Source organism: Phyllobacterium sp. SB3, assembly GCF_040009165.1.
GTDB lineage: Bacteria > Pseudomonadota > Alphaproteobacteria > Rhizobiales > Rhizobiaceae > Phyllobacterium.
The window spans coordinates 344613-457329 of record NZ_JBDYKI010000002.1 but is presented as its reverse complement, the minus strand read 5'-3'; the positions used below and the strand labels follow the sequence as shown (position 1 = coordinate 457329).

Here is a 112717-nt window from a genome sequence, read left to right as displayed (position 1 = left end):
AAATAGCGGGTAGTGTCCGTAATCTGTTGGAGGAAGCCAAAACGTCGCCGGAGATCGGAAAATATTTCCGCGACCGTGAGATGCGCACAACCGGAAACCTGTTTCTTGCGGTTGGCGCTTCCAATAATTACGGCTTTAAAGGAATTACGGAATTTTCATTCAACATCGATAAATCTGAACAAGCTGCTTTCATTGAGCGCATACGACAACGGTTGATTTCATCTTCATCGAAGCTTCACACGTCACTCCATGGAGGGCGTAATCCGGCACTGGCCGCAATTGTTGCCAAACTCCTCACCAAGCGGGAAATTGACTGCCTCTATTGGGCTGCCAATGGGAAAACGGATGGGGAGATCGGCGAAATTCTGGATATCGCCCGCTGGACGGTAGTCACCTATCTGCAAAATGCGAAGAACAAGCTCGGCTGTGCCAATCGGACCTCAACAGTAGCAACAGCGCTGGCTTTAGGCGTTATAGAGATGCCGGTTGTCACGAACAGATTCTAATCGGTATTTTCGGATGCAGCGAGTTGGGGAAGGCGAGCATCCAAAAAAGCTGCCTCAAGCAGGGCTGTATTTTCAGCCGGGCTGCGGCCGGTCTCAGCGAAACGCAAATGATGCAGATCAATTTCTGTAGAGTTCGCCGAGAGGATCAGGCGAAAATAAGCATTAACACCCATATTCTGGAACTCCAGATCCAAGGTCACCGTTGGTGTGGAGTTCCAGTCGAGGCTGTACTCACCCCCATGACCGAAAGTGAGAGTGTTGGGGTAGAACGTCAACTCGGTCGCTGAGTTTACGATATCGGCGATATTGCCGAATAACTCACAACGGATAAACGCAACATAATCTGCCACATCTACAAGCAGAAGATCCTTGATAACCTCTGTGAGATGCCGTTCAAGAATCTCAACGCGCGTCGCGGAATACTGGGTTTTCTTCATATATTCATCCGACTATCGACAATGGTATTATTTTCGACGGGTATTAACAAATTGAACAAGCTCAGCTACGGCCTTGTAGAATTCCGGAGCGATTACGTTGTTAACCTGTACCTGTTTGTAGAGTGAGCGCGCCAAAAGTACATTCTCGAAAATAGGTACATTATTTGTTTCTGCAATTTCTCTTATCTTGAGCGCGATAATGTCCTGGCCCTTGGCGACAACAACAGGGGCGGGGTCCTTTGCAGGATCGTAACGAAGTGCAACCGAGAAGTGTGTCGGATTTGCGACGATCAAAGTGGCCGTAGGAACCGATGCAATCATACGCTGTCGTGCACGGTCGCGGCCAAGCGATCTCAATCGCGACTTGAGCAGAGGATCGCCCTCGGCCTGCTTATGTTCGTCTTTTATCTCCTGTCGTGTCATACGCAGTTCATTACGCCAATGAATGCGTGACCATGCAATATCGAAAGTGGCGAGTACTGTTACTGCAATCGCAATTGATGAAAGTAGCCGCGTGATATGTGTCCGGATAAGCTCCGGCAGTTGTCCGGGTTCGGTAATTATAGCGTCAACGAAAAAATGGCTGTCCCGAAAAAAGATCATGAACACGATGATACTGGCGGCGGCAAATTTGAATGTCGATTTCAGGAACTCGACACGCCCCGCTGCTCCGAAAATGCGGGTCCAACCTTTGGCAAGCGATACTCGGGAAGCTTGCGGTTCAATACGTTTAAAAACAATTCTCGGAGCGTTTTGCAGGACTGAGGCAAGAATGCCAGCTCCGGGAATCAGGATCATTACGGGTAGCAATGCAAGCCCCACGGCAGCACCGATAATTCCGAATAACTGCCGGGCATCATCTGCGCTGTTCAATCGCCAGTCATCTGATTTATCAAAGACCTCGGAAAGAAACGAGGAGAGCTTTGTGCCGCTTGGTATTGCAACGAATACCAAGATGATAATGAGCGCGACAATGGAGGCAAGGATTGGCGCCTCGCGTGAAAAAGGCAGATTGCCTTTCTCCATTGCATCGCTGATTTTCTTTTCAGTCGCTTCCTCGGTTTTGCTCTCTTTGTCGGTATCGTCTGACATTTAGCAGGGCTGCTGTCTCAAGGTCCGACTTGCTCAGGCTCCAGGCGGAGATCGCCACGTTCGGCCAGAGCAATTGCGGTGCGAGCGATAGAGCGCCGAGCCTCGGTGACGGCGTTGGCATTGATGTTGTTCGGGCTGGAAAGCTCCGTCTCGACCATCCGGCGGCCACGTGTCGAAAGTGATTGAAGAATGAGTTCTTGCAGTTGCGGCTCACAACCATGGAGGGCGGTGGTAACAACGTCGGTCTGGATGTCGTCGAAAAGCACAAGCCTTGAACGCTGCGACAGACGGGAGATATCCTCGAATGTGAACAGCTTGGCCTTGATCTTTGCAAGATCGTCAGCCCCGAGATCTGTCAGATCGCCGAGCAATTCATCGATTTCTGACTTTTCCAGCTGATTAATGATATTGGCGATTGTACCGTGATGGCTCTTTTCTGAAGTAGTATTGTCCTTTCCGGTAACTTCCCGCTGCAGGATGGTTTCCAGCATTGCGGAAACTGCGGGTGCTACTTTTCGAATATGCAAAGTGCGCTGGATCAATGTACTTCGCGTAGCCGGTGCAAACCGTATGAGCAGCTTGGCTGCTATATCTGAAGGCAGGCGGGAAATCACGTAAGCAGTAACCTGCGGGTGCTGGGGCACGAGATAGCTATGCAAAACATCGGTCGGAATTCGCGGCAATTGATCCCAGACGGATTCCTGAGCCAGCAGTTCAGGACGACGGTTCTCGATAACTGCGCTTGCTTCATCCGCACTAAGAGATTCGCGCAACAGGCCCTCAAAGCGCATGCCTGCTTCTGAGACGGGTGCCCCATCCGCAAATGCATTTTCGAATTGCTTTACCAATTCCTCGAAATCGCCGGGTGTTATTGGCTCCAGCTTACGTGCATGCACTGCAAGCGAGCGCAGATCATCTGCTGTGAAGTGCTTGAGGAGGCGAGAAGCAGATGGCCGCCCGATGGCAACGAGCAATGCTGCCACTTTTTCAGGGCCCGACAGGTCCTGAATTGCGCTAGCCGCCTCTTCTGTTGCTTGATCACTCATACGGTCACGCTTAACTTCCGCTACCGATGACTTCGGTTAGACTAACGCCGAACCTTGAACTGTCGTCTTCAAGAACGATGACTTCACCGCGGGCGATTACCCGGCCGTTGACGACAATATCGACAGGATCGCCGATCTGTTTATCAAGTGTGACAACAGAACCGCGTCCAAGTTTCATCAGATTGGCAACCGGCATGGACGTGCTGCCCAGAACGACCTGCACATCCACAGGGATACCCATGATGAGATCGATATTGGGTTTGGACCCGGCTGGTTTGCGGGCTGGTTGCGGCTCGTCCCGCTGAAGTTCTTCGATTGCATCGTTCAATTCATCTTCAATCGAATTTTTGTCGGATATAGCCATGATGTGAATGATCCCAGGTGCGGAGTAGATTTAAAGAACAGCGCCAGCAACTTCACTGGCACGAACGATACGATTGACAAAAACCGGCAATGGACGCGCTGGTTCGCTTGGAACAGTGCGAACTGCTATCCCTGGTTTAGGCACACTCATTTGTGGGTCCGCCGGAGTTGTTCTGCCTACTGGCGGGGCAATGTGAGATACGGCGGCCGGCTGCTGCATGGCGGCCGCCACAAGCGCATCTTCATTCAGATCAACTCGAGCCCGCTTCACAAGCTCCATGGCCCGGGACATTTCGGAACGTACCCGGTCAGAATCTTTCAGGCGTGCTTCAAGCCTGATGCTCTCATCCCGGCAAATCTCCCGCTCTGCCTGTAAGATCGCCAAAGCCTTCTGCAGGTTGTTGGCCGAGCTAGCGACCTGATTTGCCATAAGCCGGCTCATCGCTGTGAGCCTGCTCGCTTTGCGGAGCGCAGCGAAAAAGATAATTAACGATACAGCGCTCAAACCCATCGAGATCAAATTAACCAGCAGCAAGCTCATCAAGCAGGTCCTCTTCTTGGTTGACGGGATCGGTGATCCGAACGGTGAATGCGCTTCCGGCCTTGCCGAGTCGGCACTTGTAAAGTGCCTGATCGCCACTGCGCAGACGAACCTGATCAATTGCATCTTTGGGCAAATGCAGTACTTGGCCAGGGCGCAGCATGGATATCTGTTCGAGCGTCATTGAGCCTTGCTGCAAATAGGCCTCGACTTCGATATGCGCACGGCTGACTTCCAATCGCAATTTCTTGGCCCATGTTGGATCAAGATGATGAGCTGGTTGTCGCAACAGGCGGGCAATGGCCTCCTGCATTGGCCGGAAAGCAGAGCGTGGCAATAGAATGGACACTTGGCCGGACCGGCCTGCCACATTCAGGCCGATGGTGCAGCATATCATCCGCGTTTCTGTCACTGTGCCGGGTGCAAGATGTGCAACCTCGCTGAGTTCACCCATCTGGAAAATTGAATCACCACCGGAAAACATGTGATCGAGCGATGATGTGATGTCCGTAAATATTTGCCGGGCAATTCCCATATCCACGGAAGTAAAAGGTCTTGGTGCCGTGGTTGCTGTTTCGGAACTTCCACCGGAACCGAAAAGAGCCTCAAGTCCGCAATCGACAAAATTCCGGTTGGCGGCCAACAGGATGCGCGACCCCCACTTTGGTACGGGAACGATACCGGCCAGTGCAGAGCTATGAATCGCGTCAGTCACGGCCTCTTTTTCGAGAGAACGAATATCGACAAATTCAGCCGTTACAGCTGCGTCGGTTTGCGCAGCAATCCGGTTGCCAAATGATGAAGCCAAGTCACGAAAGACTGTTTCGAAAGATTTGAGATCATCGACCGAAAGGCCGGCTGCCCGCAGGATGCTGTCGGCCAGTGCGTCAGGTTTTTTGTGTTCGGCTTCGACGTCCATTACCGAACCTTAGGCCGCTTGCTGGAGAGGTGCTGGAGAGAGAGTTTCCTGCTCTACCACGTCAATCGACGGGCGATCATAGGCAGAAATAGTCTTGCGGCCATATTCAAGTGCGATCTGGGGCAGGGCACCATTCATGTAAGCCAGCAATGTCTGCTTGACGATAATATAGAGCCGGTTCTGCTTTTCACGTGTTGTCTTGATCTTGGTAGCGATCGGCCCCACGACGCCGTAAGAAAGGAAGATACCTGCGAAGGTGCCAACAAGCGCAGCACCAATAAGATGGCCAAGAATCTCCGGCGATTCATTCAGTGCGCCCATGGCCTTGATGACGCCCAGCACGGCAGCGACAATGCCGAGTGCCGGAAGTCCTTCCGAAACACTGACCATGGCATGATAGGGCTTGAGTTTATCGCGGGAGATCGTGTGGATTTCCTCGTCCATCAAAGCTTCAATCTCATGCGAACGCGCATTGCCGATAATGATCAGGCGGCAGTAATCACAGATGAAATGTGTCAGGTCGTGGTTTTTCAGAACGCTTGGAAATGTCTGGAATATGGCCGATTCGTTAGGATTATCGATGTGAACTTCGACCTCGTTACGTGATTTTGCCCGCAACTCCCGCATGAGCGCGTAGAGAACGCCGAGGACATCGAGATAGTCACGCTGTTTTGGCACCTTGTTGGTAAATGCTTCCATGCAGGCACGGCCCGAATCTTTGACTGCAGAAAACGGATTTGCCACCAGAAAGGTGCCAAGCGCGGAACCGCCGATGATGACGAACTCCCATGGCTGCATCAGAACGCCAACGTGCCCGCCCATGGCGATAAAACCGCCAAGCAGACATCCCATTGTTACGACGAGTCCAATCAGAATACCCAAAACCTGCTCCTGCATGTTTGCCAGTATTACAGAGCTATCAAGGTCGGCTTGTGTGAACCTTGCAGCAAACGTGGATGTTTATGTCAAAGAGCCCAAGCGTGATTGTTCTTTGCCACGCCCGCTTTTGCGTCTGGCTATTGAGGGTTTGGAGAGACGGGCGGTCATCGGAGCGCGTCTTTTGTAGTAAGGTATGCGATCCGAAGACCGCCCGTTAACGTTTACCCCTGCCGGCCCCTCTTGGCTCTCGCGGGGCAGAGGATGAAACGCCTGGAGTCCGGGTTTCACCATGCCGTCGAGACCTTATCCGCACAATTGACGTAGGCATCAACTAACTGCACAGTTTCTGCATTTGCGCAGACTTGCCGCAGCGTACTGACAGATCGGCCAGCATACGAGTCCGTTGCCCGCACACCAACACGCCATCCTTCCCCACTTTCGAACGGCTCCGGAAGCAGCTCTCCATGAAAGGACACATGGAGAATAAATCAGCTCCAAAGCTGTTGGATAAGTTTTCTGAAGATTATTTTTCGCAGTGGCGGAAGCGCCTTGTTCTCTGCTCTCAGCAGGCTCGTGAAGAAGGACTTTGCATAAATGAAGGGCGAACCACGCACTATGGACAGGCGTTAGTCTTTCAGGAATTATTGGCCAGATGGTAAGGTTGAATAAGTGCTTCTGCCGGAATGTGCCATTGCTGGTGAAGTTTAAATACCATATCCAGCGTAAGTGCACGTTTGCGGGCCATAATCTCAGACGCCCTTGGCGCTGACCCCAAGACTTCAGCCAAAGCCTTCTGGTTCAGTCCCGCCATTTCCATGTGCGCTGCTATCGTTGACACCGGGTCTGGTGCACTGATGGGATAATGCTCGTCTTCATAGGCTTCAATCAACGTTGCAAGTACGTCAAAGCGATCCCCATCCGGAGTTCCGGGTTTGGGCTGTCTGTCGAAATAGTGGGTAATTTCGGCTATTGCCCAATTGTAATCGTCCTCGGTCTTAATGGGTCGAATATCTTTCATTACACCTTCTCCGGATCAATCTTGTCATATTCCTTATGCGTCCCGACAAATTTGATGAGAACGCGTTTGAACGGATAAGCGACATGGACGATAAGACGATACTTATTGCCACCGATATCGAAAATAACCCGATTATCGCCAATGAAATCGACATTTGATCCAAACATCGTTTTTACGTCGTTTGGCGTATTCCACTCAGCTTTGCTAACCATTGCATACCAAGCGGCCAGTGGGATTTCTGCCTGATTATGTTTGTTCCAGAAATCTCTCAGCGCTTTCTTGGCGATAATCTGCATTATGCGGATATATCATTTTCCCGTTTTGGGAACAATAGGAAAGTTCCCATTTTGAGAACTTTAGCCCAACAGTTTCAGGCAAGCTTGATTTGCGACAGGTATGCAAAAGCTTTCTGAAAGGCGCATCATGACCAGTACGATGACGAGCTACCGTTTGATTGCTGCGGATTTGCCGCGCTCGCTCGCTCGCGTTGCCAAAGAACCGATGGTTCAACGCGATAGCGACTATTATCTGAAGAACATCGGCAACGTAAAAAGTATCGATGACTTCATGAAAGATACCAAGCTTTATAATTATGCGCTGAAAGCCTTCGGGCTTGAGGACATGGGCTATGCCAAGGCATTTATCAAAAAGGTTTTGACCGAAGGCATCGAAGACAAAGACAGCTTTGCCAACAAACTGACCGACACACGTTATAAAGAGTTCGCGGCAGCCTTCAACTTTGCCAAATATGGTGACAAAACCACTGCCCAACCTGCCGTGTTGAAGCCTGTTGTCGACAGCTATGTCCAGATGACTCTTGAACAGGAAACCGGCAGGCAGAGCGATGGTGCACGTCTTGCGCTTTATTTCTCGCGCAAGGCTTCTTCCATCACCAACGCTTATGAAATTCTTGGCGACAAACGACTTCTTGCGGTCTTCCAGACTACATTCAATATCCCTAAACAAGTCTCTGCACTCGACATTGATCGCCAAGCCAAGATGGTCGAAGAGAAGCTGGACCTCAAGGATTTGAAAGATCCCAAGAAGGTCGAAAAACTGCTTCTCCGGTTTACTGCCATGTATGATATCGCCAATCCGAGTACGAGCATGGCGCCTTCCGTGCAGTTGCTTGGAGGAGCCGCGGAGATCGGTATTTCACCGAGCGTCCTTGCAACATTGCAATCGTTCAAGCTGGGAGGCCGCTGATGGAAAACTCGATATATGTTGGTCTTTCCTCGCAGATATCGCTTGAACGCAGGCTTGACGTGTTGGCGCACAATGTAGCGAACATGTCCACGCCCGGCTTTCGGGCAACGGGCATGAAGTTCGACGCGATGGTGTCGAAAGCAGCGGAGAATTCAAGTTTTGTCAGTGCGGGGGAAAGCTACATCAAGACAGAGGCAGGACCAATAAACCAGACAGGTAATCCGCTCGATATTGCTGCCAAAGGCAATGTCTGGTTTTCGTTGCAGACACCAGCCGGTCAGGTATTTACCCGTGACGGCCGTATGAAGATGTCAACGACAGGCGAATTGCAATCGGTCAAGGGATACGCAATCCTCGACGCCGGGGGGCAACCACTGACAATCGATCCGAATGGCGGCCCGCCGGAAATTGCATCGGATGGGGCAGTTTATCAAAACGGCCGTCAGCTTGGTGCCATTGGATTGTTCACAATCGATCCCGGTGCAAAGCTCAGCTATTTCGATAATTCCGCAGTTATACCGAGCGTTGCTGCGCAGCCTGTGCTTGATAACCCCAACGCGGGCGTTATCCAGGGGGCAGTTGAGGGATCGAACGTTGATGCAATCAGCGAAATGACCCGGCTTATGAGCGTTACCCGTGCCTTTGAACGCGTTAACGCATTGCTCAGTGGCAGTGAGGCCACGTTCACAAGCGCTATCAAGACCCTCGGCTCTTCGTCATGATGCTTGGGTTTTCATGATCGCGCTTGAAAACGCTTTGCAGACTATGAACACTGGAACGGTCAAGCTTGACGCTTTGGCCCGTTTGATGTCGCAGGCTAGCCAGCACCGGCCGATTGCCATTGGCGGATATGTCAATGAAGTGTCCCGTTCGGCAATTGGCGTGAGAGGCATCTCGGACAAGGTGCAGCTTGGCGATCTGGTGATGATCCGATGCGACCAGCAGCTTTATCCAGCCGAAGTCGTACGTCTTGAGCAGACGCAGACACTAATAAAGCCATTTGACGACAGGATTGCGCCGTCGCTCGGCAGTCCGGTGTTTCCCGAAGGTCAGTTTCGTATAGCACCTGCACCTGACTGGAAGGGGAGGGTTATCAATGCGCTCGGTGAGCCGCTCGATGGCAACGGGCTGATGACAGCAGGCACGGAAGCGGTGCCTGTCGATTGTGCGGCGCCATCGGCAATGAACAGAAGCCGCGTTGAAAAAGGCCTGCGGAGCGGGGTTAATGTCGTAGACGTTTTTGTGCCCATGTGTTTCGGCCAGCGCATGGGTATTTTCGCAGGGTCGGGCGTCGGCAAATCGACACTGCTGGCAATGATGACCAAGGCGGATGATTTCGACACAGTGGTTCTTGCCCTGACTGGCGAGCGTGGCCGCGAAGTGCGGGATATGCTCGAAGATACAATGGCTGGCAAACTGGATAAGACAATTGCCGTTATTGCTACGGGTGATGAAAGTCCGATGATGCGGCGGCTTGCACCGAATACCGCAACTGCAATTGCCGAATATTTCCGCGATCGCGGCGACAATGTACTGTTGATCGTGGATTCGATCACGCGATTTGCACATGCTGCGCGTGAAATTGCTATTGCTGCGGGTGAGCCGCCAGTCTCGCGTGGTTATCCGCCGAGCGTCTTCAGCCAATTACCACGGCTGCTTGAGCGGGCAGGACCCGGCCTTGAGGGCGATGGCACCATCACGGGTCTCTATGCCGTTCTTGTCGATGGCGATGATCACAATGATCCCATTTCGGATGCTATTCGTGGCACGCTTGACGGCCATATCGTGCTGGATCGCAGCATTGCGGCTCAAGGGCGTTTTCCGGCGGTAGATATTCTGGGATCGATATCACGCCTTGCGCATCACAACTGGACGCCTGATCAGGCCAAGCTCGCAACGGGTCTGCGCAGTCTGATCTCACGGTTCGAAGAGACGCGCGATCTTCGAATGATCGGCGCGTATCAGGCGGGTAGCGATCCGCAGATCGATCAGGCAGTCCATCTTGTGCCGCTCATTTACGGGACAATGCAGCAGACACCAGCCTCGCCCTTGTCTCTTGATCCCTATAGCGACCTTGCGACGGCCTTGCGGCCAGCGGAGCCATCATGACATTAACTGAAGCGAACAAGACAAAACCTATATCAGCTATGGATGCGCCTGTATTGCCCAAGCAACGCGACAAGCGTTTTGACGGCTACCTTAAGACCGCTGGTTTTGTGTTGGCGGTGATTTCCTTCGTCCTGCCCTTCGTCATGTATTATGACATTCTGGATGCGCGTCCGAGGCCTGAATCTTCCGGTATCCAAGTACGTGATCCTCTCAATCGGGCGAACCAGAAGGTCGTGCGCGAGACAAGGGGCAAGGTCACCTCCACATCGCCCAATTCCAGCGATGAACCTGATCCGATGACAACCGCCACGACCTCGGAACAGACAGCAGACAGGTTGGCAAAGATTGCGGATGCAAGCACTCAGTCATTTCCCGGAAAGCCGCGATTTCTCGTGCGTGAAGTTGTCGGGGGTCTGGTGATGATCGAGGACGAGACCGGTTACTGGTTCGTTGAAAAAGGCTCGCCTCTGCCTGATGGCAGCACGCTGGTCGCCATACAGCGGGGAACAACGCCGGGCAGCTGGAATATCAAGACTTCCGATGGCGATGTAATTGATAGAACATTCTAGTTCAGTCGTAATTTGTCCGAAGATGATGCCGCCGCAAGTCTCACGCAAGCCTGACCTCATATATTAAGAACGGGTTAATCGGTTCGGCTGCGGGGAAGCACATGCAGGGAATTCATCTGTTCGATCTGGCGTCGCGTCAGGCCGAGTGGCTGTCGGTAAGACAGGCAACGGTCTCGGGAAACGTCGCCAATGCAAACACGCCGGGATTTAAGGCTCGCGATGTCGAGCCTTTCCATGACGTGCTTGCCCAGTCGCAATTGACAATGGCTGCAACCAATCCAAAACATCAGGAGATCGATGCCTCCGGGATTGCGGCAACCGCCCTGCGCAAGGATGCGGTGACCGAACAAAACCACTCCAAGAACACCGTCAATCTTGAAATGGAAATGGTGAAATCCGGCGAGATCAATCGCGAATTCGCGCTCAACACCAGTATTGTCAAGGCGTTCCATCGCATGATGATGTCATCCGTGAAGGGTTAAGCGAATGAGTGATCCTTTACAAGCCGCTCTTAAAGTTGCTGCATCCGGTCTGTCGGCTCAGTCGACACGTTTGCGCATTGTTTCAGAGAATCTGGCTAACGCACAGTCAACAGGCAAGACCGCGGGCAGCGATCCCTATCGCCGCAAGACCGTGTCTTTTGCAACTGAACTTGATCGCACAACAGGCGTCGAAACGGTCAGGATTGCCGAAGTCGGCAAGGATACTTCCGCGTTCGTTGAAGAATATGAGCCCAGCCACCCGGCGGCGGACACCCGTGGTTATGTCAAATATCCCAATGTCAGCATGGTCGTCGAAATGGCGGATATGCGGGAAGCCAATCGCTCTTACGAAGCCAATCTCCAGGTCGTCAAGCAAGCACGCGAGCTGATTGCAATGACCGTCGATCTTTTGAGGAATTCCTGATGATAGACCAGCTTCTTAGCGTTTCCACCCGTAACGCCCTTTCGAAATTGACCGAGACGGTCAATCAGGGCTCATCTGCTGGACCGGCGCCAGCCGCTGTAGGTCAACCGTCCTTTGACAATGTGCTTTCACAGCTCGCTTCCTCAGTCAGCGGGAAGTTGCAGAATGCGGAAGCGGTTTCGATGAAGAGCATGACGGGCGATGTGCCGACCCGCGATGTGGTCAATGCGGTTATGGATGCGGAGCAATCGTTGCAGACCGCGATCGCCATCCGCGACAAGATCGTCCAAGCCTACCTCGAAATCAGCCGCATGCCGATTTAGCTGGATAAGGAATCCCAATGAAAGCCCTCACTATCGCAGCTACCGGCATGAATGCCCAACAGCTCAATCTGGAAGTCATTGCGAACAACATCGCCAATATCAACACGACCGGATATAAGCGAGCAAAGGCTGAGTTTTCCGATTTGCTTTATCAGGCAGAACGGACAGCTGGCGTGCCTAACGCTGCGAACCAGAGCATAGTACCTGAAGGCGCTATGGTAGGGCTTGGGGTGCAGACCGCTGCGGTGAGAAACCTGCATATACAGGGGCCGCTTAACCAGACGGGCAACCCATATGACGTAGCGCTCGTGGGTCGCGGCTGGTTCCAGATTCAAAACCCGGCCGGAGATACATTGTATAGCCGCGCTGGTGCATTCAACATCAATGGCACAGGGCAGCTTGTCACCCTTGACGGCAATCTCGTCGAACCGAACATTGTTGTCCCCACTGATGCGATTGAGGTCAAGATTACCGAGAGTGGTCAAGTGTTCGCCAAGATGGCGGATCAGACCCAGCTGGTTAATCTCGGACAGTTGCAGATTGCCAATTTCGCCAACGAAGCCGGACTGGAGCCACTTGGAAATAACCTTTTCCGCCAGAGCGATGCCTCGGGTGACCCGGTTGTCGGTGTTCCGGGCGATCCGGGCTTTGCAACGTTGAAGCAGAATTACCTCGAAAGCTCGAACGTCGATCCGGTCAAGGAAATCACAGACCTCATCACGGCGCAGCGTGCCTATGAGATGAATTCCAAGGTCATTCAGGCTGCCGACGAAATGGCTTCGGTCGTTTCGAAGAACTTACGCTGAGGAATATGATGGCGGGATTTGGAACGATGAGGAATCTTTTACGGGTATGCACTTTCATTGCTGCATGTCTCGTTGTGTCGGCAGCTGCTGCAGACCGCATTGCTTTCATCGTTCCATCCCAGATCATCTACCCCGGACAGGCTATAGGCAGCAATGGCTTGCAGGAGAAGATGTTCACGATCAAGGCGAGCGCCGCAGGCAGCTACGTACTGTCCGTGGATCAACTCGTCGGCAAGGTTGCGCGCAAGACACTTCTTCCCGGGCAACCCATTCTGGTGACAGCCGTGAACGAGCCGGACCTTATTCAGCGCGGTGTCGCGGTTCCGATTATCTACGATACTGGTATGCTGGTCATCACCGCCAAAGGTATCCCAATGGAGTCGGGTCGTTCAGGCGATTTCGTCAAGGTGCGCAACATTGATAGCGGCATTATCGTGACCGGAACGGTGCTCGCCAATGGTAGCATTCAGGTCGGTATGCAATGAGGCTAAGGTTTGCCATCACTGTATTTCTTGGCTTCGTGCTCACGGCTTCTTCTGCAGCCATTGCGGCCGAGCCTTCGGCCAATGCCAAGGACTATAGAACACCGGCGCAGGCGCGTGCAGCGTTTCAGAAAGAACTGGATGATGGTCGCTGGGGCGGTGCTTCATCGCAGCTGGGTGAAGGCGGAGCAATTGCCCGCTTGAAGGACATCGCCAATATTCAGGGTGTGCGCGAAAACCAGCTTGTCGGCTACGGTCTTGTTATTGGCTTGAACGGTACAGGTGACAGTTTGCGCAGCGCGCCATTCACCGAGCAATCCATGCGCGCCATGTTGGATAATCTGGGTATAAGTCCACCTGCCGGAGCGTCCCGTACAAAGAATATTGCTGCCGTAATCGTGACCGCCAATCTGCCACCATTTGCCGGACGTGGTTCTCGGATCGACATCACCGTATCCTCGCTCGGGGATGCGACGTCACTGGCTGGTGGTACGCTTGTCATGACGCCCTTGGCGGCGGCGGATGGCCAAACCTATGCGGTCGCTCAAGGCAACATGATCGTTTCCGGCTTCACGGCGTCAGGTCAGGCGGAAACTGTAACGCAAGGCGTGCCAACAAGTGGACGTATTCCCAATGGCGCGCTGGTCGAGAAGGAAGTCACCGGCAATTTTGGTCATGATGAATTGGTCGTTGAACTGCGCGAGCCGGATTTCACAACGGCTGTGCGTATTACCGATACGATCAATGCCTTTGCCAAACGCCGTTACAAGCAGGCTGTCGCCAAGGAACGGGATTCAAAGTCCATCCGTCTGCGTAAGCCTGCCAATATTTCAGCAACACGCTTTCTTGCTGAAATTGAAGGCTTGCCAGTTGTCACAGATGAAGTTGCCCGTGTGGTTGTCGATGAGCGCACAGGTACAGTCGTCATTGGAGAGAAGGTACGCATATCGCGTGTTGCCATCAGCCATGGCAGCCTGTCCGTTCGGGTCACCGAGAGGCCGACAATCGTGCAACCAGAGCCATTTTCAGATGGTGAAACCGCTGTAGAGCCAAACACTGAGATTGACGTCAATCAGGCGTCAAAAATCGGGATGCTTGGTGGTACGGACCTGGAAAATCTCGTCAAGGGATTAAACCAGATCGGCGTGAAGCCCCAAGGTATTATCGCAATCCTGCAAGGCATCAAGACGGCTGGCGCACTCCATGCCGAGTTGGTGGTCCAATGAGTATGTCCGTGCGATTTCTCCGGTCGTTCATTGCAGTCCTCGCTTTTGCGCTGGCTCTGCTACTGCCAGCGGCCTACGGCTTTTCGCAAGAAACGGCCAAAGCGCCGGATGATGCCGGACAGGAAATTGATCGCTACTGCACCAACATTACTGATAAAGCTGCCGATGCCCGCTATGCGATGCAGACACGTGAACTTCAGCAGCTTCGCGAAGATATAGACAGCCGGATCGAACTCCTTGATGCCAAGCGTCAGGAATATGAGGTCTGGTTGAAGCGGCGCGATGAATTCATCGACAAGGCTGAAGATTCGCTCGTCGGGATCATATCCAAGATGCGGCCCGATGCAGCCGCAGCACAAATGGCGTTGCTGGGGGACGAGGCTGCGGCTGCTCTCCTGTTAAAGCTCAACCCTCGGGTTTCGAGTGTTATTCTCAATGAAATGCCCCCCGAAAAATCATCCAAACTCGCTCGGGTGATCGTTGGTTCGCGGGTTGTGACGACAAAAGAAAGAACCGCGCAATGAAAAAAGCGGCAATGCCAATGGCTTTCGCAAGCGTACTTCTCCTTTCAGGTTGCGCAATGAATCCGCGTGATTTCAACCGCCCACCGGAGATGACGCCTGTTGGTACCGGCGTTGGTCACAACTTCACAGTCAGTGATCCATCCAACTACCCCACCCAACCACGCCCCCAGAAATATTCTCTCTGGCAGGACAGGCAGGCGAGCTTTTTTCGCGATCCCCGTGCCACTAATCCCGGCGATGTGCTGACAGTCGTTATCTCGATTGATGAGCGGGCAAAGCTCGATAATAAATCTGACCGCTCACGTGTCGCCTCAGGCATTTACGGTGCCAAGGCAGATTTGGGCGGCAGTGGCATTTCGGTGAGTAATATCGGCGGCAATCTCGACTATGATTCGGACAGCCGCACCAAGGGTGAGGGCAAGATTGAAAGGTCAGAGAAAATTGATCTTTCGGTTGCAGCAATTGTCACCGACATTCTGCCGAATGGAAATCTGATCATACGGGGATCGCAGGAGATTCGAGTCAATAATGAGCTTCGTGTGCTCAACGTTGCCGGGGTGGTGCGGCCGCGAGATATTTCCGGATACAATACGATTTCCTACGAGAAGATTGCAGAAGCCCGCATTTCCTACGGTGGCCGCGGCCGTCAGAGCGAAGTGCAACAGCCGCCATGGGGCCAGCAGGTCCTTGATGCGGTCTCTCCGATCTAAGGCCCGATAATGAGCGCTGTTACAGAAGACACCGGTCAAGCTCGCAAGGCACCCTCCATGGCCGCCTTGGCAATTGTCGTCGTCGTCCTGACACTCATTGCAGGTGCGGGGGGCTGGTTTCTTGGTGGCCAGCTTGGCCTTGCAACGCCGGATACTGCTACTGCCTCTGATGGTGAAAAAGCACCCCCAACAGAAAAAATGCCGGCAGGTGCCGTCGTTGCGCTGAAGCCGATTCTGACGAACGTCAAAATTCCGCAGGATGTCTGGATCAGGCTTGAGGCCGGTTTAATCGTCAGGCCTGGCGAAACAATTTCGGATGAACTGACTGCGGCAGTCGCCAGCGATTTCATGGCGTTTCTCCGCACGGTAAATCTGATGCAGCTGCGTGGGGCAGCCGGGCTTGAATATCTGAGAATGGACCTGCAGGAACGCGCCCGCATGCGCACAGAGGGCAAGGTCGATAAAGTTTATATCTGGGCGCTGGTGATGGAATGAATAGACGTCTTCTGACACCGGTGCTTTTCGTCGTGTTCACGTTCGGCCTTGGTGGAACTGCGATGGCCCAGCAAGCCTCCTTGCTGGAAGGATTGATACCGCAAGGTAGTGCATCGTCGAGCGGTCAGATCATACAGATGCTGGCAGCCTTGACTGTTCTGTCAATAGCGCCCGGCATCCTGATTATGGTCACCAGCTTTACCCGGTTCGCCATAGCGTTTTCCATGCTGCGTGCCGGGCTGGGGTTGCAGACAACTCCGGCCAATCTGGTGATGATCAGTCTCGCATTGTTCATGACGTTCTATGTAATGGCGCCAGTGTTTGACCGGGCCTGGCAAAATGGCGTGCAGCCACTGGTCAATAATCAGATCACTCAGGATGTGGCAATCAACGAGATTACCACGCCTTTTCGCGAATTCATGCTGCGGCAGGTCCGCGACAAGGATTTGCGATTGTTCGAGGATCTGGCTGACGAATCTTTTCGGACACAAGCGGATCAAGTCGTCGATCTGCGCATTCTCGTGCCAGCCTTCATGATTTCCGAACTGCGCCGTGGATTTGAAATCGGTTTTCTGATCGTTCTGCCGTTTCTGGTAATCGATCTGATTGTTGCTACCCTGACGATGTCCATGGGCATGATGATGCTGCCGCCAACAGTGCTTTCGCTGCCGTTCAAGATACTTTTCTTTGTATTGATTGATGGATGGAACATTCTCGTCGGCAGTCTCATCAGGTCGTATTCTTAGCCGGATATTGAGGTGCTAACCAGTTTGGAAAAATTAATCATGAGCGTTATTGAAACCGTAATACTTTTGGCTTACTTATCACGAACATGACGGGTTGTCGCTACGACAATAGGCATGATGCCGCTCCGTTATACCGGTCGATCCGGTATGTCCCAAACAGTATCTCATCAGGGACTTCATCCTATGGCTAGCATTCTTACAAACGCGTCAGCAATGACAGCGCTGCAGACACTTTCTGTAACCAACAAAAATCTCGCTACAACTCAGAACCGTATTGCAACGGGTATGAAAGTTGCGGAAGCTTCAGACAACGCTGCATATTGGTCAATCGCGACAACAATGCGTTCGGACAACAAGGCAAACGACACGATCACCAGTGCTCTTGGTCTTGGTGGCGGCAAGGTTGATACAGCCTATACGGCTATCAAGGATGCTGTATCCGTTGTCGACCAGATCAAGCAAAAAGTTCTGGCAGCGAAAAACGCCAGCGACGACGACAAAGCCAAGATTCAGACGGAAATCTCGGCACTACAGTCACATCTGAAAACCAGCATCGGCGGCGCATCCTATGCAGGTGCGAATCTGCTGAGCACTGACTCCGCTGCTGCGGCTGGTGCAGACTCCACATTGAGCATCGTTGCTTCCTACAACCGTTCTGCGACAGGCGAGATCACGACAGGTACCATCGACGTTGATCTGAAGTCTATCAATGTGATCGATTCGACTGCTGCAAAAGGTGGTATCCTCGACAAGGTTTTCACCGGCGCAGACGTCAATACGGTTTCGGTATTGGATCTCGATGTATCGACATCAACCAATGCCCAACTCGATCAGATGCTGACAGGCATTGAAACGGCTGCCAAGGGTCTTGCTACTGGTGCAGCTGCATTGGGCGCTGCCAAGACTCGCGTCGATCTGCAGACCACTTTCATCAGTAACCTTTCCGATGCAATTGATCGGGGTGTTGGTGCCATGGTTGACGCCGACATGAACAAGGAGTCAGCTCGTTTGTCAGCTCTCCAGGTTCAGCAGCAGCTGGGTGTGCAGGCTCTATCGATTGCCAATTCTGGTAACCAGAACATCCTGTCGCTTTTCCGCTAATAAGAATAATTCTGCAAAAATTAAATTGGCCACGCATCCCGCGTGGCCTTTTTTATTGTCTGAAATGGTTACGAGCTGCGCCGCTCTAACTTCGCGCAAGCTTCAGCATCTATTGTCCCTGCACGGCGTTGCGGTGGGAATTGATGGAAAAGAACGTAAGACAGACTTTAGAGCAGCTGGGTGCAGCGTTAAAGAAGCTTGGAGCCCGGCGGCTTATTGCGCTTGGCATTGTTGGCGTAACACTCTTCGCCGCCATTCTCATATCGAGTTTTTATCTCAACCGCCCGCAATATGAGACACTTTATGTCGGCCTGAGCCGCGATGACATCAATCGTATGGGCATGGCATTGGGTGAAGCTGGTATACCGTTCGACGTTAAATCCGATGGAACATCGGTTCTGGTGCCATTTGGAAAGGCAGACAAAGCCCGCATGTATCTTGCCGAGAAGGGCCTGCCGACGAGCAATAACGCCGGTTACGAGCTTTTCGACAATATGGGTTCGCTTGGCCTGACGTCCTTCATGCAGGAAATCACGCGCGTTCGTGCGCTGGAAGGCGAGATATCACGAACCATTCAGGCGATCCGGGGCATCAAGGCTTCGCGTGTACACATCGTTCTGCCGGAAAAGGGCAGTTTCCGCCGCGGCGATCAGGCTCCTTCCGCTTCGGTTGTCATCCGCACCGAGGGCGATTTTGCCATCGAATCAGCCCAGTCAATACGCCAGCTTGTTGCCGCAGCCGTCCCCCAACTGACAGCCTCGGAAGTAACGATCCTCGATACCAACGGCCGGCTGCTCGCTTCGAAAGATGATGGTACCAATGCCGGCGCCGTTATGTCTGCTACGCTTGAGCAGAATGTTTCCTCCTCTGTCGATGAGAACATCCGTAAGGCGCTTGCGCCATATCTGGGTATCGGACATTTTCAGACCAGTGTTCAGGTGGCGCTCGATACGGACCGACGACAGACCAATGAGACTGTTTTTGATCCCGAATCCCGCGTTGAGCGTTCTGTTCGTGTCGTGCGCGAGAGCGGCGATTCGAAAAACTCCACCAGTGACAATGCAACAGGTGTAGAACAAAACATTCCACAGGAAGAGATCGCCAGCAGGAACGGTGATAGCGCTACGGAAAAAACTGATAAGCGCGAGGAACTCACTAACTACGAACTAAGCTCGAAGACGGTTACGACGACAAGCGACAGCTATCAAATCAAGCGACTGTCGATTGCAGTGGTTGTTGATCAGGCACGACTGTTGGCTACAGCCGGTGAAACGCCACCGCCGGCCAATTTCGTGGACCAGCAAATCGCGAAGATCACGCAATTGGTAGCAACGGCGGCCGGGCTGGATACTAAGCGGGGTGACGTTATCAATGTTACAGCCGTCAACTTCATGGAAACAGCTGACGAGCAGCTACAACCAACATCAACGCCAATCTCAGAAATGATCTTCCGGCAGACAGGTACGCTTATCAATGCGGCGGCGCTGATTGCAGCAGTGGGGCTGGTGCTCTGGTTTGGCGTGCGCCCGTTGATGCGTGAAATGAGCAATCAACAGACTGCTTTGCAACTTGCGGAAGAGCCAGCGTTTACAATGCCGGGATTGGCTCCCGCAGCAAATCTTCCCACCTTGGCCACAGCGAATACGGAGCAGAGTGTGCCTTACGACGATCTCAGCGAACTCAGGCGGCGTATGCGTGTTCCCGCTCAGAACAGGCTGGAGCAGATGATCGACATGGATGAAGAACGCGTTGCTGCCATCCTCAAGCAATGGGTGCATGAAGCAGCATGACTGCAACCCAAACCAGATCAATCGCCAGCATGCTGACGGATTTTACGCCCAAACATGTGCCTGCTGACAGGGTGACAGTTTTTACCGCGCCCGGCGAGCGCATTACAATTATACCGGACGCCGACGATGTTCCTGAAGAGGTTGTCGAGCTGATCGACTACGAGCTTAAGATCAAGGAAGCCTTTGCCGCAGGACGAGAGTCTGGTCAGACTGAAGCTTCAGTTCTGTTCGAGGCTGAAAAGGTGAGGCTGGAGCGGGAGTTCCAGGAGCAGCTTGCTGGAGCCGAGGTGACTTTTCTCGAACAGACAGGCGCCCGTATCTCAGCGCAGATGGATGAAGGTTTGAAGGCGATTGCTTCCGATCTTTCCGGCTCTCTTGCAGCGGTCATCTTACCGCTGGTCGAGAACAATATGCGGGAACATGCGGTGCAGGCGTTCGCAACCGAGATAGAGCAATTGACCAAAGGCCTGGAGGCAATCACTGCCAACATTAGCGGTCCAAGACATCTTCTCGATGCGTTTCGCAATCGGACTGACTTTGATCCCATGCGCTTCACATTGATCGAGGCAGATCAGGCGGAGCTGTCTTTGCGGCTCGACAATACGGTCGTTGAAACGCGGCTTGGTCATTTGATCGACAGTTTGAGGGATCACGTTCGATGAATATTGATCCGGAGACACATCGCGAGATTGTCATTGTCCGTCGCGGCCGGGGTGATGGCGAGGACAGCCATCATGGTGGTGTGTGGAAAATCGCTTACGCGGATTTCATGACGGCTATGATGGCTTTCTTTCTCGTCATGTGGCTGATCAATGCAGCCAATGAAGAGACGAAAGCCGCCGTTGCAAGCTACTTCAATCCTGTAAAACTGATGGATCGCAACGCAAGACCCAAGGGTATTCAGGATTCAGACGAAGAAAAAGGCAAGGTTCGTTTTGAGCGTCCGGATTCCACCGATGCAGAGACAAAAAGTTCTAGGAATGACCGTGAAGCCGAGACTCAACCGGAGCGGGAAGAGCGGCAGATATTCAAGGATCCATATGCAGTGCTGGCAGAAATCGCTACAGATTCAGGTGTACTTCAAAACCGTTCTGTTGCAGGTGCGGGTGGCATAAACCGTGCAGGACCATTGACCGGGGCAGAGGGTGGTGAGGCCTATCGTGATCCGTTCAATCCCAACTACTGGACTGATCGCGTAGACGAAGAAATTTTTCCGCTGACTGACAGCCCGCCTGTTCCGCCGCCGTCTTATGAGAAGAGTGCAAGCGTCAAAAAAGGTGACAAAAAAGATGAGCTGGCCAAGGTCGAACAGGCGTCGCTGGAACTACGCATCAATGCGGGCGATATAAAGCCGGAGCCAGCCGCCAAGACTGCTGAAGACAAGCAACTTGCCGGTCGGGAAGGCAAAGAAGGCAAGCTGGACATTAGCCAGACCGAGATTGCCCAGAAGCTTGCTGCAGAGATCGCAAAAACTGGCGTTGCAAATGAGAAGAACGCGCCTGAGGTGACTGTCGTCCCGACGGATGAGGGCGTCATGATCCAGCTTACCGACAAAGTTGATTACGGCATGTTTGCCATAGGTTCGGCAAAGCCGGACAAACGTGTGGTGCAGGTTCTCGATGAGATTGGCAAGATCATCGCTTCCCGTAAGGGCGACGTGGTTATCAGCGGGCACACGGACGCGCGTCCGTTCAAGAGTGACAGCTACGATAATTGGCGCCTATCGTCGGCGCGTGCCCATATGGCTTATTACATGCTGACGCGGGGCGGTCTGGATGCGAAACGCATTCTTCGAATTGACGGCTATGCGGATCGTGATCCGAAGATCGCTTCTGACCCTTTTGCCGCTCAGAACCGGCGAATTGATATCTTTCTTAAAACGGCTGGCAGATGAGAGCCCGGCGATATCTCTTTCTGTTGATGCTGGGACTGTTCGGCTTCCCGCAAGCTCAAGTGTGGGCTGACATGCCGCCGCCTGAACCCTACCTTCTGGTGCGGTCAATGCGCATGTTGCAGGATCAGGTTGCATCTGGAAAGCCGGAGGCCCTGCCAATGCTCAACCGCGTACTGGCTCATATTTCGCGGCAGTTCAAAGAGGCGAAACCGGATGCTTGGGACAAACCGGCCAACGCTTATGCACTTTTCATCTATCTGCTCAACGGCGGTAATCCTGACGTCGTACGGGGCATCATAGCGACGCTGAAACCGGATCAGGTTGATCCCAAACTTATTGCCGGTTCATTGGCTTATGCCGATGGCGACGCATTGCGCATCGTTGAGAGTTTTCAGGAACTGCCGCCGAATTTGCCGACTGAATTGAACGCTTCCATCTATCTTGTAACGGCATCCCAACTTGCTTCGATCGACGCAATTACAGCGCTAAAGCGGCTTGATTATATACGCCTGAATGCGCCCGGAACCTTGCTTGAAGAAGCTGCGCTGCGACGAGGCCTCAGTATTGCGGCAGATATTGGCGAAAAAGGCAAACTAATCAGTCTGGCCAGAAACTATCTGCAACGTTTTGAGCGGTCACCCTACTCGGAAGACTTTTTCCGCCAGCTTGTCGACGCTTTGTTAAAGCTGAAGGGCAAGGTGAGCGACGAAGAGATCAGAGAACTGGCGGCATTGGCCTGGCCCGGAGCACGCATGCCATTCTACCTTCGCATTGCCCGTGGATCGATTGTCAATGGCGATTTGGCACGAGCCCGGTTTGCGTCAGAAGAAGCGGCGGAACTGGCTGCCACGCTTAAAGCTGACGATACGCAGGCAAAGCTCTATCTGGCGGTGAGCAATGTCGGCTCCGACGAGACCGGAGAAGCCAGTAGAATATTATCCAATCTGCCCAAAGATCGCCTGCACGGCCGGGACCTAAAATTGCTTGAAGCTGCAACCGCCATGGCCGGAAAGATAACCGCGCAGCCCGAAGTGATGCCTGTCACTGCCGAGCCTCAAGCGAGCCCGGTATCGGAGATTTCGACACGGCCACCACAAAAAATAAACCCACCGCCCGTTATCGATACCGAAGATGCAATGATTACAGAAACGCGGAAGAAGCTCGACGCGATCGATGCGATTCTGGGAAAGGCCGGGAAATGACGATCGGAACGAACATGCCTTTCAAGCTGAAATTTCAGGCCCTTATCCGTTCTGCAGGCAAGGAGGATGTGCTGGGAGACCTAAAAGGAATACCGGATAACAAGGAGACGGCAGCGGATTTTGGGGTGCTTTTGAAAGCCGTCACGACGAAGCAGAAAACCGATGCAAAACACAATGAAAGCGATGAAGAGATTGCAGGGGCTGCCGATCCTCGTGGTCAGGACGAGCAAAACTCTAAGCCTGCTGAGCAAGGACTTTTCACGCAGCCAATTATTGCACTAGAGCAAATGCTCGATAGGCGGCAGCATGGTGAAGAAGCGCTTGCCGGGGCTGCAAAAGGTGAGCCGACAACCGCAATAATTTCTGTAACTACTTCCGGCGAAGCCGAACCTGCTGTCCCCGGCGAAGATCTCCGACAAGAGGTTCAGGTTGCTGCAACCGTGCCTCAAGAGCAAAAGCGCGCGCCGGTAAAAGCCGACGAGCGTCCCGCTAAGCTCTCCGGTCCTTGGATATTGTCCATTCCCGCACAAACACAGGCTGTGCCTGAATCTCAGGTCCAACTTCAAAAGACTGCACTGCATCAAGAGGCTGGCACTCTTGCGCTGACCGCTTCTGCTGTTGAGATGAAATCCGAGACACCCGATTCGAAACCCGTTGCTGCCCCCCAAGAAGTCATCAATGTTGCAGATAAGGATGTGCCTTTACCGAACGCTGCTTCACTGCCGCAAGCTACGAAACAATCCATCGCAAACATTGCATTTGTTGCCAATTCCGCCAGTCGCCCGGCAATTACAGATATTCAGGTCGTGTCTGATCGGACTGTGGGGGCAGCGAGAACGCTGGTAATCCAACTGCAGCCTGTAGAACTTGGCGCTGTAACTGCGCGCCTGCGCCTGACATCAGGTGGGATGCATATACAGATTGATGCGGCGACTACGGCGATGGCAGAGCACCTTTCAAATGATCGTGAAGCGCTAGGCAAGGCATTACACCGGGCCGGTGTTACGGACGATGTATCCACCGTGACAATATCTGTTGTAGATCGCTCCACGACAGGTTCCAGCGCTAATCAGACCGGGCAGCATAACCCGGGCGCGCAAGATCAGCAGATGGGTGCTCGAGGTAACAACCAAGGGCAATCAGGTTTCCAGAATACACCACGAGACCGTTCTGCCGAGCAACAATTTTTCGGGGAAGCCGCGCCGGATGATAAAATCGAAAAGCTGGCAAAAACAGACGTTCAGAGTAGCTCTTCTCGCGGGCTTGTTGTCTAACTTTCTGATGTGCCAGCTTGCCTATGCTGACAACGCCTGCGAGCGGCAGATGCACAGCGCTTCAATAAAGTACGATATTCCTATTGGCATTCTTTATGCGGTGGGCTTGACGGAAACCGGCAGGAAAAGCTCTCTTCAGCCCTATGCATTGAATATCGAAGGTCGTGCAGTTTTCACGCCATCGGCTACGGCGGCAATCGCAAAGTTTGAGGAAGCACAATTGCAGGGAGCAAAGTTGATCGACCTCGGCTGCATGCAGATCAATCACTATTTTCATGGGCGCAACTTTGCCTCGGTAAGCCGGATGCTCGATCCAGCTACCAACGTAGAATACGCTGCGTACTTTCTTAAACAGCTCTACAAACGTGAAGGCAGCTGGACCATGGCGGTCGCCAGATATCACGCGGGTCCCAACAATGACCCTGCGCAGAAAAAATATGTTTGCCGGGTAATGGAAAATATGATCGCTAGCGGCTTTGGAAACTGGACATCCAAGGCCCGTATCTTTTGCAATAAGTGACCGCTTTAATACACGGTAATAAAACGTGAATTTTAGTTCTTGGTTGTAATTTGTTAAATGTATTGGGTCAGGTTTGCCGCAGTCATTAAACTGACATTTGCCCTCCCGATCAGCAATTGCCCCAGCCCTTTCCGACTCCCAATTAATTAGGAACAATTAGTTGGGGATTGTCGACGACTCGTTCCCCCCGCTACGTGTGACTAGCTTGGGGTAAGTTACTGATTCGGAAGGTGGGGTTGTGATTGTAGTCGTCGACGAACGAAGTCTGGTGACGAGTGGGTATTCTGCGTGGTTCGCCCGTGAGGGCATAACGACAACCGGTTTTTCTCCTAACGATTTTGGCGAGTGGGTAGCCACCGTTCAGGAGCACGATATCATGGCAGTGGAGGCGTTTCTCATAGGAGAATGTGCCAACCGCAGCCAGTTTCCACACAAAATTCGTGAACGTTGTTCGGCACCTGTAATTGCCGTCAACGACACCCAATCGCTGGAGAACACACTGGAGCTTTTCCAGGCAGGTGTCGATGATGTCGTGCGCAAGCCAATGCATGTCCGTGAGATTCTGGCCCGCATAAATGCAATTCGCCGACGTTACGGCAATGGCAGCAGCGGAACGCAGATCGGTCCGATCCGGATTTTTTCGGATGGCCGCGATCCGCAGATAAACGGCGTTGATTTTTCACTGCCACGCCGGGAGCGCCGCATCCTTGAATATCTGATTGCCAATCGCGGACGACGCTTGAACAAGACTCAGATATTCAATGCGATCTATGGAATTTTCGACAGTGAGGTCGAAGAGAGTGTTGTTGAGAGCCACATCAGCAAGTTGCGGAAGAAGCTGCGTGAACAGATGGGATTCGACCCAATCGATTCCAAACGCTTCCTTGGCTATTGCATAAATCTCGACTGAGGACCAGCGGTTGCCGCTTGCCCTGATCAATCGAAATTGTTCAGCGTTATTTCAGTAAATCCCGACGTCAGCTTCGCGCAAGTATCGAGGCATAACGATTCTGGACTGAATCGCGCTTTAGGAGACGGAAATGAGCCTTTACGGAATGATGCGGACCGGCGTGTCAGGTATGAACGGTCAGGCTAACCGCCTGTCTACAGTATCCGAGAACATCGCCAATTCGAGCACTACCGGTTACAAGCGGGCGAGCACAGAGTTTTCGTCGTTGGTTCTGCCCAGTTCCGGTGGCTCCTACAATTCTGGTGGTGTCGAGACTTCTGTGCGCCATCACATTTCTGATGATGGTCCGCTACGGTTTACAACATCTTCGACCGATCTTGCCTTGAAGGGCAGGGGTTTCTTTATTGTCAGCAATGCCAACGGAACCCCCTATTTGACGCGTGCCGGTTCATTCGTTCCTGATTCCGCAGGAAATCTGGTCAATACCGCTGGCTTTTATCTGATGGGCTATCCCATCACGAACGGAAATGTAAATCCTGTTGCCAATGGTTATCAGGGGCTGGAGAAGATCAACCTCTCGCAGAACGATCTGATTGCCGATCCAAGCCGCAAGGGTGTCTTTACAGCGAATTTGCCGGCAGGTGCGGAGATTATTCCTGCCGCCGACCGGCCGCCTGCGAACACAACAGCTACCGCACAATTCACCGCCAAGTCATCGGTTCAAACCTATGACAATCTTGGCAATGTCGTCGTGCTGGACATCTACTACACCAAGACGGCTGACAACCAATGGGAAGCCGCAGTCTACGACAAGGCAAATGCTTCAGCATCCGGTGGTTTCCCTTATACGCCGCCAACACCGATGACGACGGAGACCTTCGATTTCGATGCCGTAACCGGTAAGCTGATCTCAGCAGACAAGTCCATTTCGGTCGCGATTCCGAATGGTCAGCAGCTTGAGATCGATTTTTCCGGCACCAAACAATTGGCCGGTGATTACAATCCGATTCAGGTGAAGATCGACGGCAACTCACCAAGCCCGATTGAAGATGTGACGATCGGTGCCGACGGCGTTGTAGTGGCCAATTACAAGAATGGTACGACCCGACCGATCTACCAGATCGCGCTGGCAGACGTGCCAAGTCCGGACAATCTTCAGGTCTTGTCAGGAAACGTATTCTCGACCAGTGCCAATTCCGGTGAGGTTCAGGTTGGCTTTGCGGGCAAGGGAAGTTTTGGCAGCATCACCTCGGAAGCTCTTGAGGAATCCAATGCGGATATTGCGCAGGATCTGACCGAGATGATCGAAGCGCAGAGAAACTACACGGCGAATTCCAAAGTATTCCAGACCGGCGCTGATTTGATGGATGTGCTGGTCAATCTGAAACGATAGCTGAACTTAGAATGGGAATTGGACAAAGGGCATGTCACTAACCTCGGCGCTCCTTACTGCTCAGAGTGCTCTCAATACCGTGTCGAAGCAGACCGCGGTGGTCTCCCGCAATATTGCGGGGGCCAACGATCCGAATTTCACACGGCGCATAGGTTCCGTGGTCAGCGGAGCAGGTGGCTTGACCTATCTGTCGGTAAAGCGCTCGGCGGACGAGGCCCTTCTTTCCAAGTTCGTGGAAGCCAACAGCTTCCTCGGAGCTTCCGACACGCTGAAGGGCGGCCTTGACCGTCTTTCAGGCATTTACTCGGCCAATAGTGCTTCGGATTCGCCGCGAGCGCTTCTTGGTGATTTGCGTGATTCACTGCAGCTATATGCTTCGCAGCCAGGTAACACATCGGTCGGTGAGTCCACTGTTTCGAAGGCTGTTTCTCTCGCCAATGCGCTCAACCGGGGCACCGAGGAAACGCAGAAACTACGGCAGGACGCGGATAATGACATCGCGGACTCCGTCAATAACATCAACACGCTTCTGGCAAAGTTCGAAGCCGTCAATAATCGCGTCGTCAGCGGCACAAGAGCAGGTGCCGACGTTTCGGACGATCTTGATGAGCGTGATGGATTGCTGAAGCAGATATCCAGTGAGATTGGCATCACGACGTTGAAGCGCGATGACAATGATATAATCATTTTTGCCGAGTCCGGGGTGACCCTGTTTGAGAAATCCGCCCGCTCGGTGACTTTCGTTCCAACAAGTGCTTTCAGTGCCGGTACGAGCGGCAATGAGGTGTATGTTGATGGCGTGCCGTTATCACATGGCACCTTCGACCAGCCCTATGGAACAGGGCGACTGAGCGGTTTGTTGCAAGTGCGAGATCAAACCGCACCGGCTTATCAGAAACAGCTCGATGAAATCGCCCGCAGCCTCGTCAGTATGTTCGCGGAAAAGGGCACCGGCGTGCCAACCGTTCCTGGCCTGTTTACTTATTCGGGCGCACCGGCAATGCCAACGGATGCCACGATTCTTCCCGGAATCGCGGGATCTCTCAAGGTCTCATCAGCTTACATTCTGTCTGAGGGCGGTAATCCTGCGCGGTTGCGTGACGGTGGTCCTGCGGGAACGCCTTATGTCCAGAATCCGGATGGATCGGCTGGTTATTCAGATCGCCTGCAAAGTCTGATTGGAGCCATTGGAGAACCGCGTACGTACGATGCGGACGCGGCCGTTGGTAACAATAAGAGCCTGTTAGACTTCGCAGCGGCTTCAATCAGTTCGCTTGAAGAAAAGCGCAAGTCCGTGACGGATACAAATGATTACAACAAGATTCTGTCTACCAGAGCGAGTGATGCGATATCCAATGTAAGTGGTGTGAACATTGATACGGAGATGCAATCGCTGCTCGACCTCGAACACTCCTATCAGGCGTCAGCCCGTATATTGTCTACGGTTGACGCCATGTTCCAAGAACTCTTCCGGGCGGCGTCATAATATGAAAACACAAACAGTTTCTTCATTCGTGCTTGCAAATGCCACCCGGAGCATAATCTCCAAGGCACAGGCTGATCTGGTCAAGGCGCAGCAGGAAGCCACGACCGGTTTCGTTTTCGACACTGGCCTCGCGCTCGGGAGCCGTACCGGACAATCCTTGTCTTTGCGTAAGGAACATGACCGGCTTTCCGTGCTGACGGATTCGAATAAGTTGCTGGCTGAACGGATGACCACATCCCAGAATGCGTTGAGCAATGCTGTTAAAGGCTCTCAGGATTTTCTGGGAACAATCATTGCCATGCGCGGCAGCGGGCAAGGTCATGAGGTTGCAGCAAACGCTGCAAAAGGATTGCTGCAGACTGCAACATCGCTCATCAATACCAGTTTCAATGGCGAGTATGTTTTTGCAGGCGTCAACACTGATGTGAAGCCGCTTGGCGATTATGATGCGGCAGGCAATCCGGCACGTGCTGCAGTTCTGCAATCCTTTGAAGACCATTTCGGGTTTTCTGTTACCGATCCGCAGGTTTCGACCATCACTGCGAATGACATGAAGGTCTTCCTGGATGGGCCATTTGCATCGGAATTTGATGCAGGTTCATGGTCTGACAATTGGTCATCGGCCTCCGATACGCTCATAAAAAGCCGAATTGCTCCGACGGAACTGGCCGAGACTTCGGTAAGTGCCAATAATGCCGGCTTCCGAAAAATGATGATGAGCTACACGATGGTTGCCGAGTTCGCCAATATTGGTTTGAGCCAAGGCGCTTTTGACACCGTGATAGTGAAGGCAATCGAGACCACGACCGAGGCCAATGCAACGCTTCCAGGCGTACAATCCGTTCTAGGAACTGCTCAGGCACGGACGAAGGACGCGACGGATCGCCTGGAAGTGCAGCTGAAGGTGCTGAACAGCTCGGTCATCGGCCTCGAGGGGGTGGACCCGTATGAAGCGGCCAACAGAGTGGAAGCGCTGCGGACGCAGATTGACGCATCCTATGCTCTGACGGTGAAGATGCAAAGCCTGAGCTTGCTGAACTATCTGAAATAGACTGACCATGCATGCACTCCGCATGCATCGAAACCTTGAGAAGACAATGTACCAGGCTCGATACGATGATATTATAAATGATGGCGCGACGAGTGCCAAAGAGCGCGAGCGGTCATTGTTCGATCAATCGATCGTAATGCTTGAAGCGGCACGGGATGAGGGTGGCTATTCATTCAAGGGGATCGAGGCTGTCCATTTCACATCACAGTTGTGGATGATTGTGATTGAAGATCTGGGCGACCCGGCAAATCAGCTGCCACAGGAACTGCGCGCATCGTTAATATCGATAGGAATATTCATCCTGAAAGAACTGGAGTCGATCCGGCAGGAAAGATCGGTTGATTACAATAGCATCATCGACATCACCAGAACCATCCGCGACGGGATTTGAACGCCATGAAAGTCTCTTTGCGTGCAGGAGAAAAGATATATGTGAACGGTGCAGTCTTGCGGGCCGACCGCAAGGTAGCGCTCGAATTCATGAATGATGTGAGCTTTCTTCTGGAAAGTCATGTGCTGCAAGCCGATGAGACAACGACGCCATTGAGGCAGCTCTATTTTGCGGCGCAGATCATGTTGATCAACCCATCGGCGAAAGATGAAGCGAACCGAACCTTCAAGCGCATGCTTTCGGCGCTGCTTGGTACATTTTCCAACCCGCAGATGTTGAAAGAGCTAAAGCTTATAGACGAGGTCGTATGCAATGACCGCATCTTCGAAGCATTGAAGGCAATCCGCTCGCTTTATGCGCTCGAAGCGCAAATCATGTCGGACAATATCGACACCCCAATTTCTTTAAAAACGAGTCAAAGCAACAGGCCAGAGGCAACAGTATGACCGGCATTCCTCCCGTTGGAACAGATCAAACGAACCAGGCCAACAACTCGTCAAAAGCTGTTGCCGGCGCGGATTATCAGACCTTTCTGAAATTGCTCGTAGCCCAGATGAAAAATCAGGACCCTACAAAGCCTATGGATGCCACACAGCAGGTAACACAGCTCGCGCAATTCTCCAGCGTTGAGCAGGCTGTGCAGATGAACGCAAAGCTTGAACAGTTGCTTGCAAGCTCGTCGCTTTCACAGGCGGATGGGATCATAGGTCGAACCGTAACCAGCCCGGATGGCACGGTTTCAGGCGTGGTTGAGTCTGTGCGCATTTACAGCGATGGCATGGTCGCCAAACTCAAAGGTGGCGCTGAACTCATCATCACTCCGGGCATCGTCATCAGCTGATCATGAACGAGGCTGACGCACTCGATATTGTCAATCAAGCCATTTGGACGGTTATTGTTGCGGCGGGCCCAGCGGTCGGCGCGGCTATGATGGCTGGCGTTGGCATCGCCTTGTTTCAGGCGCTGACGCAGATTCAGGAAATCACCCTGACATTCGTGCCAAAAATATTGGTAATTCTTGCGGTGCTTGCTCTCACCGCCCCTTTTGTCGGTTCCCAGATCAATACACTGACGTTGCTGACTTATTCGCGGATCGAGAAAGGTTTCTGACCTGACGCGACGGCACGCGGGCTTCGCGTAAGCTTCGTGCCCTACTGTCTATCCGACAATAGGAGAATGCCGTGCAGCAGGCAGCAGTAAAACGACTGGGTGACAAAGGTTATTTGACTGGCAGTGATGTCGGTTTGGCGCTCGGAATCGTCATCATCCTGACCGTACTATTCCTGCCGGTCTCACCAATGGTCCTCGATATAGGACTGGCGTTTTCGATTGCGCTTTCTGTGTTGATTTTAATGGTATCACTGTGGATACAGCGGCCGCTTGATTTTTCAGCATTTCCGACCGTTTTGCTAATTGCAACAATGATGCGACTCTCGCTCAACATTGCAACGACCCGCGTTATCCTCACTCACGGCGACGAAGGCTATGCGGCAGCAGGGCAGGTTATTCATGGCTTCTCACAGTTCGTCATGGGTGGCGATTTCGTCATCGGTCTGGTGGTCTTTGCAATTCTGGTCATTGTCAATTTTCTTGTCATCACCAAGGGCGCGACGCGTATTGCAGAAGTTGGTGCGCGCTTCACACTCGATGCCATCCCCGGCAAGCAGATGGCGATTGATGCTGACCTGTCTTCCGGATTGATTGATGAAAAAGAAGCGCAACACCGCCGCCGTGAGCTGGAGGAAGAAAGCGCTTTTTTCGGTTCGATGGACGGCGCGTCCAAGTTTGTTCGCGGAGATGCGATTGCCGGTTTGATCATCACGGCAGTCAATATTTTCGGCGGTATTATTATAGGTGTAACCCGTCATGGCATGGAAGTAAGCGAAGCTGCGGACGTGTTCACAAAGCTGTCCGTTGGCGATGGTCTGGTTACGCAAATACCAGCACTCATCGTATCTCTTGCAGCGGGCCTTCTGGTCTCAAAGGGCGGTACTCGCGGCTCGACCGACAAGGCCGTCTTTGGACAGTTGGGTGCTTATCCAAAAGCGCTTTTCGTGGCAGCGCTCCTACTTTTTGTATTGGGCATACTACCCGGTCTTCCCGCATTCCCGTTCTTCGTTCTCGCTATCGGTATGGCTGCACTCGGCATCTCTGTCCCCCGCAAGCTGGCGCGGGTAGCGGCGGCGGCACAAGCCGAAGTGGCATTGAAGCAGAAAAGCGCGGAAGACGAAGATCGCAATTCCGTCAAAGCATCTCTGGAAACAGCGCAGATTGAACTTTGCCTTGGCAAGCAGCTCTCCTCGCGGCTGATGTCATCGCAACTGGAGCTGGCGCATCGCGTCAACAAAATGCGTAAGAAGTTTGCGGTGGAGTATGGATTCGTCGTGCCTGAGATCAAGGTTACGGACGACTTCCTGCTACCGCCCAAAACCTACCGTATCAAGATCCATGGGACCGTGGTGGCTTCGCATGAGCTTCGTGTAGGCGAGATTTTGGTCATTCCGGGAGATCGCCCGCCGCCCCATGTCCCTGGCGAAGAAGTGAGGGAGCCAGCTTTTGGCATGAAGGCTTATTCAGTACCGGAAACATTCGCAGCTGAACTCAAGCGTGACAATTATATGACCGTCGATAATCTTTCGGTCCTGCTCACACATCTCAGCGAGATCGTACGTAATAATCTCTCGCAGTTGCTCTCCTACAAAGATATGCGGGCGTTGCTTGATCGGCTTGGCCCGGAATACAAGAAGCTGCTTGACGATATCTGCCCCGCCAACCTTTCCTATTCCGGTTTGCAGGCGGTTTTGAAGCTTTTGCTTTCGGAACGGGTGTCGATCCGCAACCTGAATCTGATCCTTGAAGCCATTGCTGAAGTTGCACCGCATGTCCGGCGCTCTGAGATGATCGTCGAACATGTGCGTATGCGCATGGCGCAGCAGATTTGCGGGGATCTTGCCGATAATAGTGTGCTTTCCGTACTCCGTCTGGGCAATCGTTGGGATCTGGTTTTCCATCAAAGTTTGAAACGGGATGCAAAGGGTGAGGTTACCGAATTCGATATTGATCCTCGACTGCTGGAACAATTCGGAACAGAAGCGACGACTGCAATCCGCAAACATCTCGATGCGGGAGAACGCTTCGTTCTGGTCGCATCGCCGGAAGCCCGACCCTATATCCGGATGATCATCGAGCGTCTCTTCACCACATTGTCAGTTCTTTCGCATGTGGAAATAGCCCGAGGCGTCGAGGTCCGGTCTCTTGGAACGATCTCGTGAGCCGGATCTGAATGCTGCCCCTCGGTGATACAGCGCTTGCAGGGCTTCTGGTGTTCGCTCGCGTTGGTGCTTGCCTGCTTGTCATGCCGGGCATTTCCAGCCCCCGCATTCCATTGCAGATAAGGCTTTTTCTGGCTCTCGCATGCTCGTTGATGGTCGTGCCGTTGGTGCTTACGCAGGTAGTTCCCGCTGCCAAAGCACCACCACTTATGCTCATGCGTATCATCATTGTAGAGATTATTGTCGGTGTCTTGATTGGTTTGCTGGCTCGCATGTACTTCTGGGCCCTCCAGTTTATGGCCAATACGATTGCGATGACTGTCGGTTATTCCGGTGCGCCAGCAGGGTCCATTGAAGGAGAAGAGCCGCAAGCTGCAATTGCAAGCTTCGTTACCCTCACTGCTCTATGTCTTTTCTTCATCACAGATTTGCATCTTGAGGTATTTCGCGCTCTGCTGTCTTCCTATTCGTCAATTCCGGTTGACGGAATTTTTCAACCGGGAACGGCGCTCGTCAATGTAACCGATACACTGTCAAAAGCATTCATGAGCACCATACGCATAGCCGCACCATTCATTGTTTTCGGTGTGGTCGTGAATATCGCCGTGGGGTTAATCAATAAGCTGACCCCTGCGATTCCTGTTTACTTCATCTCCATGCCGTTTGTTTTGGCCGGAGGGCTTATGCTTCTCTATTTCGCTATGCCCGACTTACTAAGGCTGTTCACGAGCGAAGCCGGTTCATATTTGAGGACGTTCTGATGCCAACCACACGCGCATCGTATCTTGGTCTGATCCGTCTACAAAAATTGAAAAAAGCCCGGGCGGAAATGGCAATTGCCAGGATCAATTTACAATTGCTGGCGATTGCCGAAGAAAACGAAGCTTTGTTCAAGATGCAGGACAGGCGTTTTGAGCCAGGAACGAATTTAGTGCCTCCGGACATCATTATAAAACGTCTTGAGGCGAACCGGCTCAGAGCAGTGAGCCTGAGCGAACAGGTCGTCGTTACAAGACAGGAACTCTTGAAGATTTCGAGAACGCTTGAGGTCCTCAACGACAAACTTCGCTCTCATGATATAGATGCGCAACGTAACGAAGCCACCCTGGAGATCGGCGAATATATAAGTCAATTGCTTGGAAAAGCCGCAAGCTAGGATTGCAAGGCTCAAGCCTCAGTCAAGTTTGAACAGCTATTGTCACCAACATGAAACAGTATGGGACTGTCTTTGATGGCTATTAATCCACCTTCCGATCTGGTGTTGGACGTGGCGATGGCTGCTAATCCACAGGCCATGCGGACGTCCACGGAAAGACTGCGAAGCATGTCTGCCGACAAGGTTGCAGGGCAAATGCCTTTGTCCAGCGAGAGTTTTGCGCGTCTGCAGGAAGGCATGAACCTTTCCGGTGATGCCCAGCCCAAAATCCTTGCACCGAACCCTGCGTTCAAAAAGTTCGAAGCCTTTATGCTGCAATCCTTCGTTGAATCGATGTTCGCGGGGGATAATCAGGCAGTCTACGGCGAGGGGATAGCAGGTGGTTACTGGAAGTCGATGATGTCGGAAGCCATTGCCAATCAGATGGCAAGTGTAGGGGGCATTGGCGTTGCCCGCATGCTGGAAGAGCAGAGCGCCAAGCGAATTCATAATGAAGCTGCGGAAGCGATTGATACCGCACCCGATATTCATAAAGAGCAGGATTCAAATGCGATATTGTACCAGATCGAACGGCAACTCATCCAAAAGCAGTTGAAATCAAGAGAAGATATCACAACGACTCGTCAGAGCTGAGGCCGGACAGATTGGAAGGAATGAATATGGAAACCGTCAACGACAACAAGCAGCAAACCGGTCTTGATCCAGCACTCGATCCGATTCTTTTCGCCATCCGGCGGCTTGAAGACGTCATTGATCATGAGACGGGATTGCTAATGGAAGGCGGTGCAGTGGATCTTGCGGATATTAATGCCAGCAAGAGCCGCGGGTTGCGGGACTTCAACAAGGCGTTGGGAAAGGTCGTGAAGTCAGTCGATAACGCAGCGCTCAAAACGCTTCAGCCGGTGCTCGATAATTTGAGGCTGAAACTCGAGCGCAACTGCGAAGCGTTGAAATTGCACTTGCGTGCTGTCAGCGAACTTACGGGCTTAATCCGCGATGCGCTGGAGACGCATGAGGCTGATGGTACCTATACGGCGCGGCAAATGCGGGATGGCTTGGGGGCATGATACGCATAGCCGTCATCGGACTGTGGATTTGCGCGGTCGCTCTTGGTTCGCTTTATTTTGCAGTAAAGCAAAATTCTGCGACTGCTGCGGTGACATCTCAGCCGCAGCTATTGGATGATGGCAAGACAGAAGTTTTCAGTATTCCAATCATTATTGATGGCGCCGTTCAGGGTTATGTTGTGACCCAATTGATTTACACACTCGATAGCGCAGTAAAGGCTTCGGTTAAGGTGCCGGTGGCCTCCTTCATCAATGACGAGATATTCCGGCAGTTTTACGGGCATTACTCGGACGTGAAAGATGTGCAGAAGGTCAAATTTGACGACGTAAAGCAGACAATCATCGATGGGGTCAACGCACGGTTTCTGCAACCCCTTGTCAAGGATCTCCTTGTCCAGCAATTCAACTATATTTCATCCAAAGAAATTCGCGATCAGAACACCAAGGGCATCAGCCGGGGCTGACGGCCTATTTCCCAAGCGAGTAATACTTGCCGGACAATGCGTGAAGCACCCTGTCACTCAGCGGAGCAATGGATGAATCCGGGGCGAACTGTACTCCGAAATCAAGGTCTTTGCGCCACACAATCCGGGTGATCAGGGCACCGCAATATTGATCGTCAAACAACCAGAAACGATCAGGTACGTCGCACTGTCCGAGTATCCTTAACCGGGCTCCGCCTTCAGCAAGATCCTGAAAATGACACTCTGTAAGGAACTGTCCATCCAAAGTCACAAGTTTGCCGGAGCGCAATCTCGTCCGCTTGCGTTCCCCCTCTCTCTGCTCTGATTTGCCGGGTTTAGGCGCTGACATGGACAGTTTACTCAATAGGATCGTTAAACCGGACGGCAACCGAAGTTTGCGATCCCGCAATTTGCAACCGTTCTACCAAGAAACAATTGCAAATCCGTTATGAGTCGGAGGGTTTTATTACCCGGCGTGCTCGCCTAGAAACCCGCGGATAAACATGCCAATTTCGTGTGCATGCGTTTCAAGAGCAAAATGTCCGGTATCAAGCAAATGGACCTGAGCCTGAGGTAGATCACGTTTGTAGGCTTCGGCACCTGCGGGAAGAAAAGCTGGATCATTCTTGCCCCACACTGCCAGAAGAGGCGGTTGATGCTCGCGGAAATAAGATTGAAATGCGGGGTATAGTTCTACGTTGGAACGATAATCCAGAATCAGATCCAACTGAATTTCATCATTTCCCGGCCGGGCAAGATAGGCGTTATCGAGCGTGTAGCCATCAGGGGATACTTTGGTCCGGTCGGTTCCGGTAAGATACTGCCAGTCGCGAATAACTTCCGGGGATAGGGAATCTCGGCATGCTTCGCGATTCTCCGGTGTGGAATCGCGCCAATAAGCCTGCCATGGTTCCCAGGCGTCGCTCAAACCCTCGAGATAAGCGTTGCCGTTCTGGCTTATAATCGCGGTAATCCTTTCCGGGTGAGCAAGGGCGAGACGAAACCCGGTCGGAGCACCATAGTCGAAGACATATAGGGCGTATCTCTTGAGAGCGAGAACATCTGTAAATCTGCCAATAACATGCGCCAAATTATCGAAGGTATAGTCAAACTCTCCTCGTGCAGGTGCAGTGGTATTTCCGAATCCGGGAAGGTCGGGAGCAATGACCCGATAGTGTTCCGACAATTCCGGAATGAGGTCGCGGAACATGTGGCTTGATGTAGGAAATCCATGCAGAAGCAGCAAGACAGGAGCTTCAGCTGGCCCTGCCTCCCGATAGAAAACTTCAACATCATCTACGGTAACGGTTTTGTATTTTATTTGCATGGGAAGTTCCTCACAATTGAAAGAACTTGCAATAAAACTACCGAACGGTAGGTTGTAAAATCACATGTTGTTGATTGAACCTACGATCAATCACTTGCAAAGTTGTTCAGAAAGAAACTCGACTGTCGCACGCACGCTCGGTAGTTGGCCACGGCGATGTGGCATAAGCAGTGTGGTGGTTACGGTGCCAGCCGACCAGTTCGGCAGGACATGGATAAGCTCGCTTTGCGCGATGGCGTCCCTGCATATTGATGATGGGAGACATGTCAGCCCTAAACCGGCAGTGGCAGCTTTAATCAAAGCGATGGATTCATTTGCCATCATTCTCCGGATCGGCTTTGCCGTTACTTTTTCGCCAGTGTCAGAAACAAGATGCCAGTTGTCCGCGCCGGGAGCGCTTAGCAGTCCATAGTGGCTATCCAAGTCATGTGGAGTGTTTGGTTTGCCATATGCAGAAATATATCCTGGCGACGCAACGACAAATATCGGCTCGACCATTAATTGCTTCCGGACGAGGTCCGAATCTGGCAAGGGGGCAAAATGGCTCCGAACGGCAAGGTCGAAGCCTTCTTGAACGAGGTCTACAAATCGGTCGCTTGCGTGCATCTCGAGGTTTATCTTGGGATATTTGCGAGCGAGTACAGGCAGGCAATCTGCCAGATAAAACTGTGTCGTCGGGATGGAAGCGGTCAGACGAACTGTGCCGCTGGGCTCTGCTATCCGGCTGCGGACAATGTTTTCCGCTGCTTCGGCTTCGATCAAAGCACCGCGAGCATGATTAAAGAAATCGCGCCCCACGTCAGAAAGCGAAAAACTGCGTGATGTGCGATGAATGAGGCGAGCGCCTAGCTCCGCTTCCAACTCGGCGATGCGTTTGCTGATTGTTGATTTGGGTATGCCCAGTCGACGGGCCGCTTCGGAAAAACTGCCACCATCCACCGCTTGAACGAAAAGAAACAAATCATTGAGATTGATCATTGGCAAACCCCAACGTCCATAAGCATGGACGATAAGGTGCAAAATAGCCATCTACTACCAGATCGTCCACCCGGAATATAAGGACTGTGTAAGACAGAAGAGACCTTGGATGAAAAATAAGGAGGCAACTATGACACAGATACTTTTCTATGGAGTTCCAGAGGGCTGCTCGTTCGGCTCGATTGTCGCGCTGGAATGGTCAAAACAGCCTTATCGGCTTTCGCGTATCGAGATGCCGGAAACAGTGACAAGTGCGGCTTACAGACAGATCAACCCTGTCGCGGAGACACCAACTTTGCGGACCTCAACGGGCGAGTTTATCAGCGAAAGCATGGCGATTCTCAATCACATTGGTGCCGGTGCCATAGAACAGGGGATTGCCTTCAGACAAGGGACAAAGGATTTTGATCGCTTGAACCAGATGCTGGCGTTCTTGAACACCACGTACTTCAGTGCATACGCGTCACTTTGGTATGCACTAGAACATGTGAGCGATGGCAATGAAAAGGAAACACTGATTGCCTACGGCAGGACCAATGTTGCCAAAGCTCATGAGGATTTGGAATTACTGCTAGGAAATCAGCAATGGTTGTTGGGTGACAAGCCGACATTGGCCGATGCCTACTTCATGGGCATCGCGCGTTGGAGCCATTTTCACAAGACTGCGAGTTATGCGGACTATCCCGGTCTAAACAAACTGCATCAAAGACTGGAAGATGATGCAGCAGTCAAGTTTGCCCATGCAATCGAACACGAGAAAGAGGCAAAGTCAGCTGGCGGATTTGCTGGACACATCAGCTTCGATGATGTGCTCAAAATCGCACTCGAAGCAGTATGAGCTTTGCTACAATAAGAATACGCACCGGGGGCAAAAGCTGCCGCGGGAATACGCCGGCATAGGCTGTGGGATTGAAGAGAAAACCGAACATTCCAGACACGCACTAGTTCATTTACTCTAGTAGAAAGTTTCCAGATTGAGCTTAAAAACCTTTCAACGAAATTTGGGGAGTCATGTCTTTGAAAAAACGGGTTTTTCTAGCTTTGCTATTTGCAGTTACTGGCGTTTCGGCAGTTCAGGCGCAAACCTGTGAAGGGAACTTCAAGGTAACCGGCGTTCCTTTGCTCACGGCGATGACCTACAAGACGTCATATGATTTTCCAAAGGCCAAGCCAGATCAGATCCTGAAAACACTTGCTCAGGCTGTTGCCGCGGAAGGGTTCTCAGGAATACGGGTGGACAAGTCTCTCGGAGCCATAGACGCCTATCAAGAGACTACAGGTTCCGGCCGGGAACAGACCTTGCGCATAGTTGCTCGCAAGAAAGGCAGCGGTACGCGTGTCGATGCCATGTTCAATATCCAACAGGGTCAGGTCACATCGGAAAAGGTCGTGCGCAAAGGTCTTTGTGATATTGTGATGTCTGCGACTGATTAATTTAGTCTGCTGACATCAAGCGCAAGAATCGGATTGAATTTTCTGTCTATGTGCACGATTCTCAAGACAGGATGAAATCCGAGGACTGCCTCATGAGCGAGACGATACACCACTATAATATCTTCCACACCGCAGGCGGATTTTGCGGCATTGCGTGGAGCAGTATTGGCATCACGCGGTTCCAATTGCCAACGAAGAGTGCAGAGGCGACGGAGCGTGTGCTGCTTCGCCGCTTGCCTGAAGCATTGCCGGGAAAACCGACGCCGGAAATTGCGGACATAATTGCTGCGGTACAGCGCTACTTTGATGGAGAAGAGATCGATTTCTCCAATGTGACAGTCGATATTGGCGATCAAGAGCCATTCTTCGCACAGATTTATGCTGTTGCGCGGCAGCTTGGTTGGGGAGACACGACCACATACGGTACAATCGCAAAGGAACTCGGGGCAGGTCCGGAAGCTGCGAGAGATGTGGGGCAGGCCATGGCCAGAAATCCGGTCCCCCTGATTATCCCCTGTCACAGGGTTTTGGCTGCTGGCGGGAAGGTGGGTGGCTTTTCGGCGCCCGGCGGCTCCGTGGCAAAAGCACGAATGCTTGAACTTGAAGGTGTCCACCTCGGTGCTGCTGTCCCTCCGGCCCAGCAGTCGTTCGGCTTCTAATGCTATTGTAAGGTCAGCCCCGAGAGGCGAGCTTTCAGGAAGCGTAGTTCAGCCGGTTGCCTCGTCAGTGTTATGGCACGCTGGTAAGAACGTATGGCGGCTTCGATAAGGCCAAGCTGGCGCTGCATATCGGCGCGAGCCGCGTAGGCCAACGGATAATTTTCAAGGCTTCCTTGTTGGATGACCAGTTCGATTGCTGCAAGTCCGGCTTTTGGACCGTCACGTTTCGATAGCGCCGCCGCTCGGTTTAGTGCCACCACAGGCGATGGGTCCACCCGCAAAAGGACATCATACAAAGCGACAATCTGTGTCCAATCGGTATCCAGAGTTGTCAATGCATTGGCGTGGACGGCGGCGATAGCTGCCTGAAGGACATAAGGGCCGATATTACGGCCCGCAAACGCTCGCTCGACAAGCTTGCTGGCCTCGTTGATAAGTGCTCTGTCCCAGAGTGATCGATCTTGATCCTCCAGCAAGATTATGTCTCCGGATGAATCCGTACGAGTATGGCGTCTTGCTTCATGCAGAAGCATCAGTGCCAACAAACCCATTGCTTCGGGTTCCTTTAACAGACCTGCCATCAGTCTGCCTAACCTTATTGCCTCGGCGCAGAGGTCAGCCCGTGTCAGCGCCGGGCCATCAGTTGCGGCGTAACCCTCATTAAAAATGACATAAATCACACGCAAGACACTTTCGAGACGCTCTGGAAGTTGAGCGCGGCTAGGCACCTCATAAGGAATAGCTTCCTCACGAATCTTGGTCTTAGCCCTGACGATGCGCTGGGCGATAGTTGGAGCAGGGGCCAGGTATGCCCGGGCAATCTCTTCGGTAGTCAGTCCGGCAATCTCGCGTAGTGTGAGAGCAATACGCGCATCGGCCGCGAGAGCGGGATGACAACAGGTAAATATAAGACGCAGTTCGTCATCGCTGATATCTTCGGGCATTGCGGGCTCATATAATTCGTCTGCGAGTGCGGCTAACTCTGGCAGAGCGGCGGCGAGCCTTGCCTGTTTGCGCCAGCGATCAATGGCTTTGAATCGACCAGTCGAGACAAGCCAGGCATAGGGATTTTGCGGAATACCATCGCGGGGCCATCGCTCCGCGGCGGCGGTGAAGGCTTCTTGCAAAGCCTCCTCCGCCGCTTCGAATCCACCCAGAAGCCGGATCAGTGTTGCAAGTACGCGGCGTTTTTCGGAGCGATAAACAGCTTCGAAGGCGGCGCTTGCATCGGATCGGTTCACAGTTCCGGCGGCGGTGTGCTGAAGTCCACAACTGGCCGGACTTCGATTGAGCCAATCTTCGCCAATGGATGTCCTGAGGCGGCGCGAACGGCATCGTTGAGGTCGTTTGCCTCTATCAGGATAATGCCGCCCAGCATTTCTCTTGTTTCCATGAAAGGTCCATCGACAGCCGACATTTTGCCATCACGTACCTGCAAGGTCATACCATTTTCCGGCAACTCAAGGGCTTCACCCATTACGAAATGGCCGCTTTCCTTCAGCTTTTCGTCATACCCGGCGCATTCGGACAGCGCCGCATTTGCTTCAGGGCTTCCGCCAAAGAGTGTTTTTGCATTGTAGTAGATGAGACAGGCGTAACGCATAATCTGATTCCTTCAGTTAGCTTGTTGAACACCCATAATCGTTTGACTATTGCCAGATTCGACATTGCTACGAAATTTTTTCACGAAAACGCAAAAAACGTTCTGCAAAGGCAGCTGTCAGGTAACGCGGCGCTTTTCAAGTTTTCGCGCAAGAGTCCGTCGATGCATGCCTAACCGTCTGGCCGTTTCGGAAATATTGAAATCTGTTTCAACGAGCATTTGATGGATACGCTCCCATTCGAGTGTCTTTATCGAAGTAGGTCGCGCCGTTAGCGCTATATCGACATTGCCAACTGCTTTGCTGAAGGCCTCTTCGATGTCGTCCGTGTTCGAGGGCTTGGCGAGATAGTGGCAAGCACCCAACTTTATCGCTTCGACGGCGGTGGCAATACTGGCGAATCCGGTCAAGACAACGATTAGCATTGACGGATCGTGTGCATGTAACGCTTCAACGCAGGCAAGACCTGAGGCGCCTGCCAACTTAAGATCGACCACCGCATAACCGGGCGAATAGCTTTTCAATGTTTCGCCGAGTTCCTCCAGACTGGACGCCAGCACCACATTATAGTCGCGCCGTTCAAAGGAGCGTTTCAGCGTTTTTGCAAAGGCGATATCGTCTTCAACGATAATCAGCTCACGTTCACCCGGCATGAGAACGTGCTCCAATTGCAAGTGAGGACAATGGCAGGTTCATTGTCACGGCAGCACCTCCTTGTGGCAGGTTTCTGGCAGACACGACGCCTCCAAGTTTGCGTACCGCATTGACGACAAGGAAAAGGCCGAGCCCTCCGCCTAAGCGGCCTTTGCTTGACTGATATGGCTTACCAAACTGTGCCAGCATCTCCGCTGCAAATCCCGGTCCGGCATCACTGATGCGAAGCACAAGCATATCACCATCCCGTTCTGCCATAAAACCTATCCAGTTGGGGGAGGCGTCAAAAGCATTGTCGAGAACGTTGTAGATGACCTGTTTCAATGCGGAGTCAGAGACAATGGCAATATCCAGTCCAAAAGCATTGCCATAAGACAGCGTAGCCCCTGATCGCGCCGTGCGCCATTCGCTGACAAGTTCATCGAGAAAAGTGTTGACCGTAGTAATCTTCGGAGATTCACCACGCGCTTCGCCGGCAGACAAAAGAATGCCGGTTACGATTGACTTGCAGCGCTGTACCTCGGCCTGCATTTCGTCGATTTCCTGCAGCATGGAAGGATCGCGAGCCAGAGCGGGCATGCGGCGCCAATCGCCAAGTATAACAGACAATGATGATAGAGGTGTTCCAAGCTCATGGGCCGCTCCGGAAGCGAGGAGGCCCATGCGAACGATATGGTCCTCCTCGGCAGCATGTTGCTTAAGGGCAGCAAGGTTGGCATCGCGTTCGCGCAAGTTGCGGCTAATCCGGGCAATGAAGACAACCAGGAGGGCAGCATCAAGTACAAAACAGAGCAGCATTCCGAGTATGTGAAGCCGGAAAAGTTCATCCGGTGCATGACCGGGAAGAAGAAGCGGCTCGTAGAAAATTGTCAGACCCGCGAAACTCGCGCTGGCTATGGCAACAATGGCGGATGTCAGTTTCGCATCAAGCAGAACTGCGCCAAGCGTCACTTGAAGCAGATAGAGAAAAATGAATGGATTGGTCGCGCCGCCGCTCAAATATAGCTGGGCGGTGAGTGCAGCAACATCAAGAACCAGTGCAATGAACAATGCTGCTGCCGTGACGCTTCGTCGGCCGCGCAGCCACAAAATGCTTGCAAGATTGAGGATCACCAAAGCGCAAAGGACAACAACCATTGCGACAATAGGCAGGGCAATTTTCATACCTGAATGCACGACGGTAATGGTAATGATCTGGCCAATGACAGCGATCCAGCGTAACTGAACCAGCAACGTCATGTTCTTCCAGTTCGCCGTATGATCGGCGGGCGGAAATACGGGAGCTACCTCCGAACTGTCAAGCTCTGTGGATAGGGAGGAAACTGCATCCTGTATCATAGTTCCATTCCGATTTGTGTCTTGGAACTATGTCGTGTCTGCCATTCGCTTCGTCCAATGATAATCGAGGCAACGCCCAGCATCAGCGCCATACCAAACCACGTCAATGCGTAAACCAAATGGTTGTTTGCAAATGCAACGACTGTCAGACCACCAATTGGCAGTTGATTTCGATCCTGATTTGCATCCGCATCAATAAAATACGGAGCGGGACGGTCGATATTCAGCTTTGCAGCTATGGCCGCAACATCGCGCGAGTACCAGCGCCCGGTGGCGGGTTCATTGCTGCGCAGGAAGCCACCATCAGGTTCCGTCACCCGCAAAAGTCCGCTTACCGTAGTTGTGGATTCACGATCTGGTCGCCAATCTTCGCCCGCTTTCTCAGTTGGAACGAAACCCCGATTAATGAGGAGACTAAATCCATCGCTGCTTTGAAAGGGGCTCAACACCCAAAATCCACTCCCGCGGTTGGTGACCGCCTGCACGAGCGTTGCCGGTTTTTCCAGAAATCTTCCGCTTGTTGTGACGTGAAGATACGCGAAGTCTTTGGCATTAATTCTGGCCCAGAGATCAGGGCCGGGTGCTTGTGTTGCTGGCGCATTCACTCTTTGCTCCACTTGGTTGATCAGACCAAGTTTCCAAACACGGCGCTCCAGTTGCCAGACTCCGAGACTGACAAGAATGGCAATGCAGAAAAGTATCAGGATGCCAATCAGTATGAGTTTGATCGGAGTATTGCTTGCCCGTCCGGCCCGATCGCCGCTAGCGGCATGTCGGCGCGCGGTTCGGGCGGCTGTCATGGTATCTGGCTCATATCCATGGCAGGCATCATATTAGTATTCAAATGATACATGACCCAAAGCGAACCCGTCAGTGTGATGATTACAAGCACAAGCGTGAAAATCAGTGCTAAAATTGTCCAGCCATTTTCTGATCGAACATTCATGTGTAGGAAGAAAATCATGTGCACGACAATTTGCACGACCGCAAACGCCATGATGATCAGACCGGTAGCCTGTTTTGAGTCCAGAGCACCGCTCATGACGAGCCAGAAAGGAACGGCCGTCAGAATGACTGATAGCCCGAAACCGATCAGATATGATTTGAGCGAACCATGGGCGTGCCCGTCATCGTGACTATGGACGTCGTGTTCGACCTTCGACTTTGTGCTCATCGCAACACTCCCATCAGGTAAACGAAGGTGAATACGCCGATCCAGATTACGTCGAGAAAATGCCAGAACATGCTCAGGCACATCAAGCGGCGCATATTTGCCTGAATCAAACCATAATGAGCAACTTGTACCATCAGGGTTACCAACCAGATCAAGCCGATCGTGACGTGTAGGCCGTGGGTTCCTACCAAAGTGAAAAACGAGGAGAGGAATGCACTTCGCTGTGGTGTTGCTCCCTCGTGAATCATATGGGCGAACTCATAAAGTTCGATACAAATGAAAGCCACGCCGAACAGGCCCGTCAAGGCAAGCCAGCCCTGAGTGGCTCCTACCCGGCCTTTTGCCATCGCCAACATGGCAAAGCCATAGGTGATGGAGGAAAAAAGCAACATGGAAGTGTTGATGGCCACCAATGGCAAATCGAACAGGTCCTTCGGAGCAGGACCCGCTGCGTAGTTCCCTCCCAAAACGCCGTAAGTGGCAAATAAAACGGCAAAGATGAGGCAATCGCTCATCAGGTAAATCCAGAAGCCGAACATGGTGCTGCCGCCTTCGGCGTGATCATGTTCGTCTGCCAGATAAAACACTGGCCCTTCCGCGGTTGCAGAAACTGTAGCGGTTTTGCTGCTCATTATTTCAATCCCGCCGCAAGAAGTTCAGTACGGGCGTTTTCGCTCGCAACAACCTCATCGGTCGATATATGGAAATCACGCCTGTAATTGAACGTGTGTCCTATTGACCATGCCAATAGAGCGACGAATGACACGGCTGCCAGCCACCAGATATACCAGATCATCGCAAAACCAAAGACGAGGCTCAATCCGGACAAGATCACCCCTGAGCCAGTGTTGCTTGGCATATGGATTGCTCGGAATCCCGTTTCAGGACGTTTGTAGCCGCGTTTCTTCATATCATACCAGCTGTCAAGATCATGAATTACCGGTGTGAAAGCAAAGTTATAGGCTGGAGGCGGCGATGCAGTGGACCATTCCAACGTACGTCCATCCCATGGATCGCCCGTCAGATCACGCAGCGCTTCGCGATTGCGGATACTGACGAAAATCTGAATGAGGAACGACAGAATACCGATAGCGACGAGAAACGCACCGAAGCCAGCAATGGTGAACCAGATTTGCAGGGATGGATCTTCAAACGTACGCAGACGGCGTGTCACACCCATGAGGCCCAATACGTAAAGCGGCATGAAGGCAAAGTAGAATCCGATCACCCAGAACCAGAACGACATCTTGCCCCAGAACGGATCGAGCCTGAACCCGAATGCCTTCGGGAACCAGTAATAAATGCCGGCAAACAGACCGAACAGCACGCCGCCTATGATGACATTATGGAAATGCGCGACAAGGAACAGGCTGTTATGGAGTACGAAATCGGCTGGAGGCACGGCAAGCAGCACTCCCGTCATACCGCCGATAACAAAGGTGAGCATGAATGCGATAGTCCACATCATGGGAAGTTCGAAACGGATGCGGCCCCGATACATGGTAAACAACCAATTGAATATTTTCGCGCCTGTGGGGATCGAAATAATCATCGTGGTGATGCCGAAGAACGAGTTCACGCTTGCACCCGAACCCATGGTAAAGAAGTGATGCAGCCAGACCAGATAGGCAAGAATGGTGATAACAATAGTCGCGTAGACCATCGACGTATAACCGAAAAGGCGCTTTCTCGAGAAAGTAGAAGTTACTTCGGAGAATATGCCAAAGGCAGGCAAGATAAGGATATAGACCTCTGGATGACCCCAAATCCAGATGAGGTTTACATACATCATCGGATTGCCGCCAAAATCATTGGTAAAGAAGTTGGTACCGATATAGCGGTCAAGTGTCAGCAGAGCGAGCACAGCTGTCAGAACTGGAAAAGCCGCAACGATCAACACGTTGGTGCAAAGCGCTGTCCAGGTAAAGATGGGCAACTTCATCATTGTCATGCCCGGCGCGCGCATCTTCACAATCGTGGCGAGTAGGTTGACGCCTGACAAAAGCGTGCCGACGCCCGCGATCTGTAGCGCCCATATATAGTAATCCATGCCCGGATCTGGACTGTATCCGATGCCGGACAACGGGGGATATGCCAACCAGCCCGTCTTCGCGAATTCGCCGACGAACAGCGACATCATCACCAGGACCGCGCCAGCAGTGGTCATCCAAAAACTGAAATTGTTGAGGAACGGAAATGATACGTCACGTGCACCGATTTGCAAAGGAACCACGAAGTTCATTAGCCCAGTGACCAGCGGCATTGCCACGAAGAAAATCATGATGACGCCGTGAGCGGTAAACACCTGATCGAAATGATGGGCGTTCAAATATCCCTCGGAACCATTGAATGCCATTGCCTGCTGAAGACGGATCATTATGGCATCGGCGAAACCTCGCAGCAGCATGACGATGCCCAGGATCATGTACATTATACCGATGCGTTTGTGATCGACAGTGGTGAACCACTCATGCCAGAGATAGCCCCAAAGCCGGAAATAGGTAAGCGCCCCCACAAGCGCTATGCCGCCAAGTGCGACTACGATGAATGTGGCAACGAGAATAGGCTCGTGAAGCGGAAAAGACTCCAGCGTGAGCCTACCGAAAACCAGCTTTATAAGTTCGGGATTGTCAAACATATCGGGCTCGTTTCGTTCAGGTATTCGAAGGGCGGCGCTGCAGACCGAACAATTGGGTGGAAGATGGGCGAGGAAGGCCCGCACCAGTAAATGGGGAAGTGTTCAGAGGCGGCAGAGTTTGCGTGTTCATGCTTGATTGCAGCGCTTCTTCAGTAGTGCAAATGCCGACGACAAATGTAGGCTCTGGGCCGAACACGGCGCCGCGACGGGTGTATTTGTCATACTCCAATGAGCGGATGTTATAGATGCCAGCCATGCCAAGGCCCCCTTTGGCATCGATCTCATCCATTTCGCTCATACACATTTTGCCGCGTTCAACACAGCGATTAAGAACCGCACTGAACAATTCCGGATCGACACTGGCATAGTGCTGTACAGGAACCTTCTCGCTTGGCTGTTCAAGTTGAAGGTAGGTCATGCGGTCAAGCGCTGTGCCCTTCGACTTAACGTCGGCAATCCACTTTTCAAAGCCTTCATCAGGTAAACCGTGAAAGGCGAACCGCATGCCAGAAAAGCCTGCGCCACTGTAATTGGCGGAAAAGCCTTGATATTCACCGGGATGATTGATCACAGCACTGAGTTTGGTCTGCATACCCGGCATGGTGTAGATCTGGCCCGCCAGAGCCGGAATATAGAATGAATTCATCACGGCGGAGGATGTCAGACGGAAATCGATGGGTCTGTCAACGGGTGCAGCCATCTCATTGACGCTCGCAATACCGTACTCCGGATAAATGAAGAGCCATTTCCAATCGAGAGCCACAACTTCGACTTGGAGTGGCTTCACCGTTTCCGATACGGCTTTACCGGGGGATATACGGCCTAACGGGCGATAAGGGTCAAGTAGATGGGTAGCCATCCACGTAACAGCACCAAGGCATATGATGATCAGGAGGGGTGCTGCCCAGATGATCAGTTCCAGCTGCGTGGAGTGGTCCCATTCAGGATCATAGGGCGCATCAGTGTTTGATTGGCGATACTTCCAAGCGAAAAATACCGTGAGCAGCATCACTGGAATAATGATGATGAGCATGAGGACCGTGGAGATAACGACAAGATCCCGTTGCTGAACGGCTACGTCACCGGACGGATTCATGACGACGGCATTGCATGCTGTGAGCAATGCAAGAAATGGGAGCAGGGCGATGGCAAAAAAACGGTTCAAGAGACTTCCTGTCAATGGAAACAGCGCCTAGTTGCGCCATCACTAGCTGCACCATAGTCAGAGCGACATTGGACAATTTGCCCAATCCTCCCGTAGTGTGTCACAATGATAAGGGATACGCTAGCAGTCACCGCAAATGGGCGGTCATGAACGTTTTCAATGTCTGATCGAGGAGCGCACTGGACCATGAGCGCGAAAACAGGAGCGGCTTCTTCGACGGCGCTTGAGCGGGACGCAAAGCGTCTTCATTCGCGCCACGACGACGTTAATGTCGGTGAAATTGCCATCGGCGTTATTATAGGCAGGACATCGGAATTCTTTGACTTCTTCGTCTATGCCATTGCCTCTGTGCTGGTTTTTCCCAAGCTTGTGTTTCCCTATGTCGATGCGCTGACAGGCACGGTCTATTCTTTCGGCATTTTCGCGTTGGCCTTTATCGCCCGGCCGATTGGCACGGTCATATTCATGCAGATCGACCGGACCTATGGTCGTGGTGTGAAGTTGACGATTGCTCTTTTTTTGCTCGGCAGCTCGACTGTTGCAGTGGCTTTCCTGCCCGGTTACGAACAGGTCGGTTGGGCATCTGCTGCACTTCTCGCATTGTTCCGGATCGGACAGGGGCTGGCGCTCGGCGGTGAGTGGGATGGCCTTGCATCGCTTCTCGCGCTGAACGCTCCCAAACAACGTCGCGGCTGGTATGCAATGATACCGCAGCTTGGCGCACCACTTGGACTTATGGTGGCGGCAGGGTTGTTTGCATTCTTCGTGGCTAATCTCTCTGCCGAAGACTTCCTTGGCTGGGGCTGGCGCTATCCATTCTTTGTTGCCTTCGCCATAAATGTTGTTGCGCTTTTTGCCCGGCTTCGCATGGTCGTTACGCCACAATATGCAAAGCTATATGAAAGCCGCGAATTGCAGCCGACAACCGTAGCAAACACCTTGCAGCATGAAGGTCGCCATGTGGTCGTTGGTGCTTTTGCTCCGCTTGCCAGTTTTGCGCTGTTCCACATGGTAACTGTGTTCCCTCTGTCATGGGTATTCCTGTTCACCGACCAGGGTCCGGCGCGCTTCCTGTTGATTGAAGCCTTCGGTGCCGCAGTAGGTGTCGTGGCCGTATTTGCATCAGGCACTATCGCCGACCGCGTGGGCCGCCGGAATCTTCTTGGCGGGACAGCCATAGCCATTGCTGTGTTCAGCGGCTTCGCCCCTCAATTGCTCGATGGCGGAGATATTGGCGAATTGATCTTCATGATCCTTGGCTTCACGTTGCTTGGCCTGTCTTTCGGCCAGTCGTCCGGATCAGTTGCTTCAAGGTTCTCGAAGAAATTCCGCTACACCGGATCCGCACTGACCAGCGATTTGGCATGGCTATTCGGTGCCGGGTTTGCACCCTTGGTGGCATTGCTACTCTCCAGTCATTTTGGATTGATAGCAGCTGGCGGTTATCTGCTCTCCGGTGCCGTTTGCACACTCATAGCACTTCGTTTGAACCGGCAGACAGATGCACAAGATGTTTAACCCGCGGCTGTTGCGCGAAACTATTGGCTCTTGAGTAAGAGCGCGAGTGCTGAGACGTCGCATAGAAAATCAGTACTTCAAGCCTCATTGGACAGTGAACTATACACGCGAGTGCCGTCTCGCATGTGCCCTTGAAATCGCGGTCGTATGTTTCTAAAATCGCCTACGATTTATCGCTCGCAATCTGACGATTGCAGTCGGCTTCTTGGAGACGTCAAGCTGATTTCGGCAAGGTGAGCAAGCAATCTTATGTTGCGATGACCATTATTCACCGCATGCTGGCCTGATGTAACCTTGCAACTTCTCTCAGGAAGCGATCTTGTTCTATTGCGCATTTAACAGGATCCTGCCGAAATGAAGAGTGATACCCCTGCAGTTGATCAAATAAATATGACACTCACTGAGCTACGCTCGGCATGGTTGGCCAACCGGCCGGATTACGTGCAACGTTGTGACGACTTGAAACGGTTGCGTAGCACATTGAAGGATCGCCTCGAACCTATGGTCCAGGCCATCAGTGCGGATTTTGGCCATCGCTCACGCCATGAAAGTCTGCTTGGCGAGGGTATGACGGTGTTCAGCGAAATTGACCACATGCTGTCGCACCTGAAATCATGGATGAAACCGGAAAGACGTTCCGCTGGTTGGCGTATGTGGCCTGCCAGGGCAGAGTTACGGTATGTCCCTCTCGGGGTTGTTGGCGTGATTGCTCCATGGAATTATCCAGTCAATCTTGCACTTACTCCACTGGCAACTGCCATTGCAGCGGGTAATCATGTTTATCTCAAACCTTCGGAGCATACTCCACGCACCAGCGAGTTTCTGGCATCGCTTCTTGCGGACGTCTTCCCGGCGTCTCGGGTTGCGGTTGCACTTGGTGGTTCAGAGGTCGGTAGCGCTTTTGCTGGTCTACCTTTCGACCATTTGCTCTTCACCGGCTCTACCGCCGTTGGTAAAAAGGTGATGGCAGCAGCCGCACGGAATTTAACCCCGGTAACACTAGAGTTAGGCGGGAAATCGCCTGCCGTCATTGGAGAGGGCATCTCGTTTGGCATGGCTGCCACACGTCTTGTAACAGGAAAACTTTACAATGCCGGTCAAACCTGCATTGCCCCAGATTATGCACTGGTACCACAAGCAAGAAAAGACGAATTTGTTAAAGCGGTGCGGAGGGAAGTCGCGTCGCGATACAAGCAAATTGATGCGACACCCGATTATACGCATATTGTAAATGACGGACAGTATCGACGATTAAAAGGTCTGTTGGAAGATGCAAGCGAGCGAGGTCACGAAGTGATCACGCTGGTTGAACCAAAAGATGCAGGCAATGCCGAAATTAATCGCCTACTGCCGCCGACTCTGGTGATCGACCCCACCGACGATTCCCGGATCATGCAAGAAGAAATCTTCGGTCCCATCCTTCCAATCAAAACCTATAAAACGATTGACGAAGCAATCGCTTATATCAATTCCCATGAGCGACCGCTGGCTCTTTATTGTTTCAGCAACGACAAAATCGAGACCGAGAAACTCCTGTCAAACATTGTTGCCGGGGGAGTGTGTATCAACGAAACCTTGCTTCACATAGTTTGTAACGATTTGCCATTTGGTGGTGTAGGCGCAAGCGGAATGGGACACTACCATGGGCGTGAAGGTTTCCAAACCTTCTCCAAGGCGATGCCGGTGTTGCATCAGGCTCGCATGCCGCTGAGCGACAGGCTCAAACCTCCTTATAAGGGTTTGGCTGACATGATTGTTCGACTGTTCGTGCGTTAAAACATCAGGACATTGGCAAAGCAGGCCAGTTTCTGACGATCTTACCTTTCTGATATGCTGCAATTGAGCCAAATTGCTGGAGTACGAACTCGCTTTGGGTTGGTCTAATAAATGCATAATCGCCGGAGTTGATGTTCTTGCCCGTAGGCAGGCTCGAAATCATGTGTACTGTCGAATGCTTTGGAAAGCTCGCTTTCAAAGCGTATTATCCAAACAGCACGCACCTCGGACATGTTGGTAGCGCTCGTTTCGCAATCATCTGCACGTGCTGGAATCATTGACGCAACAAACGCCTTGTCATGATTGTTTCTCGTCTAAGGATACAAGCGCGGGGTCGATGCCCTCGACCTGCTGTTCAGTGGTTGGCTGCACTTTTTTCCGGCCGGCATCTGTCGACACGGGTACCAGCCAAGTGGTGATAAAGGTTAAGACCGCAACCACGAAGACACCCCAGAATGTCCAATGAAGGGCGGAATAGAATACAGCTTGGATGGCAGGGTTTGAGGAAAGATTGATCAACCCTGCGGGTTGATTAAGCATGTCGTGCAATTGGACGGCCAGCTCGCCGCTACCGAAATACAATATACCAGCGTTCAGAATCGCGCCAAGCGCAGTTGCGCCAAGCGTATTACCGAGACTTCGAGAAAAAATGATGGATGCGGTAGCGCTACCGCGCATGGACCAATCAACACTCTCCTGAACCAGAATGATGCTGGTAAAATTGATGAGACCCATACCAAATCCCATCATGAAAGCGCCGATTCCGGCAACCACGGGACTGCTGTCGATCATGAGGAAGGGCAGAAAGGCAGCGCCGAGTGGAAACATGCAACTGCCAACGCGCAACGTGTTGCGAATTCCAAAGGTACTGAAAAAACGACCCGACAGCATGACGGCCAGCGGCCAGCCTACGATGAGCATGGTCAACGTAAATCCGGCAACCAAGGGTGACCGCCCCAGCACACCTTGTACATAGATGGGAAGCATGGTGGTCAAGCCAATGAGAGCCATTCCGGCGAGGAGAACAACGGTATTACTTGTAGCGATAAGCCTGCGGCTCCACAGTTCCAATGATATGATGGGTTCGGGAGCCCGGCGCTCCTGCAAGAAAAACAGGTAACCCGCGACGATAACCAATACAGCAAGCCCGGTGAGAACGACAAACCCTGCATTGGTCTCAGTGAGCATGATCAATAGCGAAACAATCGCGATCGAGAAGAGTACCGTTCCGAGGTAGTCGATCTTTACCTGCCTGTGTTCAATCGTTTCGTGCAGAAAAAGCACAAAGCCGATTATCGTCAAAATACCCAAGGGAATGTTGATCCAAAAAATCCAGCCCCAGGAAACGTAGTCAACGATAAGGCCACCCGCGAGGGGGCCCATTACCGCGGAAAAGGCCCAGACGGTTGCAAGACCACCTTGGACTTTCGCACGTTTTTCGAGCGTATACAGATCTCCGACGACGGTCATTGCGACAGGTGTAATTGCGCCAGCGCCAATACCCTGCAACAGACGAAAACCGATAAGCGAGGCCATCGACCATGCAAAGCCAGCAAATGTGGAAGCGATAAGGAATATGACAATTCCAACCACGAGGATGGGTTTGCGCCCAAAGGTATCGGACAATTTTCCGTAGATAATAGTAGTCGTTGATTGTGCGAGAAGAAACGCTGAAAAAACCCAACTATAATAGGTGAAGCCGCCAAGCTCCCCGACAATGTGCGGCATGGCCGTGGCAACGATCGTTGCTTCTATTGCAACCATAAATGTGGCCAGAACAATCGATACGATAACCAATGGGCGGTTCGTTTTCAAAACTCTATCGGTCATGATAATTCTTCAAAAGTTCCTCAAGAACGGATAGTTTTCACCAGCCATGCAGCCAGCGCTCGAATGCGTTCCTGATATTGATTTGCTGTCGACGAAGGGAATCCTGCTGCAGAAGCTGCGCAGGCTAGTTCAATCCCTGTAAAGGATGAATGTCAACGTCGTTTCAGCTTCATTTTAAAGCGTCACTACGATTTTGCCAAATTGCTGGTTGGACTCCAGAAAGTGATGTGCTTCGATGATGTCGTCAAATGAAAACGTTTTGGCGATGACCGGTTGCAAATCGCCGGATGCCAATCCAGCCAGGATAAATGTCTTGGCAGCATCCAGTCTTTCTTGATCTTTGATGACCTCGTGGACGAGATAGCCGCGCAACGTTAGTCTCTTGCTCAGGACATGGGACAGTGGAAAGGGCGTTGGTTCCGGGCTTAATCCACCATATTCGATAAGAATGCCCGCCTCTGACATAGCTGCTGTCAGCGGTTCGAATATTGGCCCTCCGACCGCATCGAACACTACCCTTACACCTTCTGGTCTTGCAATCTCTTTAAGGCGAACCTCCAAATCCTCTTCTTCCGAGGCAATGACATAGCTTGCGCCATGCTCAAGCAAAGCATGCGTTTTTCCGGATGTACGCGTGACTGCAATTGAGGTAGCGCCCACCATGTTTGCAATCTGAATCGCTGCAAGGCCAACACTGCTGGATGCGGCAGTAATGCCTACGAAGTCACCCTTACGTAGCTTGGCAACATCGATCAAAGCACCATAGGCAGTAAGATATTGCATCCAAAGCGCAGCAGCCTCTACCCATCCAAGTGATGGCGGGTGTTTGACAAGCAATCTTGCAGGAAAGGTTGCAACTTCCCCGTAAGCGGGCCAGCGAACCATCGAAACAGGCGGAACAACGCTGACGACATCACCGGGCGCGAAGCCATCCACGCCTTCGCCTATCATGTCCACAATGCCAGCTGCCTCCAGCCCTAATCCTGAGGGCAATGGTGGGGTCTCAATATATTTCCCTGTGCGTAGCAGAGCTTCAGCGCGATTAAGCCCCAGCGCCTTAACGCGAATGCGTACTTCGCCTTCGCCCGGTGCGGGAAAATCTACGTTCTCAATACGAAGAACGTCGGGACCACCAAATTCATGAAAACGGACTACACGAACCATCAAGCTAAACTCCAAATTATTTGAACTGAATAGGGTATAAAAGCCGTTAGATCGGTGATAAATATGCTAAGAAATAATGCAGTAGAAACTAAGAGTTTTGAATATGGATCGCCTTCTGAGCATGACGGTGTTTGTCAAATCGGTAGATTTAGGCTCTTTTGCCGCTGCGGCGGATGAATTGGGCCTATCAGGTCCAATGGTGGGCAAACATATCCGTTTTCTGGAAGAACGGCTCGGCTTACGCCTTCTCAACCGTACCACCCGCCGCCAGAGCCTAACGGATTTCGGACATGCTTATTATGAAAGCTGCCGCACGGTTCTTGCCGAAGTGGATGCAACGGATGCTCTTGCCGCAGATCAGCTCGTCGAACCTCGCGGGAAATTGCGGGTCACAATGCCAGTGCATTTTGGCCGTCGCTGTGTAACCCCTGTCTTGCTGGAACTTGCGCAAAAGTATCCCACATTGGAACTGGATTTATCCTATAGCGATGGCTTCTCCGATCTGGCGGAAAACGGTTTTGATCTGGCAATCAGAACTGGTGATCCTGAAGATAAGGCAGGTATCATCGCACGCCGTGTCGCGCGTCAACATATGATCGTTTGCGCTTCGCCGTCATACCTTGAAAGGCATGGCAGGCCCGAACATGTACAGGATATTGGTCGACATCAGGGCATCATCTATCGCCGGTCCGGTGGAATACGGCCATGGTTGTTTCCGGGCGGTCAAACGGTGATACCGATCAACCGCATACGTCTTGACGATCTCGATGCCATTGCTGATGCCGCAACCAGCGGGATGGGGTTGGCCTGGCTTCCAAGCTGGTTGGTGCGGGGACGTCTTCAAGAGGGCGTGCTTGTTCAATTACTATCCGATCAGCCCGGTTTACCTTACGACTGCTATGCGATGTGGTTGCAAACGCCTCACTTGTCGTTAAAAGTGCGAATTGCTGTGGATGCGTTGGCTACTGCGCTTCCAAAGATGATGTAGTCCTTTCATTAGCTATTCAGGATGTTTGTGATTCGCTGTGCGGATATGCCCGATATCCACAGTCACGATAATCTCACGCACAGGATTTGCGACTTTAAGCGAACTAGCTGTTGACGCAATTTTAACCTCGTCTACTATATATAGTGTTCAAGGTTCTTCCGATTCGTGAGGATGGGAAGCTAAGACGGGAATACGGTGAGGGGCACTCTCTAAGAGTGCTGCAATGCCGGAGCTGCCCCCGCAACTGTAAGCGGCTAGCTCTTGTTCGATAATGTCACTGGAGCTGAAGAGCCTCGGGAAGACAAGAATGAGCGCGATGATCCGCAAGCCAGGAGACCTGCCTTGATCTAACGATTCCACCGGCGGGGCGCCGGGATGGTCGCGAACATGATGTCGGTGATTAGCCTACACGTGCCGCTTCCCCCAGAACCTCTCCACAAACAGGCGACGGGTAAGATCCATGAGCAATCTTTTCAGTGTATTGAGCGAGATTAGTCCGCCTGAAGCCATCTACGGTTTGACATTTTCAAACGAATTTTTCTGACCAATTAGTCCGGCGATGCGCTTGCCGGAGCCTGTTCCCATGACTGCAAACCATACGAGGAAATCATGAGCATTATCGTTTACAGCAAGCCGGCCTGCGTTCAGTGCACCGCAACCACTCGCGCCTTGGATCGTCACGGTGTTGAGTATGACGTTATCGATGTTTCAAGTGATCCGGATGCCTTCGAACTGGTTCAAAGCCTTGGTTATCGTCAGGTGCCGGTTGTGATTGCTGGTGAACAGCATTGGGCTGGTTTCCGCCCGGATATGATCAGTACACTCGCTTAGCAAGGATAAGGGATTATGGGTGGGATCGTTTACTTTTCCAGCAGATCGGAAAATACCCACCGTTTCGTCTCCAAGCTGGGCTTCGCCTCGCAGCGCATACCAGTTAGTGCCCGCGAAGAGCTGCAAGTAAATTCCCCCTATATTCTGATCGTGCCGACCTATAGCGGCGACGGCGGCAAGGGTGCCGTTCCAAAACAGGTAATTCGCTTCCTTAATGAAGCGGGAAACCGTTCACACCTCCGCGGCGTCATCGCCGCGGGTAACAGCAACTTCGGAGAGACCTTCGGGATCGCCGGCGACATCATCTCCGCTAAATGCCAGGTACCTTATCTTTATAGGTTCGAGCTTATCGGCACGGAGCAGGATGTCGCTAACGTTAAACATGGATTGGAACGATTTTGGACACCCTCACTCTCGAACGGCCAGTGAAAGCCGCCGAAACAGTACTGGACTATCACGCGCTCAACGCAATGTTGAACCTCTATGATGAGGAGGGAAAGATCCAGTTGGATCAGGATCGCATGGCGGCGAAGCAGTACTTCCTGCAGCATGTGAACCAGAACACGGTGTTCTTCCACAATCTGCGGGAGAAGCTCGATTATCTGGTGACCGAAGGCTATTACGAGCGCGAGATTCTTGATCAGTATTCTTTCAATTACGTGCGCGACCTGTTCGATTATGCCTACGAAAAGAAATTCCGGTTCCCGACTTTTCTGGGCGCTTTCAAATATTATACCAGCTACACACTGAAGACTTTTGACGGGAAACGCTATCTTGAGCGTTACGAAGACCGCATCTGCATGGTGGCGCTGACGCTGGCGCAAGGCAATGAGGCTCTGGCGCGCGATATGGTTGACGAGATCATTTCCGGACGCTTCCAGCCGGCGACACCAACGTTCCTCAATGCAGGCAAAAAGCAGCGCGGTGAACTCGTTTCATGCTTCCTGCTCAGGGTTGAGGACAACATGGAATCGATTGCGCGGGGCATCAACTCAGCGTTGCAGCTCTCCAAGCGCGGAGGCGGTGTGGCCTTGTCGCTTACCAATATCCGTGAAGCCGGAGCACCGATCAAGCAGATTGAAAACCAATCATCGGGCATCATTCCAGTCATGAAACTGCTGGAAGACAGCTTCTCCTATGCCAACCAGCTTGGCGCTCGGCAAGGTGCTGGTGCCGTCTATCTGAATGCACATCATCCCGATATCATGCGTTTTCTTGATACCAAGCGTGAAAATGCAGATGAGAAGATTCGTATTAAGACATTGTCGCTTGGTGTTGTGGTGCCGGACATCACGTTCGAGTTGGCGAAAAACAATGAAGATATGTATCTGTTCTCGCCCTATGACGTAGAACGCGTTTATGGAATTGCCTTTACTGAAATATCGGTGACCGAAAAGTACCGTGAGATGGTGGCGGATTCGCGTATCCGCAAGAAGAAGATCAAGGCTCGCGACTTCTTCCAGGTTCTGGCCGAGATACAGTTCGAGAGTGGTTATCCCTACATCATGTTTGAAGACACGGTGAACCGCGCCAACCCGATTGCGGGACGCATCACCATGAGCAATTTATGCTCCGAAATCCTTCAGGTCAGTGAGGCCAGCGAGTATAATGCCGACCTGTCCTACAATCACATGGGGAAAGATATCTCCTGCAATCTCGGTTCGCTGAACATCGCCGCAGCGATGGATTCTTCCGATTTTGGCAAGACCATTGAGACAGCAATACGTTCGCTCAGCGCTGTCTCGGACATGAGCCATATCTCTTCAGTGCCTTCGGTCGAGAAGGGTAACGATGACAGCCATGCTATCGGCCTTGGCCAGATGAACCTGCACGGGTATCTCGCGCGGGAACGTATCTATTACGGCTCCGAAGAGGGTATCGATTTTACCAACATCTATTTTTATACCGTGACGTATCATGCCGTCCACGCATCAAATCGGTTGGCTGTCGAACGAGGTCAGAGCTTCAAAGGCTTTGAGAATTCGAAGTACGCATCTGGTGAATACTTCGACAAATATACGGAACAGGAATGGCTGCCAGCCACGGAGCGTGTGCGGGAGCTGTTTGAAACAGCCGGTATAGCAATTCCAACGCAAGAAGATTGGGTGGCCCTCAAGCAGGCAGTGATGACATCGGGTCTTTACAACCAGAATCTGCAGGCGGTTCCGCCGACAGGATCAATCTCCTATATCAACCACTCGACTTCTTCGATCCACCCGATCGTTTCCAAGATCGAAATCCGCAAGGAAGGCAAGATTGGCCGCGTTTATTACCCGGCTGCATTCCTGACCAATGATAATCTCGACTACTATCAGGATGCTTATGAGATCGGCCCGGAGAAGATAATCGACACCTACGCCGCAGCTACGCAGCACGTGGATCAAGGCCTATCGCTTACATTGTTCTTCCGCGACACCGCGACAACGCGCGATATCAACAAGGCGCAAATCTACGCTTGGAAGAAGGGCATCAAGACAATCTACTACATCCGCCTTCGCCAAATGGCCCTTTCCGGCACGGAAGTGCAGGGCTGCGTATCCTGCACGCTTTGATTAGAGAAAACAAATGAACATCCAAGTCAAAAATAAGACTCTGAAGCTTCCCGCGCCGGTGCGTGCCATCAATTGGAACCGCATTGAGGATGACAAGGATCTGGAGGTCTGGAACCGGCTGACTGGTAATTTCTGGTTGCCCGAAAAGGTGCCGCTATCGAATGATATTCCGTCATGGGCGGCACTGAAACCTGAAGAGCAGCAGCTTACTATTCGTGTTTTCACGGGACTGACACTGCTCGATACGATTCAGACAAGTATCGGCGCTCCAAAGCTGATGGAAGATTCGATCACTCCGCATGAGGAAGCGGTTTATTCCAATATCTCCTTCATGGAGGCCGTACATGCTCGATCGTACTCATCGATTTTCTCGACATTGTGCTCGACGCCCGATGTGGACGATGCCTATCGCTGGTCGGAGGAGAACGAGCATCTGCAGAAAAAGTCAGCGCTGATCCTTGAACAGTACCGAAATCCTGATCCGCTCAAGCGCAAGATCGCCAGCGTGTTTCTTGAAAGCTTCCTGTTCTATTCCGGGTTCTATCTGCCGATGTTCTGGTCAAGTCGCGCCAAGCTGACCAATACAGCTGACATGATCCGCCTTATCATCCGCGACGAGGCCGTGCATGGTTATTACATTGGCTACAAGTTCCAGCGAGGTCTGGAGCGTCTCAGTGAAGAACGTCGCAGTGAGATCAAGGATTTTGCCTTCGACCTCCTGCTTGAGCTTTATGACAATGAAGCGAAATACACCGAGACACTTTATGATGGTGTCAACCTGACCGAGGACGTGAAGAAGTTTCTTCACTACAATGCCAACAAGGCATTGATGAACCTCGGTTACGAAGCGCTGTTTCCTGCTGAAGCCTGCAAGGTAAATCCGGCGATCCTGTCGGCCCTGTCTCCGAACGCTGACGAAAACCATGACTTCTTTTCAGGTTCCGGCTCCTCCTATGTTATCGGCAAAGCGATTGCCACAGAGGATGAAGATTGGGATTTTTAGAATCGCGCAGACCAAATTATCAATGGCGTGACGCCAAGACGGTGTGCGAAGATGATCCAAGAGAGGAGCCGCCGAAAATCGACGGCTCCCATTATTTTAAACGGCCAAAGCTCGCAGTTCTTTTGCTGCTGAAACCATATTAACAAGCGCTGGGCGTACTTCTTCCCACTTGCGGGTTTTTAGGCCACAATCTGGATTGACCCAAAGCTGTCCGTCGGTCAGCCGCTTGCGTGCCAGCGCCAAGAGTTCGGTCATCTCAGCAACTTCCGGCACTCGCGGTGAATGGATGTCGTAAACGCCAGGCCCGATCTCGTTCGGATATTTGTAGGTTTTGAAGGCGTCCAGAAGTTCCATCTTCGAGCGTGAGGTTTCGATGGAAATCACGTCTGCGTCCATTGCAGCGATGGCGTCGATGATATCGTTGAACTCGGAGTAACACATATGGGTGTGGATCTGCGTTTCATCGGCGACACCAGTTGAGCACAAGCGGAAGCTTTCCACGGCCCAATCGAGATAGGTTTTCCAGTCAGCTTTGCGAAGCGGCAGGCCTTCTCTAAGCGCCGCTTCATCAATCTGGATCATTGCCGCGCCAGCCTTTTCCAGGTCAGTGACTTCGTCACGGATAGCGAGCGCGATCTGACGGCATGTTGCGGAGCGAGGAAGATCATCGCGGACAAAGGACCAGTTGAGGATTGTCACCGGGCCCGTAAGCATGCCTTTGACGGGCTTGTCTGTCAGGGACTGCGCATATTTCCACCAACCCACTGTCATCGGGCGTGGGCGGGAGACGTCACCGAAGATGATGGGTGGACGCACATAGCGGGAACCATAGCTTTGCACCCAGGCGTGTTGAGTGAAGGCAAATCCTGAGAGTTGTTCACCGAAATATTGAACCATGTCATTGCGCTCGAATTCGCCGTGAACAAGCACATCAAGGCCGATCTCTTCCTGCCAGCGGATGGCAGCTTCGGTCTCCTGTCGAAGAAAACCTTCATACTCAATATAAGTGATCTCACCCTTGGCATGTGATGAGCGAGCCTTGCGGACTTCCGGCGTCTGCGGGAAAGAACCGATGGTTGTGGTCGGGAATGCCGGTAGGCCCAGCTTGTCGCCCTGAAGTTTTTGGCGTTGCCAGAACAAGCTTTTGCGCTTTTTCAGGGCGTCACCGATCCCCGCGATGCGGCCTTCAACCAGCGGATCATGAACCTTGGGCGATGCACGGCGCGATGCGATGGCATCTGTCGCTGTTTTTAACTCGGTTGCAACAGCGCCTTTTCCTTCGGATAAAGCGCGGCCAAGGATGGAGAGTTCATCCATTTTCTGCGTGGAAAATGCAAGCCAGCTTTTCAGGTCGCTCTCAAGTTTTGTTTCCAGTTCCAGATCTATCGGCACATGCAGGAGCGAACAGGAGGGGGCGATTTCTACAAGATGCGCGCCGCGTTCCGTAACGAGTTTTTCCACACGATCTACTATAGCGCTGAGATCTGAACGCCAGATGTTTCGGCCGTCAATAACGCCGAGTGACAGTACCTGATCCTTTCTCGCCTTGGCGACAATATCGCCGAGCTGTTCAGGAGCACGCACCAAATCGATGTGCAAACCATGTACCGGCAAAGCAACAGCCGTATCCAGGTTATCAGCGAGTGCACCGAAGTAGGTGGCCAGCAGGATTTTCAGTTCAGGGGCAGCTGCGGTCAGTTTGTCGTAGGCGAACTTGAATGCGTAACGCTCGTTCGGGACCAGATCGAGTACCAGAGCAGGCTCATCGATTTGTACCCAATCAGCGCCTGCATGTGCCAATTTACGCAGGAGTTCTTCATAGACAGGCAGAAGCTTCTGAAGCAGCGCAATAGGATCGAAGCCTTCTTCATGGGACTTGGCTAGCTTGAGGAACGTGACTGGGCCAAGAATGACTGGACGTGTTTGAATGCCCAAGGCCTTAGCTTCGAGGAAATGATCAATAACCTTCGTCGAGGACAGGACGAATGTTTGATCGTCGGCGAGTTCCGGCACCATATAGTGATAGTTGGTGTCGAACCATTTGGTCATTTCCAAAGCTGTGACACCATGCCCGTGATCATGCTCGTGGCCCGCATGACCACAATCATTTGCAGCATGTCCCTGGCTGCCGCGAGCCATTGCAAAGTAAGTCTCCAAAGATACCTCTCCGCCTTTCCAACCATAGGCGGCGGGGATCGCACCGACCATGATGGCGGTATCGAGGACGTGGTCGTATAGCGAGAAATCGTTTGATGGAATCCTGGTGATTCCGCGATCGCGTTGTTCGGTCCAACTGGCAGCGCGCAGCTCTTTTGCAGTGGCAAGAAGCTCAGTTGCGGAAGATTTGCCGGACCAATACGATTCAAGAGCAAACTTTAGCTCTCGTCGCCGGCCGATGCGCGGCACACCGAGAGTGGCGATAGCAATTTTAGATTCAGACATAACTTTAACCCCGACATAAGTTAGGGGCGTGGGCAAGCGGACGCGTGCAGGGATAGACCGCTCGACTACGGTCATTTGCTGCGACACACCGGGACACCCCGCCCGTGGACGTTCTTTTGTCTTGGCAGGTCTCCTGGCTCGCGGGTCGTCGCCTTTGCCCGTCTTCCCAAGGCTTTCGCCCCAGTGACACTAATGGACAACAGCTCGCCGCTTACAGTTGCGGGGGCAGCTCCGGCATTGCGTAATCACGCGCACCGGCTTCCCTCTTAGCCCTGGCGAACCTTGAAGGCGCCCAGAGAACCATGACCTCGCTAATTTCGGACAAGAGAACGCCGTTGTCAAGACGATATAAAGAAATGTTTATATCCTTACGTGTTTCCAGCGGGTGGTGAAGTCTCTTATGGGTGTTTTTAAATAAGGTCGATCAGATATGATCTGCAGATCATGTGAAGTTATGTTCATTTTTTTATGCCGACCTAATTAATTTGGTTTATGACTCTAGTTTTCCATGGAGATGTACGATGAGTTTGCGCAGGTTGTTTGTTTTCCTAACCTTGTTGGTCTTGTCTGTCTCAAGCGCTGGAGCGGGCTCTCTGCCAAAGCCTACTGGTAAGCCGATATTGGTAGTATCGGGGAATATTACCAATAAAAACAATGAATCGAGTGCGGAATTCGATCGGGCTATGCTGGAAGGAATCGGTCTGCAGACTATTGAAACGACAACCCCCTGGTACGAGTCGCGGATGCGCTTCGAAGGTGTTCCATTTGATAAACTCATGGAACTATTAGGAGCTACGGGCACCAAAGTTACAGCCGTAGCTTTGAACGATTATGTAACAACCATTCCCATGGAAGATTTCAAGAAGTTCAAAGTCGTGCTCGCAATGAAGCGCAATGGCAATTATATGCCTGTCCGGGACAAGGGACCATTATTTATTGTTTATCCCTACGACAGTGATCCACAACTCCAGACACAAACATATTACACCCGCTCTGCGTGGCAGGTTGCCAAGCTGATAGTCGAGTAAAGCAAACGTGAGACGGATTCTCGGGATTATCATCTGCTGCTTTATGTTAGCGACGGGCTACATATCGTACGATATCGCTGAGCGCCAAACCGCCTTACAGAAATTCGCGCGTTACAATGACTCTTGGGCAGTTGGTCAAACAGTGTCCGAGTATATGAGACTAGAACATCGTTTGGCTGCTTATACACTCGGCTTGGAAGGCGTTGATCGCGATGAGGTTCGCCTGCGCCTTGACATTATGCTGGGTCGCCTGGAGTTGCTCCAGCAGGGTAATCTCGAAGAGTTTATCCAACGGGATATTCAACGGAGTGAACTCATCGTAAAACTTCGTAATGTCCTGGAGACCTTGGATCAGCGGTTCGACGCGCTGGATACGAATGGACTCAAGGCAACGCTCCGGTCAATGGCAGCCCTGGATGGATCAATGACGGCCCTGGCGTCTGCTTCGGTCGAATTCGACGTTGCATTGATCGCGACCGCTCAAGCAGAATTGCAACAGCTCCATCTCATTTATACTGGGCTTACTGGCGGGCTGATATTTTGTGGAATGGGACTGGTAGTCTTGCTGCTTCGTCACAACAACTTGTTGGATAGTGCGCACCGCAAGACGCAACGATTGACGGATGAACTCCGTCAAACATCAAAGGAATTGCAAACTCAGAACAATCGGTTGGAGCATGTCGCCCACCATGATGCCCTTACCGGTCTGCCGAATCGTATTCTGTTCCGGCAGGACCTGGAAGCGAGATTGAAGTCCGCAAGGGCAGGGGGACCATCAGCCGTTATCCTTCTTCTCGATCTGGATGGGTTCAAGGATGTGAACGACACGCTGGGTCATGATGTAGGGGATCGCCTCCTTCAAGCTGTTGCAAACAGGCTCACACAGGCAGGCCATAATGGCAGCCTTATCTGTCGATTGGGCGGTGATGAGTTTGCTGTTCTGACCGCTGGTTTGGCCGCCAAACAGGCTTTCGATTTCGCTCACCGATTAATGAATGAGGTCAGTTTTCCTTACCATGTAAACGGGCGTGAAATTAAGATTGGTACATGCATCGGCGTTGCCATATCGGAAATGGAACCAGACACAGAAGAGCTCTTCAAGCACGCTGATCTCGCCCTCTATGAGGCCAAGGCCCTTGGCCCCGGACATGCCTGCGTTTTTCAGTCGCAAATGCAAACCAATTTGATCCTTAAAAAATCATTTGAGACGGATCTTCTTCAAGCGCTGAAAAACGGCGAAATGGAAGTATTCTATCAGCCTCAAGCCAGCACATCGACGCGCGAGATATGTGGTTATGAAGCCCTTTTGCGTTGGTTCCATCCGACACGCGGACAAGTACCCCCTTCGGAATTTGTTCCGGTTGCAGAGCGAATCGGGTTTATCCACGAGCTGGGGGAATGGGTGCTTAGGACCGCATGCATAGATGCCGCAAGTTGGCCAAAATCACTTAAAGTGGCAGTCAATCTTTCTTCTGTGCAGTTCCGAAGTCGCGACCTTATCAAGAGTGTTGTTGCCATTCTCGCTCAGAGCGGACTGAGCCCAGACCGGCTTGAACTTGAAATTACCGAATCCGTCCTATTGGACAAGGATGAACAGACGTTGGAGACTTTGATCCAACTAAAAGCTGTTGGCATTCAAATAGCAATGGACGATTTTGGGACGGGGTATTCATCGCTCGGTAGTCTTCAGGGATTTCCTTTCGACAAGATAAAAATTGACCGCTCTTTCATTCGCGATGTGACTTCTCGTGAAGATGCCTATGCCATTGTCAAACTCGTAACAGGGGTGGGGCGCAGCCTTGGAATGACAACAATAGCTGAAGGTATAGAGACCGAAGAGCAATTTGAACGTATAAGACAGGTTGGTTGTGAGCAGGTGCAAGGCTACTTGATTGGAATGCCACTACCGGCGAGCGAGTTGGAGCACAATCGGCAGGGAAACAATCCGATTGATTTTATCAATAGCAGTGCATCCTGATTATTGGTTGTTCTTCCCAACGCAGAATATTTACAAGGTATATTTGATTAATCTGACATCTGGAGAGTGCCAATCTTGCCCATTGATCTGGACAACTTCGCGCTCCTGGGAATAGCTCCTTGAGAAGCAAAATGATCAATGGAGTCTGGGTTTGTTTACTGTACATGGAATTAAAATACCTCTTACCCCGAAAGAGGTATCGCCTACTATCTGGCGAGCCCTTGCCAGCGGGAGTTATGAAGCGAAAGAGGCGCGTTGGATTTTCAAGGCAATCAAAAGAAATGATCGTGTTCTGGAGTTAGGGACTGGCCTCGGAGTAATTACATCGCTTATCGCCAGAATTCAGGATGTCCGCGTATGGTCGTTCGAGGCAAATCCGTTAACTGCAACCCTCGCACAGCGTGTAGTTGAGGCCAATGAACTTCGCAATGTAGTTTTAAGCCAAGGGATACTTGCCGCAGGCGAGCCACGCACCTTTAAATTCTACATTCGTCAAGATCTTTGGATGTCTTCAATGGACCGTGATCAGGGCCCGTATGAAGAAGAGATATTGCTGAGATCGACGAACATTGATGATTTCATCGTTGAGCAAAACATCAATGTTCTTGTCATGGACATTGAGGGAGCTGAACGGGAACTTGTTCAGGGGGCTGCACTTCCTGGTGTCGAGCGTGTTTTTCTGGAGCTTCATGATCATCTCTATGGGCTGCCGGGTGTCCGCGACATTACATTGGCTCTGGCAGACAAGGGTTACGCATATGATCCACGTGGTTCGTATGGACCATGCGTCCTTTTCTCGAGAGAGAGCGGTGCGCGAGAGTACGAACCTGAGGTGTTCAATGCAGTGTCTTAGTCCAAGTATTTATTGTTAGGCTGGAACAAGCAAGCCTTTGTAGATGCCTGTTTACAAAGGCTCGCTTCTGAACAGAACCTACCAATGTGGGTTTGTGGGTTCTATTTCAAATGTTGCAACCAAGTAGAAATGTCGCGTGTTCTGCAAAGTAGAAATGTCATCCTGACAGGCGCCGAGGCGCGTCGCCGGGCAGGGCGGAGACCTTACTATCGCAGCCCGGAGCGGCGGCGTTTGATGGAGCGCCAGAGGCCCGTTCAGCGGCTTGTCGCTCGACCATCTGATCGACCCAGCCCTTTCGTCCGGGCGGTTTGCGTCCACGTTTTTGATAGCCGATAACCTCGCTGTTGGTCTTCACTCTTGGCGGCGGCAGCTGATCCTGCCGTTCCCTGATGAAGGCCAGCACATCGTTCAACCGCTTGCTTTCGGTAATGGCCGCATGGGTCACGCGCTGCTCCTTGTCGAAGATCGTGTGGGGCAGGGTCATTCCTTTCCAGCGGACGTCGAAACGGCCGTCGGCAAAGGCATAGACGTCGACATATTTGCCGACGAGCCCACGGCTGACCCCATTCGCCTCCAGGATCACCCGCTGCCGCTCGTAGGAAAAAGCCAGTTGCCGCCCGACATAACGCTGTTCACGTTTGCACAGCACATCGCGCAGCCGGTGAACGTCGATGTTCAGGGGACGATGCAGATCGTCGGCTCGGGCAGGTGATGTGGCAAATCTGGCATTGTAACGCTCGGTAAAACCGTCAAGAAACCGGTTGCCGGCCGCCATGTCCGAGATCCCCGCCAGCCGCAGCTCCTTGACCAAACGATCCTGCAGCGTGCGGTTCGCCCGTTCGACCCGGCCTTTGGCCTGGCTCGAATTGGCGCAGAGAATCTCGATGCTGAGTTCAGACAGCGCCCGGCCGAATTGCGTCATGCCCTGACCACCCTCTGGATCTTTCTTCGCCACCCGGAACACCGAATGCTTGTCGGAATAAAACGCAACAGGCCGGCCATGACGGGTCAAATACTGTTCGAGTGCATCGAAATAGCTGAACGCGCTTTCCGAGGCGACGAACAGCAGTTGCTGCAGGCGGCTGGTGGCATCGTCGATGAACACCAGCAGCGTGCACGGCGGACCGCGGTCCTCGAACCAGCGATGCTCGCTGCCGTCGATCTGGATCAGCTCGCCATAACACTCGCGCCGCAGCCGCGGCGGATGGAACTGCAGACGACGCTTCTTGCGTGATGACCAGATGCCGGCGTCCGTCATCCACTGGCGCAGCGTCTCGCGCGAAACCGTAAATCCGTGCTCAGCCAGCTTCTCGGCGGCCAGCGTCGGGCCAAAGTCCGCGTAGCGTTCGCGCACCAGCTGCAGCGCCAGTTCACGCACGCCGTCATGGATGCGGTTGTTCGACCGGCGGCCACGGCTGCGATGACGCAGCGCAGGCGCACCTTCGACACAGAATGTCCGAACGATCCTTTGCACCTGGCGAACACTCAGCGACAGCACAATCGCCGCCGAGGCAAGTGTGCGGCGACGCTCAACAACTTCCGACAAAACTTCAATGCGATGCAGCTCGCGCTCGCTCATTAAAATCCATCCCAAAATCTGCTTCCCGAATCTCGTTGCGATGAACGAGAAGGTGACACAGCGACATTTCTACTTTGCAGAAACAGGACATTTTAACTTTGCGCTTACATACACTTACACCTAAAGATCACATAATCTGTCTTATGGAACTAACTCGCCACAGCGCGCCGGGCTATCCTGCCGCCAGTCAGTGGCTTGGCGACGCCCGTCGTATGGGGGAAACTAAGTGGCAATTCTCTCAATGAACGCATTGCAAGATAAGCGAAGCACTCAGCTTCAACGGCATCGCCGCGCAAGCCAACATCGTCAGCTATCGTCACCCTGACACCAGCGCGCTTTGCTATTTCCTTCATCATCACCGGGTTCTTTCGGCCACCGCCACACACAACGATGTTCGTTGGCCGCCCGGGTAAAAGATCAAGCGCTTTACCTACAGCACCAGCGGTGAAAGCAGTCAAAGTCGCAGCGCCGTCCTCTAACCCAAGGCCATCTACCATAGAGGCCGGGAAATCGAAGCGATCCAGTGATTTCGGAAATGGTGCGTTCAAAAATGGATGAGCAAGCAACTTGCTCAACCGTTCTTCGTCAACCGAGCCGCTTGCAGCAATCTTGCCGTCGCGGTCCATTTCCTTTCCCGTACGCGCCCGTATCCAGTCGTTGACTGGAGCATTGGCTGGTCCGGTATCGAAGGCAACCATGTCGTCGGCACCGCACCATGTGATATTGGCCACACCTCCCAGATTGAGCATAGCGTAGTCTGCGCTAGCTCCAATCTTCTGCAACATGGCCTTGTGATAGATCGCTGACAACGGCGCGCCTTGTCCGCCCGCCTCCACGTCCGCAGAACGGAAATCAAATACTACGTCCGTCCCAACGATCCTCGACATGATTGCACCATCGCCCAACTGGCGCGTGAAACCGCGAGCGCCACCCTTGGGTGCTGCGTGAAGAACCGTCTGGCCATGAAAGCCTACAGTGGCGATATCCGAAGATGTAAAGCCATGCTTTTCAAGGAAGAGGTTGACGGCCAGCGACTGCGCTTCGGTAAGGGCAATCTCGGCTTTACGAAAGATCTCCGGTTCCGGCCCCTTGAACTGCCACTCCCGGGCTGCGTCGAGCGTCTGTGTCAGAAGTGCACGGATATCGTTCGGATATGATGCAAATTCCCAAGGGCCGAACTCGTCAATCGTCTCGCCATCACTGCGTATCATTGCGATGTCGATGAAGCCATCCAGCACGGTCCCGGTCATGAGACCGACTGCCCAGCTTGACTTGATGTCGGATGTTTTCCCTTGGTTCATGCTGTTGACTGCGCCCCTGAGAGTTTGCGGTAAATGCCAAATCGCTTTGCGACAAGCCTTGTTACCGCGCCACAGCCATGATCCGCAAGCTACGGATCAGTAACTATCCAACATGGGCCATAAACTGACCATAGACTTCCAGGCCGAGCCAGACAAGTGCAGCCAGACCAAGCGAAACAGTCAACACTACCAAGCCGGATAGCCGCGCTGGCCTTGCTTTGCGTTTTGGGCCTCAATCCTCTTGGCCATTGTATTTCCTCATTAATTACTGTCACCGCTCCAATCGACGCGGCAAAATATGTAGCCACCCCCTCCACTCGCAAGTTGGCTACACTGTTCTGAAAATCTAGGCCGCAGCAGCGTTGATATGATTTTCTGCCATGCCGGAAAGAGCCTTGTCGGTTTTCATTTCTTCATCGAGATTTTGCTGAAGCAAGGCTGCGCAATCGGGTCGTCCAAGCTGCTTTGCCCAAGCGACAAGTGTGCCATAGCGAGTGATCTCATAGTGCTCGACAGCCTGCGCGGCGGCAATCAATGCGGCGTCGAGAACACGGTCATCATCGACTTCGCCGGCCACATCATCGGCCTCTTCGAGAATGCCATCTATCGCCGGGCAATTGACCCCGCTGACATCAACGCCATGTTGCGCAAACACCTGCTCAAGACGTTCAATCTGAACATGCGTTTCCTGAAGGTGTTTTTCAAAACCATCCTTGAGAGCTTGATCCGTCGCCTTGTCGATCATCTCCGGCAAAGCCTTCACGATCTGATTTTCAGCATAATAAATATCGCGAAGCGTGTGGACGAACAGATCATCCATCGTCTTGATATCCTTGGAAAAAAATCCCATTTTCATTCTCCCTGATTATGGATGCGAACAGCCAATCGCAGCTGCTTGGCGTGCGTTTGCAGTCGCTGATATTTGGTTACAGGGAAATAACGAAGGTACCCGATAATGGTTCCTGAGAGCCGTATTACAATATCACAGGTGGATCAAAGCGTCCTTTACCAGACATTTCCAGCAAGTAGGTTTTGCCCGCATCCGGATCAGTCCTGTGATAGGCCTCGCTCATATCATGATAGGCTGTCGTCACTATCATGCTGGCAGTATCCTCACTCACAAATGCAGGACAGGAAGGCTGTTTGACGGGCATTGTAATCGAGTGAATAGGTTTACCGGATGGCGCATAGACATCGACGGCAGAACGGCCCCAGCAGGCATTCCACAGATTGCCGTGGCCATCCACCACAGAGCCGTCAACACCGCCCTTTTCCCGGTGACGATAAAATTCCGTTGGCTCACCAATCGGGAGTCCGGTTTCACTATCCGTATCGACCCGCCAAATAATATTCCTGGCGGTATCGGCGAAGTAGGCAATGCGCCCATCAGGCGAGAAGCAGATAGAATTGGTAATCGATATGTCACTGAATAGTCTACGCAATTCGCCTTTGCGATACCAATAGATGGACCCAGCGCCCTCCTCGGCTTTCTTGCCCATGGTGCCAACCCAGAAAGCTCCGGCAGGATGCACACGCGCATCGTTGGAGCGGGTCAGCGGATTATCAGCTTCAATGGGCTGATGCATCTCCAACCGCCCGTTTTGCCTGTTGCGGAGAACAAGGCCGGTTTCCGTAGCGATCAGTTGATATTGCTCATCGACAACCGCAAGCGCACTCGCCATCTGGCCGATCTGATGTATTTCGACATCACCGCCAGCCACAGGTTTTTCGAACAGCCGCCCAGTGATTATATCAAACCACCAGGCATTTTTCGTCAGCGGATCATAACCCGGACCTTCGCCCAACTGGCAGGGAATCTCATGAAAAACGCTGATTTTCGGCTGATTCATATCAATTTTCGCCGAAAACCCGGTCATATGCAGCAACTGTAAGCTTTGCCCGTTCAGCGACATCCGCTGCCGACGCGCCAATTTTGTACAGGCTGGAGCCCAGCCCGAATGTACGGACGCCGACTTTTGCGTAGGCAGCAAAGCCGTTTTCATCCACTCCACCGACAGCACCAATAACAGTGCCCTTTGGCAAAACGGCGCTTATGGCCTTGATGCCATCGGGTCCCAACACACTGGCCGGAAAGAACTTCAGGCCGGAAGCGCCACCCTTCAAAGCAGCCAACGCTTCGGTTGGCGTGAAGACGCCAGGCATTGAAACCATCCCGGCTTCCGCTGCTGCAGCCAGTACGGAAGCATCGACATTGGGGCTGATCACAAGACGGCCACCGGCATCACCAAGCCGTTTAATATCGGCCGCATCGAGCACTGTTCCAGCGCCGACGAGAATGTGCTTTGGCAGGTTTTTTGCAAGCAATTCAATGGATTGGAACGGTTCTGGCGAATTAAGCGGCACCTCAATGACCTCAATACCGGCAACGGCAAGCTCTTTCCCAATCGCCAGAACCTCGTCAGGACGGACGCCTCGCAGGATCGCAATGAGATCACGTTTAAGTTTTGGCCATGAGGCGGAAGACTGGGTCATGAAGAAGTTCCTTTGGTATTTGGCCAGATTCCTGAAGCAGCAACGAAGAGACCTTTGCGCACCGCTTCGTCAGCATCGACCAGATCGAATTCAAGTCCGGCAATGTCGAACGCCTTGCCATAAAGCGTGGCCATGGCGCCGGACGCGACCAGTGTTATCCTATTGTTTGATATAGCTTTTGCGCCAGCGATCTCTGCTCCGATGAGCAGGCCGGACAACCTCGAAGCGGCTCCCTCCGGCGTCAGATCGTTCAGGAGCATGGCAGCACGAATACTGAAAAACTGCCCCAGCAGCGAACCTCCCGCCAGCATTGATTTGAGAGCGGCAACGAACTCCTGATGATCGGGAGAAGCCAGATCCGCTGCATCCTGTACGGAGTGCCGCAGGATCGATTGCTGGCTGACAAGGGCGTAAAGCTCGCCGGTCATATAGGTGCCGAATGACTTCGCCCTGCCCTGCTCCAATTCCACCCATTTTGAGTGGGTTCCGGGCATCGCTATGATTCCATTGGATAAATTTCGGTCCAGAATGGCACCGAGCAACTGTGTTTCTTCTCCGCGCATGACGTTCGGAGCGTCACCAGACTGGCAAAGGCCGGGGATGATGCGAACGTCACGCGCCATATCCGGCAGCTTTACCGTGCCTGAAAGAATGGCGTTCAGATCGGCCGGGACCTGTACGTAATTGGCCTCGATCCATCCCTGACGCGAACCCGCCATACCGCATATGACAACAGGCAGATTGGACGGCGCGCCAAGGCTGGCAAGATGATCCTCAAGCACAGACGCAAAGCCCCTCACGCGCGAAACATCAAGTCCGTCATCGGCACGTCTTTCGCCAAGAACATTTCCCGCACCATCAACAAGCCAAAGCCTGAAACGCGTGGTTCCCCAATCACTTAAGGCATATACGGGTGCCTGGCTCACAGGTAGCCTCCATCAACGATAAGGGTCTGGGCGCTCAACATGCGGGCCGCATCGGAAGCCAGGAAAAGACAAGGGCCAACCATATCGCCGGGTTTAATTTCCTCGCGCAAAACCTGCCGTTCAATATGGTTTTTCAGCCGGTCGCCGGAGACCCACAATTCGCGCTGACGTTCGGTGATGACCCAGCCCGGCGCAATGGCATTGACGCGTATTTTCTCCGGCCCGAGTCTACCCGCTAACCCCTTGGTAAGACCGATGATTCCGGCTTTCGCGGCCGTATAGGACGGCATTTCGCCATGGTTTATCATGAAGGATGTCGAGGTGAAATTGACGATGGAACCACCACCGGACTGGCGCATACCCGGCACGACGGCCTGTGCGGCGAAGAACTGCGGACGCAGGTTTATGGACTGGTTCCTGTCCCAATATTCCGGCGTTACATCATCGATATCATGGCGGTCATCCCAAGCAGCATTGTTGACAAGAACGGTAATTAACCCATTCTTTTCAATAGCTTGAGATACGGCTCCGCGCAGTGCCGTGATATCGGAGAGATCTGCTTTGATGTAGAGCGGGCGATTTCCATACTGGCTTTCCATCTGATCGACCAGCGCATTGGACGGCTCATCAGCGATATCGATAAACGCAACACGCGAACCCTGCCGAACAAAGCCTTCTGTCAGCGAGGCGCCAATGCCTGAACCACCGCCTGTAATCAAAACAGAACGATTCTTCAGGTCGGGGAAAACAGCAGAGGGCATCATGGCGCAGATCTCGCAAAACGATAATAGTTCCATTATGCGGAACGGTGTTTGACTATATAGAATAAGCATCGTAGAGTTTTGGAAGTCAAGGGAAATGAGTATGTTCAGCGGTTTCAATCTCACACAACCAAATTGCCACCAAGGATTGCGAATTTGCTGCAAAAATCAGCGATTTTCTGCGACTTTGCACCAATTTGGCGCGAAACCGGGGTAAAAATGGTTCGAACCTCTGTCAAAACAGCGAAACCATGAGCGAGAAGCCAAAATCGCCAGACAAGATGACTTTCGCCGCCGGAGGAAAGTCGTCAGGCAAGCAGGAAACCGGCACACTTGGCAAAGCGATCAGCGTCCTCGACATCATAGCCAACTCATCCGAGCCGCTTCGTTTCACCGATGTGCTGCAACATTCTGATCAGCCGCGCGGGACACTGCACCGCCAAATTTCCAACCTCATCGAAGAGGGGTTTATTACCGTTAACAGGGATAACTCCTACGGGTTGGGATTGCGACTTTTGCAATTTGCATCGAAGGCATGGGCGGGGAATGAATTCCGAAATGTTGCCGCCCCTCACATCCAGAAGTTGCATGAGGCAACAGGTGAGACAGTGCATCTCGGCATACTCCGCGACGTCGAGGTGATCTATCTCGACAAGATCGAAAGCCGCCAGAACATCCGAATGGTTTCCCAGATCGGCAACACGGCACCTGCCTTCTGCACGGGGGTTGGTAAAGCCGCCCTCTCCGGCCTTCCTGACGATGAATTGCGCGAGCGCATCAAGCGTATTGAGTTCCGGCGCTACACCGCCAACACCCTTGCCGATGCCGATGCCCTTCTGGCGGAAATCGGCACCATCCGAAACACCGGAAATGCTTATGACAGGGAGGAGCATGAAATGGGCATTGCCTGCGTCGCTGCGCCCATTCTGTCTCCAACGGACAGATTGTTCGTCGCGAGCATTTCGGTGACCGGCCCCGCCTACCGTGTGACTCCTGAAATGCTTGTTTCATGGGCTGGAATCACCCGTGATACGGCCTCAGCGATCATGTCAGACATGAAAACGCAATTATCACCTCGCAGCTAAGTACTTGTAATTTTTAAATAAAATTTTTCGTGATCGAAACGTGATCGCTCGTCAAAATTCTGTCATTGAAATCAAAATGTTACCACAAAGTTTCCACAATTGGCCATTCTTGGCTTGACCAAAGCCGCCGATAAATTTCAATCTTCTAATACTTTCGGTTTAGGTGATCTGAGTATCGGAGGAATTTTGTATGTCTTTTTATGTTTCGGGCGCGGCTATTTCCGCCCATAAAAACCGTCTCAAAACGTTCCGCAAACATCTTGTTACAACAGTCTTCACGAGTATCCTGCTCACCGCCGCAACGGCAGGCGCAATCGCGCAGGAGCAGCCGAAATATTACAATGCCGACGGCACGCGAACCAATGATTTCGAAGCCGCAAAAAAGAGCTGGCGCGATGATGCCGAGTACAATGGCAATGATGTCCTGAAAGCATTCAATGCCGATGCAGCCTATGCAATGGGCTTTACCGGCGAAGATACCAAGCTTGGCGTCATCGACCAGCCGGTCTATGCCGCTCACTCGGAATTTGCCGGCGACGGCAAAATGACATTCGTCAAGACCGAAGGCACCCGCCTCTACACCGACCCCTATATTCCCGTGAAAGCCGGTGATCCTTTCGTTGCCGATGGCAGGCAATTTATTGATGGTTATGGCGGCATTTCCAGCCACGGCACGCATGTCGCCGGTATCGCTGCTGCCAACCGCGACGGCAAAGGCATGATGGGGGTCGCCTTCGATACCAGTATCTTCGCCGCCAGCAATTATGACGCCGGTCCGGAAGACGGTGTCGTGTTGGGCAATGACGGTGCGGTTTACGGTGCCGCATGGGACGCGATGATCAATAGCGGCGTTTCGATCATCACCGACAGTTGGGGCATCGGCCTTTCAAGTTCGTCCTGGACCTATGCGGAAGCATACGGGCAATATCAGGAAATCGAGCAAATACTCGGCAAGCCGGAAGGTGGTGCCTATAACGGTGCGATCAAAGCCGCTGAAAGCGGCATCGTCGTTGAATTCTCCGCCGGTAATGATGGCGGGCTGGAACCCGATGCGTTTGCCGGCCTTGCAGCCTTCCGCCCGGAACTGGAGAAAAACTGGCTGACAACGATGAGTGTCGTGGCAGATGCGGCAAATCCGGACGGTTATTCGAGAAGCGGCTTTTCCAGCATTTGCGGTTACTCCAAATATCACTGCGTGGCGGCCCCCGGCAGTAATATCAACAGCGGTGTGCCGGTTGGCGATATTACCGGCCTCAATCCCGGCGACGTAATTGATGACAGCAAACTCACGTCTGGCTATGAAAAACTGAGCGGTACTTCCATGGCAGGTCCGGCCGCGACAGGTGCCTTCATGGTGCTCAAGCAGCGCTTCCCCTATCTCTCCAATGGCGACGTCAACGAAATTCTCAAAACAACATCCACCGATCTCGGCGAAGCCGGTGTCGATAACGTTTTTGGCTGGGGCCTGATCAATCTCGACAAGGCGATGGATGGCCCGGGCCAGTTCCTGAGCCGTGTCGAGGCCAACCTGCCAGGTGCCTATAGCGGCGTTAATGAGGAAGTCTGGAAAAACGATATCTCTCAGGCCGCGCTTGACCAGCGTAAGGTCGAGGACCAGCAGTCAATCGATGACTGGGAGGCCAAGAAGATATCCGAAGGATGGGAAAGCGGAATTACCGAAGCCAGCAAGGAAAAAATCCGCCAGCAGGTGATAACGGATTTTCCGGATTCAGATTTCCCGGCAGCAATCGAGCTGGTAAGGGATCGCTACGCGAAACTCGACATTGTAGCGCTTCCGCAGAATCCACCTTTGACGGATGAAGAATACGAAGCAGCCAACGCCGCTTTCGAGGCCGCCGATGCGAAAATGCTGGCCGACCCGGCTGCGACTGCCCTGTGGAATGCATTCGTGGCAACAGCGCCCAACACCAGCATTCCACGTGCGCCGCAATTCGTGGATTTCAAGGATACGCCCGAAGCAAGTGCCGGAACAATTCGCGGCACGATCACCGACGACCGCATTGCCGGAGCCCTGAAGGAATTCATCGCCTATGAAGCGCTTGTTCCGACGCTGACCAAGAAACTTATCGACCCGAACAACTACATTGGCGGGTTGACGAAATCCGGTGCGGGCACGCTGCGGCTTACCGGCGACAGCACCTATCGGGGTGACACGATCATCAATGGCGGATTGCTTGCGGTGGATGGTTCTCTTGTTTCCAAGGCAGTCATCAACAAGTCCGGTACACTTGGCGGCGACGGCTCCGTTGGCGGCATCACTGCCAACAATGGCGGTACTGTTGCTCCCGGTAATTCCGTTGGCACTTTGACATCAAATGGCGATGTGACGTTCAACAACAATTCAGTCCTGCATATTGAGGTCAATGGCAGCGAAGCCGACAAACTTGTCGTCAATGGCAAGACCAACCTGCTCGGCGGCATCGTCATGGTGACACCAGAGGCCAAGGGTGAGGATAAGGCCACTGCGGCGCAAATGCGTGCGGCACTCAACAACAAGACCTACACGATCGTGACTTCAACGGGTGGCATTACCGGCGAGTTTAAGGATGTCGTGCCTACTTATATATTCTACGACACCACTCTTGCCTATGATCCAACCAAGATTGACCTTACTATCAAACGTAACGAACTCGACTTGGTTGACCTTGCCAAGACACACAATCAAAGGGCTGTTGCTAAAGCCGTGAGTGATCTCGGCGCCGGCAATAACTTGTATGACACGATTGAAACCAGCACTGTCTTTGACAGTCTCACCGGCACATATCAATCGCTTACCGGCGAAATCCATGCGACGCTTGATGGTGTTCTGATTGAGGATGGCCACTTCATCAGCCAGGCTGCAACGGAGCGCCTGCGCGTTGCCTTTGATGGCGTGGCTGTTACCCCGCAGGCGACAATCAACCCGCTCGCCTATGGGCCGGATGGCAAGGCTTCCGGCAGCGAGGCATTTGCCGCTGCTGCTCCGGCTGATCTCGCCCCTGCTCTGTGGGCGCAGGCCTATGGTGCGTGGGCTCATGGGGACAGCGACGGCAATGCCTCCGGCTACAGCCGCGATACCGGCGGCTTCGTCACCGGTCTTGACGGCGTGATCGCCGAGACATGGCGCTTCGGCCTTCTGGCAAGCTATGGCAATACTTCGCTGCACAGCGGCGGGGCGAAAGCCGATGTCGACAGCTATCAGGTCGGTGTCTATGCCGGTACGCAGTGGGATGCGCTCGGCCTGCGCCTTGGTGCCACCCTCGGTCATCATGAGATCGACACGGACCGCGATGTGGTTCTGGGCGGTGTCGAAACCGGGCAGAACGCATCCTATGATGCAAAAACCGTGCAGGTCTTCGGTGAACTCGGCTACAGGATCAACACGCAATATGCGGCGCTTGAACCCTTTGCCGCTGCCCGCTACACCCATCTGAAAACTGACAGCTTCCAGGAAGATGGCGGCGATGGCGCCTTGAGCGGCCTGTCGGGCTCCAGCGATGTCACGACGACAACGCTCGGCCTTCGTCTGTCACGTCAGTTCGTGCTCAGCGAAACCACAACACTGACGGCACGCGGCATGCTCGGCTGGAACCACGCCTTCGGCGATGTGACGCCGGAACGTGAGCTGGCCTTTGCGGGCGGCGCACCCTTCTCCATCGAAGGCCTGCCAATTGCCAAGAACGCCTTTGCAGTGGAAGCCGGCTTCGATGTCGGCATCGGCAAGAGCACAACGCTTGGGCTCGCCTATACCGGCCAGTTCTCCGGCGACACACGCGACAATGCCGTCAAAGCCGATTTGACCGTAAAGTTCTAACCCCTGAAAGACCCACGCAAAGCCCTCCCAACACGGGAGGGCTTTCGTGTTTTTGGAGCCGGATAATTCCGGCTCAATAGATATACATTACAACCTGCCTTAGCGGTTTACATATATTGCAGGTTGTGTTTCATAGATTTGTCGCCTGCCAGACCTATTCTTGAGATCTGACATTACAGGAGAGATCATGGGACCTTCCGATTTCGGTTTTTCACCGGCTGCTTCCTCCGGCCTGATGCAAGAAGCTTACAGACAGCGGGACAAATACCTGCAGGAGCGCGAAGCAAGTTCGCAATATGCAGCCTCCATCGAGAAAAGCCGAACCGGCTGGAATCTCCTGGATGCCAGCGAAGATGGTGTGTCCGTTAGTACCCCTGTCGCCAAGCTCGGTGTAAGCATCGGCAAGATAACCCTGCCTATCCGCAACCGGAAAACCGGCGAGGAACAGGCCTTCAGCGGCCACGGCCTCGGCGGCACGCTGGGCGTAGCGGCCGGTGTCGGCGTACTTTCGGTCAAGATGAAAGGCTTCAAGGTCAAGAGCGTCAGCGAAGCTGCCAAGCGCGTCCCCACGGGAGAGTCCATCGGCAATGCGCCTTGGGCACAGGTCATCGATGGTGAAATCGGCGTGCCGATCTTCAAGGGACCCTATTGGAACGAATCTGAAGGTACCGAGCAATTTGCCGGTCCGGTCGGCATAACAACCGGCACGCTGATGACGCCAAGCAGGGAGTCCATCGGCATTTTCAATTTCATCAAGAATCTCTTCGATGATCCGAAAACACTAATCCCCAAGACGCACAACATGATGGCGATCAGTTTCTACAACTGGAAGGCCGTGCCATTTCTGCTAAGCCCCAACCCCGCCCTAACCGCACCTTTGGCCATGCAGTATCTTGAAGCTGTTGCCTTCTGCACCAAGGAGGGTCATTCGGCAAATATTGCCGGTCTGCAGGGCAAGCAGGCCTTCTTCAAGGTCAACAAGGTCTGACGGGATCAATCTTGTTCCTGAATGCGCGCGAACAGCAATACCGTGCGCAACGGAGCTGCTATCGGGAAGCTAATTCAGTTTAACCGATTGACCCCAGTAAACGATCGGCGCTTCGCGATGAATTCGCGTAGCAGCGGCAGGAAAAACGCCTTGCTGAAGCGGCCGATTGGAGGGACTGGCTCCAAATAGAAGGAGCGCCCGATGATGTCAGTGTTGAACTCGTCGAGAATAATCCAAAGACGAATATCCGAATCGAGACCGGCGCGCCGCTTTTCGATGGCGGGAACCTCAGCCGCAAACCGGCTCGATTCTGGTTGCTTGGTGCTGATCGGAAAGACCATCAACAGATCGCCGTCGGGTCGGGCAAGCCGTACGCCCACCGCGACCGGCCTGTTCTTGCGGCCCTCGGTTTCACCGCGGCTGGCTTCATGCGCCCAGAGATAGGGGTAAAGCGGATGATGCTCGCCGTCTGGATCTGATCGTAGCTCATGGCCGAATTGACTCGTCCTCGTTCTCATAGACCTCAACGGCATCCTCGAATTCCGCTAGCAGGCTACCAGACATAGTTTCAAGTGTTCCGACAGATCTGGCATCTGATTGCCTCATAAGGCGCTCGTAATCCTCGATGTTGAGGATTACGAGGCGGGGTTTATTGCGCTGGGTGATTGTCACGGGATGGCGAAGCGCTTCGGCAATAATATCGCCGGACTTGCGGGAAAGATCACTGGTCGAATAAGATTCACCAACTCTAGGCATGGTCACTTCCTTCCATTGTTTGCTGTGTTTGCTGTGAAGTGCTACACTTGCGTAAACGCTGCAACTTCAAGGTCGCAGCAGCAGACAGTGCAAAGTCCCTCGCCCGTTGGCGAGGCCTTGTCCTATCCTCAGTTTGCCAACCTGGGCTTCAACGGCCAAACATTGGACGAAGCCGCCAGCAACAGACTGATGGCCAGAAAAGTAGTCCTGAAATTCATGCTTACGCGCCCCGCGCATCGATTTGCCGGACAGTGCTATGAAGCACGGCTCAGCAAAGCAGCCCCGGCCTCAGTTCTTGAGGACGAAATCAGCAGGCCGCGAGTGTTCAAGCACGAGATCGGCATTGGGCATATCGTTCGACAACGCCCTCACCTGCGCCGAGCCGACATTATAGCCAAAGCCGAGCCAGCGTTGCACCAGCCGGTTTTCCAGTTCGAGACGGTCCACATCAAGAAACACCGTCAAATCAAAGAGGGGCTCCAGCCGATCCCACGGCGATTGGTCGAGCAACAGATAGTTGCCTTCCACCAGAAGTATCCGCTGATCGGCCTTGACGATATCCGCCCCTGCCCGTGCCAGATCAAGCTTGCGGTCAAAGAGCGGGATGACGATGTCTTCACTGCCCTCGCGCAAACGTTTCAGCATGACTTCGAAACCTGCGCAGTCAAAGGTGGGCGGAGAGCCTTTGCGCTTGCGCATATCCCTTGCATCGAGAATGGCATTGTCGAGATGGAAGCCATCCATTGGCACGACGACCGCCGCAGACGGATCGCGCTCGTTTATCGCAGTGCAAAGAGAAGCGGCAACGGTGGATTTACCGGCACCCGGAGGGCCGGCAAGCGCCACGACAAGCCGTTTTGTGTTGGCAGCGCGCGCTAGGATTGCCGCGACCAGCTCATCGATGGTCACGACGTCCTGCTCTCTGTCCAAAGTGGTCAGGCCAGCCATTTGTCGTAATCGGATACGAGCAGATGCAGCGGCTCTTCATCTTCCTCGATATTGGAGAAACGGCCAATCGGCTCGCGGAAGATATTGTCGGTCAAGTCGTCATTGACTGTCGATACTTCGCCAATCAGCACATCGCCGCGTTCGCCCCAGAATGCATGCCAGTTGCCCGGCAAAAGTGTGACGCTTTCACCCGGCTGCAGCTTCAGCAAACCACCGGCCTTCTGGCGCACGATGCGGCCATCGGTGGCAACTTCAACGTCTGTGGTTTCGTCAACGCTGCCATCTTCCTTCGAATTGAACAGCTCCAGTACCAGCGTGCCGCCGCCACGATTGATGATGTCTTCAGCCTTGACGATATGGCGATGCATGGGCGACAGCTGCTTCTCGCGGCTGATCATGATCTTTTCGGCATAAAGCATGCCGCCGCCCTTTTTCAGGTCTTCCTGATTGCCGTTCCGGGTGGTGAAGAGAAACAGCCCGAGTTCATCGAACTTGCCCTGACCATAATCCGTAATATCCCAGCCGAGACGCGCATCGAGAATAGCCTTGGCATCGCTTGATGTGCGGGCCTTCAACTCTTCCGGCGACCAGTAGGCGAACGGCGGCATGACATAGCCGAACGAGCGGATGAACTTGTCGCTCTCGCGGATGATCGCATTGATTTCGGAACGCTTCATTCTCAAAAATTTCCTTGTAACTGCAATGGTTTAATTGGTCGTGGCCAGATTATCTCCCCCCTTGTGGGGAGAGATAATCGGCATGATAGTTTTTCGTCCAGTTCTGCTCGCTCAGTTTGCCTGCGCCGGAGGCGTTTTCGCTCCGGTCATAAAGGCGACAGCATCCGACATCGTATATTCCTTCGGGTCGATCACGGTAAGGCGTTTTCCCAGCCGGTGGATGTGGATACGGTCTGCCACTTCGAAAACATGTGGCATATTATGCGAGATCAGCACAATCGGCAGGCCCCGTTTTTTTACGTCCTGAATGAGTTCGAGAACGCGGCGCGATTCCTTGACGCCGAGCGCTGCCGTCGGCTCGTCCATGATGATGACCTTGGAACCGAATGCCGCCGCTCGTGCCACGGCAACACCTTGACGCTGACCGCCCGAAAGCGTTTCAACTGTCTGGCTGATATTCTGAATGGTCATGAGGCCCAGCTCGGTAAGCTTGTCGCGCGCCATCTTTTCCATTGCCTTGCGATCGAGCATGCGGAACAGACTACCGGCAATACCGGGTTTACGGAGTTCGCGGCCGAGAAACATATTATCGGCAATCGAAAGCGCCGGAGACAAGGCAAGGTTCTGATAGACCGTCTCGATACCCGCATCGCGCGCTTCCATCGGCGAGCGGAAATTGATGACCTTGCCATCCAGTTTGATCTCGCCTTCATCGGGATGGACAGCACCGGAAATCGCCTTGATCAGCGAGGATTTTCCTGCGCCGTTATCGCCGATAACCGCCAGCACTTCGCCGGGGTAAAGGTCGAAGTCCGCATGGTCCAGTGCCGTAACACGGCCATAGCGCTTGACGAGACCGCGGGCGGTCAAAAGCGGGGCTGCGGTTTGTGTCGTGCTCATCAGCTTGCCGCCTTTCTGATCCACTGGTCTACTGCAACAGCGGCAATGATCAGGACGCCGATCATCATATAAGTCCACTGCACATCCGTGCCGTACATACGCATACCGAAGGAGAAGACACCGACGATCAGCGCTCCAAACAACATGCCGAGAATGGAGCCGCGCCCGCCGAACAGCGACATGCCGCCGATGACCACAGCCGTGATGGACTCAATGTTTGCAAACTGGCCGATCTGCGGGGAAACGGAACCATTACGGCCGATCTGCGCCCAGCCTGCCAGACCGCATATGAGACCCGCCAGTACATAGACGGAGATCAATACGCGCTTGGTGCGGACACCGGAAAGCTGCGCCGCTTCGGGATCATCACCAATTGCATAAAGATGACGGCCCCATGCGGTATAATTGAGCACGTACCATAGAAGCGCGATGAGCAGGATCATGGCGAAAACGCCATAGGTGAACAGCGCCCCTCCCCCAAGATTGACCTTCTGGCCGAAGAATTGCAGCAGGGGAGCATTCTGCTCGATCTCCTGCGCGCGGATCGTTTCATTGTTGGAATAGATATAGGTGGTGGCGAGGAATATCTGCCATGTCCCAAGCGTCACGATGAAAGGCGGCAGCTTCACATAGGAAACCAGCACGCCATTGATGAAGCCACAGAAAGCGCCGAGCGCCAGACCGCATGCAATGGCAACTTCTGCCGGCAAACCATAGCGGAAGGTGAACTGGCCCATGACCACCGAGGTCAGCACCATGATGGCACCGACGGAAAGATCGATACCCGCGGTGAGGATGACGAGGGTTTGCGCCGCGCCAACGATACCGACAATCGCCACCTGCTGCAGGATCAGCGTCAGGGCGAAAGGCGTAAAAAACTTCGAGCCGACGAGGACGGCGAAGATCAGCAGCGACAGGAACAGAACAATGAGAGGAACTGCGGCGGGGCTTGAATGCAGGAAATGGCGTATCTTTTCCAGCGTGCTCTTGTTGTCGCCGTCGAAGCTGGCAACGGTCGACGCGCTTTGCGTCAGGACGCTCTCGAACTCCTGGCTTTTATGCGGCGTTCGCTCTGTGTCTGTCATAATGTGACCTCCCTAGAATAGGGTAACAAATTCTGTTTGAAACGAAAGACTGGGCGCGACGTTAACCCTCCCCCTTGCGGGGAGGGAAGCTGCGAAGCAGCCGGGAGGGTCTCTACAAAGTTAGAAGAACCCCTCCCCGTCGCGACGCTCCGCCCCTCCCCGCAAGGGGGAGGGTAAGACCGCTCAAATCAGCCCCAGCACTTGGCCAGACCGTCCTTGACGCTGATGGATTCAACGCCGCCGACCGGCTTGTCAGTGACGAGCGAAACGCCCGTATCGAAGAAGGTCTTGCCTTCGGTCGGCTGGGGCTTTTCGCCAGTGTCAGCGAACTTCTTGATCGCCTCGATGCCGAGTGCAGCCATTGCCAGCGGGTACTGCTGCGATGTTGCGCCGATAACACCGGCTTCGACGTTCTTGACGCCCGGGCAGCCACCATCAATGGAGACGAGCAATACGTCCTTTTCCTTGCCGACAGCCTTCAGCGCCTCATAGGCACCGGCAGCGGCAGGCTCGTTGATCGTGTGCACGACATTGATGCCCGGATCTTTCTGCAGAAGGTTTTCCATTGCCTTGCGGCCGCCTTCTTCGTTGCCGTTGGTAATGTCATGGCCAACGATACGCGGGTCTGTCTCATCGCCAATCTTGTTGATGTCGGCAACATCAATGCCGAAACCCTTCATAAAGCCCTGATCGCGCAATACGTCGACCGATGGCTGCGACGGGGTGAGGTTGAGGAAAGCGATCTTTGCATCCTTGGCCTTGTCGCCAAGCGTACCGGCGGCCCACTTGCCAACCAGTTCACCAGCCAGAAGATTATCCGTTGCGAAAGTCGCGTCGGCAGCATCGACCGGATCAAGCGGCGTATCGAGAGCGATAACCAGAAGACCGGCATCGCGGGCCTGCTTGACCGAAGACACGATACCAGCCGTATCGGAAGCGGTGATCAGGATACCCTTGGCGCCATCGGCAATGCAGGTTTCGATGGCTGCAACCTGGCTTTCGCTGTCTCCATCGATCTTGCCCGCATAGGACTTCAATTCAACGCCGAGTTCCTTTGCCTTGGCCTGGGCGCCTTCCTTCATCTTGACGAAAAACGGATTTGTATCCGTCTTGGTGATCAGGCAGGCGCTGACATCGGCGGCCTGGGCGGGCGCGGCAAAGGCAGCCAGAGCGACCGCAGCAGCCCCGAAAACAGTGGATTTCAAATACAGATTTTTAGCCATGCAACTTTCCTCCTATAGCGCGGCAAGCACATACGCGTCCGCGTTGAGCCGATGTTCAACCGGTCTCTTGGTTAATTCTCCAAACACCTCGGACAGTTATCCTCCCGGCCAAGTGCTCGCATAAGCAAATACCACTCGCCTCAACCTGTCAACATTAATAAATCACAGTGATTTAATATTGACAGGAGGCAATGCCCCCTTCATTGTCGGGCTGAAATCGGGAGGAATTCGGTGAGCATTCGGGTATCGGAGCGAAGCGCTGCGGCGCGGCCATCGCATCATCACGGTACGAACCAGAGCGGCATGCGCGATCACAATGAGCGTGTGGTGCTCTCGCTGCTGCGGCAGCATGGCAGTCTTGCCAAGACCGCCATTGCACGCTTGAGCGGGCTTTCGGCCCAGACCAGTTCCATCATCATGCGCATGCTTGAAGCCGATGAACTGTTGATCCGCGAAGAGCCTTTGCGCGGACGTATCGGCCAGCCGATGATCCCCATGGCGTTGAATCCCGAAGGCGCGTTCTTTTTCGGTTTCAAGATCGGGCGGCGCAGCGCCGACCTTGTGCTGATTGATTTCGTCGGCCGCATCCGCTCGATGCGGCATGTCCCTTATGATTATCTCGCACCGGAACCAATCTTTCGCATCGCGGCGGATGGCATGAAGGAAATGCTTGCCGAACTGACGCCGAAGCAGCGCGAAAAAGTAGCCGGTATCGGCATTGCCGCGCCGTTCGAGCTGTGGAAATGGGCCGATACGATCGGCGCGCCGCAGGAAGTGCTCGATCAATGGCGGGACTGCGATATCCGTGCCCGTGTGCAGGAGCTTTGTCAGTTCCCGGCCTATCTGCAAAACGATATGAGTGCCGCCTGTGGCGCGGAACTGGTCTTTGGCCAAACCAAGGACCTGAACGATTTCGTCTATTTCTACATTGGTTCGTTTATCGGCGGCGGCATTGTCATCAATGGTAGTCTCTATCCCGGACGCACGGGCAATGCGGGCGCGCTCGGTTCCATGCCGGTATCCGGCACGGATGGCAAAGCACGGCAGTTAATCGACATGGCATCCATTACCGGGCTTGAGCGCGTGGTAACGGCGCTTGGCCGCGACCCGTCCCCGCTCTGGGCATCGCCTTTCGACTGGGGTCCAATGGGGCCGGAACTCGACGAGTGGATCAACACGGCTGGAAAGGCGATAGCGCAGGCAGTTGTCGCATCGGCCTCTGTCGTGGATTTCGAGGCCGCGATCATAGATGGCTGGATGCCGGAAGACGTCCGCGCCCGTGTGGTCGAAGCTGTGCAGAAGCACATAAGCACGTTCAAACTGGAAGGGCTGGCTCTACCCTCAATCCTTGCCGGCACTGTCGGCATTCACGCCCGCTCGCTCGGCGCCGCCAGCCTGCCTCTGGCCGACCGCTTCCTTCTGGGCCAAAAACTCTTCAGGAAAGTCGACTGATCTATGTGCTCGTCAACCAACATCCTTGTAAAAATTGCGGAGCAGCTAAGTGTAGTTTTCTTAGGTAATTACTCATGCTGATAGGAATCCCCCCCATATTGGGGCCGGAGCTGCTGGCCACACTGCGCGCCATGGGGCATGGCGACGAGATTGCGCTCGTCGATGGCAATTATCCCGCGCAGGAAGATGCAAGACGGCTGATCCGTGCCGACGGCGTGCAGCTCATCCCGCTGCTCGACGCTATTCTGCAAGTGCTGCCGGTGGATGATTTCGTACCGCAGGCCTTGTTTCGCGCTTCGGTGATGGGTGATCCTGCCCGCGCCGACCCCGTCCATGATGAAATGCAGGCTGTCTGCGCCAAACGGGCACCGGGATTCGAACTGGTTGCGATGAACGGCGAGGCGCTTTATGCGCGCATCAAAAAGGCTCACGCGATCGTTGCGACGGGTGAACCTCGACTTTATTCCAATATCATCATCCGCAAGGGTGTGATCTATCCTGATAAGTCCTAAGTCCAGAGAGATATTCAATGATTTTATGTTGTGGTGAAGCCCTGATCGACATGCTGCCGCGCCAGACCGGCGCCGGAGAAGCTGCCTTTGCACCCTATGTCGGCGGCGCTGTTTTCAATACGGCAATCGCGCTTGGGCGCCTTGGTGTGCCGACTGAATTCTTTTCGGGAATTTCCTCTGATTTCTTCGGCCAGATGTTGCGGGATAGTCTGGCGCAAAACCACGTCGGCACACGCTATGCGCATATTTCGCCGCAGTCGACGACATTGGCTTTCGTGCGCCTTGTCGATGGACAGGCCAGCTATATCTTCTACGACGAAAACAGCGCGGGACGCTCCCTGACAACGGATCATCTGCCGGTACTGGACGATAACGTCACAACATTGCAGTTCGGCGCGATCAGCCTGATCCCCGAACCATGCGGTGCAACATACGAAGCGCTGATGGCCCGGGAGCATGAAAAGCGCGTGATCGTGCTTGATCCGAATATCCGTCCTGGCTTTATTCCGGACAAGGAAAAGCACCTTTCCCGCATGCGCCGCATGATCGCCATGACCGATATCGTCAAGATTTCCGACGAGGATATGCGTTGGTTCGGCGAAGCAGGCACGATGGACGAAATCGCAAAACGCTGGATTGTACCCGCTGGCGAACAGGGGCCGAAGCTGATCCTCGTGACGCATGGCGCGGATGGTGTGACCGGCTATACGCAGGATCAGGCCGTGCATGTCGATGCGCAGCGTGTCGAGGTTGTGGATACTGTCGGCGCTGGCGATACATTCACGGCAGGCGTACTGGCTTCATTGCAGGAAGCAGAGCTTTTGTCCAAGTCCGCCCTGCCCTCAATGACCGAAGCGCAGATCAGCGCTGCGCTGACGCTTGGTGCCAAGGCAGCCGCAGTTACGGTTTCACGCGCCGGGGCAAACCCGCCATGGCGGAGTGAACTGGTTTAAGTCCGGGCGTGATTGTCTCGCGGTGATACTGCAAGCGCACCAAATCCGACGATACAATCATCCTCGCATTTGTGGAGTTGCATTCCATAATTGCAAGGATGATCAGACGCCGTATTGCGAATGTTTCATGCCCGCCGAGGTCAGCTGACAGGCATGAGTTATCGAGTTCAGATATTCGCGATCGTGACTGGATGATCAGACTTGCAGGCCGCCGGACACGTCAATGACGCCGCCGGTGATATAGCCTCCATGCGGCCCCGCCAGAAAGCATATGGTGCCCGACACTTCTTCAAGCGTGGCGATGCGGCGGATTGGGTGCAGGTCCATCACAGCATCAGGCAGTTTATCGGCTGCCTCTGCCGCCATGTCGGTTGGCATAATGCCGGGCTGGACGATGTTAACCGTGATATTGCGTCCGCCGAGATCGCGGGCAACACCCCTTGCATAGCCGGCGATAGCCGCCTTGGTTCCGGAATAATCGGCAACGCCGGTGAACGGAACGCGGCTGCCCAGGAGCGAGCCAATGAAGATGATACGCCCGCCATCGGTCAGCACCTGTGCTGCCGCGCGCGTCGTTGCTACCACACCCATGACATTGATTTGCCACTGGCGATCAAGATTGACCGTGTCGAGATCGGGATCGTCGACTGTCTTGCCCTGCACGGCAATCGCCGCATTATTGACGAGGATGTCGAGCTTGCCGAAATGCGCCAGCACTTTTTCCACAAGCGGCTTGGCTGCCGCCGTGTCAGCCTGATCGCTCTGGATCGCAATTGCGCGGACGCCCTTCGCCTTGAGTTTCTCAACCACTGCTTGGGCCTTCTCTGCCGACGCTACATAACTGATCGCAACATCAGCACCCTGGTCGGCTAATGCCTCGGCCGCAGCGGCACCAAGCCCGCGCGAGCCGCCGGTAACGAGGGCAACTTTACCCTTCAATATGTCAGACATGGGAATCCTTTCAACAACTCATTGGGACGCTGTCCACCTTCATCGGTGACGGCGCTATTTTAACGTAATGATCATTACGATAACGATTGTTATGAAATGTAGACACACGCTGTCAAGTGGTTTAATAATGGTCGTTACGAAAATATATGAGGTGAGATGATGGGCCGCCATCGCGAGTTTGACGTAGAGAAAGCACTGGATTCTGCGCTATGCGTTTTCTGGCGCAAGGGCTATGAAGGTGCTTCCTATGCAGACCTTACCGAAGCCACCGGCGTTGAAAGACCGGCGCTCTACTCTGCGTTTGGCAATAAAGAAGCTCTGTTCCGCCTGGCTCTGGCTCGCTACTACGACCGGTATCTGGATTACCTTCCACAGGCGCTACTGTTACCCACGGCACGCGAGGTTGCAGCGCATATTCTGTACAAAGCGATCGAGCTTAACACACGTTATCCCGAACATACGGGGTGTCTTGGTATCAATGGAGCCCTTGCCGGATCGGATGAGGCAGAACCTGTACGGCTGGCATTGATCGATGCCCGTGCAGCCGGTGAAAAACAGATACGTGACCGATTCGAACGGGCGATAGCCGATGGAGATCTGCCCCCTACTGCCAAATCCGACACTCTCGCGGCATTCCTGATGGCGGTTCTCCACGGCATGGCAGTGCAGGCAAAGGCAGGCTTCAGCCGCGACGTGCTGGAAGCCGTTGCCGAGCAAACGCTCGCCAGTTGGCCAGCCGCCAGATCTTCAGTCTAGCACATTCACTCTGAACACTAAGGTCCTAGCAAAGAAATGGTGCGTGGTTCGACAAGCTCACCATGAGGAAGGTGGTTTGCCTGCATGGGTAGCTGTGAGATGGCAGAACTATTTCCCTGCAATTCTCAAATTTCCTCATGGTGAGCTTGTCGAACCACGCATTGAATCAATACACATTCACTGCACTTCCTTTGCGCGCCGGTCCAGTTCGATAGCCTCTGTCCGTGTCAGGCCGATATCTTCGAGCATACGGTCGCTCATGCGTGCAAGCGGCGCGTCTTCAGGACGGACGGCACTCCCGGAAGCAAAGGTCGCGCGCACCTTGCCGATGAAGCGCTCCAGCAATCCAGCCTCGCCCTTGCCGTTTCCCCTGAACGAATAGCTTCGTCCGGAACGGTAGTTATGATCGATTTCTAGTAGACCAGTCGTCTCTGTATAAGCCATAATAAGCTCCTATGATTTTCGTGCCAGCAGGCCATCCAGCGTCATGGTGCTGAACCGCTGCAGCGGTTTGATGCTTCCCTCTGCCTTCATCCTGACCAGTGCGCCCTCATAGGCGTCGATCAGAAAAGCAGCAGTCTCATCCGGATCGAGATGTTCCGGTAAATCTCCGGCATCGCGCGCCTCGCGCAGCACCGATTTGAAATCTTCCTGCCAAGCAGTGAATGAGCGATGCAACTCCCGTTGGAGCACCTCGCTGTGGGCCGCAATGGACTGGGCCAAATTGCCCAGAAGGCAAGCACAGGCAGCCGGATCACCGCTGCTGTAGACTTCCTCGTAATAGTCGAAATAGTCCCGCAAACGCTGCAAGGGCGGTTTCGTTTTGTCTTCGTGCAAAAAACGCGTGCGCACCTTCTGGTTGTTGCCGCAATAGGTGGAGAGAACCGCCGAGGCGAACTCCTCCTTGCTTTCGAAGAAGTGATAGAACGAACCTTTCGGCACGCCCGCCGACTTGAGAATGGGGCCGATTCCGGCACCCTCATAACCATGGGACAGAAGCGCCTTCAGGCCTTCGTCAATCAAAACTGCTCGTGTGTCGATCTTGCTCATGGGTTGATAATAGACCAGTCGTCTAGTCAGTGCAAGACCTAAGTTGTTCTTTCAATAAAGGATAGCTTTCGGCTCAACCACAATGCGAAAAACGCAGCACTGGAAGGCCGCCCGCCTTCTCCTTGACATCGGATTGGCCCCTCCGTAATCGTGACTTTTTCAGGGGATGTATTGATGAATTTGTCACGCTCGACTTCACTTACCATTTTAACCGCTCTCGTCGGCTGCAGCACAATTCAGGACGATGTGAAACAGGATCGCACCAAGGTCACAGCGAGTTGCGAACGTCAGGTCAACGTATCGGCAGCAAAATTTAAAGAACACGCGATGTCCTACATGGGCGTATCAAAAGAGCAGCTTCCCGGCACTCTCTGCAATCGTTTGGCAGACGGTGTTGCAAGCGGACTCATCAATCAGAGTGACATAAACCAGCTTATAGCGACAGGTCAGCTCACAGCGAAGTTTCGGTTCCTCAAGAGGTGAAACCTCCATTTGAGACAAAATCGCCAACCCTGACTAAGGCTTATGCTTTAACGCGAGCACCATCTGGCTAATTATATCAACCTCAGGATAGCGAACCCGCCGTTCAGCCAAGCCTGTCCCATACCTGAATCAGCCCCACCAAATGGACCAGACCGAAGCCCAGACAAATCAACGAGCTGACCGTGATAAAGCGGCGGTTTCGCCCGGTTCCGGCGAGCACCAAAGGACCCGCCATAGCGCGCGCAAGATAGATGAATGTGATCGCGCAGAGTGCCAGGCGCAGGAATGGCAGGGGCTGGATCATCCCGGCGCCAGACAGCGCATAGGCCGCCCAGACCATCAGCACCAGAGCAATGCAAATGGTTATGATCGCGGGGTAGAGGCGACCAGCCTCGGCGGCACGAGCGAGCTTTTCTCCCGCCCCGAACAGCCGATACCAAGATGGACCGCCTATAATGACGGCAAGATGCGCCAAGGCCGCGATCATGCTCAACCCAGCGCCGACCAGCAATGCTAAATTATATCCGTCAGTCATTTCGTGATTCCCAGATGCTTGGTTTACACCAAAGGCTATGCATAAGCCGTCGTCACTTCCGGATGAAACATCTCTTTCGAGATTGACCCTAAGACATATCTGGCAAGAATACGGCATCAGCAAACGCATGATTGGCAGGGCATATGATCAAAGTGAACTTATCGCACTCGTTTCGCACGGATTTTGCCAGAAAATTGCTTGCCGTAACTGGCACCTTCTTTCTGATGCTGCTTTCCGGCCTTTCGATTGCCTCTGCCGAGACTGTGACCATTCCCGGCTACGCGCCTGAACTTGGTGTCGAGCATACCTATCGTTCAAAGAAGTCTGGCCTTACCGACATGTCGATGTGGTTCGACAATCCCGCGGCTGCGGGGCAGACCAATTATGGTGATTTTCGCCAACGTGTGACTATCACCAAAAACTCTACTGACAGTTTTCTGCAGCAATGGAAGCTCAGCGCTGACCTACCGCCGGACGCTAGTGGCCCACTTGAAATGAACAATATGTTCCGCAACACGCTCGCCGCCTATGGAGTGGAGCAGCTGGGCATTGAAACGGACCTGAACGGAAGTCCGATTGACCTCTTGGACAAGGACAGGATCATTGCCAATGTAAAGACAGTTGCGGCCAGTGGAGCGGCTGGCTCGGAGACAAGCGGGCTGGACGCAATTGTCCAGATGCTGGAGCAAAATCCGTTGGCAGTGATCGAAGCTATTGTGCCGGAAGCGGCCTATCTGTCGACGCCGCAATCTCATGAAAGCGGCACCTATGAGATCGGACAAAGCTGGGAGTTGGAGCAGGAAGAAAGCGTCAACGGCTTTATCGTCCCCGTTACTTCAACCTGGAAAGTGGAAGCGACAGATCCTGTAAGGCAGACTGCCACAATGAGCTGGAAGCAAATCAGCGATCCGGTGGCGCTCGCCAAAACTCAAGAGGTGACTGTTACCAAACTCATGGCGAGTTTCAGCGAACGGGTGAAAACTCTGACCAGTGAACAGCTCACCTATATGCGTAGCGCGAGCAAGACTCGCGATGGCAACGCCGTTATTTCTTTGCGGGATGGTACGGCAATTGAGTTGAATGAAGTTCTCACGGTTATTTCAGGTGGCGTGAAAATGGTATCAACTGTTCATATCATGCGTGAGGACTGACGCTTGCAGAAGGGTTGTGCGCCCTTCGACAAGCTCAGGATGAGGAAGGTAGGCGAGTTGCAGCAAGCGGCGGGCTTCAGCGATTGCCTGTTCCCGGCAGTCCGCTACTGCCTCATCATGAGCTTGTCGAAGGGGGCGCACAACACCAATGCCACTTTACTCTCCGAAAGGATTTTCCACCCTTGGCCAGATTTTCCGCGAAAGCTTGCGGTAGTCGGTCTTCTTTGGATTGGAAGGGTAAGGCGCGCCCGCGTCGATATAGATGATCTCGGAAGCCACAGGCACAAAACCCGCGTGGAAATGATTGGTGGATTTGACCAGCAATATATCCTTTGAAAGCGGATCGATGCCGAGGTTGGAGAAGATATCCGGTTCGAAAGTCTGGGTCCGGTTCGTGTTGAGTATCACGTCAATGCCCGTGCCTTCGAGGCGGATCAATGCCGCAGGTCCAAGCGTAACCCTGCTCTTACCAAAGCTTTGCCAGCCTTCGTCCACGGCCTTGACCACCTCGACACGCGCATCGATGGGTGCGCCGCCATCGGGCCCGGCCTTGCCGCCAAACCGCAGCTGAATGAGCGCGCCCTCGCCCGCTGCCAGACAGAACGTGACGGCGATCGGGTCCCAGATCGTGGCCACGGCGACATTGCCGATGCCGCGCTCGATAATGCTATGCAGGATCAGCGTTCCATCACCCGCCACGCCGCCACCGGGATTGTCCCAGACATCGGCAACAACCACAGGTTTACCCGGCCGCATGGCAACAATCGCCATGGTGGCGTCAAGTCCGGCTTCCGTATCAAGCATCGGCATGGCCGTTGTGCCACGCAATGCAAACAGTTCCATGCCAAGCTGTTTCGCCAGCGCCTCGCCCTTGGCTGGATCATTGTCCGTCACAACCATAAGCTGCGTTCCCAGTTCCGGCACATCACCGGCCATGAAGCCATGGATCAGCGAGACGGAAAGAACTCCATCCTTGCCGTGCAGGGCTTTCATGCGATCAACATAGGAGCGCATCGGCTCGCGGCTCGTCGGGTAGACACCAATCATGCGGCAATCGAAGGTTGAGATAACCGGCTTGATCTCGCCGCGCAATGTGCGCAAGGCAAGGTCGACCACATGCTCGCCGCGTTCGTAAAAATCCGTATGCGGGAATTCGAGAAATGCCGCAAGGATATCCGCATTGGCCACGCGCTTCTTTGTCAGATGGCTGTGCGGATCGAGTTCGGATGCAATGAGCACATCCGGCCCGACAAGATTGCGAATACGCTCCAGCAGATCGCCCTCGCAATCATCATAGCCCTGCGCAACCATGGCACCGTGCAGGCCGAGGATCACAGCATTGACAGGCAGTGCAGCCTTGAGTTGATCTATGATCTCATCGCGGAGGTCTTCGTAAGCCTTGCGTTGCAAAAGGCCACCGGGCTCCGCCCAGGTCGCCGTGCCTTCGATGAGTTCGAAATCTTCTTCCCGCGCGCGGCGACGCAGGACAACCATCGGCGCAGAACACAATGTCGGCGTGTCCGGATGCTCGCCGGGTCCGGCATAAAACGCCATCTCAAAACTGGCGCGATCTGTCGGCACAGGCGACGAAGTGTTGGTTTCGGTAGCGAAGGACGCGGTGAAAATGCGCATGTTATGCTTTCGTTTGATGTTCGTGGCAGTTCAATTGTGGTTATCTCCCCCATTGTGGGGGAGAAAGTGATTTCAGCAGCTTAGCTTTTGCTAAGTGCCGGAAATCACAAGAGAGGGGATTTGCCTCATTGAACTACCCCCTCACTTGGATTTTCCAAGGATTTAGCAAGAGTGGCTAAATCCTTGGAAAACCCTTTCTCTCCCACAAGGGGAGAGATAAAGGCGTCAGCGCTAAAGCGGCTTATAGGCCACTACTTCGATCTCGATTTTGATGTCGATCATCAGCCGGGATTCAATCGTGGTGCGGGCTGGCGGGTTCTGCGGGAAATAGGTGGCATAGGTCTTGTTGAACGCAGCAAATTCTCTTGCATCTTCCAGAATGGCGAGTGTCTTGACCACATCGGAAAGCTTGGCGCCGGCCAGAGCCAAGGCCGATTTGATATTCTCCATGACCTGTTTCGTTTGGGCCTCAATGCCGCCGGTAATCACCGTTCCGTCCGTACCAACTGGTACCTGACCGGAAATATAGATGAAGTCCCCTGCCCGCACTGCTGGCGACAATGGCACATGTGACTGGCCGAAATGCTGTTTTGTCATGGTCTGTTTCCTTTATTTTCTTAGCGCAATTTCCCGACGGAAAACCGCTGCACACTTTTCCTGGAATTGCTCATTTAACCGCGCCGATGGAAAGCCCGCGCACCAGATAGCGTTGCAGCCAGGCGAAAAGTATGGCGACCGGCACCGAAGCCACGAATGCGGCGGCCATAACATAGTGCCAGTCCACGGTATAGCGCCCGGCAACAAGCGAAAAGACGCGGATGGGTAGCGTATAGCTGCCCTCCGTGCGCAGCATAGTCAGGGCAATGACGAACTCGTTCCACGCATTGATGAAAGTAAAGATCGCCGTGACCACCATGGCCGGCACGGCCAGCGGCAGAAACACCGTGAAAAGCGTGCGCGTGCGGCTTGCGCCTTCCATCCATGCCGCTTCTTCCAGATCGCGCGGGATGGTGGAGAAATAGCTTTGCAGCATCCAGACACAGAAGGCGATATTGAACGCCGTATAGATGAGGACCAGCACGTTGAGACTGTCGATCATCCCCGCCCCGGCAACCAGCCGGAAAAGGCCGATAACCAGAACGATGGGCGAAAGCATCTGCGACACCAGCAGGAACTGGCGAAACGCATTGCGCCCGGCAAACTGATAGCGGCTGAGCGCATAAGCGGCGGGAATGGAGACCAGAATCGTCAGGGCGGTAGACATGCCGGAAACGTAAAGCGAGTTGGCGAGCGCCGGAGCAATACCCGAGGTGCGCCACATTTCAGGGAAGTTCTGCCAGTGCAACTCTTCCGGCCACCATGTCGGGTTGAGCACTTCCGTTGCGGATTTCAGCGAGCTGATGGCCATGACCGCATAGGGAAACAGGATCACCACGACAATCGGCGACAGGAACAGCCAGAACAGGATCGAACGTTTCAGCTTCTTGCTCATTGCTTTTCCTCCCGCATGGCGAGGCGCACATAGATGATGGTGAAGACGATGAGGATGGCGAACATGATGAGCGAGACGGCGGCAGCTTCGCCCAGCCTGCCCATGCGGAAGGCTGTCTTATAGAGGTATGTCACCAGAATATCAGTGGAGTTTGCCGGGCCGCCCTGTGTCGTTGCCCAGATGATGGGGAATGAATTGAACACATAGATCGTGTTAAGCACGAAGGCGATATTGATGAAGGGCTTGAGCAGAGGCAGCGTGATCAGGCGGAACTGGTCCCACCTACCCGCACCTTCGGTTGCGGCGGCCTCATAAAGGTCTTCCGGCACTGAGGACAGCCCTCCAAGGAAGATCGTTACGGTAAAGGGCACGGAAACCAGAATGCCGATCAGTATCTGCATCGGAAAAGCAGTCGATGCTTCCGCCAGCCATTGAATATTGGTGTTGATGATGCCGAGATCACGCAGGGCAGAATTCAGCATGCCGCTTTCGCCATTCAGCGCCCAGCGCCAGACAATCGCCGTCATGGTCAGAGAAATCGCCCAAGGCAACATGATGAGGATGCGGGCAATACCGCGACCGTAGAAATCCTCATTGAGAATAAGCGCAATCGGCACGGAGATAATCAGCGTTCCAATAACGACGGCAGCAGTCCAGAGCAAGGTACGCCATGTCGCGGCAACGAAATCCGCATTGGCGAAAAGACTGCGGAAATGTTCAAGGCCGATGAACTCCCTCAACATGCCAAAACGGTTCACATCGTGCAAAGAGAGCGAGACAATTTCCTTCAGCGGCCACAGGATAATAGCGGCAGCCAGAAGGAAGCTCGGCAGGATGAGAAAATAGGGGACTGTAGCCCTTTGCATCGATGGAATTACCTTTGGTTCTTAATACGCCAAGCGAACATGCCGGTTATCTCTCCCCTTGTGGGAGAGAAAGGGTTTTCCTGGGTTTAGCCTCTTTGCTAAATCCTTGGAAAATCCAAGTGAGGGGGTAGTCAATGAAGCAAATCCCCTCTCTTGTGATTTCTAGCACTTAGCAAGGGCTAAGATGCTGAAATCGCTATCTCCCCACAAAGGGGGAGATAGCGGAGCCTGGATTTGGCTTGGCCTACTTCAACGTTTCATTGATCTTGGCGGCAGCTTCTTTCAGCGTTGGCTCGATCTCGCCATGACCCAGATAAATCTTCTGGATGGCGTTCGACGTTGTCTGGGCAATGTCTTCCCAGCCCGGAATAACCGGCGCAAAACGCGCGTCAGGCAACAGGCTCGTAAACACCTTCAGATCGGCATTATCGGCGAAGTAAGGGTCTTTGGCTTCTTCAGCATTAACGGGCAGGAAGCCTTCGATCTTGTCGAACTTCGTGCGCTGCTCCGTGGTGAACAGGAAATCGAGGAACTTCCAGGCAGCTTCCTTGTTCTTGGAATTCTCGAACAGCACGATCGAGTCGGTCACGCCATAAGTGCCCTTGCCGCCGTCAGGGCCAGCGGGGATAGGTGCAACGCCATAATTGAGGTTTGGCGCCTCGGCCTTGATCTGGCCTGAGAGGAACGGCGCTGTGATGACTGTCGCAACCTTGCCCTGCTTGAACAGGTTCTGCACGTCTTCACGGCTATAGGAGGTGATGCCGGGCTGTGTCAGGCCGCCATCAATGAAGCTCTTATAAAGCGTTGCCGTATCGATTGCCGCCTTGGAGTCGAGGCCGGACTTACCATCGTTTACAATCTCGCCGCCATTGGCCCAAAGGCCATAATAGAAATAGACGTCGGTTTCTATTTCCTTGCCCTGCAAGCCAAAACCATAGGTCTCGGTGCCAAGCGCCTTGATCTTTTCGGCAGTGGTCTTGAAGTCCGCCCATGTGGCTGGCGGCGTATCAACACCAGCCTTGGCGAAGATGTCCTTGTTATAATACATGGCGCGGGCGGAAGCAGCGATAGGCAGGCCGTAAACCTTGCCATCCATGACCGATGGCGTCAGGAATGTATCGATGAAGCGCGCCTTGAAATCAGGCGTGATGTTTTCGTCGAGCGGAGAAATAATGCCTTCCTTGACGTAATCCAGCAGCCAGCGCGTGCCAATAATCGACAGGTCGGCATTGGCACCGGCGGAAATATCCGTTGTCAGTTTTTGCTGCAGGCTATCCCACGGCACAACTTCGATCTGGATCTTCGTATCGGGATTTGCTGCTTCGAACGCTTTGGCAGCTTCCTCGAAATATGGACCTGTCCCCTTACTGTACTCAGCAATGGTAACGCGCACTGTATCCGCCAGCGCCCCGCTTGAAAATGCGAGAAGGCTTAGGCCAGCCAGCAGGCTTATTTTTTTGAAGGTCATAATGTTCCCCTTGTTAAACGCCGCTGTTCTCCCATTGGCGTAAATTTGAACCCTTCACCATCATTCTATGTAATTTAATTTCATGCAAGCCAAAAAATGAGAGATTATGACAGTTTAATGTTGCTTTTTTTCACACGGCGTTCTTAATGAAACTGCGGGAACATTTCAAATAAGGTCAGCATAATGACTTCAGAGACATTGCAAAGGGTACTGGGTTTGCGTGGCAAACAAGTGCTCATCACCGGCGCCGGAGGCGGCATCGGTCAAGCGCTTATCGAGACATTCAATGCAGCCGGTGCCGTAGTATCGGGCGCGGACCAGAGCGCCGATCTGCTTTCGGGGCTTCCCCTCGCCAGCGGCCTTGTGTTCAACATCAATGACAAGGCGCAGACGGGCAGCGCAATCAGCAAATTCATTGCGGATCACGGTACGCCGGATGTTCTGATCAACAATGCAGGCTTCACGCGCGGCGAAATCCTCGATCAGGTCGATGGCAATGTATGGGAGCGTGAAATCGCAACCAATCTGAACGGCGCATTTCATGTGACCGCACCTATTGTCGAGGCAATGGCTGCAAATGGCGGCGGCAGCGTGGTGTTTATCTCCTCCGTCAATGCGCTCAATCATTATGGCAACCCGGCCTATTCCGCCGCGAAAGCCGGCATGATCGCCTATATGAAGGCGCTCGCCGTGGAGAAGGGCCGTTACGGCATCCGCTCCAATGCTGTTTGTCCTGGCTCGGTGCGTACACCGGCATGGGACCACCGTCTGGAAAAGCAGCCGGAGCTTCTGTCGAAGGTTCTGCCGCACTATCCGCTCGGCCGCCTTGTCACGCCCGGCGAAGTGGCTCAGGCCGCCTTCTTCCTCAGCTCTGCTTCTGCATCCGGAATTACAGGCGCGACGCTGACCGTGGATGCAGGTCTGACAGCGGGCAATCTCTATTTCATCAATGACGTGCTCGCCGGAGACAAGTGACATGGCCGGACTTCAGATTAAGCAACTGGTTAAATCCTACGGCGCAATGGACATCCTGCATGGCATCGATCTTGATGTGCGCGACGGTGAGTTTCTCGTGCTCATCGGACCCTCAGGCTGCGGGAAATCGACACTGCTGCGCATGATTGCAGGACTGGAGGAAATTTCCTCCGGCGAATTATGGATCGGAGACCGGCTGTCGAATGAACTTCCACCGCAACAGCGTAATATCTCGATGGTGTTTCAAAGTTACGCGCTGTTTCCGCATATGAATGTGCGCAAGAATATCGGCTTCGGGCCGAAAATCCGCCGCGAGACATCGGCTTCTATCGATGCAAAGGTTGGCAAGGCAGCGGAAACGCTCAACCTGCACGATTATCTGGATCGTGTGCCGCGCCAGCTTTCCGGCGGACAACGCCAGCGCGTTGCCATGGGTCGTACCATCGTACGCGAACCGGACCTTTTCCTGTTTGACGAGCCGCTTTCGAACCTTGATGCCAAGTTGCGCGTGCAGATGCGTACAGAGCTGAAGGCGCTGCATCAGCAATTGAAGACGACTATGGTTTACGTTACCCACGACCAGATCGAGGCGATGACCATGGCAGACCGTATCGTTGTCATGAATGGCGGACGTATCGAGCAGTCCGGTTCGCCGCTGGAACTCTACGACAGTCCGGCCAATAAATTTGTTGCGGGTTTCCTCGGATCACCAGCCATGACCTTCATTCCCGGCATATTGGAACGCGGTGATGGTGCTCCCAAAATGCGCACCGCCGATGGTGTCATAATACCGGCCGGCGACACGACAGCGGCATCGGGTCAGCCCATCGAGATCGGTATCCGTCCGGAGCATTATCGTCTCGCGCCTGATGGCCATGGCTTCGGTTATAATGTCGAGGTCGTTGAGCCGACCGGTTCAGAAACGCATCTGTTCGGGACGATTTCCGGTGTCGGTGTGCGTTGTGTCTTCCGCGACCGGCTGTCACCTGAACCCGGCACCCGATTGTCATTGACGGTCGACCCGGCAAGAGTGCATGTCTTTGATGCCAAAACCGGCAACCGGATCTGACCAACAATGGCGCCACCGCATTTTGACATCGTTGCAAGATTGAGGGAGGTTGCCGATACCGGCAAACATTCCGACAGCCAGGTTGCAGCGGCGATCCTGTCGGATGCGGATTTTGCTACGCACGCCCCCATCAACAAACTGGCGGAAAAGGCTGGCGTAAGCGAGCCGACGATCACGCGTTTCTGCCGTATGCTCGGCTTTGAAGGTACCCGCGATTTCAAGGTAAGGCTGGCACAATCACTGGCAATTGCCGGGCGTTTCATCACACCTGGCCCTGCACAGGATGATAATGGCAGTGGTGTGACGTCGATCATCGCGCGCAGTGCCATCGATGCCATCGAAACAGTGTGCAATCTGATCAACAGGGACGATCTGGAACTTGCGGCCTCCTATGTCGCACAGGCCGGAATGGTGCGGGCCTATGGTTCGGGCGGATCGTCATCCATGGCTGCGACGGAGATGGAAAACCGGCTGTTCCGGCTTGGGATCGCCGCCTCATCGCATATTGATGGCGAGATGCAGCAGATGACAGCTGCAACCAGCAACAATGATACCGTGATTATCGCCTATTCGCTATCGGGGGAAATCAAGCCGCTGATCGAAGCGGTAACGATTGCCCGGCGCTACGGCGCAAGAACCATCGCCTTCACTGCCCCCGGCACGAAGCTGGCAGCGGCAGCGGAATTGGTGATGCCTCTTCACATTGATGAGGGCACCAATGTCTACCGCCCCTCGCCTGCCCGCTATGCGTTGCTCGCATTGACCGACATGCTGGCAATGAACGTTGCCGAAAAGATCGGCGCGCCTGCCATCGAACGGATGCGCCGCATCAAGAACCTGCAAGCCATGCACGCCAACAACGCGACAACCCTGCCACTCGGAGACTGAGATTGAAGCTGAACGACATTGATACACCCGCTGTTCTCATCGACATTGACCGGGCCGAGGCAAACCTGAAAAAATTCCAGACCTACGCCGACAATCACTCCCTGACTGTCCGCCCGCATGTAAAGACGCACAAGCTGCCGCGTTTTGCCAAAAGAGCTGTTGAACTTGGCGCAATAGGAATTACCTGCCAGAAACTTGGCGAAGCGGAAGTGATGGCCGATGCGGGGCTGACCGATATCTTTGTTCCCTACAACATCATCGGCAAGGCAAAACTCGAGCGCCTGGCAAATCTCAATGAGCGCATCACGATCAGCGTTACTGCCGACAGTGAAGTGACGATATGCGGCTATGCAGAGGCTTTTGCCGGGCGGCACAAGCCGCTGACTGTTCTGGTTGAATGCGATACGGGCATGGGCCGCTGCGGCGTCCAGTCTCCGGAGGAAGCGGTTGCACTTGCCAAGCTGATTGACGCATCAAAGGGGCTCGTTTTCGCCGGCTTCGTGACGTATCCGCAAACCGGAGCTGTTGAAGCAAACGAGGCATTTCTTGCAAAAGCCGAAACGCTGGCGATTGCAGCCGGACTGGACCCGCGTATAATTTCGAACGGCGGTTCTCCGGATATGTGGCGGGCGCATGAGGTCAAAAGCGCCACGGAACACCGGCCTGGCACCTATATCTATATGGACCGGTTTCAGGTGGCCAAAGGCGCCGGAACGTGGGACGACTGCGCACTCACCGTTCTTGCTACTGTGGTAAGCCGCCCAACTGAAAACCGCGCCATTGTCGATGCGGGATCAAAGGTTTTGTCGAGCGATACTTTCGGCATGGAAGGGTTTGGACGGGTCGTGGAATATCCCGATGCGATCATATCGTCTCTGAGCGAAGAGCACGGCACAATCGACCTTTCTTCGTCAAAGAATAAACCGGAGATCGGTGACCGCATCCGCATCATTCCCAACCATGCCTGTGTGGTTTCGAATCTCTTCGATAGCGTTATTCTTATTTCGGATGACACTGTTGTAGAGGTCGCGCCGGTCGCAGCGCGAGGTCGTGTGGATTAACGCTCTTTGCTGTTCGTGGAAACATGGTTGCGCTACAGTCGATACGTGGTTCGACAGGTTCTACGGAAATTATATAAAATCAAATAGATACGAATAAGTGGGGCGTTTTAGTTCGCAGAAAATCATTATGTTTTCCATGAGTTCGACGCGATTGAGACTGCTGGAAAGGATTGTGCGGCGTTACAGTTCACCTTCGTATGCTTCTGCTATCGCCCGAGCTTCTCGCGGGCTGAAAGGTGCTTGAGCATCAACCAGATCCAATCTCAGGTTCTATTATGCTGTAACTGCCTTCAAACACACTGATGCACATGGAAAGGGCGACCTTCCGGCCGCCTTACCAATAGTGATAAGAGCATTCGAACTAATAGCGACGATATACCCTTGGGTGTTTAGTTGGTCCGGAAGTCCCGCGATCCTGTTGGCTACGCAGCATAGGCAGGTTACGCACTCGCCTATCCCGATGATCCCAACGCTTTTTGCGATCTCTACGATTTTCAGCATGTTTCCTGCGCTCTTTGCGCTGCTCGAAGCGATGCTTTTTGTTATGCCGAATTTCAACGGTATTTGAGGATAGCGGGGCGATCTGGACAGTGACCGGCGCTGCAAGAGCTGAACCAAAGGACGAAAGGCCCATGAAGGCTGCCAACCCAGCTGCGGTAAATGACGAAACAATCTTGTTCATGATTTCTCCTATCAAAGTAATAAAGGGCAAGCTGCTCTTTGGTTCCTTAACGGAGAATGAATAGCTCTTTTAGTTCCTCACGAAAAGCTTGTGATACACAACCGTCGCGACGGGCGGGACTGGCGCATAAAGCCGAAGCCAACGCTGCTCACATCGTCAAATGCGTCAATGCTCGCGACGATCGGCTTAAAGCTCTTAAGTTGGCCGATGAATGGCTTTCCTGCGTGGAAGGAGACATACGCAACGGACAAAACTTCAAACGAGATCGGGCGTCAATCCTCACTGCCATCGCCAAAACAGAGGGGCCCAATCATGACGCAGACAGCGATAGAAGCGCAAGTTGCCGCTCTACAGACACAGGAGGTTAAGAGCGCAGACAAGGCTTGGGATGATCTGGTCAATAAGGATGATCGCACATCGCCAGAAGCGTATCGCCATATGGCTCTGATCACTCGCGACGAACTGGCGGAATACATCAGCGATACTTCTATCGGCTCATCCCTCATGCTACAGAGCGTTGAGCCGGTGGCGCTATCGCCGGAGTGAAATGTACGATCCGGTAATGGGTAAACATGGTGAGGATAATTGGCAATACTTAAGAGTCCATCCAGAACCGGACTCCCTTGCCGACCCCACACCTTCCTCATGGCGAGCATCCTGAGCCTGTCGAAGGGCGAACCACGCACAACGCTGTTGCGAAATGACAACTCACTTTTTCCTGAGACGGATTTAACTGACAACCTCAGCTGCAAACATTGCCGCATTCTCGTCGTACCGTGCCATGAATACCTGCTCGTCGCTCGATTTGCCGAACCATGGCCCCCGGCCAGAAGTACAGCCGCATTCTATGAGTGGCTCGATAATGGCGTGATTATCAATGCCTACGGCTATCCTTTCCATGCCCAGTTTCCGCGCAAGTTCACACGCCGCCTCGAGAATGATCCGTTCAACACCCGGCTGCTCGATACCGCGATAGACATCCGGCCCGATCATCATTCCGTCATACTGCAAGGCAGTGACGCCGTTAATCGTGGAATGCGCCATGGTGAACTGGTCGATTGTCAGAGAAAAGCCGAGTCTGCGCAAGTTGCGCATAACCCTGAAAATATGCTGTTCCTCAAGCATCGCCATATTCTGCGTGATTATGAAATTCACTTCCGGAGCCATGACTTTCCATTCCGCCTGCAACTCTGTTACCCGTTCTATGAACAACGGGTCCATGAGCTGGGCAAATGAAAGTTTAACACTAATCAGCAATCTCTTGCCCGGACTACGAAGCTTGAAACGATGCAGGAACTCGAACGCGCGCGACATGACGAAAAGTCCGAGATGCCGTATTGAACCGTTTCGTTCCAGTATTGGAATAAACGTGTGGGATCTGATCTCGCCGAACTCCGGATGATGCCAGACAGCACTCGCCTGCGCTTCAAATATCCGGCCCGTCCGAAGCTCTACAATCGGCTGATATTCGACCGCAAACTCACCGCGCGCAATAGCCTGCGTGATGTCGCCGCCGAAATCCAGAACTGCCCGCAAATCCTGAATGAGGGCAGGGTTATACCAAACGGCATCTTCGCTTTGCGTTTCCTCGGCATAGTGCAAGGCACCGTTTGCCCGGCGCAAAAGACAGTCAAATATTTCTGTCTGGCCATGCTTCGAGGATACGGAACCGGCAACATTGGGCAGAATACGAATACCATTGTCTTCGTATGGCAATCGCATCGCTGCGAGCACCTGCTGCATGCGGGCAATGTCGGTGCCCTCTTCGGACTGAAAAATACAAGCGATCCGGTTGTTGTTGAGACATCCGACCACGCCGCCTTCGAACATTGTCCGAGCCGTGTTTATCCTGTTGACGAGCAATCGCGTCAAAACAGCATCGCCAAATATGCCGGCTATCCGGTCACCATTGCAAACCTTGACAAGTATCAGGTCGATTTGACCTTGCCTGGTGCTCGCAAGATCGAATGCTCTCGCCAACCCTGCCCGATTGAAAAACCCGGTGACCGGATCATGACAGGCGAGAAATTCAAGTCTTGTCTGATTGCGGTGCAGAACAGAACGCATTTGTTCAATGACAGATGCCAGCAGACCAATTTCTCTGATACCCGTTGAAATGGCGATCGGCGTATCGAGCTTCAGATCGCCGACATCAGTCACTGCCCGCGAGAGCTTCATCAATGGTTTGACGACAAAGCTGGCGGCCAAAGCTGTCAGGGCAATGCTTATCAGAAGTCCGGCGATGCAAACTGCCGTGTAGTACCAGTCCCAGGCCACTTGCGCCGCGAGTTCCTGACCAAGCGTCACGACCACGCGCCAGCCCTTCAGGCCATATTGATCCAGAGAGACTGCATTGCGGAGTGGCATTGCGATTATTTTCGGGTCCTGCTGGATAGTGAACTGACCATGCGAAACGGACAATTTTTCTCCAGACGGTGTGAAAATGGCAATTTCGTGCACTGTTTCACCGGTCGCCCCTTGCAGGAACGTGGCGATACGGTTGATGCACATATCCATTGTCAAAACACCCAAGGGCTTGCGATCCGGGCCATCAATGCGCAGCACCCGGCTCATGCTCCAGACACTGCCCTGAGTGGCAGCGCACAGATCACTGGTGTTGGTCGCTATATAGGGTGCACTCCAAAAGGGCGCCTTGCTGATCGTGCCACCTTGATACCAGCCCCTGGCAAACAGGCTATGGTCTTCCTCAATCACCAACCCTGGTTCTGTAATCACGAGCCGTGATGGATTATTCAGTTCAGTTTTGACAACACCTTTGAAATCCCGATCGGTTTCCTGAGTTCTGTAAATACCGAACAGATGGCCATTCGCGCCCCCGAAACGAAGAACTGACACCTGTGGCGGGACTCTCACCGGAACAGCCCGTTCTGTGCTCAGCATATTGAATACGCAGTCCGGCGTTTTGCAACCGGCAGCCTTGATCCGCCTTGAAAGGTTATCGCCATAGTGTTGGAGCGATGTCACGAGAGTGTCAAGCTGATTGGCCAGATCTCGCGCCAGAAACTCTGCTGTTCTTTTGGCATAGGTCGTTGTCAGATCCGCGCGTTGGGTTTGCAGGATCAAACCGAAACCCAGAAACAGCACGATCAAAAGCATTAGAAGCGGAAGACCTATAACCGCAACGACAGGAATGCCAAAAAGATACTCATGTGTTGTATCTTGTGGACTGCGAGATTCCGTTTCCATATTATCCATGGAACTTTCCAAAAAAAATCACACAATATCGATAATAAAATTGTCCCCGGGCAATCTCGGCGCAGTGAATTTTTACTTTGATACATGCCTGACGGCATAGGAAATCTATAAAGTCTTGGTATTAATACTTTGGAGAACTGCCCGTTCTTATCGAAATCTCGTGCATGCTACAATAAATTCAGACATTCACATCTAGCAAAAGTTGCCTCTGCAACATTGATACAACCGGCTACAATCCAGTCGTTTCAGTATACATGGGTAGACTGTACAACGCATAATTGCAACAGTTTTTCCTTTAGCGATCACATCCTGGAATATCTCGCTCCCGCGCCCTTGTCAAAACTGAAATATTAGAATATTTATATTTCAAATCCTTTGGGAGGAGGTAAATTTTGAAGGCTCTGAAGCCCGTATCCACACTGTTTGCAGCTCGCTGTCGAAGCGACGACAGCTTTCAATGGTAGATCATCCCATCATAACTTCCGAGCGCAAGCGGGACCGGGCCCACCCGCTTGCTTCGTCTCATCCGGACTATGTCCAGCAGCGTGCGGCCACGCCCCGCGCCGCAACCCATATTTACAGGCAGCTTCTCGACGACATTATTTCACTGCGCCGCAAGCCGATGGAACCCATTCTCGAAAAGGAAATCGCCGCGCAATTTGGCGTCAGCCGTACGCCTGTGCACCAGGCAGTTTTACGGCTGGCCGATGACGGATTGATCGATATTTTCCCGCAATCGGGCACCTTTGTTTCACGCATTCCGCGCCGGGCGCTTTATGAAGCGATCCTCATTCGCAAATCGCTCGAAGAAACCACAGTCAAGCTGGCCGCCGAGCAAGCCGATGGCGCTGATATCGCCCGGCTTGAGCGCACGATTGCTGAACTTGTGGCTGCGGAAATCTCCGGTGACAATGAACGCTTCCATGCTGCGGATACGGATTTTCACCTCTCGATCAACTCGATTGCCGGATTTCCCGGCATCTGGAATGTGATCCAGCAGGTCAAGATGCAGATCGACCGTTACCGTCGACTGACGCTGCCGCTGAGCGGACGGCTGACGCGGGTTATCGGCGAACATGAAGCCATTCTCGACGGAATACGACGGCACAATATTGCTCATGCAACCGAGGCCATGGGCTTCCACCTTGGCCAGATGCTGAGTGAGGTCAAGGATACGGCGAATGTCGATCCGGCATTTTTTATCGATGACTACTGACCGCCTGCAGCGCGGCAAAACACAGACATGCAAGGATTTGAAATGAAGATCGAAGTGAGACAGGTTTGCCATCCGGATGCGGTACGCAATTTCGACACCGATGAACTGCGCGATCATTTCCTGCTGGAAAACATGTTCGAGGCCAATGAGATCACCCTCACCTACAGCCATATCGACCGGCTGATCATCGGTGGCGCGGTGCCTGTCTCCAAGCCCCTGACGTTGACGGCACCAACACCTGTCGGTCAGGATTTCTTTCTCGCGCAACGTGAGCTTGGTGTGTTCAACATTGGCGGGGCCGGACGTGTCTCCCTTGATGGCGCGGCCCATGACCTTGCAACCCGTGATTGCCTTTATGTTGGCAAAGGCGTGGTCAACGTGGTCTTCGAGAGTGTCGATACCGCAAACCCGGCAAAGTTCTATCTGCTCTCAACACCTGCTCATGCTGCCCATCCAAGCGTGCTGATCAAGCCCGAACAGGCCAATAAACTGATACTGGGCGACCAGCTGACTGCCAACAAACGCACACTGTTCCAATATATCCACCCGGATGTCTGCGAGAGCTGCCAGCTTGTCATGGGCATGACACAGCTTGAGCCCGGCAATATGTGGAATACCATGCCGTGTCATACCCATGACCGGCGTTCCGAAGCCTATCTGTACTTCGATCTCGCAAGCGACACGCGCGTCTTTCACATGATGGGCGAGCCTACCCAGACCCGCCATATGGTCGTTGCAAATGAACAGGCGATCCTTTCCCCCGGTTGGTCGATCCATGCCGGCGTGGGCACGGCAAATTATGCCTTCATCTGGGCGATGGGCGGCGACAACAAGAGCTTCACTGACATGGACCACGTACCGATGAGTGTGCTGCGATGAGCAATCCTTTCGATCTTCACGGGCAGGTGGCGATTGTCACCGGAGCCAATACCGGCATTGGTCAGGGGATCGCCCTCGCTCTGGCGCAAGCCGGAGCATCCATTGCTGCCGTCGGGCGCTCATCAATGGATGAAACCCGCCATCTGGTTGAAGCGGCAGGTACGCGCTTCGTCGAAATCAAGGCCGATCTTGGTACCATAAAGCCAGTCGGTACAATTATCGCGGAAACGCTCAAATCATTGGGACGGCTGGATATTCTCGTCAACAATGCGGGGATAATCCGGCGCAATGATGCCATTGATTTCACCGAAGAGGATTGGGATGCGGTCATTGATACCAATCTCAAATCTGCGTTCTTCCTGTCCCAGGCCGCAGGGCGGCACATGATCGGGATGAGTCGCGGCAAGATCATCAACATCGCCTCGCTTCTGTCATTTCAGGGTGGCATCCGGATTCCATCCTATACGGCTTCGAAAAGCGGCCTTGCCGGCATCACGCGGTTGCTGGCATGCGAATGGGCGGCACAGGGCGTCAACGTCAATGCCATCGCGCCGGGCTATTTCGTCACCAACAACACCACTGCCCTGCGGGAAGATCAGGACCGCAGCGCCCAAATTCTGGTGCGTATTCCGGCGGCCCGTTGGGGTGAACCGTCCGATATTGGCGGTGCAGCGGTTTTCCTGGCTTCCAAAGCCTCCGACTATGTACACGGAACGGTTCTGCCTGTTGACGGCGGTTGGCTCGCACGATGAACCAGCACCGAAACCGCAAACCAGCAATAGGTAAGCTATGAGTTACCAATTCGATTTTGCTGCCCTTGTACCCTATTGGCGGGATTTCATCGCCGGAGCAATCACCACAATCGAAATGACTGTGGTTGCGGTAGCAATCGGGCTGGTTATTGGCGTGCTTTGTGCTGTAGCGCGTCGCAGCGCCTATGCGTGGCTTCGCCTGATTGTCGGCATCTATATCGAGATCGTGCGCAACACGCCTTTCATCGTGCAGATCTTCTTCATTTTCTTCGGCCTGTCCTCCATTGGCATCACCATGCCGGTGTTCTTTGCCGCCGTTTTCGCCATGGTCATCAATGTCGGAGCCTATACGGCGGAGATCGTGCGGGCCGGAATGGAGGCCGTGCATCCAAGCCAGATCGAGGCTGCGGAAGCGCTTGGCCTTTCGCGCTTTCAGATTTACCGCGACATCATCCTCATGCCGGCCATCGAACGGGTCTATCCCGCGCTGACGAGCCAGTTCATCCTGATGATGCTGTCAACATCGATTACATCACAGATTTCGGCAGAAGAACTGACCGGTGTTGCCAACAACATCCAGTCCTACACTTTCCGCTCGTTTGAAACCTACATCGTCATCGCCCTGCTCTATCTCGCAATCACCTATCTGTTGCGTGCGGGTTTCCATCTCATCGCGCTCGGCATTTTCCCGCGCCGCCGCCGTCTCGGCACACCCTTGTGAGGATGAGAACATGACCGGCGGTTTCACCACAAATCATCTTGTCTATTTGCTTAACGGCCTGCTTTGGACAGTTATCCTTTCGGCGCTTGCCTTCCTGCTTGGCGGTGTTGCCGGTTTTTTTGTCATGCTGGCACGCACCTCGACCATGCGCTGGCTACGGCGGGTTTCGCTTTTCTATGTCCAGTTCATTCAGGGCATGCCGCTGCTGATCCTCATGTTCGTCATCTATTTCGGCCTTGGCGTTGTCGGTATCGAAGTTCCACCGCTTGCGGCTGCCGGTCTCGGCATGATGATCTATTCCAGCGCTTATCTAGGCGAAATCTGGCGCGGCTGCGTCGAGTCCGTGCCGCGTACGCAGTTTGAAGCGGCGGAATGCCTTGCCCTCACCCGCTGGCAGACGTTGAAAGATGTCATCCTGCCGCAAGCGCTTCGCATCGCGACCCCGCCTACCGTCGGTTTCATGGTGCAGCTCATCAAGAATACGTCGCTCGCTTCAGTTGTCGGCTTTGTCGAACTGACACGCGCAGCACAGGTTATCAACAATTCGCTTTTCCAGCCGTTTCTCGTCTTCGGCATAGCAGCCGCATTCTACTTTTGCGTGTGCTACCCGCTTTCGGTCTGGAGCCGTTCGCTTGAGAGGAAATTAAATGTCGGCCGCCGTTAAGCTCAATGAAGTCATCAAACGCTTCGGCAATATCGAGGTGCTCAAAGGTGTCTCCTTCGAGATCGAAGCCGGTGAAGTCGTGGCGCTGATAGGGCAATCGGGTTCCGGCAAGAGCACGGCGCTGCGCTGCATCAACCGGCTTGAAACCATACAGGGCGGGACAATCGAAGTCTGCGGCCGTCAGGTGGATTCGCCCAGCCTCGATATTCGCGCACTCCGGCAGGATGTCGGCATGGTCTTCCAGAGTTACAATCTGTTTCCGCATATGAATGTTGCCGAAAACATCATGCTGGCGCTACGCCGCGTCAAAAGCATCGGGCGCAGCGAAGCCATGGAAACTGCAAAGGCCGTGCTTTCGAAAGTAGGTCTGCTGCAGAAGATCGATGCCTATCCGGAGCAACTGTCCGGGGGACAGCAACAACGCGTGGCGATTGCCCGCTCACTGGCCATGCAACCGAAAGTCATGCTCTTCGATGAGGTGACATCTGCGCTCGATCCGCAGCTGACCGGCGAAGTCCTGCGCGTCATGGAAGATCTCGCCAAAGGTGGCATGACCATGATCGTCGTCACCCACGAAATGGCTTTTGCCCGCAAAGTGGCCAATCGCGTCATCTACATGAATACCGGCCGGGTCTGGGAGACCGGGACGGGAGAAATGCTCGTTCGCCCGCAAACCCAGGAACTGAAAGATTTTCTGGCGAACGATCTCTGACAAAACCAACCTCATAATCAAAAACGGGAGAGAGAATAATGAAACTGCTTACAAAATTCGGCATCGCCGCAAGCGCAGCGCTCTTGATGATGGCTACAGCCGCCCATGCGGATTCGCTTGAGAACATTAAGAAGGCGGGCAAGGTCCGCATCGCCGTCGCCATGGGTATTCCGCAATATTCTTATGTCGACGACAACCTGAAGCCGACAGGCTCGGATGTTGAGACGGCCAAGCTGATCGCGAAGGATCTCGGCGTTGATCTCGACCTGATCGAGATTACAAATGCCGCGCGCGTTCCAACTATCCAGACCGGTAAGGCCGACATTCTGGTTTCAGCGCTTGGTATCACCGAGGAGCGCAAAAAGGCCGTTGACTATACGGTTCCTTACGCAACTCTCAGCATTATCGTCATTGCACCGAAGGAAATCGAGATCAAGAACTATGCTGATCTTGCCGGCAAGCGCATTGGCGTTACCCGCGCTACGACGAACGACATGGACATCACCAAGAATGCGCCGGGTGCCCAGATTGTTCGCTTCGAGGATGACGCAACCCTGATTACTGCCGCAGTTACCGGCCAGCTCGACATCATCTCCAGCCAGTCCGCAGTTCTTGGTGGCATCAATGCCAAGCGCACGGGCAAGGAACCTTTGGAAGTTAAGTTCACGCAGGCTGAAACCAATCTCGGCATCGCCCTGCCAAAGGGCGAAAAGCCATTGCAGGATTGGCTCAACACCTGGGTAAAGACCAATTTCGACAATGGCACACTGCGCGAAGTATTCCGCAAGTATCAGCATCGCGAACTGCCGGACGATCTCACTTCACGTTGATCGGAACATTCAACTGATTGAGGGAATGGGGCGCTTCTGCGCCCTTTTTTCTTGTCCGGTCACTTCAACATTGACGAGGCAAACAATTCCATTTACTGAATCTGGTCATGAAAGCTGCAATGGTTATTCTGGTGGTGGGATCGCGCATGGGCAGGATGGTTTAACCATCCGGCATTAGCACCCATGCGCGCAAACAAGCTCCTGACGGGGCTTTTTTTATGCCCGGAATTTAGCCTCCGCACTGCCCTGTCACCACCATCCAATTCAAACATTGCACAAAGGAACTGCCATGACAGGCACGTACACCAACGCACCCGCACACCCTGAAATGACAGGAGCAGAAATCGTCCTGCAGGCGCTGCGCGACAATGGCGTTGAGCATATTTTCGGCTATCCCGGTGCAGCGGTGC

General features: G+C 53.3%; 119 protein-coding genes, 1 pseudogene and 2 riboswitches (2 of these 122 only partly in view). Of the genes and pseudogenes, 71 read left to right on the top strand and 49 right to left on the bottom strand.

The genetic code is table 11. The features are described from left to right. Positions 1 to 506, top strand: the 3' portion of a protein-coding gene (locus tag ABKW30_RS08710; protein WP_348598372.1) for a LuxR C-terminal-related transcriptional regulator. The gene continues 286 nt to the left of window position 1, outside the view; the window shows 506 of its 792 coding nt (coding positions 287–792); the start codon falls outside the window, past its left edge; its stop codon occupies positions 504 to 506. Here the strand turns inward: ABKW30_RS08710 and ABKW30_RS08705 are convergent. From ABKW30_RS08705 to ABKW30_RS08665, 9 genes are all read right to left on the bottom strand, one after another. Beyond that, positions 503 to 943, bottom strand: coding sequence for a hypothetical protein (locus tag ABKW30_RS08705; RefSeq protein WP_348598370.1), 441 nt, complete (start codon positions 941 to 943; stop codon positions 503 to 505). The genes ABKW30_RS08710 and ABKW30_RS08705 overlap by 4 nt on opposite strands. Positions 944 to 970: 27 nt before the next feature. Beyond that, positions 971 to 2035 (bottom strand): flagellar biosynthesis protein FlhB, encoded by a 1065-nt coding sequence (flhB, locus tag ABKW30_RS08700; protein ID WP_348598369.1) that lies wholly within the window; start codon positions 2033 to 2035, stop codon positions 971 to 973. A gap of 17 nt (positions 2036 to 2052) precedes the next feature. Then, positions 2053 to 3081, bottom strand: a complete 1029-nt coding sequence (locus ABKW30_RS08695) for a flagellar motor switch protein FliG (protein WP_348598367.1) — start codon at positions 3079 to 3081, stop codon at positions 2053 to 2055. A 10-nt stretch (positions 3082 to 3091) separates the two neighbouring features. Then, entirely contained in the window at positions 3092 to 3445 is a 354-nt protein-coding gene (gene fliN / locus ABKW30_RS08690; RefSeq protein ID WP_348598365.1) for a flagellar motor switch protein FliN, read from the bottom strand. Positions 3446 to 3475: 30 nt separating this feature from the next. Further along, a complete protein-coding gene (locus ABKW30_RS08685; RefSeq protein WP_348598363.1) occupies positions 3476 to 3985 on the bottom strand; it encodes a hypothetical protein in 510 nt (169 codons plus the stop codon). Beyond that, the gene (locus ABKW30_RS08680) at positions 3966 to 4904 is read right to left on the bottom strand and encodes a FliM/FliN family flagellar motor switch protein (RefSeq protein ID WP_348598362.1); all 939 of its coding nucleotides are present in this window, start codon (positions 4902 to 4904) and stop codon (positions 3966 to 3968) included. Before ABKW30_RS08680 ends, ABKW30_RS08685 begins: the two co-directional genes overlap by 20 nt. A 9-nt stretch (positions 4905 to 4913) precedes the next feature. Further along, entirely contained in the window at positions 4914 to 5786 is an 873-nt protein-coding gene (gene motA, locus ABKW30_RS08675; protein WP_348598360.1) for a flagellar motor stator protein MotA, read from the bottom strand. A gap of 631 nt (positions 5787 to 6417) precedes the next feature. Next, complete coding sequence (locus ABKW30_RS08670) at positions 6418 to 6801, bottom strand: type II toxin-antitoxin system HigA family antitoxin (protein ID WP_348598358.1); 384 nt, start codon at positions 6799 to 6801, stop codon at positions 6418 to 6420. Beyond that, a complete protein-coding gene (locus tag ABKW30_RS08665; RefSeq protein WP_348598356.1) occupies positions 6801 to 7097 on the bottom strand; it encodes a type II toxin-antitoxin system HigB family toxin in 297 nt (98 codons plus the stop codon). The genes ABKW30_RS08670 and ABKW30_RS08665 overlap by 1 nt, the downstream gene beginning before the upstream one ends. A 127-nt stretch (positions 7098 to 7224) precedes the next feature. Here ABKW30_RS08665 and ABKW30_RS08660 point away from each other — a divergent pair, with 127 nt between their 5' ends. From ABKW30_RS08660 to ABKW30_RS08490, 35 genes are all read left to right on the top strand, one after another. Then, entirely contained in the window at positions 7225 to 8007 is a 783-nt protein-coding gene (locus ABKW30_RS08660) for a DUF1217 domain-containing protein (RefSeq protein WP_348598355.1), read from the top strand. Further along, entirely contained in the window at positions 8004 to 8729 is a 726-nt protein-coding gene (gene flgF, locus ABKW30_RS08655; protein ID WP_348598991.1) for a flagellar basal-body rod protein FlgF, read from the top strand. Before ABKW30_RS08660 ends, flgF begins: the two co-directional genes overlap by 4 nt. 13 nt (positions 8730 to 8742) lie before the next feature. Further along, the gene (gene fliI, locus ABKW30_RS08650; protein WP_348598354.1) at positions 8743 to 10116 is read left to right on the top strand and encodes a flagellar protein export ATPase FliI; all 1374 of its coding nucleotides are present in this window, start codon (positions 8743 to 8745) and stop codon (positions 10114 to 10116) included. Continuing rightward, positions 10113 to 10685 (top strand): hypothetical protein, encoded by a 573-nt coding sequence (locus tag ABKW30_RS08645; protein ID WP_348598352.1) that lies wholly within the window; start codon positions 10113 to 10115, stop codon positions 10683 to 10685. Before fliI ends, ABKW30_RS08645 begins: the two co-directional genes overlap by 4 nt. 101 nt (positions 10686 to 10786) lie before the next feature. Then, entirely contained in the window at positions 10787 to 11167 is a 381-nt protein-coding gene (flgB, locus tag ABKW30_RS08640) for a flagellar basal body rod protein FlgB (protein ID WP_348598350.1), read from the top strand. A 4-nt stretch (positions 11168 to 11171) separates the two neighbouring features. Beyond that, positions 11172 to 11591, top strand: coding sequence for a flagellar basal body rod protein FlgC (gene flgC / locus ABKW30_RS08635; protein WP_348598348.1), 420 nt, complete (start codon positions 11172 to 11174; stop codon positions 11589 to 11591). Then, positions 11591 to 11914: a flagellar hook-basal body complex protein FliE gene (locus tag ABKW30_RS08630; RefSeq protein WP_348598347.1), complete on the top strand. Its 324-nt coding sequence runs from the start codon at positions 11591 to 11593 to the stop codon at positions 11912 to 11914. Before flgC ends, ABKW30_RS08630 begins: the two co-directional genes overlap by 1 nt. Before the next feature lie 17 nt (positions 11915 to 11931). Then, the gene (flgG, locus tag ABKW30_RS08625) at positions 11932 to 12720 is read left to right on the top strand and encodes a flagellar basal-body rod protein FlgG (protein ID WP_348598345.1); all 789 of its coding nucleotides are present in this window, start codon (positions 11932 to 11934) and stop codon (positions 12718 to 12720) included. A gap of 26 nt (positions 12721 to 12746) precedes the next feature. Beyond that, a complete protein-coding gene (gene flgA / locus ABKW30_RS08620) occupies positions 12747 to 13205 on the top strand; it encodes a flagellar basal body P-ring formation chaperone FlgA (protein WP_348598342.1) in 459 nt (152 codons plus the stop codon). Then, complete coding sequence (locus ABKW30_RS08615; RefSeq protein WP_348598340.1) at positions 13202 to 14428, top strand: flagellar basal body P-ring protein FlgI; 1227 nt, start codon at positions 13202 to 13204, stop codon at positions 14426 to 14428. The genes flgA and ABKW30_RS08615 overlap by 4 nt, the downstream gene beginning before the upstream one ends. Then, complete coding sequence (locus ABKW30_RS08610) at positions 14425 to 14952, top strand: MotE family protein (RefSeq protein WP_348598338.1); 528 nt, start codon at positions 14425 to 14427, stop codon at positions 14950 to 14952. The genes ABKW30_RS08615 and ABKW30_RS08610 overlap by 4 nt, the downstream gene beginning before the upstream one ends. After that, positions 14949 to 15662, top strand: a complete 714-nt coding sequence (flgH, locus tag ABKW30_RS08605) for a flagellar basal body L-ring protein FlgH (RefSeq protein ID WP_348598337.1) — start codon at positions 14949 to 14951, stop codon at positions 15660 to 15662. Before ABKW30_RS08610 ends, flgH begins: the two co-directional genes overlap by 4 nt. A 9-nt stretch (positions 15663 to 15671) precedes the next feature. Continuing rightward, positions 15672 to 16157: a flagellar basal body-associated FliL family protein gene (locus ABKW30_RS08600; protein WP_348598335.1), complete on the top strand. Its 486-nt coding sequence runs from the start codon at positions 15672 to 15674 to the stop codon at positions 16155 to 16157. A 62-nt stretch (positions 16158 to 16219) separates the two neighbouring features. Next, positions 16220 to 16903: a flagellar type III secretion system pore protein FliP gene (gene fliP, locus ABKW30_RS08595; RefSeq protein WP_348598990.1), complete on the top strand. Its 684-nt coding sequence runs from the start codon at positions 16220 to 16222 to the stop codon at positions 16901 to 16903. Between the two features lie 183 nt (positions 16904 to 17086). Continuing rightward, positions 17087 to 18004 (top strand): flagellin, encoded by a 918-nt coding sequence (locus tag ABKW30_RS08590; RefSeq protein ID WP_348598333.1) that lies wholly within the window; start codon positions 17087 to 17089, stop codon positions 18002 to 18004. A gap of 143 nt (positions 18005 to 18147) precedes the next feature. Then, the gene (fliF, locus tag ABKW30_RS08585; protein WP_348598331.1) at positions 18148 to 19794 is read left to right on the top strand and encodes a flagellar basal-body MS-ring/collar protein FliF; all 1647 of its coding nucleotides are present in this window, start codon (positions 18148 to 18150) and stop codon (positions 19792 to 19794) included. Beyond that, positions 19791 to 20456 carry a hypothetical protein gene (locus ABKW30_RS08580; protein WP_348598329.1) on the top strand — a complete coding sequence of 222 codons (666 nt, stop codon included), beginning with the start codon at positions 19791 to 19793 and terminating at the stop codon, positions 20454 to 20456. The genes fliF and ABKW30_RS08580 overlap by 4 nt, the downstream gene beginning before the upstream one ends. Further along, positions 20453 to 21688 carry a MotB family protein gene (locus ABKW30_RS08575; protein WP_348598327.1) on the top strand — a complete coding sequence of 412 codons (1236 nt, stop codon included), beginning with the start codon at positions 20453 to 20455 and terminating at the stop codon, positions 21686 to 21688. The genes ABKW30_RS08580 and ABKW30_RS08575 overlap by 4 nt, the downstream gene beginning before the upstream one ends. Beyond that, positions 21685 to 22890 carry a chemotaxis protein MotC gene (locus ABKW30_RS08570; RefSeq protein ID WP_348598326.1) on the top strand — a complete coding sequence of 402 codons (1206 nt, stop codon included), beginning with the start codon at positions 21685 to 21687 and terminating at the stop codon, positions 22888 to 22890. Before ABKW30_RS08575 ends, ABKW30_RS08570 begins: the two co-directional genes overlap by 4 nt. Then, entirely contained in the window at positions 22887 to 24164 is a 1278-nt protein-coding gene (locus tag ABKW30_RS08565) for a flagellar hook-length control protein FliK (RefSeq protein WP_348598325.1), read from the top strand. Before ABKW30_RS08570 ends, ABKW30_RS08565 begins: the two co-directional genes overlap by 4 nt. A 7-nt stretch (positions 24165 to 24171) precedes the next feature. Further along, positions 24172 to 24684 carry a transglycosylase SLT domain-containing protein gene (locus ABKW30_RS08560; RefSeq protein ID WP_348598989.1) on the top strand — a complete coding sequence of 171 codons (513 nt, stop codon included), beginning with the start codon at positions 24172 to 24174 and terminating at the stop codon, positions 24682 to 24684. 238 nt (positions 24685 to 24922) lie between these two features. Beyond that, positions 24923 to 25594 carry a response regulator transcription factor gene (locus ABKW30_RS08555; RefSeq protein ID WP_348598324.1) on the top strand — a complete coding sequence of 224 codons (672 nt, stop codon included), beginning with the start codon at positions 24923 to 24925 and terminating at the stop codon, positions 25592 to 25594. Between the two features lie 130 nt (positions 25595 to 25724). After that, entirely contained in the window at positions 25725 to 26987 is a 1263-nt protein-coding gene (locus tag ABKW30_RS08550) for a flagellar hook protein FlgE (protein ID WP_348598322.1), read from the top strand. Between the two features lie 31 nt (positions 26988 to 27018). Then, a complete protein-coding gene (gene flgK / locus ABKW30_RS08545; RefSeq protein WP_348598320.1) occupies positions 27019 to 28473 on the top strand; it encodes a flagellar hook-associated protein FlgK in 1455 nt (484 codons plus the stop codon). Between the two features lies 1 nt (position 28474). Then, entirely contained in the window at positions 28475 to 29524 is a 1050-nt protein-coding gene (locus tag ABKW30_RS08540) for a flagellar hook-associated family protein (RefSeq protein WP_348598319.1), read from the top strand. A 46-nt stretch (positions 29525 to 29570) separates the two neighbouring features. Then, complete coding sequence (gene flaF / locus ABKW30_RS08535; protein ID WP_348598317.1) at positions 29571 to 29915, top strand: flagellar biosynthesis regulator FlaF; 345 nt, start codon at positions 29571 to 29573, stop codon at positions 29913 to 29915. 5 nt (positions 29916 to 29920) lie between these two features. Then, complete coding sequence (flbT, locus tag ABKW30_RS08530) at positions 29921 to 30361, top strand: flagellar biosynthesis repressor FlbT (RefSeq protein WP_348598315.1); 441 nt, start codon at positions 29921 to 29923, stop codon at positions 30359 to 30361. Further along, positions 30358 to 30756 carry a flagellar hook assembly protein FlgD gene (gene flgD, locus ABKW30_RS08525; RefSeq protein ID WP_348598313.1) on the top strand — a complete coding sequence of 133 codons (399 nt, stop codon included), beginning with the start codon at positions 30358 to 30360 and terminating at the stop codon, positions 30754 to 30756. The genes flbT and flgD overlap by 4 nt, the downstream gene beginning before the upstream one ends. A gap of 2 nt (positions 30757 to 30758) precedes the next feature. Next, positions 30759 to 31025, top strand: a complete 267-nt coding sequence (locus tag ABKW30_RS08520; protein ID WP_348598311.1) for a flagellar biosynthetic protein FliQ — start codon at positions 30759 to 30761, stop codon at positions 31023 to 31025. Between the two features lie 71 nt (positions 31026 to 31096). Next, a complete protein-coding gene (gene flhA, locus ABKW30_RS08515; RefSeq protein ID WP_348598310.1) occupies positions 31097 to 33187 on the top strand; it encodes a flagellar biosynthesis protein FlhA in 2091 nt (696 codons plus the stop codon). An 11-nt stretch (positions 33188 to 33198) separates the two neighbouring features. Continuing rightward, entirely contained in the window at positions 33199 to 33948 is a 750-nt protein-coding gene (gene fliR / locus ABKW30_RS08510) for a flagellar biosynthetic protein FliR (RefSeq protein WP_348598308.1), read from the top strand. Positions 33949 to 34016: 68 nt separating this feature from the next. Continuing rightward, on the top strand, positions 34017 to 34343 hold the full coding sequence (locus ABKW30_RS08505) for a hypothetical protein (RefSeq protein WP_348598306.1): 327 nt from the start codon (positions 34017 to 34019) through the stop codon (positions 34341 to 34343). A gap of 75 nt (positions 34344 to 34418) precedes the next feature. After that, the gene (locus tag ABKW30_RS08500; RefSeq protein WP_348598304.1) at positions 34419 to 34976 is read left to right on the top strand and encodes a rod-binding protein; all 558 of its coding nucleotides are present in this window, start codon (positions 34419 to 34421) and stop codon (positions 34974 to 34976) included. Positions 34977 to 35002: 26 nt separating this feature from the next. Further along, positions 35003 to 35410: a flagellar protein FlgN gene (locus ABKW30_RS08495; protein WP_348598302.1), complete on the top strand. Its 408-nt coding sequence runs from the start codon at positions 35003 to 35005 to the stop codon at positions 35408 to 35410. Next, entirely contained in the window at positions 35407 to 35874 is a 468-nt protein-coding gene (locus tag ABKW30_RS08490) for a hypothetical protein (protein WP_348598300.1), read from the top strand. Before ABKW30_RS08495 ends, ABKW30_RS08490 begins: the two co-directional genes overlap by 4 nt. A gap of 4 nt (positions 35875 to 35878) precedes the next feature. Here ABKW30_RS08490 and ABKW30_RS08485 read toward each other — a convergent pair whose 3' ends face one another. From ABKW30_RS08485 to ABKW30_RS08475, 3 genes are all read right to left on the bottom strand, one after another. Then, a complete protein-coding gene (locus ABKW30_RS08485) occupies positions 35879 to 36223 on the bottom strand; it encodes a PilZ domain-containing protein (protein ID WP_348598298.1) in 345 nt (114 codons plus the stop codon). Between the two features lie 117 nt (positions 36224 to 36340). Then, positions 36341 to 37201 (bottom strand): alpha/beta hydrolase, encoded by an 861-nt coding sequence (locus tag ABKW30_RS08480; RefSeq protein WP_348598296.1) that lies wholly within the window; start codon positions 37199 to 37201, stop codon positions 36341 to 36343. 90 nt (positions 37202 to 37291) lie between these two features. Continuing rightward, the gene (locus ABKW30_RS08475; protein ID WP_348598988.1) at positions 37292 to 38185 is read right to left on the bottom strand and encodes a LysR substrate-binding domain-containing protein; all 894 of its coding nucleotides are present in this window, start codon (positions 38183 to 38185) and stop codon (positions 37292 to 37294) included. Between the two features lie 124 nt (positions 38186 to 38309). Between ABKW30_RS08475 and ABKW30_RS08470 the strand changes: the two genes are divergently transcribed. From ABKW30_RS08470 to ABKW30_RS08460, 3 genes are all read left to right on the top strand, one after another. Further along, positions 38310 to 39017 carry a glutathione S-transferase gene (locus ABKW30_RS08470; protein WP_348598294.1) on the top strand — a complete coding sequence of 236 codons (708 nt, stop codon included), beginning with the start codon at positions 38310 to 38312 and terminating at the stop codon, positions 39015 to 39017. Between the two features lie 173 nt (positions 39018 to 39190). Further along, the gene (locus ABKW30_RS08465; protein ID WP_348598292.1) at positions 39191 to 39613 is read left to right on the top strand and encodes a hypothetical protein; all 423 of its coding nucleotides are present in this window, start codon (positions 39191 to 39193) and stop codon (positions 39611 to 39613) included. Positions 39614 to 39705: 92 nt separating this feature from the next. After that, the gene (locus tag ABKW30_RS08460; protein ID WP_348598290.1) at positions 39706 to 40272 is read left to right on the top strand and encodes a methylated-DNA--[protein]-cysteine S-methyltransferase; all 567 of its coding nucleotides are present in this window, start codon (positions 39706 to 39708) and stop codon (positions 40270 to 40272) included. A 2-nt stretch (positions 40273 to 40274) separates the two neighbouring features. On the opposite strand, the gene ABKW30_RS08455 is transcribed toward ABKW30_RS08460, so the two are convergent. The 9 genes from ABKW30_RS08455 to cyoA form a co-directional block, all read right to left on the bottom strand. Then, positions 40275 to 41513 carry an RNA polymerase sigma factor gene (locus ABKW30_RS08455; protein ID WP_348598289.1) on the bottom strand — a complete coding sequence of 413 codons (1239 nt, stop codon included), beginning with the start codon at positions 41511 to 41513 and terminating at the stop codon, positions 40275 to 40277. Continuing rightward, entirely contained in the window at positions 41510 to 41875 is a 366-nt protein-coding gene (locus tag ABKW30_RS08450; protein ID WP_348598287.1) for a YciI family protein, read from the bottom strand. The genes ABKW30_RS08455 and ABKW30_RS08450 overlap by 4 nt, the downstream gene beginning before the upstream one ends. A 117-nt stretch (positions 41876 to 41992) precedes the next feature. Then, complete coding sequence (locus ABKW30_RS08445) at positions 41993 to 42526, bottom strand: response regulator transcription factor (protein WP_348598285.1); 534 nt, start codon at positions 42524 to 42526, stop codon at positions 41993 to 41995. Further along, positions 42516 to 43865 (bottom strand): ATP-binding protein, encoded by a 1350-nt coding sequence (locus tag ABKW30_RS08440; protein ID WP_348598283.1) that lies wholly within the window; start codon positions 43863 to 43865, stop codon positions 42516 to 42518. The genes ABKW30_RS08445 and ABKW30_RS08440 overlap by 11 nt, the downstream gene beginning before the upstream one ends. Further along, a complete protein-coding gene (locus ABKW30_RS08435) occupies positions 43862 to 44665 on the bottom strand; it encodes an SURF1 family protein (protein WP_348598282.1) in 804 nt (267 codons plus the stop codon). Before ABKW30_RS08435 ends, ABKW30_RS08440 begins: the two co-directional genes overlap by 4 nt. Beyond that, the gene (gene cyoD / locus ABKW30_RS08430; RefSeq protein WP_348598280.1) at positions 44662 to 45039 is read right to left on the bottom strand and encodes a cytochrome o ubiquinol oxidase subunit IV; all 378 of its coding nucleotides are present in this window, start codon (positions 45037 to 45039) and stop codon (positions 44662 to 44664) included. Before cyoD ends, ABKW30_RS08435 begins: the two co-directional genes overlap by 4 nt. Further along, positions 45036 to 45671 carry a cytochrome o ubiquinol oxidase subunit III gene (cyoC, locus tag ABKW30_RS08425; protein WP_348598278.1) on the bottom strand — a complete coding sequence of 212 codons (636 nt, stop codon included), beginning with the start codon at positions 45669 to 45671 and terminating at the stop codon, positions 45036 to 45038. The genes cyoD and cyoC overlap by 4 nt, the downstream gene beginning before the upstream one ends. Next, entirely contained in the window at positions 45671 to 47677 is a 2007-nt protein-coding gene (gene cyoB / locus ABKW30_RS08420; protein ID WP_348598276.1) for a cytochrome o ubiquinol oxidase subunit I, read from the bottom strand. Before cyoB ends, cyoC begins: the two co-directional genes overlap by 1 nt. 16 nt (positions 47678 to 47693) lie before the next feature. Then, a complete protein-coding gene (cyoA, locus tag ABKW30_RS08415; RefSeq protein WP_348598274.1) occupies positions 47694 to 48842 on the bottom strand; it encodes a ubiquinol oxidase subunit II in 1149 nt (382 codons plus the stop codon). A 186-nt stretch (positions 48843 to 49028) separates the two neighbouring features. Between cyoA and ABKW30_RS08410 the strand changes: the two genes are divergently transcribed. Both ABKW30_RS08410 and ABKW30_RS08405 read left to right on the top strand, forming a co-directional pair. Continuing rightward, on the top strand, positions 49029 to 50360 hold the full coding sequence (locus ABKW30_RS08410; protein ID WP_348598272.1) for an MFS transporter: 1332 nt from the start codon (positions 49029 to 49031) through the stop codon (positions 50358 to 50360). A gap of 354 nt (positions 50361 to 50714) precedes the next feature. Next, the gene (locus ABKW30_RS08405; protein ID WP_348598271.1) at positions 50715 to 52136 is read left to right on the top strand and encodes a coniferyl aldehyde dehydrogenase; all 1422 of its coding nucleotides are present in this window, start codon (positions 50715 to 50717) and stop codon (positions 52134 to 52136) included. Between the two features lie 297 nt (positions 52137 to 52433). On the opposite strand, the gene ABKW30_RS08400 is transcribed toward ABKW30_RS08405, so the two are convergent. Both ABKW30_RS08400 and ABKW30_RS08395 read right to left on the bottom strand, forming a co-directional pair. After that, the gene (locus tag ABKW30_RS08400; RefSeq protein ID WP_348598269.1) at positions 52434 to 53966 is read right to left on the bottom strand and encodes an MDR family MFS transporter; all 1533 of its coding nucleotides are present in this window, start codon (positions 53964 to 53966) and stop codon (positions 52434 to 52436) included. A 174-nt stretch (positions 53967 to 54140) separates the two neighbouring features. Continuing rightward, positions 54141 to 55130: a zinc-dependent alcohol dehydrogenase family protein gene (locus ABKW30_RS08395; protein WP_348598267.1), complete on the bottom strand. Its 990-nt coding sequence runs from the start codon at positions 55128 to 55130 to the stop codon at positions 54141 to 54143. A gap of 103 nt (positions 55131 to 55233) precedes the next feature. Here ABKW30_RS08395 and ABKW30_RS08390 point away from each other — a divergent pair, with 103 nt between their 5' ends. The 5 genes from ABKW30_RS08390 to nrdF all read left to right on the top strand — a co-directional run bounded on the left by ABKW30_RS08390 (position 55234) and on the right by nrdF (position 60504). Then, positions 55234 to 56118, top strand: a complete 885-nt coding sequence (locus ABKW30_RS08390) for a LysR family transcriptional regulator (protein ID WP_348598265.1) — start codon at positions 55234 to 55236, stop codon at positions 56116 to 56118. A 133-nt stretch (positions 56119 to 56251) separates the two neighbouring features. Then, positions 56252 to 56478, top strand: a riboswitch (cobalamin riboswitch). A gap of 249 nt (positions 56479 to 56727) precedes the next feature. Beyond that, on the top strand, positions 56728 to 56949 hold the full coding sequence (gene nrdH / locus ABKW30_RS08385) for a glutaredoxin-like protein NrdH (RefSeq protein WP_348598263.1): 222 nt from the start codon (positions 56728 to 56730) through the stop codon (positions 56947 to 56949). Positions 56950 to 56964: 15 nt separating this feature from the next. After that, the gene (gene nrdI / locus ABKW30_RS08380) at positions 56965 to 57378 is read left to right on the top strand and encodes a class Ib ribonucleoside-diphosphate reductase assembly flavoprotein NrdI (protein ID WP_348598261.1); all 414 of its coding nucleotides are present in this window, start codon (positions 56965 to 56967) and stop codon (positions 57376 to 57378) included. Next, positions 57348 to 59501, top strand: a complete 2154-nt coding sequence (gene nrdE, locus ABKW30_RS08375) for a class 1b ribonucleoside-diphosphate reductase subunit alpha (protein WP_348598259.1) — start codon at positions 57348 to 57350, stop codon at positions 59499 to 59501. Before nrdI ends, nrdE begins: the two co-directional genes overlap by 31 nt. Before the next feature lie 13 nt (positions 59502 to 59514). Then, complete coding sequence (gene nrdF / locus ABKW30_RS08370) at positions 59515 to 60504, top strand: class 1b ribonucleoside-diphosphate reductase subunit beta (RefSeq protein WP_348598256.1); 990 nt, start codon at positions 59515 to 59517, stop codon at positions 60502 to 60504. A 96-nt stretch (positions 60505 to 60600) separates the two neighbouring features. Here nrdF and metE read toward each other — a convergent pair whose 3' ends face one another. Beyond that, positions 60601 to 62925: a 5-methyltetrahydropteroyltriglutamate--homocysteine S-methyltransferase gene (gene metE / locus ABKW30_RS08365; protein ID WP_348598987.1), complete on the bottom strand. Its 2325-nt coding sequence runs from the start codon at positions 62923 to 62925 to the stop codon at positions 60601 to 60603. Positions 62926 to 63051: 126 nt separating this feature from the next. Beyond that, positions 63052 to 63266: riboswitch (cobalamin riboswitch) on the bottom strand. 201 nt (positions 63267 to 63467) lie between these two features. Here metE and ABKW30_RS08360 point away from each other — a divergent pair. From ABKW30_RS08360 to ABKW30_RS08350, 3 genes are all read left to right on the top strand, one after another. After that, on the top strand, positions 63468 to 63974 hold the full coding sequence (locus ABKW30_RS08360) for a molybdopterin-dependent oxidoreductase (RefSeq protein WP_348598254.1): 507 nt from the start codon (positions 63468 to 63470) through the stop codon (positions 63972 to 63974). A 7-nt stretch (positions 63975 to 63981) separates the two neighbouring features. Continuing rightward, the gene (locus tag ABKW30_RS08355; protein WP_348598250.1) at positions 63982 to 65952 is read left to right on the top strand and encodes an EAL domain-containing protein; all 1971 of its coding nucleotides are present in this window, start codon (positions 63982 to 63984) and stop codon (positions 65950 to 65952) included. Positions 65953 to 66097: 145 nt separating this feature from the next. Further along, on the top strand, positions 66098 to 66805 hold the full coding sequence (locus ABKW30_RS08350) for an FkbM family methyltransferase (RefSeq protein WP_348598986.1): 708 nt from the start codon (positions 66098 to 66100) through the stop codon (positions 66803 to 66805). 157 nt (positions 66806 to 66962) lie between these two features. Here the strand turns inward: ABKW30_RS08350 and ABKW30_RS08345 are convergent, their stop codons facing one another. The 7 genes from ABKW30_RS08345 to ABKW30_RS08315 form a co-directional block, all read right to left on the bottom strand. Beyond that, positions 66963 to 68399 (bottom strand): ISNCY family transposase, encoded by a 1437-nt coding sequence (locus ABKW30_RS08345; RefSeq protein WP_348598248.1) that lies wholly within the window; start codon positions 68397 to 68399, stop codon positions 66963 to 66965. A gap of 134 nt (positions 68400 to 68533) precedes the next feature. Then, positions 68534 to 69661: an anhydro-N-acetylmuramic acid kinase gene (locus ABKW30_RS08340; protein ID WP_348598985.1), complete on the bottom strand. Its 1128-nt coding sequence runs from the start codon at positions 69659 to 69661 to the stop codon at positions 68534 to 68536. Positions 69662 to 70031: 370 nt separating this feature from the next. After that, the gene (locus tag ABKW30_RS08335; RefSeq protein ID WP_348598246.1) at positions 70032 to 70535 is read right to left on the bottom strand and encodes a ferritin-like domain-containing protein; all 504 of its coding nucleotides are present in this window, start codon (positions 70533 to 70535) and stop codon (positions 70032 to 70034) included. Between the two features lie 124 nt (positions 70536 to 70659). Beyond that, on the bottom strand, positions 70660 to 71535 hold the full coding sequence (locus tag ABKW30_RS08330) for an SMP-30/gluconolactonase/LRE family protein (RefSeq protein ID WP_348598244.1): 876 nt from the start codon (positions 71533 to 71535) through the stop codon (positions 70660 to 70662). Between the two features lies 1 nt (position 71536). Next, positions 71537 to 72178, bottom strand: a complete 642-nt coding sequence (locus ABKW30_RS08325) for a 2-dehydro-3-deoxy-6-phosphogalactonate aldolase (RefSeq protein ID WP_348598242.1) — start codon at positions 72176 to 72178, stop codon at positions 71537 to 71539. Beyond that, a complete protein-coding gene (locus ABKW30_RS08320; protein WP_348598239.1) occupies positions 72175 to 73104 on the bottom strand; it encodes a 2-dehydro-3-deoxygalactonokinase in 930 nt (309 codons plus the stop codon). The genes ABKW30_RS08325 and ABKW30_RS08320 overlap by 4 nt, the downstream gene beginning before the upstream one ends. Then, entirely contained in the window at positions 73101 to 73868 is a 768-nt protein-coding gene (locus tag ABKW30_RS08315; RefSeq protein WP_348598237.1) for an SDR family oxidoreductase, read from the bottom strand. The genes ABKW30_RS08320 and ABKW30_RS08315 overlap by 4 nt, the downstream gene beginning before the upstream one ends. A 248-nt stretch (positions 73869 to 74116) precedes the next feature. On the opposite strand from ABKW30_RS08315, the gene ABKW30_RS08310 reads away from it, so the two are divergent. From ABKW30_RS08310 to ABKW30_RS08300, 3 genes are all read left to right on the top strand, one after another. Further along, positions 74117 to 74950: an IclR family transcriptional regulator gene (locus tag ABKW30_RS08310; RefSeq protein ID WP_348598234.1), complete on the top strand. Its 834-nt coding sequence runs from the start codon at positions 74117 to 74119 to the stop codon at positions 74948 to 74950. Positions 74951 to 75140: 190 nt separating this feature from the next. Then, on the top strand, positions 75141 to 78764 hold the full coding sequence (locus tag ABKW30_RS08305; protein ID WP_348598232.1) for an autotransporter domain-containing protein: 3624 nt from the start codon (positions 75141 to 75143) through the stop codon (positions 78762 to 78764). 187 nt (positions 78765 to 78951) lie between these two features. Continuing rightward, positions 78952 to 79752 (top strand): hypothetical protein, encoded by an 801-nt coding sequence (locus ABKW30_RS08300; RefSeq protein ID WP_348598230.1) that lies wholly within the window; start codon positions 78952 to 78954, stop codon positions 79750 to 79752. Between the two features lie 74 nt (positions 79753 to 79826). Here ABKW30_RS08300 and ABKW30_RS08295 read toward each other — a convergent pair. The 7 genes and pseudogenes from ABKW30_RS08295 to ABKW30_RS08265 form a co-directional block, all read right to left on the bottom strand. Then, positions 79827 to 80242 (bottom strand): annotated as a pseudogene (locus ABKW30_RS08295) (hypothetical protein). Further along, on the bottom strand, positions 80239 to 80508 hold the full coding sequence (locus tag ABKW30_RS08290) for a type II toxin-antitoxin system prevent-host-death family antitoxin (RefSeq protein ID WP_348598228.1): 270 nt from the start codon (positions 80506 to 80508) through the stop codon (positions 80239 to 80241). The pseudogene ABKW30_RS08295 and the gene ABKW30_RS08290 overlap by 4 nt, the downstream one beginning before the upstream one ends. Before the next feature lie 288 nt (positions 80509 to 80796). Next, the gene (locus ABKW30_RS08285; RefSeq protein WP_348598227.1) at positions 80797 to 81456 is read right to left on the bottom strand and encodes a nucleoside/nucleotide kinase family protein; all 660 of its coding nucleotides are present in this window, start codon (positions 81454 to 81456) and stop codon (positions 80797 to 80799) included. Beyond that, a complete protein-coding gene (locus ABKW30_RS08280) occupies positions 81444 to 82133 on the bottom strand; it encodes a D-lyxose/D-mannose family sugar isomerase (protein ID WP_348598225.1) in 690 nt (229 codons plus the stop codon). The genes ABKW30_RS08285 and ABKW30_RS08280 overlap by 13 nt, the downstream gene beginning before the upstream one ends. A 111-nt stretch (positions 82134 to 82244) precedes the next feature. Continuing rightward, entirely contained in the window at positions 82245 to 83033 is a 789-nt protein-coding gene (locus ABKW30_RS08275) for an ATP-binding cassette domain-containing protein (RefSeq protein ID WP_348598223.1), read from the bottom strand. Beyond that, positions 83033 to 84118, bottom strand: a complete 1086-nt coding sequence (locus ABKW30_RS08270; protein WP_348598222.1) for an ABC transporter permease — start codon at positions 84116 to 84118, stop codon at positions 83033 to 83035. The genes ABKW30_RS08275 and ABKW30_RS08270 overlap by 1 nt, the downstream gene beginning before the upstream one ends. 188 nt (positions 84119 to 84306) lie before the next feature. After that, positions 84307 to 85323, bottom strand: coding sequence for a sugar ABC transporter substrate-binding protein (locus ABKW30_RS08265; RefSeq protein ID WP_348598984.1), 1017 nt, complete (start codon positions 85321 to 85323; stop codon positions 84307 to 84309). 321 nt (positions 85324 to 85644) lie between these two features. Here ABKW30_RS08265 and ABKW30_RS08260 point away from each other — a divergent pair, with 321 nt between their 5' ends. The 3 genes from ABKW30_RS08260 (at position 85645) to ABKW30_RS08250 (ending at position 88258) form a co-directional block, all read left to right on the top strand. Beyond that, complete coding sequence (locus ABKW30_RS08260; RefSeq protein ID WP_348598983.1) at positions 85645 to 86793, top strand: ROK family protein; 1149 nt, start codon at positions 85645 to 85647, stop codon at positions 86791 to 86793. 74 nt (positions 86794 to 86867) lie between these two features. Next, entirely contained in the window at positions 86868 to 87305 is a 438-nt protein-coding gene (locus ABKW30_RS08255; protein WP_348598220.1) for an RbsD/FucU domain-containing protein, read from the top strand. Between the two features lie 17 nt (positions 87306 to 87322). Then, a complete protein-coding gene (locus ABKW30_RS08250) occupies positions 87323 to 88258 on the top strand; it encodes a carbohydrate kinase (protein WP_348598219.1) in 936 nt (311 codons plus the stop codon). A 195-nt stretch (positions 88259 to 88453) separates the two neighbouring features. Here the strand turns inward: ABKW30_RS08250 and ABKW30_RS08245 are convergent, their stop codons facing one another. Then, a complete protein-coding gene (locus tag ABKW30_RS08245) occupies positions 88454 to 89209 on the bottom strand; it encodes an SDR family oxidoreductase (protein WP_348598217.1) in 756 nt (251 codons plus the stop codon). Between the two features lie 159 nt (positions 89210 to 89368). Here ABKW30_RS08245 and ABKW30_RS08240 point away from each other — a divergent pair, with 159 nt between their 5' ends. Next, positions 89369 to 89965 carry a TetR/AcrR family transcriptional regulator gene (locus tag ABKW30_RS08240; RefSeq protein WP_348598982.1) on the top strand — a complete coding sequence of 199 codons (597 nt, stop codon included), beginning with the start codon at positions 89369 to 89371 and terminating at the stop codon, positions 89963 to 89965. Positions 89966 to 90142: 177 nt separating this feature from the next. Here ABKW30_RS08240 and ABKW30_RS08235 read toward each other — a convergent pair whose 3' ends face one another. Both ABKW30_RS08235 and ABKW30_RS08230 read right to left on the bottom strand, forming a co-directional pair. Continuing rightward, the gene (locus ABKW30_RS08235; RefSeq protein ID WP_348598215.1) at positions 90143 to 90409 is read right to left on the bottom strand and encodes a DUF1127 domain-containing protein; all 267 of its coding nucleotides are present in this window, start codon (positions 90407 to 90409) and stop codon (positions 90143 to 90145) included. A 9-nt stretch (positions 90410 to 90418) separates the two neighbouring features. Then, entirely contained in the window at positions 90419 to 90988 is a 570-nt protein-coding gene (locus ABKW30_RS08230; RefSeq protein ID WP_348598213.1) for a TetR family transcriptional regulator C-terminal domain-containing protein, read from the bottom strand. Between the two features lie 201 nt (positions 90989 to 91189). Between ABKW30_RS08230 and ABKW30_RS08225 the strand changes: the two genes are divergently transcribed. Beyond that, positions 91190 to 91498 carry a hypothetical protein gene (locus tag ABKW30_RS08225; RefSeq protein ID WP_348598211.1) on the top strand — a complete coding sequence of 103 codons (309 nt, stop codon included), beginning with the start codon at positions 91190 to 91192 and terminating at the stop codon, positions 91496 to 91498. A gap of 103 nt (positions 91499 to 91601) precedes the next feature. On the opposite strand, the gene ABKW30_RS08220 is transcribed toward ABKW30_RS08225, so the two are convergent. Then, positions 91602 to 92033: a hypothetical protein gene (locus tag ABKW30_RS08220; RefSeq protein WP_348598210.1), complete on the bottom strand. Its 432-nt coding sequence runs from the start codon at positions 92031 to 92033 to the stop codon at positions 91602 to 91604. 143 nt (positions 92034 to 92176) lie between these two features. On the opposite strand from ABKW30_RS08220, the gene ABKW30_RS08215 reads away from it, so the two are divergent. After that, positions 92177 to 93184: a hypothetical protein gene (locus ABKW30_RS08215; RefSeq protein ID WP_348598208.1), complete on the top strand. Its 1008-nt coding sequence runs from the start codon at positions 92177 to 92179 to the stop codon at positions 93182 to 93184. A gap of 156 nt (positions 93185 to 93340) precedes the next feature. Here the strand turns inward: ABKW30_RS08215 and ABKW30_RS08210 are convergent, their stop codons facing one another. The 5 genes from ABKW30_RS08210 to ABKW30_RS08190 all read right to left on the bottom strand — a co-directional run bounded on the left by ABKW30_RS08210 (position 93341) and on the right by ABKW30_RS08190 (position 98642). Further along, positions 93341 to 94816: a M81 family metallopeptidase gene (locus ABKW30_RS08210; RefSeq protein WP_348598206.1), complete on the bottom strand. Its 1476-nt coding sequence runs from the start codon at positions 94814 to 94816 to the stop codon at positions 93341 to 93343. A gap of 231 nt (positions 94817 to 95047) precedes the next feature. Continuing rightward, positions 95048 to 95413 carry a RidA family protein gene (locus tag ABKW30_RS08205; RefSeq protein WP_348598204.1) on the bottom strand — a complete coding sequence of 122 codons (366 nt, stop codon included), beginning with the start codon at positions 95411 to 95413 and terminating at the stop codon, positions 95048 to 95050. A 70-nt stretch (positions 95414 to 95483) separates the two neighbouring features. Continuing rightward, positions 95484 to 96308 (bottom strand): carbohydrate ABC transporter permease, encoded by an 825-nt coding sequence (locus ABKW30_RS08200; protein ID WP_348598203.1) that lies wholly within the window; start codon positions 96306 to 96308, stop codon positions 95484 to 95486. After that, complete coding sequence (locus tag ABKW30_RS08195) at positions 96305 to 97174, bottom strand: sugar ABC transporter permease (protein WP_348598201.1); 870 nt, start codon at positions 97172 to 97174, stop codon at positions 96305 to 96307. The genes ABKW30_RS08200 and ABKW30_RS08195 overlap by 4 nt, the downstream gene beginning before the upstream one ends. 244 nt (positions 97175 to 97418) lie before the next feature. Then, positions 97419 to 98642, bottom strand: coding sequence for a sugar ABC transporter substrate-binding protein (locus ABKW30_RS08190; RefSeq protein WP_348598199.1), 1224 nt, complete (start codon positions 98640 to 98642; stop codon positions 97419 to 97421). A gap of 183 nt (positions 98643 to 98825) precedes the next feature. On the opposite strand from ABKW30_RS08190, the gene ABKW30_RS08185 reads away from it, so the two are divergent. From ABKW30_RS08185 to ABKW30_RS08170, 4 genes are read left to right on the top strand one after another with little or no spacing between them, the layout of a single operon-like run. Beyond that, a complete protein-coding gene (locus ABKW30_RS08185; RefSeq protein WP_348598197.1) occupies positions 98826 to 99617 on the top strand; it encodes an SDR family oxidoreductase in 792 nt (263 codons plus the stop codon). Between the two features lies 1 nt (position 99618). Next, entirely contained in the window at positions 99619 to 100686 is a 1068-nt protein-coding gene (ugpC, locus tag ABKW30_RS08180) for a sn-glycerol-3-phosphate ABC transporter ATP-binding protein UgpC (RefSeq protein ID WP_348598196.1), read from the top strand. A gap of 6 nt (positions 100687 to 100692) precedes the next feature. After that, positions 100693 to 101574, top strand: coding sequence for a MurR/RpiR family transcriptional regulator (locus tag ABKW30_RS08175; RefSeq protein WP_348598194.1), 882 nt, complete (start codon positions 100693 to 100695; stop codon positions 101572 to 101574). 2 nt (positions 101575 to 101576) lie between these two features. Then, positions 101577 to 102635 (top strand): D-TA family PLP-dependent enzyme, encoded by a 1059-nt coding sequence (locus ABKW30_RS08170; protein WP_348598192.1) that lies wholly within the window; start codon positions 101577 to 101579, stop codon positions 102633 to 102635. A gap of 361 nt (positions 102636 to 102996) precedes the next feature. Here the strand turns inward: ABKW30_RS08170 and ABKW30_RS08165 are convergent, their stop codons facing one another. Next, entirely contained in the window at positions 102997 to 103317 is a 321-nt protein-coding gene (locus tag ABKW30_RS08165; RefSeq protein ID WP_348598190.1) for a hypothetical protein, read from the bottom strand. Between the two features lie 312 nt (positions 103318 to 103629). Here ABKW30_RS08165 and ABKW30_RS08160 point away from each other — a divergent pair, with 312 nt between their 5' ends. Further along, positions 103630 to 103863: a hypothetical protein gene (locus tag ABKW30_RS08160; protein WP_348598189.1), complete on the top strand. Its 234-nt coding sequence runs from the start codon at positions 103630 to 103632 to the stop codon at positions 103861 to 103863. A 183-nt stretch (positions 103864 to 104046) separates the two neighbouring features. On the opposite strand, the gene ABKW30_RS08155 is transcribed toward ABKW30_RS08160, so the two are convergent. Beyond that, entirely contained in the window at positions 104047 to 106533 is a 2487-nt protein-coding gene (locus ABKW30_RS08155; protein WP_348598187.1) for an EAL domain-containing protein, read from the bottom strand. Between the two features lie 457 nt (positions 106534 to 106990). Between ABKW30_RS08155 and ABKW30_RS08150 the strand changes: the two genes are divergently transcribed. The 8 genes from ABKW30_RS08150 to ABKW30_RS08115 form a co-directional block, all read left to right on the top strand. Next, a complete protein-coding gene (locus ABKW30_RS08150) occupies positions 106991 to 107749 on the top strand; it encodes a GntR family transcriptional regulator (RefSeq protein ID WP_348598186.1) in 759 nt (252 codons plus the stop codon). A gap of 42 nt (positions 107750 to 107791) precedes the next feature. Next, positions 107792 to 108628, top strand: coding sequence for a 5-dehydro-4-deoxy-D-glucuronate isomerase (gene kduI / locus ABKW30_RS08145; protein WP_348598184.1), 837 nt, complete (start codon positions 107792 to 107794; stop codon positions 108626 to 108628). Beyond that, entirely contained in the window at positions 108625 to 109380 is a 756-nt protein-coding gene (gene kduD / locus ABKW30_RS08140; RefSeq protein WP_348598182.1) for a 2-dehydro-3-deoxy-D-gluconate 5-dehydrogenase KduD, read from the top strand. Before kduI ends, kduD begins: the two co-directional genes overlap by 4 nt. A 37-nt stretch (positions 109381 to 109417) precedes the next feature. After that, the gene (locus tag ABKW30_RS08135) at positions 109418 to 110101 is read left to right on the top strand and encodes an amino acid ABC transporter permease (protein ID WP_348598180.1); all 684 of its coding nucleotides are present in this window, start codon (positions 109418 to 109420) and stop codon (positions 110099 to 110101) included. Between the two features lie 10 nt (positions 110102 to 110111). Beyond that, positions 110112 to 110765 carry an amino acid ABC transporter permease gene (locus ABKW30_RS08130; RefSeq protein ID WP_008126197.1) on the top strand — a complete coding sequence of 218 codons (654 nt, stop codon included), beginning with the start codon at positions 110112 to 110114 and terminating at the stop codon, positions 110763 to 110765. Continuing rightward, positions 110749 to 111477 (top strand): amino acid ABC transporter ATP-binding protein, encoded by a 729-nt coding sequence (locus tag ABKW30_RS08125; protein ID WP_348598178.1) that lies wholly within the window; start codon positions 110749 to 110751, stop codon positions 111475 to 111477. Before ABKW30_RS08130 ends, ABKW30_RS08125 begins: the two co-directional genes overlap by 17 nt. 38 nt (positions 111478 to 111515) lie before the next feature. Then, entirely contained in the window at positions 111516 to 112307 is a 792-nt protein-coding gene (locus tag ABKW30_RS08120) for a transporter substrate-binding domain-containing protein (RefSeq protein WP_348598177.1), read from the top strand. A gap of 328 nt (positions 112308 to 112635) precedes the next feature. Then, positions 112636 to 112717, top strand: partial view of a thiamine pyrophosphate-binding protein gene (locus ABKW30_RS08115; RefSeq protein WP_348598981.1) — the beginning only. It continues 1043 nt past the right edge of the window; the window shows 82 of its 1125 coding nt (coding positions 1–82); its start codon is at positions 112636 to 112638; the stop codon falls past the right edge of the window.

Excerpts from the sequence above, each read along its gene's own strand:
- ABKW30_RS08705 (WP_348598370.1), bottom strand. The coding sequence starts at position 943 with ATGAAGAAAACCCAGTATTCCGCGACGCGCGTTGAGATTCTTGAACGG.
- flhB (WP_348598369.1), bottom strand. The coding sequence starts at position 2,035 with ATGTCAGACGATACCGACAAAGAGAGCAAAACCGAGGAAGCGACTGAA.
- ABKW30_RS08695 (WP_348598367.1), bottom strand. The coding sequence starts at position 3,081 with ATGAGTGATCAAGCAACAGAAGAGGCGGCTAGCGCAATTCAGGACCTG.
- fliN (WP_348598365.1), bottom strand. The coding sequence starts at position 3,445 with ATGGCTATATCCGACAAAAATTCGATTGAAGATGAATTGAACGATGCA.
- ABKW30_RS08685 (WP_348598363.1), bottom strand. The coding sequence starts at position 3,985 with ATGAGCTTGCTGCTGGTTAATTTGATCTCGATGGGTTTGAGCGCTGTA.
- ABKW30_RS08680 (WP_348598362.1), bottom strand. The coding sequence starts at position 4,904 with ATGGACGTCGAAGCCGAACACAAAAAACCTGACGCACTGGCCGACAGC.
- ABKW30_RS08670 (WP_348598358.1), bottom strand. The coding sequence starts at position 6,801 with ATGAAAGATATTCGACCCATTAAGACCGAGGACGATTACAATTGGGCA.
- ABKW30_RS08665 (WP_348598356.1), bottom strand. The coding sequence starts at position 7,097 with ATGCAGATTATCGCCAAGAAAGCGCTGAGAGATTTCTGGAACAAACAT.
- ABKW30_RS08660 (WP_348598355.1), top strand. The coding sequence starts at position 7,225 with ATGACCAGTACGATGACGAGCTACCGTTTGATTGCTGCGGATTTGCCG.
- fliI (WP_348598354.1), top strand. The coding sequence starts at position 8,743 with ATGATCGCGCTTGAAAACGCTTTGCAGACTATGAACACTGGAACGGTC.
- ABKW30_RS08645 (WP_348598352.1), top strand. The coding sequence starts at position 10,113 with ATGACATTAACTGAAGCGAACAAGACAAAACCTATATCAGCTATGGAT.
- flgB (WP_348598350.1), top strand. The coding sequence starts at position 10,787 with ATGCAGGGAATTCATCTGTTCGATCTGGCGTCGCGTCAGGCCGAGTGG.
- flgC (WP_348598348.1), top strand. The coding sequence starts at position 11,172 with ATGAGTGATCCTTTACAAGCCGCTCTTAAAGTTGCTGCATCCGGTCTG.
- ABKW30_RS08630 (WP_348598347.1), top strand. The coding sequence starts at position 11,591 with ATGATAGACCAGCTTCTTAGCGTTTCCACCCGTAACGCCCTTTCGAAA.
- flgG (WP_348598345.1), top strand. The coding sequence starts at position 11,932 with ATGAAAGCCCTCACTATCGCAGCTACCGGCATGAATGCCCAACAGCTC.
- flgA (WP_348598342.1), top strand. The coding sequence starts at position 12,747 with ATGAGGAATCTTTTACGGGTATGCACTTTCATTGCTGCATGTCTCGTT.
- ABKW30_RS08615 (WP_348598340.1), top strand. The coding sequence starts at position 13,202 with ATGAGGCTAAGGTTTGCCATCACTGTATTTCTTGGCTTCGTGCTCACG.
- ABKW30_RS08610 (WP_348598338.1), top strand. The coding sequence starts at position 14,425 with ATGAGTATGTCCGTGCGATTTCTCCGGTCGTTCATTGCAGTCCTCGCT.
- flgH (WP_348598337.1), top strand. The coding sequence starts at position 14,949 with ATGAAAAAAGCGGCAATGCCAATGGCTTTCGCAAGCGTACTTCTCCTT.
- ABKW30_RS08600 (WP_348598335.1), top strand. The coding sequence starts at position 15,672 with ATGAGCGCTGTTACAGAAGACACCGGTCAAGCTCGCAAGGCACCCTCC.
- fliP (WP_348598990.1), top strand. The coding sequence starts at position 16,220 with ATGGCCCAGCAAGCCTCCTTGCTGGAAGGATTGATACCGCAAGGTAGT.
- ABKW30_RS08590 (WP_348598333.1), top strand. The coding sequence starts at position 17,087 with ATGGCTAGCATTCTTACAAACGCGTCAGCAATGACAGCGCTGCAGACA.
- fliF (WP_348598331.1), top strand. The coding sequence starts at position 18,148 with ATGGAAAAGAACGTAAGACAGACTTTAGAGCAGCTGGGTGCAGCGTTA.
- ABKW30_RS08580 (WP_348598329.1), top strand. The coding sequence starts at position 19,791 with ATGACTGCAACCCAAACCAGATCAATCGCCAGCATGCTGACGGATTTT.
- ABKW30_RS08575 (WP_348598327.1), top strand. The coding sequence starts at position 20,453 with ATGAATATTGATCCGGAGACACATCGCGAGATTGTCATTGTCCGTCGC.
- ABKW30_RS08570 (WP_348598326.1), top strand. The coding sequence starts at position 21,685 with ATGAGAGCCCGGCGATATCTCTTTCTGTTGATGCTGGGACTGTTCGGC.
- ABKW30_RS08565 (WP_348598325.1), top strand. The coding sequence starts at position 22,887 with ATGACGATCGGAACGAACATGCCTTTCAAGCTGAAATTTCAGGCCCTT.
- ABKW30_RS08560 (WP_348598989.1), top strand. The coding sequence starts at position 24,172 with ATGTGCCAGCTTGCCTATGCTGACAACGCCTGCGAGCGGCAGATGCAC.
- ABKW30_RS08550 (WP_348598322.1), top strand. The coding sequence starts at position 25,725 with ATGAGCCTTTACGGAATGATGCGGACCGGCGTGTCAGGTATGAACGGT.
- flgK (WP_348598320.1), top strand. The coding sequence starts at position 27,019 with ATGTCACTAACCTCGGCGCTCCTTACTGCTCAGAGTGCTCTCAATACC.
- ABKW30_RS08540 (WP_348598319.1), top strand. The coding sequence starts at position 28,475 with ATGAAAACACAAACAGTTTCTTCATTCGTGCTTGCAAATGCCACCCGG.
- flaF (WP_348598317.1), top strand. The coding sequence starts at position 29,571 with ATGTACCAGGCTCGATACGATGATATTATAAATGATGGCGCGACGAGT.
- flbT (WP_348598315.1), top strand. The coding sequence starts at position 29,921 with ATGAAAGTCTCTTTGCGTGCAGGAGAAAAGATATATGTGAACGGTGCA.
- flgD (WP_348598313.1), top strand. The coding sequence starts at position 30,358 with ATGACCGGCATTCCTCCCGTTGGAACAGATCAAACGAACCAGGCCAAC.
- ABKW30_RS08520 (WP_348598311.1), top strand. The coding sequence starts at position 30,759 with ATGAACGAGGCTGACGCACTCGATATTGTCAATCAAGCCATTTGGACG.
- fliR (WP_348598308.1), top strand. The coding sequence starts at position 33,199 with ATGCTGCCCCTCGGTGATACAGCGCTTGCAGGGCTTCTGGTGTTCGCT.
- ABKW30_RS08505 (WP_348598306.1), top strand. The coding sequence starts at position 34,017 with ATGGCAATTGCCAGGATCAATTTACAATTGCTGGCGATTGCCGAAGAA.
- ABKW30_RS08500 (WP_348598304.1), top strand. The coding sequence starts at position 34,419 with ATGGCTATTAATCCACCTTCCGATCTGGTGTTGGACGTGGCGATGGCT.
- ABKW30_RS08495 (WP_348598302.1), top strand. The coding sequence starts at position 35,003 with ATGGAAACCGTCAACGACAACAAGCAGCAAACCGGTCTTGATCCAGCA.
- ABKW30_RS08490 (WP_348598300.1), top strand. The coding sequence starts at position 35,407 with ATGATACGCATAGCCGTCATCGGACTGTGGATTTGCGCGGTCGCTCTT.
- ABKW30_RS08485 (WP_348598298.1), bottom strand. The coding sequence starts at position 36,223 with ATGTCAGCGCCTAAACCCGGCAAATCAGAGCAGAGAGAGGGGGAACGC.
- ABKW30_RS08480 (WP_348598296.1), bottom strand. The coding sequence starts at position 37,201 with ATGCAAATAAAATACAAAACCGTTACCGTAGATGATGTTGAAGTTTTC.
- ABKW30_RS08470 (WP_348598294.1), top strand. The coding sequence starts at position 38,310 with ATGACACAGATACTTTTCTATGGAGTTCCAGAGGGCTGCTCGTTCGGC.
- ABKW30_RS08465 (WP_348598292.1), top strand. The coding sequence starts at position 39,191 with ATGTCTTTGAAAAAACGGGTTTTTCTAGCTTTGCTATTTGCAGTTACT.
- ABKW30_RS08460 (WP_348598290.1), top strand. The coding sequence starts at position 39,706 with ATGAGCGAGACGATACACCACTATAATATCTTCCACACCGCAGGCGGA.
- ABKW30_RS08450 (WP_348598287.1), bottom strand. The coding sequence starts at position 41,875 with ATGCGTTACGCCTGTCTCATCTACTACAATGCAAAAACACTCTTTGGC.
- ABKW30_RS08445 (WP_348598285.1), bottom strand. The coding sequence starts at position 42,526 with ATGCCGGGTGAACGTGAGCTGATTATCGTTGAAGACGATATCGCCTTT.
- ABKW30_RS08440 (WP_348598283.1), bottom strand. The coding sequence starts at position 43,865 with ATGATACAGGATGCAGTTTCCTCCCTATCCACAGAGCTTGACAGTTCG.
- ABKW30_RS08435 (WP_348598282.1), bottom strand. The coding sequence starts at position 44,665 with ATGACAGCCGCCCGAACCGCGCGCCGACATGCCGCTAGCGGCGATCGG.
- cyoD (WP_348598280.1), bottom strand. The coding sequence starts at position 45,039 with ATGAGCACAAAGTCGAAGGTCGAACACGACGTCCATAGTCACGATGAC.
- cyoC (WP_348598278.1), bottom strand. The coding sequence starts at position 45,671 with ATGAGCAGCAAAACCGCTACAGTTTCTGCAACCGCGGAAGGGCCAGTG.
- cyoB (WP_348598276.1), bottom strand. The coding sequence starts at position 47,677 with ATGTTTGACAATCCCGAACTTATAAAGCTGGTTTTCGGTAGGCTCACG.
- ABKW30_RS08410 (WP_348598272.1), top strand. The coding sequence starts at position 49,029 with ATGAGCGCGAAAACAGGAGCGGCTTCTTCGACGGCGCTTGAGCGGGAC.
- ABKW30_RS08405 (WP_348598271.1), top strand. The coding sequence starts at position 50,715 with ATGAAGAGTGATACCCCTGCAGTTGATCAAATAAATATGACACTCACT.
- ABKW30_RS08400 (WP_348598269.1), bottom strand. The coding sequence starts at position 53,966 with ATGACCGATAGAGTTTTGAAAACGAACCGCCCATTGGTTATCGTATCG.
- ABKW30_RS08395 (WP_348598267.1), bottom strand. The coding sequence starts at position 55,130 with ATGGTTCGTGTAGTCCGTTTTCATGAATTTGGTGGTCCCGACGTTCTT.
- ABKW30_RS08390 (WP_348598265.1), top strand. The coding sequence starts at position 55,234 with ATGGATCGCCTTCTGAGCATGACGGTGTTTGTCAAATCGGTAGATTTA.
- nrdH (WP_348598263.1), top strand. The coding sequence starts at position 56,728 with ATGAGCATTATCGTTTACAGCAAGCCGGCCTGCGTTCAGTGCACCGCA.
- nrdI (WP_348598261.1), top strand. The coding sequence starts at position 56,965 with ATGGGTGGGATCGTTTACTTTTCCAGCAGATCGGAAAATACCCACCGT.
- nrdF (WP_348598256.1), top strand. The coding sequence starts at position 59,515 with ATGAACATCCAAGTCAAAAATAAGACTCTGAAGCTTCCCGCGCCGGTG.
- ABKW30_RS08360 (WP_348598254.1), top strand. The coding sequence starts at position 63,468 with ATGAGTTTGCGCAGGTTGTTTGTTTTCCTAACCTTGTTGGTCTTGTCT.
- ABKW30_RS08335 (WP_348598246.1), bottom strand. The coding sequence starts at position 70,535 with ATGGGATTTTTTTCCAAGGATATCAAGACGATGGATGATCTGTTCGTC.
- ABKW30_RS08330 (WP_348598244.1), bottom strand. The coding sequence starts at position 71,535 with ATGAATCAGCCGAAAATCAGCGTTTTTCATGAGATTCCCTGCCAGTTG.
- ABKW30_RS08325 (WP_348598242.1), bottom strand. The coding sequence starts at position 72,178 with ATGACCCAGTCTTCCGCCTCATGGCCAAAACTTAAACGTGATCTCATT.
- ABKW30_RS08315 (WP_348598237.1), bottom strand. The coding sequence starts at position 73,868 with ATGATGCCCTCTGCTGTTTTCCCCGACCTGAAGAATCGTTCTGTTTTG.
- ABKW30_RS08310 (WP_348598234.1), top strand. The coding sequence starts at position 74,117 with ATGAGCGAGAAGCCAAAATCGCCAGACAAGATGACTTTCGCCGCCGGA.
- ABKW30_RS08305 (WP_348598232.1), top strand. The coding sequence starts at position 75,141 with ATGTCTTTTTATGTTTCGGGCGCGGCTATTTCCGCCCATAAAAACCGT.
- ABKW30_RS08300 (WP_348598230.1), top strand. The coding sequence starts at position 78,952 with ATGGGACCTTCCGATTTCGGTTTTTCACCGGCTGCTTCCTCCGGCCTG.
- ABKW30_RS08290 (WP_348598228.1), bottom strand. The coding sequence starts at position 80,508 with ATGCCTAGAGTTGGTGAATCTTATTCGACCAGTGATCTTTCCCGCAAG.
- ABKW30_RS08285 (WP_348598227.1), bottom strand. The coding sequence starts at position 81,456 with ATGGCTGGCCTGACCACTTTGGACAGAGAGCAGGACGTCGTGACCATC.
- ABKW30_RS08280 (WP_348598225.1), bottom strand. The coding sequence starts at position 82,133 with ATGAAGCGTTCCGAAATCAATGCGATCATCCGCGAGAGCGACAAGTTC.
- ABKW30_RS08275 (WP_348598223.1), bottom strand. The coding sequence starts at position 83,033 with ATGAGCACGACACAAACCGCAGCCCCGCTTTTGACCGCCCGCGGTCTC.
- ABKW30_RS08270 (WP_348598222.1), bottom strand. The coding sequence starts at position 84,118 with ATGACAGACACAGAGCGAACGCCGCATAAAAGCCAGGAGTTCGAGAGC.
- ABKW30_RS08260 (WP_348598983.1), top strand. The coding sequence starts at position 85,645 with ATGCGCGATCACAATGAGCGTGTGGTGCTCTCGCTGCTGCGGCAGCAT.
- ABKW30_RS08255 (WP_348598220.1), top strand. The coding sequence starts at position 86,868 with ATGCTGATAGGAATCCCCCCCATATTGGGGCCGGAGCTGCTGGCCACA.
- ABKW30_RS08250 (WP_348598219.1), top strand. The coding sequence starts at position 87,323 with ATGATTTTATGTTGTGGTGAAGCCCTGATCGACATGCTGCCGCGCCAG.
- ABKW30_RS08245 (WP_348598217.1), bottom strand. The coding sequence starts at position 89,209 with ATGTCTGACATATTGAAGGGTAAAGTTGCCCTCGTTACCGGCGGCTCG.
- ABKW30_RS08240 (WP_348598982.1), top strand. The coding sequence starts at position 89,369 with ATGGGCCGCCATCGCGAGTTTGACGTAGAGAAAGCACTGGATTCTGCG.
- ABKW30_RS08235 (WP_348598215.1), bottom strand. The coding sequence starts at position 90,409 with ATGGCTTATACAGAGACGACTGGTCTACTAGAAATCGATCATAACTAC.
- ABKW30_RS08225 (WP_348598211.1), top strand. The coding sequence starts at position 91,190 with ATGAATTTGTCACGCTCGACTTCACTTACCATTTTAACCGCTCTCGTC.
- ABKW30_RS08220 (WP_348598210.1), bottom strand. The coding sequence starts at position 92,033 with ATGACTGACGGATATAATTTAGCATTGCTGGTCGGCGCTGGGTTGAGC.
- ABKW30_RS08215 (WP_348598208.1), top strand. The coding sequence starts at position 92,177 with ATGATCAAAGTGAACTTATCGCACTCGTTTCGCACGGATTTTGCCAGA.
- ABKW30_RS08210 (WP_348598206.1), bottom strand. The coding sequence starts at position 94,816 with ATGCGCATTTTCACCGCGTCCTTCGCTACCGAAACCAACACTTCGTCG.
- ABKW30_RS08205 (WP_348598204.1), bottom strand. The coding sequence starts at position 95,413 with ATGACAAAACAGCATTTCGGCCAGTCACATGTGCCATTGTCGCCAGCA.
- ABKW30_RS08200 (WP_348598203.1), bottom strand. The coding sequence starts at position 96,308 with ATGAGCAAGAAGCTGAAACGTTCGATCCTGTTCTGGCTGTTCCTGTCG.
- ABKW30_RS08195 (WP_348598201.1), bottom strand. The coding sequence starts at position 97,174 with ATGCAAAGGGCTACAGTCCCCTATTTTCTCATCCTGCCGAGCTTCCTT.
- ABKW30_RS08190 (WP_348598199.1), bottom strand. The coding sequence starts at position 98,642 with ATGACCTTCAAAAAAATAAGCCTGCTGGCTGGCCTAAGCCTTCTCGCA.
- ABKW30_RS08185 (WP_348598197.1), top strand. The coding sequence starts at position 98,826 with ATGACTTCAGAGACATTGCAAAGGGTACTGGGTTTGCGTGGCAAACAA.
- ugpC (WP_348598196.1), top strand. The coding sequence starts at position 99,619 with ATGGCCGGACTTCAGATTAAGCAACTGGTTAAATCCTACGGCGCAATG.
- ABKW30_RS08175 (WP_348598194.1), top strand. The coding sequence starts at position 100,693 with ATGGCGCCACCGCATTTTGACATCGTTGCAAGATTGAGGGAGGTTGCC.
- ABKW30_RS08165 (WP_348598190.1), bottom strand. The coding sequence starts at position 103,317 with ATGAACAAGATTGTTTCGTCATTTACCGCAGCTGGGTTGGCAGCCTTC.
- ABKW30_RS08160 (WP_348598189.1), top strand. The coding sequence starts at position 103,630 with ATGACGCAGACAGCGATAGAAGCGCAAGTTGCCGCTCTACAGACACAG.
- ABKW30_RS08155 (WP_348598187.1), bottom strand. The coding sequence starts at position 106,533 with ATGGATAATATGGAAACGGAATCTCGCAGTCCACAAGATACAACACAT.
- ABKW30_RS08150 (WP_348598186.1), top strand. The coding sequence starts at position 106,991 with ATGGTAGATCATCCCATCATAACTTCCGAGCGCAAGCGGGACCGGGCC.
- kduI (WP_348598184.1), top strand. The coding sequence starts at position 107,792 with ATGAAGATCGAAGTGAGACAGGTTTGCCATCCGGATGCGGTACGCAAT.
- kduD (WP_348598182.1), top strand. The coding sequence starts at position 108,625 with ATGAGCAATCCTTTCGATCTTCACGGGCAGGTGGCGATTGTCACCGGA.
- ABKW30_RS08135 (WP_348598180.1), top strand. The coding sequence starts at position 109,418 with ATGAGTTACCAATTCGATTTTGCTGCCCTTGTACCCTATTGGCGGGAT.
- ABKW30_RS08130 (WP_008126197.1), top strand. The coding sequence starts at position 110,112 with ATGACCGGCGGTTTCACCACAAATCATCTTGTCTATTTGCTTAACGGC.
- ABKW30_RS08125 (WP_348598178.1), top strand. The coding sequence starts at position 110,749 with ATGTCGGCCGCCGTTAAGCTCAATGAAGTCATCAAACGCTTCGGCAAT.
- ABKW30_RS08120 (WP_348598177.1), top strand. The coding sequence starts at position 111,516 with ATGAAACTGCTTACAAAATTCGGCATCGCCGCAAGCGCAGCGCTCTTG.